Annotated in this window: 110 protein-coding genes, 2 tRNA genes and 1 pseudogene (2 of these 113 only partly in view); 51 read left to right on the forward strand and 62 right to left on the reverse strand. The window is 74.5% G+C overall.

What is annotated here, in order from left to right:
- From rfaE2 to ACWIYF_RS26495, 8 genes are all read right to left on the reverse strand, one after another.
- On the reverse strand, positions 1-1,114 hold the 5' portion of the coding sequence (gene rfaE2 / locus ACWIYF_RS26460; RefSeq protein WP_448625804.1) for a D-glycero-beta-D-manno-heptose 1-phosphate adenylyltransferase. It extends 257 nt beyond the left edge of the window; the window shows 1,114 of its 1,371 coding nt (coding positions 1-1,114); the start codon lies at positions 1,112-1,114; its stop codon lies beyond the left edge, outside the window.
- Positions 1,111-1,779 carry a D-sedoheptulose-7-phosphate isomerase gene (locus ACWIYF_RS26465; protein ID WP_448625805.1) on the reverse strand — a complete coding sequence of 223 codons (669 nt, stop codon included), beginning with the start codon at positions 1,777-1,779 and terminating at the stop codon, positions 1,111-1,113. Before ACWIYF_RS26465 ends, rfaE2 begins: the two co-directional genes overlap by 4 nt.
- Complete coding sequence (locus ACWIYF_RS26470) at positions 1,776-2,978, reverse strand: glycosyltransferase (RefSeq protein ID WP_448625806.1); 1,203 nt, start codon at positions 2,976-2,978, stop codon at positions 1,776-1,778. The genes ACWIYF_RS26465 and ACWIYF_RS26470 overlap by 4 nt, the downstream gene beginning before the upstream one ends.
- Positions 2,975-3,940, reverse strand: coding sequence for a glycosyltransferase (locus ACWIYF_RS26475; RefSeq protein WP_448625807.1), 966 nt, complete (start codon positions 3,938-3,940; stop codon positions 2,975-2,977). The genes ACWIYF_RS26470 and ACWIYF_RS26475 overlap by 4 nt, the downstream gene beginning before the upstream one ends.
- The gene (locus ACWIYF_RS26480; RefSeq protein ID WP_448625808.1) at positions 3,937-4,935 is read right to left on the reverse strand and encodes a glycosyltransferase family 9 protein; all 999 of its coding nucleotides are present in this window, start codon (positions 4,933-4,935) and stop codon (positions 3,937-3,939) included. Before ACWIYF_RS26480 ends, ACWIYF_RS26475 begins: the two co-directional genes overlap by 4 nt.
- On the reverse strand, positions 4,932-6,422 hold the full coding sequence (locus ACWIYF_RS26485) for an HAD-IIIA family hydrolase (protein ID WP_448625809.1): 1,491 nt from the start codon (positions 6,420-6,422) through the stop codon (positions 4,932-4,934). Before ACWIYF_RS26485 ends, ACWIYF_RS26480 begins: the two co-directional genes overlap by 4 nt.
- A gap of 124 nt (positions 6,423-6,546) precedes the next feature.
- Positions 6,547-7,047 (reverse strand): MarR family winged helix-turn-helix transcriptional regulator, encoded by a 501-nt coding sequence (locus tag ACWIYF_RS26490; RefSeq protein WP_448625810.1) that lies wholly within the window; start codon positions 7,045-7,047, stop codon positions 6,547-6,549.
- Between the two features lie 25 nt (positions 7,048-7,072).
- Positions 7,073-7,744, reverse strand: a complete 672-nt coding sequence (locus ACWIYF_RS26495) for a hypothetical protein (protein WP_448625811.1) — start codon at positions 7,742-7,744, stop codon at positions 7,073-7,075.
- A 203-nt stretch (positions 7,745-7,947) separates the two neighbouring features.
- Between ACWIYF_RS26495 and ACWIYF_RS26500 the strand changes: the two genes are divergently transcribed.
- The 4 genes from ACWIYF_RS26500 (at position 7,948) to ACWIYF_RS26515 (ending at position 12,030) form a co-directional block, all read left to right on the forward strand.
- The gene (locus ACWIYF_RS26500) at positions 7,948-9,258 is read left to right on the forward strand and encodes an alpha-hydroxy-acid oxidizing protein (RefSeq protein WP_448625812.1); all 1,311 of its coding nucleotides are present in this window, start codon (positions 7,948-7,950) and stop codon (positions 9,256-9,258) included.
- Positions 9,259-9,609: 351 nt separating this feature from the next.
- Positions 9,610-9,921 carry an alpha/beta fold hydrolase gene (locus ACWIYF_RS26505; protein ID WP_448625813.1) on the forward strand — a complete coding sequence of 104 codons (312 nt, stop codon included), beginning with the start codon at positions 9,610-9,612 and terminating at the stop codon, positions 9,919-9,921.
- Positions 9,922-9,983: 62 nt separating this feature from the next.
- The gene (locus tag ACWIYF_RS26510) at positions 9,984-11,453 is read left to right on the forward strand and encodes an NAD-dependent succinate-semialdehyde dehydrogenase (protein WP_448625814.1); all 1,470 of its coding nucleotides are present in this window, start codon (positions 9,984-9,986) and stop codon (positions 11,451-11,453) included.
- A 121-nt stretch (positions 11,454-11,574) separates the two neighbouring features.
- Positions 11,575-12,030: an Hsp20/alpha crystallin family protein gene (locus ACWIYF_RS26515; RefSeq protein WP_448625815.1), complete on the forward strand. Its 456-nt coding sequence runs from the start codon at positions 11,575-11,577 to the stop codon at positions 12,028-12,030.
- Between the two features lie 151 nt (positions 12,031-12,181).
- Here ACWIYF_RS26515 and ACWIYF_RS26520 read toward each other — a convergent pair whose 3' ends face one another.
- Positions 12,182-14,398 (reverse strand): MMPL family transporter, encoded by a 2,217-nt coding sequence (locus tag ACWIYF_RS26520; protein ID WP_448625816.1) that lies wholly within the window; start codon positions 14,396-14,398, stop codon positions 12,182-12,184.
- Between the two features lie 203 nt (positions 14,399-14,601).
- Positions 14,602-17,403: a helix-turn-helix transcriptional regulator gene (locus tag ACWIYF_RS26525; RefSeq protein ID WP_448625817.1), complete on the reverse strand. Its 2,802-nt coding sequence runs from the start codon at positions 17,401-17,403 to the stop codon at positions 14,602-14,604.
- Between the two features lie 64 nt (positions 17,404-17,467).
- On the opposite strand from ACWIYF_RS26525, the gene ACWIYF_RS26530 reads away from it, so the two are divergent.
- From ACWIYF_RS26530 to ACWIYF_RS26540, 3 genes are all read left to right on the forward strand, one after another.
- On the forward strand, positions 17,468-19,030 hold the full coding sequence (locus tag ACWIYF_RS26530; RefSeq protein WP_448625818.1) for an AMP-binding protein: 1,563 nt from the start codon (positions 17,468-17,470) through the stop codon (positions 19,028-19,030).
- Positions 19,031-19,332: 302 nt separating this feature from the next.
- A complete protein-coding gene (locus tag ACWIYF_RS26535) occupies positions 19,333-20,127 on the forward strand; it encodes an alpha/beta fold hydrolase (protein WP_448625819.1) in 795 nt (264 codons plus the stop codon).
- A gap of 71 nt (positions 20,128-20,198) precedes the next feature.
- Positions 20,199-20,969, forward strand: coding sequence for an alpha/beta fold hydrolase (locus ACWIYF_RS26540; RefSeq protein ID WP_448625820.1), 771 nt, complete (start codon positions 20,199-20,201; stop codon positions 20,967-20,969).
- Here the strand turns inward: ACWIYF_RS26540 and ACWIYF_RS26545 are convergent.
- From ACWIYF_RS26545 to ACWIYF_RS26570, 6 genes are all read right to left on the reverse strand, one after another.
- Positions 20,957-21,133 (reverse strand): hypothetical protein, encoded by a 177-nt coding sequence (locus ACWIYF_RS26545; RefSeq protein ID WP_448625821.1) that lies wholly within the window; start codon positions 21,131-21,133, stop codon positions 20,957-20,959. The genes ACWIYF_RS26540 and ACWIYF_RS26545 overlap by 13 nt on opposite strands.
- A gap of 135 nt (positions 21,134-21,268) precedes the next feature.
- A tRNA-Arg gene (locus tag ACWIYF_RS26550) sits at positions 21,269-21,341 on the reverse strand.
- 64 nt (positions 21,342-21,405) lie between these two features.
- A complete protein-coding gene (locus ACWIYF_RS26555) occupies positions 21,406-22,767 on the reverse strand; it encodes a hypothetical protein (protein ID WP_448625822.1) in 1,362 nt (453 codons plus the stop codon).
- Between the two features lie 17 nt (positions 22,768-22,784).
- The gene (locus ACWIYF_RS26560; protein ID WP_448625823.1) at positions 22,785-25,211 is read right to left on the reverse strand and encodes a CHAT domain-containing protein; all 2,427 of its coding nucleotides are present in this window, start codon (positions 25,209-25,211) and stop codon (positions 22,785-22,787) included.
- 168 nt (positions 25,212-25,379) lie between these two features.
- A tRNA-Ser gene (locus tag ACWIYF_RS26565) sits at positions 25,380-25,468 on the reverse strand.
- A 71-nt stretch (positions 25,469-25,539) separates the two neighbouring features.
- On the reverse strand, positions 25,540-26,742 hold the full coding sequence (locus ACWIYF_RS26570; RefSeq protein ID WP_448625824.1) for an MFS transporter: 1,203 nt from the start codon (positions 26,740-26,742) through the stop codon (positions 25,540-25,542).
- A 107-nt stretch (positions 26,743-26,849) separates the two neighbouring features.
- Between ACWIYF_RS26570 and ACWIYF_RS26575 the strand changes: the two genes are divergently transcribed.
- Positions 26,850-27,389, forward strand: coding sequence for a CGNR zinc finger domain-containing protein (locus tag ACWIYF_RS26575; protein ID WP_448625825.1), 540 nt, complete (start codon positions 26,850-26,852; stop codon positions 27,387-27,389).
- Positions 27,390-27,422: 33 nt separating this feature from the next.
- Positions 27,423-28,856, forward strand: coding sequence for a phosphatase PAP2 family protein (locus ACWIYF_RS26580; protein ID WP_448625826.1), 1,434 nt, complete (start codon positions 27,423-27,425; stop codon positions 28,854-28,856).
- A gap of 16 nt (positions 28,857-28,872) precedes the next feature.
- On the opposite strand, the gene ACWIYF_RS26585 is transcribed toward ACWIYF_RS26580, so the two are convergent.
- The 4 genes from ACWIYF_RS26585 to ACWIYF_RS26600 are packed head-to-tail and all read right to left on the reverse strand — an operon-like array spanning position 28,873 to position 32,927.
- The gene (locus ACWIYF_RS26585) at positions 28,873-30,078 is read right to left on the reverse strand and encodes a hypothetical protein (protein WP_448625827.1); all 1,206 of its coding nucleotides are present in this window, start codon (positions 30,076-30,078) and stop codon (positions 28,873-28,875) included.
- A gap of 7 nt (positions 30,079-30,085) precedes the next feature.
- Positions 30,086-30,505 (reverse strand): polysaccharide biosynthesis C-terminal domain-containing protein, encoded by a 420-nt coding sequence (locus ACWIYF_RS26590; RefSeq protein ID WP_448625828.1) that lies wholly within the window; start codon positions 30,503-30,505, stop codon positions 30,086-30,088.
- A 51-nt stretch (positions 30,506-30,556) separates the two neighbouring features.
- Positions 30,557-31,201, reverse strand: a complete 645-nt coding sequence (locus ACWIYF_RS26595) for a hypothetical protein (RefSeq protein WP_448625829.1) — start codon at positions 31,199-31,201, stop codon at positions 30,557-30,559.
- A 55-nt stretch (positions 31,202-31,256) separates the two neighbouring features.
- A complete protein-coding gene (locus ACWIYF_RS26600; RefSeq protein ID WP_448625830.1) occupies positions 31,257-32,927 on the reverse strand; it encodes an alpha/beta hydrolase in 1,671 nt (556 codons plus the stop codon).
- Positions 32,928-33,195: 268 nt separating this feature from the next.
- On the opposite strand from ACWIYF_RS26600, the gene ACWIYF_RS26605 reads away from it, so the two are divergent.
- The 3 genes from ACWIYF_RS26605 to ACWIYF_RS26615 all read left to right on the forward strand — a co-directional run bounded on the left by ACWIYF_RS26605 (position 33,196) and on the right by ACWIYF_RS26615 (position 36,009).
- On the forward strand, positions 33,196-34,269 hold the full coding sequence (locus tag ACWIYF_RS26605; protein WP_448625831.1) for a glycosyltransferase: 1,074 nt from the start codon (positions 33,196-33,198) through the stop codon (positions 34,267-34,269).
- 118 nt (positions 34,270-34,387) lie between these two features.
- The gene (locus ACWIYF_RS26610; RefSeq protein ID WP_448625832.1) at positions 34,388-34,966 is read left to right on the forward strand and encodes a DoxX family protein; all 579 of its coding nucleotides are present in this window, start codon (positions 34,388-34,390) and stop codon (positions 34,964-34,966) included.
- The gene (locus tag ACWIYF_RS26615; RefSeq protein ID WP_448628802.1) at positions 34,963-36,009 is read left to right on the forward strand and encodes a PHP domain-containing protein; all 1,047 of its coding nucleotides are present in this window, start codon (positions 34,963-34,965) and stop codon (positions 36,007-36,009) included. Before ACWIYF_RS26610 ends, ACWIYF_RS26615 begins: the two co-directional genes overlap by 4 nt.
- Here ACWIYF_RS26615 and ACWIYF_RS26620 read toward each other — a convergent pair.
- The 6 genes from ACWIYF_RS26620 to ACWIYF_RS26645 form a co-directional block, all read right to left on the reverse strand.
- A complete protein-coding gene (locus tag ACWIYF_RS26620; protein ID WP_448625833.1) occupies positions 35,990-36,901 on the reverse strand; it encodes a hypothetical protein in 912 nt (303 codons plus the stop codon). The genes ACWIYF_RS26615 and ACWIYF_RS26620 overlap by 20 nt on opposite strands.
- Positions 36,898-38,004, reverse strand: coding sequence for a GNAT family N-acetyltransferase (locus ACWIYF_RS26625; protein WP_448625834.1), 1,107 nt, complete (start codon positions 38,002-38,004; stop codon positions 36,898-36,900). Before ACWIYF_RS26625 ends, ACWIYF_RS26620 begins: the two co-directional genes overlap by 4 nt.
- On the reverse strand, positions 38,001-39,158 hold the full coding sequence (locus tag ACWIYF_RS26630) for a GNAT family N-acetyltransferase (RefSeq protein WP_448625835.1): 1,158 nt from the start codon (positions 39,156-39,158) through the stop codon (positions 38,001-38,003). Before ACWIYF_RS26630 ends, ACWIYF_RS26625 begins: the two co-directional genes overlap by 4 nt.
- A 148-nt stretch (positions 39,159-39,306) precedes the next feature.
- Entirely contained in the window at positions 39,307-40,461 is a 1,155-nt protein-coding gene (locus ACWIYF_RS26635) for a hypothetical protein (protein WP_448625836.1), read from the reverse strand.
- A gap of 161 nt (positions 40,462-40,622) precedes the next feature.
- Positions 40,623-41,237 (reverse strand): hypothetical protein, encoded by a 615-nt coding sequence (locus ACWIYF_RS26640; RefSeq protein ID WP_448625837.1) that lies wholly within the window; start codon positions 41,235-41,237, stop codon positions 40,623-40,625.
- A gap of 17 nt (positions 41,238-41,254) precedes the next feature.
- Complete coding sequence (locus tag ACWIYF_RS26645) at positions 41,255-41,947, reverse strand: hypothetical protein (protein ID WP_448625838.1); 693 nt, start codon at positions 41,945-41,947, stop codon at positions 41,255-41,257.
- A 224-nt stretch (positions 41,948-42,171) separates the two neighbouring features.
- On the opposite strand from ACWIYF_RS26645, the gene ACWIYF_RS26650 reads away from it, so the two are divergent.
- Genes ACWIYF_RS26650 through ACWIYF_RS26660 form a run of 3 tightly spaced genes read left to right on the forward strand, consistent with a single transcriptional unit; the run spans position 42,172 to position 45,703 of the window.
- Entirely contained in the window at positions 42,172-43,554 is a 1,383-nt protein-coding gene (locus ACWIYF_RS26650) for an O-antigen ligase family protein (RefSeq protein WP_448625839.1), read from the forward strand.
- On the forward strand, positions 43,551-44,456 hold the full coding sequence (locus ACWIYF_RS26655; RefSeq protein ID WP_448625840.1) for a hypothetical protein: 906 nt from the start codon (positions 43,551-43,553) through the stop codon (positions 44,454-44,456). The genes ACWIYF_RS26650 and ACWIYF_RS26655 overlap by 4 nt, the downstream gene beginning before the upstream one ends.
- Positions 44,453-45,703 carry a hypothetical protein gene (locus tag ACWIYF_RS26660; protein ID WP_448625841.1) on the forward strand — a complete coding sequence of 417 codons (1,251 nt, stop codon included), beginning with the start codon at positions 44,453-44,455 and terminating at the stop codon, positions 45,701-45,703. Before ACWIYF_RS26655 ends, ACWIYF_RS26660 begins: the two co-directional genes overlap by 4 nt.
- Positions 45,704-45,785: 82 nt before the next feature.
- Here ACWIYF_RS26660 and ACWIYF_RS26665 read toward each other — a convergent pair whose 3' ends face one another.
- From ACWIYF_RS26665 to ACWIYF_RS26675, 3 genes are all read right to left on the reverse strand, one after another.
- Positions 45,786-46,523 (reverse strand): polysaccharide deacetylase family protein, encoded by a 738-nt coding sequence (locus ACWIYF_RS26665; RefSeq protein WP_448625842.1) that lies wholly within the window; start codon positions 46,521-46,523, stop codon positions 45,786-45,788.
- Positions 46,524-46,537: 14 nt separating this feature from the next.
- Positions 46,538-47,767, reverse strand: a complete 1,230-nt coding sequence (locus tag ACWIYF_RS26670; protein WP_448625843.1) for a GNAT family N-acetyltransferase — start codon at positions 47,765-47,767, stop codon at positions 46,538-46,540.
- A gap of 74 nt (positions 47,768-47,841) precedes the next feature.
- Positions 47,842-49,053: a cytochrome P450 gene (locus ACWIYF_RS26675; protein ID WP_448625844.1), complete on the reverse strand. Its 1,212-nt coding sequence runs from the start codon at positions 49,051-49,053 to the stop codon at positions 47,842-47,844.
- 77 nt (positions 49,054-49,130) lie between these two features.
- On the opposite strand from ACWIYF_RS26675, the gene ACWIYF_RS26680 reads away from it, so the two are divergent.
- Positions 49,131-50,216, forward strand: a complete 1,086-nt coding sequence (locus ACWIYF_RS26680) for a glycosyltransferase family 4 protein (protein ID WP_448625845.1) — start codon at positions 49,131-49,133, stop codon at positions 50,214-50,216.
- Here ACWIYF_RS26680 and ACWIYF_RS26685 read toward each other — a convergent pair.
- Both ACWIYF_RS26685 and ACWIYF_RS26690 read right to left on the reverse strand, forming a co-directional pair.
- A complete protein-coding gene (locus ACWIYF_RS26685; RefSeq protein WP_448625846.1) occupies positions 50,210-51,886 on the reverse strand; it encodes a sugar transferase in 1,677 nt (558 codons plus the stop codon). The genes ACWIYF_RS26680 and ACWIYF_RS26685 overlap by 7 nt on opposite strands.
- A gap of 292 nt (positions 51,887-52,178) precedes the next feature.
- On the reverse strand, positions 52,179-53,426 hold the full coding sequence (locus tag ACWIYF_RS26690; protein WP_448625847.1) for a hypothetical protein: 1,248 nt from the start codon (positions 53,424-53,426) through the stop codon (positions 52,179-52,181).
- A gap of 727 nt (positions 53,427-54,153) precedes the next feature.
- Here ACWIYF_RS26690 and ACWIYF_RS26695 point away from each other — a divergent pair.
- Entirely contained in the window at positions 54,154-55,251 is a 1,098-nt protein-coding gene (locus ACWIYF_RS26695; RefSeq protein ID WP_448625848.1) for an LCP family protein, read from the forward strand.
- Positions 55,252-55,263: 12 nt separating this feature from the next.
- Here ACWIYF_RS26695 and ACWIYF_RS26700 read toward each other — a convergent pair whose 3' ends face one another.
- Together ACWIYF_RS26700 and ACWIYF_RS26705 are read right to left on the reverse strand one after the other, a co-directional pair.
- Complete coding sequence (locus ACWIYF_RS26700) at positions 55,264-56,583, reverse strand: UDP-glucose dehydrogenase family protein (protein ID WP_448625849.1); 1,320 nt, start codon at positions 56,581-56,583, stop codon at positions 55,264-55,266.
- 103 nt (positions 56,584-56,686) lie between these two features.
- Positions 56,687-57,376 (reverse strand): hypothetical protein, encoded by a 690-nt coding sequence (locus tag ACWIYF_RS26705; protein ID WP_448625850.1) that lies wholly within the window; start codon positions 57,374-57,376, stop codon positions 56,687-56,689.
- A gap of 199 nt (positions 57,377-57,575) precedes the next feature.
- Between ACWIYF_RS26705 and ACWIYF_RS26710 the strand changes: the two genes are divergently transcribed.
- Complete coding sequence (locus ACWIYF_RS26710) at positions 57,576-57,797, forward strand: hypothetical protein (protein ID WP_448625851.1); 222 nt, start codon at positions 57,576-57,578, stop codon at positions 57,795-57,797.
- A 681-nt stretch (positions 57,798-58,478) separates the two neighbouring features.
- Here the strand turns inward: ACWIYF_RS26710 and ACWIYF_RS26715 are convergent.
- From ACWIYF_RS26715 to ACWIYF_RS26725, 3 genes are all read right to left on the reverse strand, one after another.
- Positions 58,479-59,345: a hypothetical protein gene (locus tag ACWIYF_RS26715; RefSeq protein WP_448625852.1), complete on the reverse strand. Its 867-nt coding sequence runs from the start codon at positions 59,343-59,345 to the stop codon at positions 58,479-58,481.
- 157 nt (positions 59,346-59,502) lie between these two features.
- Positions 59,503-60,267 (reverse strand): arsenate reductase/protein-tyrosine-phosphatase family protein, encoded by a 765-nt coding sequence (locus ACWIYF_RS26720; RefSeq protein WP_448625853.1) that lies wholly within the window; start codon positions 60,265-60,267, stop codon positions 59,503-59,505.
- Positions 60,268-60,308: 41 nt separating this feature from the next.
- Positions 60,309-61,742, reverse strand: coding sequence for a polysaccharide biosynthesis tyrosine autokinase (locus ACWIYF_RS26725; RefSeq protein ID WP_448625854.1), 1,434 nt, complete (start codon positions 61,740-61,742; stop codon positions 60,309-60,311).
- A gap of 490 nt (positions 61,743-62,232) precedes the next feature.
- Here ACWIYF_RS26725 and ACWIYF_RS26730 point away from each other — a divergent pair, with 490 nt between their 5' ends.
- The 3 genes from ACWIYF_RS26730 to ACWIYF_RS26740 are packed head-to-tail and all read left to right on the forward strand — an operon-like array spanning position 62,233 to position 65,289.
- Positions 62,233-62,988 (forward strand): glycosyltransferase, encoded by a 756-nt coding sequence (locus tag ACWIYF_RS26730; protein WP_448625855.1) that lies wholly within the window; start codon positions 62,233-62,235, stop codon positions 62,986-62,988.
- Positions 62,985-64,070 (forward strand): glycosyltransferase, encoded by a 1,086-nt coding sequence (locus ACWIYF_RS26735; protein ID WP_448625856.1) that lies wholly within the window; start codon positions 62,985-62,987, stop codon positions 64,068-64,070. The genes ACWIYF_RS26730 and ACWIYF_RS26735 overlap by 4 nt, the downstream gene beginning before the upstream one ends.
- Entirely contained in the window at positions 64,054-65,289 is a 1,236-nt protein-coding gene (locus ACWIYF_RS26740; RefSeq protein WP_448625857.1) for a glycosyltransferase, read from the forward strand. The genes ACWIYF_RS26735 and ACWIYF_RS26740 overlap by 17 nt, the downstream gene beginning before the upstream one ends.
- 49 nt (positions 65,290-65,338) lie before the next feature.
- Here the strand turns inward: ACWIYF_RS26740 and ACWIYF_RS26745 are convergent, their stop codons facing one another.
- The 6 genes from ACWIYF_RS26745 to ACWIYF_RS26770 form a co-directional block, all read right to left on the reverse strand.
- The gene (locus ACWIYF_RS26745) at positions 65,339-66,604 is read right to left on the reverse strand and encodes an O-antigen ligase family protein (protein ID WP_448625858.1); all 1,266 of its coding nucleotides are present in this window, start codon (positions 66,602-66,604) and stop codon (positions 65,339-65,341) included.
- Positions 66,588-67,715: a hypothetical protein gene (locus ACWIYF_RS26750; protein WP_448625859.1), complete on the reverse strand. Its 1,128-nt coding sequence runs from the start codon at positions 67,713-67,715 to the stop codon at positions 66,588-66,590. Before ACWIYF_RS26750 ends, ACWIYF_RS26745 begins: the two co-directional genes overlap by 17 nt.
- Before the next feature lie 438 nt (positions 67,716-68,153).
- Complete coding sequence (locus tag ACWIYF_RS26755; RefSeq protein WP_448625860.1) at positions 68,154-68,888, reverse strand: PP2C family protein-serine/threonine phosphatase; 735 nt, start codon at positions 68,886-68,888, stop codon at positions 68,154-68,156.
- 119 nt (positions 68,889-69,007) lie between these two features.
- Positions 69,008-69,490: a DUF4190 domain-containing protein gene (locus ACWIYF_RS26760; protein WP_448625861.1), complete on the reverse strand. Its 483-nt coding sequence runs from the start codon at positions 69,488-69,490 to the stop codon at positions 69,008-69,010.
- A gap of 120 nt (positions 69,491-69,610) precedes the next feature.
- Positions 69,611-70,078, reverse strand: a complete 468-nt coding sequence (locus tag ACWIYF_RS26765) for a hypothetical protein (RefSeq protein ID WP_448625862.1) — start codon at positions 70,076-70,078, stop codon at positions 69,611-69,613.
- Positions 70,079-70,263: 185 nt separating this feature from the next.
- Positions 70,264-70,653: a hypothetical protein gene (locus tag ACWIYF_RS26770; protein WP_448625863.1), complete on the reverse strand. Its 390-nt coding sequence runs from the start codon at positions 70,651-70,653 to the stop codon at positions 70,264-70,266.
- 452 nt (positions 70,654-71,105) lie between these two features.
- Between ACWIYF_RS26770 and ACWIYF_RS26775 the strand changes: the two genes are divergently transcribed.
- The gene (locus ACWIYF_RS26775; protein ID WP_448625864.1) at positions 71,106-71,645 is read left to right on the forward strand and encodes a hypothetical protein; all 540 of its coding nucleotides are present in this window, start codon (positions 71,106-71,108) and stop codon (positions 71,643-71,645) included.
- Between the two features lie 94 nt (positions 71,646-71,739).
- Positions 71,740-72,534 (forward strand): hypothetical protein, encoded by a 795-nt coding sequence (locus ACWIYF_RS26780; RefSeq protein ID WP_448625865.1) that lies wholly within the window; start codon positions 71,740-71,742, stop codon positions 72,532-72,534.
- Positions 72,535-72,537: 3 nt separating this feature from the next.
- On the opposite strand, the gene nrfD is transcribed toward ACWIYF_RS26780, so the two are convergent.
- A complete protein-coding gene (gene nrfD / locus ACWIYF_RS26785) occupies positions 72,538-73,548 on the reverse strand; it encodes an NrfD/PsrC family molybdoenzyme membrane anchor subunit (RefSeq protein WP_448625866.1) in 1,011 nt (336 codons plus the stop codon).
- Positions 73,545-74,609 carry a 4Fe-4S dicluster domain-containing protein gene (locus ACWIYF_RS26790; protein ID WP_448625867.1) on the reverse strand — a complete coding sequence of 355 codons (1,065 nt, stop codon included), beginning with the start codon at positions 74,607-74,609 and terminating at the stop codon, positions 73,545-73,547. The genes nrfD and ACWIYF_RS26790 overlap by 4 nt, the downstream gene beginning before the upstream one ends.
- 57 nt (positions 74,610-74,666) lie before the next feature.
- On the opposite strand from ACWIYF_RS26790, the gene ACWIYF_RS26795 reads away from it, so the two are divergent.
- Both ACWIYF_RS26795 and ACWIYF_RS26800 read left to right on the forward strand, forming a co-directional pair.
- The gene (locus tag ACWIYF_RS26795; protein WP_448625868.1) at positions 74,667-74,897 is read left to right on the forward strand and encodes a CopG family ribbon-helix-helix protein; all 231 of its coding nucleotides are present in this window, start codon (positions 74,667-74,669) and stop codon (positions 74,895-74,897) included.
- Positions 74,894-75,316, forward strand: coding sequence for a type II toxin-antitoxin system VapC family toxin (locus ACWIYF_RS26800; RefSeq protein WP_448625869.1), 423 nt, complete (start codon positions 74,894-74,896; stop codon positions 75,314-75,316). Before ACWIYF_RS26795 ends, ACWIYF_RS26800 begins: the two co-directional genes overlap by 4 nt.
- Before the next feature lie 83 nt (positions 75,317-75,399).
- Here the strand turns inward: ACWIYF_RS26800 and fdh are convergent.
- The 4 genes and pseudogenes from fdh to ACWIYF_RS26820 form a co-directional block, all read right to left on the reverse strand.
- A pseudogene (gene fdh / locus ACWIYF_RS26805) lies at positions 75,400-78,618 on the reverse strand (formate dehydrogenase); the annotation flags it as partial.
- A 27-nt stretch (positions 78,619-78,645) separates the two neighbouring features.
- Positions 78,646-78,798 (reverse strand): hypothetical protein, encoded by a 153-nt coding sequence (locus ACWIYF_RS26810; protein WP_448625870.1) that lies wholly within the window; start codon positions 78,796-78,798, stop codon positions 78,646-78,648.
- Between the two features lie 75 nt (positions 78,799-78,873).
- Positions 78,874-79,032 (reverse strand): hypothetical protein, encoded by a 159-nt coding sequence (locus ACWIYF_RS26815; RefSeq protein ID WP_448625871.1) that lies wholly within the window; start codon positions 79,030-79,032, stop codon positions 78,874-78,876.
- A gap of 128 nt (positions 79,033-79,160) precedes the next feature.
- Entirely contained in the window at positions 79,161-79,427 is a 267-nt protein-coding gene (locus ACWIYF_RS26820; RefSeq protein ID WP_448625872.1) for a hypothetical protein, read from the reverse strand.
- A gap of 278 nt (positions 79,428-79,705) precedes the next feature.
- Here ACWIYF_RS26820 and ACWIYF_RS26825 point away from each other — a divergent pair, with 278 nt between their 5' ends.
- From ACWIYF_RS26825 to ACWIYF_RS26845, 5 genes are all read left to right on the forward strand, one after another.
- Complete coding sequence (locus ACWIYF_RS26825) at positions 79,706-82,288, forward strand: diguanylate cyclase domain-containing protein (RefSeq protein ID WP_448625873.1); 2,583 nt, start codon at positions 79,706-79,708, stop codon at positions 82,286-82,288.
- Between the two features lie 93 nt (positions 82,289-82,381).
- Positions 82,382-83,182: an MBL fold metallo-hydrolase gene (locus ACWIYF_RS26830; RefSeq protein ID WP_448625874.1), complete on the forward strand. Its 801-nt coding sequence runs from the start codon at positions 82,382-82,384 to the stop codon at positions 83,180-83,182.
- On the forward strand, positions 83,179-83,793 hold the full coding sequence (locus tag ACWIYF_RS26835; protein WP_448625875.1) for a DedA family protein: 615 nt from the start codon (positions 83,179-83,181) through the stop codon (positions 83,791-83,793). Before ACWIYF_RS26830 ends, ACWIYF_RS26835 begins: the two co-directional genes overlap by 4 nt.
- Positions 83,790-85,937 carry a phage holin family protein gene (locus ACWIYF_RS26840; RefSeq protein WP_448625876.1) on the forward strand — a complete coding sequence of 716 codons (2,148 nt, stop codon included), beginning with the start codon at positions 83,790-83,792 and terminating at the stop codon, positions 85,935-85,937. Before ACWIYF_RS26835 ends, ACWIYF_RS26840 begins: the two co-directional genes overlap by 4 nt.
- 106 nt (positions 85,938-86,043) lie before the next feature.
- Complete coding sequence (locus ACWIYF_RS26845) at positions 86,044-87,015, forward strand: glucosyl-3-phosphoglycerate synthase (protein ID WP_448625877.1); 972 nt, start codon at positions 86,044-86,046, stop codon at positions 87,013-87,015.
- A gap of 76 nt (positions 87,016-87,091) precedes the next feature.
- Here ACWIYF_RS26845 and ACWIYF_RS26850 read toward each other — a convergent pair whose 3' ends face one another.
- Together ACWIYF_RS26850 and ACWIYF_RS26855 are read right to left on the reverse strand one after the other, a co-directional pair.
- The gene (locus ACWIYF_RS26850) at positions 87,092-87,754 is read right to left on the reverse strand and encodes an HAD family hydrolase (RefSeq protein ID WP_448625878.1); all 663 of its coding nucleotides are present in this window, start codon (positions 87,752-87,754) and stop codon (positions 87,092-87,094) included.
- Positions 87,755-87,783: 29 nt separating this feature from the next.
- Positions 87,784-88,896, reverse strand: coding sequence for a Zn-dependent alcohol dehydrogenase (locus ACWIYF_RS26855; RefSeq protein WP_448625879.1), 1,113 nt, complete (start codon positions 88,894-88,896; stop codon positions 87,784-87,786).
- Between the two features lie 59 nt (positions 88,897-88,955).
- Between ACWIYF_RS26855 and ACWIYF_RS26860 the strand changes: the two genes are divergently transcribed.
- The gene (locus ACWIYF_RS26860; protein ID WP_448625880.1) at positions 88,956-89,366 is read left to right on the forward strand and encodes a DUF5946 family protein; all 411 of its coding nucleotides are present in this window, start codon (positions 88,956-88,958) and stop codon (positions 89,364-89,366) included.
- A gap of 60 nt (positions 89,367-89,426) precedes the next feature.
- Positions 89,427-90,134 (forward strand): TetR/AcrR family transcriptional regulator, encoded by a 708-nt coding sequence (locus tag ACWIYF_RS26865; protein ID WP_448625881.1) that lies wholly within the window; start codon positions 89,427-89,429, stop codon positions 90,132-90,134.
- 9 nt (positions 90,135-90,143) lie between these two features.
- Here ACWIYF_RS26865 and ACWIYF_RS26870 read toward each other — a convergent pair whose 3' ends face one another.
- The 5 genes from ACWIYF_RS26870 to ACWIYF_RS26890 all read right to left on the reverse strand — a co-directional run bounded on the left by ACWIYF_RS26870 (position 90,144) and on the right by ACWIYF_RS26890 (position 93,644).
- On the reverse strand, positions 90,144-90,740 hold the full coding sequence (locus ACWIYF_RS26870) for a TetR-like C-terminal domain-containing protein (RefSeq protein ID WP_448625882.1): 597 nt from the start codon (positions 90,738-90,740) through the stop codon (positions 90,144-90,146).
- Between the two features lie 127 nt (positions 90,741-90,867).
- The gene (locus tag ACWIYF_RS26875; protein ID WP_448625883.1) at positions 90,868-91,200 is read right to left on the reverse strand and encodes a hypothetical protein; all 333 of its coding nucleotides are present in this window, start codon (positions 91,198-91,200) and stop codon (positions 90,868-90,870) included.
- A 50-nt stretch (positions 91,201-91,250) separates the two neighbouring features.
- Complete coding sequence (locus ACWIYF_RS26880) at positions 91,251-92,141, reverse strand: 1,4-dihydroxy-2-naphthoyl-CoA synthase (protein ID WP_448625884.1); 891 nt, start codon at positions 92,139-92,141, stop codon at positions 91,251-91,253.
- A 36-nt stretch (positions 92,142-92,177) separates the two neighbouring features.
- Complete coding sequence (locus ACWIYF_RS26885) at positions 92,178-93,134, reverse strand: hypothetical protein (protein ID WP_448625885.1); 957 nt, start codon at positions 93,132-93,134, stop codon at positions 92,178-92,180.
- Between the two features lie 27 nt (positions 93,135-93,161).
- Positions 93,162-93,644: an NUDIX domain-containing protein gene (locus tag ACWIYF_RS26890; protein ID WP_448625886.1), complete on the reverse strand. Its 483-nt coding sequence runs from the start codon at positions 93,642-93,644 to the stop codon at positions 93,162-93,164.
- A gap of 69 nt (positions 93,645-93,713) precedes the next feature.
- Between ACWIYF_RS26890 and ACWIYF_RS26895 the strand changes: the two genes are divergently transcribed.
- The 8 genes from ACWIYF_RS26895 to ACWIYF_RS26930 all read left to right on the forward strand — a co-directional run bounded on the left by ACWIYF_RS26895 (position 93,714) and on the right by ACWIYF_RS26930 (position 98,147).
- Positions 93,714-94,016 carry a hypothetical protein gene (locus ACWIYF_RS26895; RefSeq protein WP_448625887.1) on the forward strand — a complete coding sequence of 101 codons (303 nt, stop codon included), beginning with the start codon at positions 93,714-93,716 and terminating at the stop codon, positions 94,014-94,016.
- Positions 94,017-94,049: 33 nt separating this feature from the next.
- Positions 94,050-94,508, forward strand: a complete 459-nt coding sequence (locus ACWIYF_RS26900) for a MaoC family dehydratase (protein ID WP_448625888.1) — start codon at positions 94,050-94,052, stop codon at positions 94,506-94,508.
- Between the two features lie 8 nt (positions 94,509-94,516).
- Positions 94,517-95,095, forward strand: coding sequence for an LOG family protein (locus tag ACWIYF_RS26905; protein WP_448625889.1), 579 nt, complete (start codon positions 94,517-94,519; stop codon positions 95,093-95,095).
- A gap of 80 nt (positions 95,096-95,175) precedes the next feature.
- Positions 95,176-96,279 carry an NAD(P)/FAD-dependent oxidoreductase gene (locus ACWIYF_RS26910; RefSeq protein ID WP_448625890.1) on the forward strand — a complete coding sequence of 368 codons (1,104 nt, stop codon included), beginning with the start codon at positions 95,176-95,178 and terminating at the stop codon, positions 96,277-96,279.
- A 74-nt stretch (positions 96,280-96,353) separates the two neighbouring features.
- The gene (locus ACWIYF_RS26915) at positions 96,354-96,695 is read left to right on the forward strand and encodes a hypothetical protein (RefSeq protein WP_448625891.1); all 342 of its coding nucleotides are present in this window, start codon (positions 96,354-96,356) and stop codon (positions 96,693-96,695) included.
- 9 nt (positions 96,696-96,704) lie between these two features.
- The gene (gene ppk2, locus ACWIYF_RS26920) at positions 96,705-97,664 is read left to right on the forward strand and encodes a polyphosphate kinase 2 (RefSeq protein WP_448625892.1); all 960 of its coding nucleotides are present in this window, start codon (positions 96,705-96,707) and stop codon (positions 97,662-97,664) included.
- A 39-nt stretch (positions 97,665-97,703) separates the two neighbouring features.
- Positions 97,704-97,853 (forward strand): hypothetical protein, encoded by a 150-nt coding sequence (locus tag ACWIYF_RS26925; protein WP_448625893.1) that lies wholly within the window; start codon positions 97,704-97,706, stop codon positions 97,851-97,853.
- Between the two features lie 120 nt (positions 97,854-97,973).
- Entirely contained in the window at positions 97,974-98,147 is a 174-nt protein-coding gene (locus tag ACWIYF_RS26930; RefSeq protein WP_448625894.1) for an SHOCT domain-containing protein, read from the forward strand.
- A gap of 41 nt (positions 98,148-98,188) precedes the next feature.
- Here the strand turns inward: ACWIYF_RS26930 and ACWIYF_RS26935 are convergent, their stop codons facing one another.
- Positions 98,189-99,055 (reverse strand): hypothetical protein, encoded by an 867-nt coding sequence (locus tag ACWIYF_RS26935; RefSeq protein ID WP_448625895.1) that lies wholly within the window; start codon positions 99,053-99,055, stop codon positions 98,189-98,191.
- A 281-nt stretch (positions 99,056-99,336) separates the two neighbouring features.
- On the opposite strand from ACWIYF_RS26935, the gene ACWIYF_RS26940 reads away from it, so the two are divergent.
- Positions 99,337-100,026 (forward strand): SDR family oxidoreductase, encoded by a 690-nt coding sequence (locus ACWIYF_RS26940; RefSeq protein ID WP_448625896.1) that lies wholly within the window; start codon positions 99,337-99,339, stop codon positions 100,024-100,026.
- A 21-nt stretch (positions 100,027-100,047) separates the two neighbouring features.
- Here the strand turns inward: ACWIYF_RS26940 and ACWIYF_RS26945 are convergent, their stop codons facing one another.
- The 4 genes from ACWIYF_RS26945 to ACWIYF_RS26960 form a co-directional block, all read right to left on the reverse strand.
- A complete protein-coding gene (locus ACWIYF_RS26945) occupies positions 100,048-101,328 on the reverse strand; it encodes a hypothetical protein (protein WP_448625897.1) in 1,281 nt (426 codons plus the stop codon).
- 115 nt (positions 101,329-101,443) lie between these two features.
- Positions 101,444-101,914: a GNAT family N-acetyltransferase gene (locus tag ACWIYF_RS26950; RefSeq protein ID WP_448625898.1), complete on the reverse strand. Its 471-nt coding sequence runs from the start codon at positions 101,912-101,914 to the stop codon at positions 101,444-101,446.
- The gene (locus ACWIYF_RS26955) at positions 101,911-102,114 is read right to left on the reverse strand and encodes a hypothetical protein (RefSeq protein WP_448625899.1); all 204 of its coding nucleotides are present in this window, start codon (positions 102,112-102,114) and stop codon (positions 101,911-101,913) included. The genes ACWIYF_RS26950 and ACWIYF_RS26955 overlap by 4 nt, the downstream gene beginning before the upstream one ends.
- A 19-nt stretch (positions 102,115-102,133) precedes the next feature.
- Positions 102,134-102,604 carry an ArsI/CadI family heavy metal resistance metalloenzyme gene (locus tag ACWIYF_RS26960; protein WP_448625900.1) on the reverse strand — a complete coding sequence of 157 codons (471 nt, stop codon included), beginning with the start codon at positions 102,602-102,604 and terminating at the stop codon, positions 102,134-102,136.
- 98 nt (positions 102,605-102,702) lie between these two features.
- On the opposite strand from ACWIYF_RS26960, the gene ACWIYF_RS26965 reads away from it, so the two are divergent.
- The 4 genes from ACWIYF_RS26965 to ACWIYF_RS26980 are packed head-to-tail and all read left to right on the forward strand — an operon-like array spanning position 102,703 to position 105,439.
- Positions 102,703-103,056, forward strand: a complete 354-nt coding sequence (locus ACWIYF_RS26965; RefSeq protein WP_448625901.1) for an Rv2640c family ArsR-like transcriptional regulator — start codon at positions 102,703-102,705, stop codon at positions 103,054-103,056.
- Positions 103,056-103,784, forward strand: coding sequence for an aquaporin (locus ACWIYF_RS26970; protein ID WP_448625902.1), 729 nt, complete (start codon positions 103,056-103,058; stop codon positions 103,782-103,784). Before ACWIYF_RS26965 ends, ACWIYF_RS26970 begins: the two co-directional genes overlap by 1 nt.
- Complete coding sequence (locus ACWIYF_RS26975; RefSeq protein ID WP_448625903.1) at positions 103,781-104,191, forward strand: arsenate-mycothiol transferase ArsC; 411 nt, start codon at positions 103,781-103,783, stop codon at positions 104,189-104,191. Before ACWIYF_RS26970 ends, ACWIYF_RS26975 begins: the two co-directional genes overlap by 4 nt.
- 42 nt (positions 104,192-104,233) lie before the next feature.
- Entirely contained in the window at positions 104,234-105,439 is a 1,206-nt protein-coding gene (locus ACWIYF_RS26980; RefSeq protein WP_448625904.1) for an MFS transporter, read from the forward strand.
- A 29-nt stretch (positions 105,440-105,468) separates the two neighbouring features.
- On the opposite strand, the gene ACWIYF_RS26985 is transcribed toward ACWIYF_RS26980, so the two are convergent.
- Positions 105,469-106,440: an FkbM family methyltransferase gene (locus tag ACWIYF_RS26985; RefSeq protein ID WP_448625905.1), complete on the reverse strand. Its 972-nt coding sequence runs from the start codon at positions 106,438-106,440 to the stop codon at positions 105,469-105,471.
- 597 nt (positions 106,441-107,037) lie between these two features.
- Between ACWIYF_RS26985 and ACWIYF_RS26990 the strand changes: the two genes are divergently transcribed.
- Genes ACWIYF_RS26990 through ACWIYF_RS27010 form a run of 5 tightly spaced genes read left to right on the forward strand, consistent with a single transcriptional unit; the run spans position 107,038 to position 110,156 of the window.
- Positions 107,038-107,268 (forward strand): type II toxin-antitoxin system Phd/YefM family antitoxin, encoded by a 231-nt coding sequence (locus ACWIYF_RS26990; protein WP_448625906.1) that lies wholly within the window; start codon positions 107,038-107,040, stop codon positions 107,266-107,268.
- Positions 107,269-107,271: 3 nt separating this feature from the next.
- Positions 107,272-107,514, forward strand: a complete 243-nt coding sequence (locus ACWIYF_RS26995) for a type II toxin-antitoxin system RelE family toxin (protein WP_448625907.1) — start codon at positions 107,272-107,274, stop codon at positions 107,512-107,514.
- Positions 107,511-109,007: a hypothetical protein gene (locus ACWIYF_RS27000; protein WP_448625908.1), complete on the forward strand. Its 1,497-nt coding sequence runs from the start codon at positions 107,511-107,513 to the stop codon at positions 109,005-109,007. Before ACWIYF_RS26995 ends, ACWIYF_RS27000 begins: the two co-directional genes overlap by 4 nt.
- Before the next feature lies 1 nt (position 109,008).
- Positions 109,009-109,833, forward strand: a complete 825-nt coding sequence (locus ACWIYF_RS27005) for a hypothetical protein (RefSeq protein ID WP_448625909.1) — start codon at positions 109,009-109,011, stop codon at positions 109,831-109,833.
- A 32-nt stretch (positions 109,834-109,865) separates the two neighbouring features.
- On the forward strand, positions 109,866-110,156 hold the full coding sequence (locus ACWIYF_RS27010) for a hypothetical protein (RefSeq protein WP_448625910.1): 291 nt from the start codon (positions 109,866-109,868) through the stop codon (positions 110,154-110,156).
- Positions 110,157-110,169: 13 nt separating this feature from the next.
- On the opposite strand, the gene ACWIYF_RS27015 is transcribed toward ACWIYF_RS27010, so the two are convergent.
- The gene (locus ACWIYF_RS27015) at positions 110,170-110,598 is read right to left on the reverse strand and encodes a hypothetical protein (RefSeq protein ID WP_448625911.1); all 429 of its coding nucleotides are present in this window, start codon (positions 110,596-110,598) and stop codon (positions 110,170-110,172) included.
- 332 nt (positions 110,599-110,930) lie between these two features.
- On the opposite strand from ACWIYF_RS27015, the gene ACWIYF_RS27020 reads away from it, so the two are divergent.
- Positions 110,931-111,250, forward strand: partial view of a hypothetical protein gene (locus ACWIYF_RS27020; RefSeq protein WP_448625912.1) — the 5' portion only. The gene runs 184 nt beyond the window's last position; 320 of the gene's 504 nt are visible here — the first part of the coding sequence; the start codon lies at positions 110,931-110,933; its stop codon lies beyond the right edge, outside the window.

Genomic DNA, 111,250 nt, shown 5'->3' on the forward strand with positions numbered 1-111,250 from the left:
GCCGCGACGGCCCCTTGAGCCGGCGCACCGAGTCGTCGGAGTTGATGCAGACGACCAGGCAGTCGCCGAGCCCGCGGGCGGCGCGCAGCGTCGCCACGTGGCCGGGGTGCAGCAGGTCGAAGCAGCCGCCGGTGGCGACGACGGTCCCCCCTCCGGCCCGCACCCGGGCGAGCAGCGCGTCGACCGACGAGTCCGCCACGGGGGCCGGCTCCTCGACCGCGGCGTCCCAGGCGGACGCCCCGCCGCGCGCGACGAACGCCGAGGCCGCGGCGACCGCGGCGGCCACCGCCTCGCCGGTCACCGCGCCGTCGGCCAGGGCCAGCGCTGCCGCGGCGGCGAAGGAGTCGCCGGCACCGCACGGGTCGCCGCCGGTCAAGGCCACCGCCGGCACGACCATCGGCGCGCCCTCGCCGTAGGAGAGCAGCGCGCCGCGGGAGCCGAGGGTCACCGCGACCGCGCCCACGCCCCAGTGCCGGATCAGCGCCTCGGCCCGGGCGCCGACCGCGGCCAGCCCGTCGCCGGTGGCTCCGCACCCGGCCTCGGCGGCCACCCGGGCGGCCTCCGAGCCGTTCGGCGTCACCAGCCGCGCGGTCGGCACCGGGTCGGCGCCGCGCGGGTGCGGGTCCCACACGACCGGCCCGCCGGCCTCGGCCAGCGCCGCGCGCACGTCCGCGGCCGCCGTCGTCCCCCGGCCGTAGTCGGCGACGAGCACCGCGGCGGCCGACCGGATCGCCTCGGCGGCCTCGGCCGGCAGCGGGCCCAGCGTGGCCACCGGGCTGCCGCTGTCGATCCGCACGACCGAGTGGTCGCCCACCCGCACCCGCTGCTTGACCGCGGTGCCGCCGGACGACGGGATCGCCACCAGCCGCACCCGCCCGGCCAGCAGCGCGCGCAGCCGGTCGGCGCCCTCGTCGGAGTCGACCGGCGCGACCAGCACGACCTCCCGCCGGGTGGCCGCCGCGGCGACGACCGCGGCCAGCGCCGCGCCGCCGGGGCGCTCGCGGCGCTCGACGTCCTCGACGACCGGCACCGGCGCGTCGGGGGTGAGCCGGGACGCCGTCCCGACCAGGTCGACGTCGAGCAGGGCGTCGCCGATGACGACCAGCGGCCTCATTCGACGACCTGCACGCGGTTGGCGGTCGACACCCGGGCCGGCTCGCTGAGCACCGCCGCGTCGAAGGCGGCGCAGATCAGGTGCAGGCCGACCAGGTGGCACTCCTGCACGGTCGCGGTCCAGGGCGAGTCGATGCAGACCGCCTCGTCCGCGGCCGCGGCCAGCGGGTTGGGCGCCGGGCCGGTCATGGCCAGCACGGTGATGCCGCACTCGCGCGCCCGCCGGGCGGCGGCCACCGCGTTGGGCGACCGGCCGGACGTCGACAGCAGCACGAGGACGTCGCCGGCCCGGCCGTGCGCCTCCACCTGGCGGGCGAACAGCTCGTCGGCCGGGTAGTCGTTGGCGATCGCGGTGAGGCTGGACGTCTCCGCGGTCAGGCAGATCGCCGAGAACGGCGGCCGGTCGGCGCGGTAGCGGCCGACCAGCTCGGCGGTCAGGTGCTGCGCCTGGGCGGCGCTGCCGCCGTTGCCGGCCGCGAGCAGCCGCCCGCGCCCGGCGCCGCAGAGCACGTCGGCGAGCAGCCGGCCCCAGCGGTCGAGGATGTCGAGCTGCCCGTTCAGCGAGCGCAGGGCGGCGGTCAGCGACGCGACGTGATCGGCGCCGGTCAGGTGGGTGCAGGAGTCCGGCGAGACGACCTCGCCGTACGAGTGCGGCGCCACGGTCATCGGGCGACCTCCACGAGTCGGGGGGCGGACAGGACCTGGCGGTACACGGCCTCCGTGTCGGCGACGACGCGGCTCCAGCGGTAGCGGGCCCGCGGGCGTTTCACGCCGGCGGCGCCGTAGGCGGCGCGGCGCTCGGCGTCGGCGAGCAGTGCGCCGGTCACCTCGGCCAGCCGCTCGGGGTCACGGGGGGGCACGAGATCGCCGGTGACGCCCTCGGCCACGCTGTCGACCAGCCCGCCGACGGCGGTGGCGACCACCGGCCGCCCGCAGGCCATGGCCTCCAGCGGGGTGATGCCGAACGGCTCGTACCAGGGGACGGCGAGCACCACGTCGGCCGACCGGATCCAGGCCGGCACCTCGGCGCGGGACACCGAGCCGGTGAAGCAGACGCGGTCGGCCACCCCCAGCTGCCCCGCCACCGACCGCAGGTGCGCCACGAACGGGTCGTCGTCCAGCCGGTCGGCCGGCGGCCCGCCGACGACGACCAGCTCGGCGTCCGGGATCCCGGCCAGCGCACGGACGGCGTCCTCCTGCCCCTTGCGTTCGACCAGCCGGCCGAGGACGAGCAGCCGGGGGCGAGCGGAGCGAGCCGCAACAGGCCCTCGGGGTGTGAAGACAGCGGTGTCGACGCCGCAGGGCACGATCGAGGCGCGGTCGGTGGGCAGGCCCAGGCGGCGCAGCTCGAACACCTCGTCGGAGCAGGTGGCCACGACGTGGCTGACGTTGCGGCACAGCGCCCGCTCCAGCTCGACCCGCTGCGGCGGCGAGGTGTCCGCGGCGCCCTGGTGCCGGCGCTTGACCGAGCCGAGCGCGTGGAAGGTCTGCACGACCGGCAGCGAGCCGCGCGCGGCCACCGAGGCCAGCCCGCTCATCCAGAAGTGCGCGTGCACGAGGTCCGGCGGCTGCTCGGCCCAGGTGCGGCGCAGGAACGAGGCGAACTCCGGCATGTGCCGCAGCAGGTCGTCCTTGGGCAGTACCGCCGCCGGGCCGGCCGGCACGTGCGCCACCTCGTACCCGTCGGCCGTGGCGACCCGGTCGGGCAGGTCCGGGTCGTCGCGCCGGGTGAACACGGTGACCTCGTGCCCGCGCCGGGCCAGGCCTGCCGCCAGCGCGGCGACGTGCACGTTCTGACCGCCGGCGTCCACGCCGCCGATGGCGGCGAGGGGACTGGCGTGCTCCGATACGAGATCGATCTTCACCGGGTCACCTCCTCGAGCAGCACATCCCAGTCACGGAGGAACCGGGGAAGCCCGTAGCGCTCCAGCGCGGCGGCGCGCGCCGCCTTGCCGGCCAGCCGGGCGGCGTCCTCGTCGTGCACGAACTCCCGGACGGCGCCCCACAGCCGCTCCGGGTCCGTCGAGAGCACGCCGGCCTCCGCCGGCACCGCCTCGACCGCTTCGGTGGTGGCCAGCCCGACGACCGGCATGCCCAGGTGCATCGCCTCGAGCAGCGAGAGCCCCAGCGAGGTCCAGCGGACCGGGTGCACGTACACCCGGCGGCGGGCCAGCTCGGCGTGCATCGCGGCCTGCGGCGGGTCGTCGTGCAGCGTGACCCGATCCGGGTCGAGGCCGTACTGCTCGTGCAGCCCGGCGAGCCCCATGCCGAACACGTCGACCGGCGCGGCCGCGGCCAGCCCGGGCAGCAGGTCGGCGCCGACGTAGCGGCCGCGGCGGACCGGCTCGTTGGTGACCACGGCGGCCCGCGCCAGCTCGCCGGTGTACCGCTCGCCCGGGTCCGGGATGCCGTGCTCGATGACCGTCGTCGGCGCCCGGCCGTTGTCGTAGAACAGCCGGTTGAAGTGCGTGACGTGGGCGATCGGGATGTCGCCGCGGTCGGCCAGCGGGTGCCGGGTGTTCGGCACGCCGCCGTCGGGGGCGTTGTGCTCGAGGAAGACGGCGGGCAGGTCGCGGCCGGGCTCGCGGCCGAGCCACTCGCGGACCAGCTCGAGGTCGCGCATCCGCTGCAGGACGACGACGTCGGCGTCCTCCGCGCGCAGCTGCGCAGGCGTCACCTCACGGGCCGACGCCGGCCAGTCCCAGGTGCGGGCGCGGCCGAGACCGTCGGGCCCGCGGTCCGGCGTCACCGGGATGAGGTACTCGTGGTCCCCCTCCACGAACGCCGTCGTCCACGAACCGTGCACGTGCCAGAGCAGGACCTTCACGCACTCACCAGCTTCCCGACCGCGGCGACGACGTCGGCGGGGCTGACCGACGACAGGCAGGGGTGGCCGGGCACGGGGCACTCGCGGGCCCGGGTGCCGGCGCAGGCCGCGCTCTGGTCGCCGAGCAGCACGGTGGGGACGCCGTAGGGCGCCCACCGCTCCGCCGGGACGACCGGGGAGAAGAGCGAGACGACGGGGGTGCCGACCGCGGCGGCCAGGTGCGCCGGGCCGGTGTTGCCTACTACGACGGCGGCCGCGCCGTCGAGCAGCGCGGCCATCTCGGCCAGCGAGGTGTCTCCACCGAGGTCGACGCCGCGGCGACCGGCGACGAACGCGGTGAGCTCCCGCTCGCCCGGCCCTCCGGTGACCAGCACGCGGTGGCCGGCGCCGGCGAGGGCCTCGACCGCCTCCGCGCAGTGCGCGGCCGGCCAGGCGCGGGCGGGCACCGAGGCGCCGGGGTGCAGCACCACGTAGCCCGGCTCGTGGGCGATCGGCGGCAGCGGGCGGCGCACGGCCAGCCGGCCGTCGTCGCCGTCCGGGAGCTCGAAGCCGGCCGCGCGGGCGAGGGAGAGCGCCCGCTCGGGCTCGGGCAGATCGTCGTCGACCCGGTGCCGGACGTCGAGCAGCGCGCCCGGGTAGTCGACGCTGATCGCGGAGAGGTGCGGCACGCCGGCGGCGCGCAGCAGCAGCGCCAGCGGCAGCGGCGACTGGTGGAACGACGTGGAGATCACCGCGGCGTCCGGACCCAGGACGCGGACCCGCTCGGTCAGGGCGGCGAGGTCGGCCGGGTCGACCGCCGGCGGCTCGCCGAGGATCCACGGGCACGCCCAGGTCCAGACCTCGTCGACGCCGGGCAGCAGCCGGGCCGCCTCCGCCCCGTCCGGCCCGGCGAGGAACACGACCCGGTCGGCGCCGGCCGCGACCGCGCGGACCAGGGGGCCCTGCAGCAGCACGTCGCCGGCGTTGTCGAGCCGGGCGACCAGCACGGTGCTCACCAGGCACCGGCCAGGACGTCGTCCACCGCGGCGGTCAGGGTCGCGGCGGTGCGCGCGGCGGCGGCTACCTCGGCTCGCCGGGTGACCGGGGTGGGCACCATGATCCCGGTCGCGCCGGCGGCGGCCGCGGCGTCGACGTCGGCGCCGATGTCACCGATGACGATGGTGCGGGCCGGGTCGACGTCGAGCGCGGCGCAGGCGTCCTTGACCATGCCCGGCGCCGGCTTGCGGCAGGCGCACCCGTCGTCCGGGCCGTGCGGGCAGTACCGGATCACGTCGAACGGCCCGAGCAGCTCCTCGAGCCGGGCGTTGCACGCCGCCACCTGCTCCTCGGTGATGATCCCGCGCGCGACGCCGGACTGGTTGCTGACCACGCCCACCCGCACGCCGCGGGCGCGCAGCCGGTCCAGCGCCTCCTTCGCGCCGTCGACCGGCCGCACCCAGTCCGGATCGCCGTTGTACGGGAAGTCGTGCACGAGCGTGCCGTCGCGGTCGAACAGCACCAGGTCGGGCAGCCCGCGCCACGGCCGGACCGCGCGGTGCCGCACGACGCCCCTCAGCCAGTGCCAGGTGGCCAGCGCCGGGATGGCGGCCGACGTCACGGCCATGGTGGCCACTTCGGCCCTCGTGCGCGGGCCGGGCTCGATCCGGCGCCAGGCGAACTCGGCGGTGCCGGCCAGCCAGGCGCCGACCGCCAGTGCGGCGGCGCGCGGCCGGCGGGCCGCGGCGAGGACGAGGGCCGCGACGCCGGCGGCGGTCACCGCCAGGTGCTGGGGACGGCGGCCCAGCGGTGCGTCCGCCCGCTGCCGCCAGTCCGGCCCGTGCAGCCGGCGCATGAGGACGTCGTCGGCGTTGCCGGCCTGCACGCGCAGGCTGACCCAGCGGTCGACCGGCCGGACGGGGTGGGTGATCCGGCGTTGGCCGCGGACCAGCCGGGCGCCGGTGTCCATGACCCGCAGCGCGAGGTCGGAGTCCTCGCGGAAGGCGCGCGGGAATCGCTCGTCGAAGCCGCCGACGCGGGCCAGCGCGGCGCGGCGGTAGGCGAGGTCGGCGGTGATCCAGCTGCTGGTGGCCAGGCCGGCGGTGCCGCGCTCCCAGTCGGTGGGCCTGCGGTCCTCGGGCAGCGGCACCCGCACGCGGCCCTGGCTGCCGGCGACGTCGGCCGGCAGCTGCGCGAGGTCCCGGTCCAGCCGCTCGTACCAGTCGGCGTCGGGGACGACGTCGTCGTCGAGGAAGGCGATCCACTCGGTGCGGGCGGTGCGCCAGCCGAGGTTGCGGGCGCGGGCCGGGCCGCCGCCGCCGGTGCGGACCACCCGCGTCGGCGGCAGCCCGGGACGGTCGACGGTCAGCGGCTCCCCGGCGGGCCGGTCGTCGACGACGAGCAGCTCGGCCGGGCGCGGGCCCCGCGCGGTGGCCAGGGCGTCGAGCAGCACGTCCAGCGAGGGCCGGCCGATGGTCGGCACCACGACGGTGCACTGCCCGAGCATGATCGTCCGGTATCCGGCCCGGAGCGGCCGAAACACTACGGGCTTGAAGTTTTTCGGCGTCGTTTCGCTGGCTACCCGGGAGAGTGAGTCCCAACCGCCGTCGCGGCGTGTCCGTGACGGTCGGTCAGCGGCGGGAGCGCGCGGCCGCCGACACCCGGGCCAGCGCGTTGGTGACGACGGCGGCGTCGTCCCCGAGCAGGGTCAGCAGGTGGGCGACGAGGTCGTCGTGCGTGCGGACGGCGGCGTCGACGCGCTGCCGTCCCGACGGCGTGAGCCGGGCGTGCAGCAGCCGCTTGTCCTCCTCGGCCCGCTCGCGGACGACGAGCCCCTCCTCGACCAGGCGGGTGATCGTGCTGGTGACGCCGGGGCGGGACAGGCCCAGCGCCTCGGCGACCTCACCCATGCTGGCCCGCTCACCCGGCGACTCGGCGAGCAGCCGCAGCGCCTCGAAGCCGGTCAGCGACAGGCCGTGCTGGCGGTGCAGCGCGGAGTCCACGCGGTGGGTGATGCGGTCGTGCACCTGGACGATGCGCAGCCACGTCTCCGCCGGCAGCGGGTCCGCGCCGGGAAGGCTGGAGGTGTCGCGGGGAACTCCGCGCGCCAGCGCGTCCTCGGCCGAGTGCACGATCCCATCGTCCCCTGGAGTGGCGTCAGGCGCCTGCCGTCGGCGTGCCCCGACGGTGCCGGCGGGCGCCTTCGAGCACCAGCCCGCCCGCGGCGCCGACCAGCGAGATCCCGGCGAGGGCCGGTGCCCAGGGCGACCCATGCCGGGTCACCCGCACACCCGGGACGTCGGCGACGGCGACGTCGGCCTGCAGGTCCAGTCCCCCGGCCGGCGCCTCCGCCGCGACGCCGCCGTCCGTGGTCGCGGGCACCGTCGCCGGACCGGAGGCCCCGGGCGGGGCGATCGCGGCGCAGTCCTCCTGGGCCGGCCGGGTGAAGCTGTACGGCACGAGGTCGTCGGCGAAGGTCTCCCCCGAGCCGTCGAGCGCGGTGAACTCGAGCCGGCTGTCGATGGTCTCGCCCCAGTCGACGTCGCCGGTCTGCAGGAGGACGGTCTCGCCCGGCGCGAGCTCGGCGGAGTCCTCGCCGTCCGGCTGCCGGGTGGTCGCGAGCACCACCGCGTAGGGCCCGGTGCCGGCGACGACCTCGATCTGCACGCCGCCGGGGTGGCAGTTCGGGCCGGAGGTGAGCCGGTAGTCCGGCTTCGTGAGGTCGTCGACCGCCGCGGCGGCGGGGGCCAGCGCGACGCCGGCGCCGAGGAGCAGTCCCAGCAGTGCCGCCGTCCTGCGCGCACTGCTCGGCGTCGGCCTGGCCGGCACGGCGTCCCCCTCGAACTGCTGCCGCGCCCTGTTCCCTGCCGCGGGATCCCCCTGAGCTGCCGGCCCGCCCATTGTGCACGGCTGTGACGGAAAGTTGTCCGGCCGTTACGGCCTCTCCGGGCGTGTCGTGCGGCGTGTCGGCAGAAACCGGGACGGGCCGGGTCCGGAAGCCCGCCGGGCCGGCGCTCACTACGGTGCGGTGCGTGGACTCGGCAGCGGGCATGGGACGTCGGCGGCAGGACGCGGTCTACCGCGCGGGCGTGTACGGACGGCGGCCGCGGGTGCCGACGACGGCGCGCGGCCTGCAGCGGCTGGCGAAGCGGAAGCTGAACCCGCGCGCCTACTCCTACGTCGCGGGCGGCGCCGGCGACGAGGCGACCCAGCGGGCCAACCGGGCGGCGTTCGACCGCTGGGCGATCGTGCCGCGGGTGCTGCGCGACTGCAGCGCCCGGGACACCTCGGTCGAGCTGTTCGGACGGCGGCTGCCCGCGCCGCTGCTGCTGGGGCCGGTGGGCGCGCTCGAGCTGGTCGACGCCGAGGCGGACCTCGCCGTGGCCCGGGCGGCGGCCGCGACCGGCGTGCCGATGGTCTTCTCCAACCAGGCGTCGGTGCCGATGGAGAGCTGCGCCGCGGCCATGGGCGACGCACCGCGCTGGTTCCAGCTCTACTGGTCGACCTCCGACGAGCTGGTGGAGAGCCTGCTGGCCCGCGCCGAGGCGGCCGGCTGCGACGCCGTCGCGGTCACCCTCGACACCACGATGCTCGGCTGGCGGCCGCGCGACCTGGATCTCGGCCACCTGCCGTTCGCCCTCGGCAAGGGCATCGCGCAGTACACCTCCGACCCGGTGTTCCGCCGGCTGGTCGAGCAGCGGGTCGCCGGCACGCCCGCGCCGGCGCAGCCCGGGGCGTCGGCGGCGCGGGACCGCCAGCCGTTCCCGACGCCGTCCGCCGTCCGGGCGCTGGTGGGGATGGCGCGGTCCTGGCCGGGGCCGCTGCTGGAGAACCTCCGCTCGCCCCTGCCGCGGGCCGCGGTCGAGACCTTCCTCGGCATCTACTCCCGGCCGTCGATCTCGTGGGCCGACCTCGCGTGGCTGCGCGCGCGGACGCGGCTGCCGATCGTGCTCAAGGGGATCCTGCACCCCGACGACGCCCGGCGGGCCGTGGACGAGGGTGTCGACGGCGTCGTGGTGAGCACGCACGGCGGCCGGCAGGTGGACCGCTCGATCGCCGCCCTGGACGCGCTGCCCGACGTCGTGGCCGCGGTCGACCACCGGGTGCCGGTGCTCATCGACAGCGGGATCCGCAGCGGGGCCGACGTCTTCACCGCCGTGGCGCTGGGCGCCCGCGCCGCGCTGCTCGGCCGGCCGTTCGCCTGGGGGCTGGCGCTCGCGGGCGAGGCCGGGGTGCGGCAGGTGATCGAGGACGTGCTGGGCGAGTTCGACCTGACCCTCGGCCTGACCGGCCACACGCGGGTCGACCAGCTCTCCCCCGCCGTCCTCCGGCGCATCGCCTGACCTGCGCTTCATCGGGATAAAGCGCAGGTGCTTTGTCCCGATAAAGCGGGAGACACGCCCGGGGCGCACGGACACGCCGACGGGGGTTGACCCGGGCGAGTGACGGCGCTCACAGTGTGTGTGGGCGGGGGCAGCCGGCAATGAGTGGCCACCGATTGCTCGGTGGACCGACCAACGCGGCCAGACCGTCAGGACCGGCCCCCCGCCCCTCATCCCGGGACCGACGAAGCCGTGTGACGTCCGCCCGGTCGCGCGTCTTCCTGGCACCACCGCACAGGGAGGACCCGCGCCGTCGAGACCCGGGCGGCCCGCATCGCCGTCCTCGGGCAGACCCACGGCCGGCCGGCCCGCGTGAGCACGGCGCAGGCGAAGGCCGCACTGCGGGCCCTGGCGACGGCGCCCGGGTTCGACGGGGCCTTCGCGGCGACCCTGCACCGGCACTACGCGGCGGGGGCGCCGTTCAGCGCGCCGGTGACCGTCGCCTTCGGCTCGCGGGACCGCCTGCTGATCCGCCGGGATTACCACCGGATCGACCAGCTGCCGCCGGGCACGCGGGTGGCGAGCCTGCCGGGGTGCGGGCACGTGCCCATGGCCGACGACCCCGCGGCGGTGGCCGCGCTCGTCCGCGTCTCCGCGACCCGGGACGTCGCCCGCGCCGGCTGACCGACCTGCACCCGCACGTGGGACAGGCGCAGGATGGGGGCACCCCAGCCGAGGAGGTCGTCATGGCCGATCTGTACGCCGACGTCCCGGGCCTGAGCCGCCCCGTCCCGACCGGCCTCTACATCGGGGGCGAGTGGCGCCCGGCCGGAGGCGGCGCGACGTTCGAGGTGCACGACCCCGCCGACGCCTCACTCCTGGCGCGCGTCGCCGATGCCACGCCCGACGACACCACCGCCGCGGTGGACGCCGCCTCCGCCGCGCTGCCCGGGTGGGCCGCGACCCCGCCGCGGAAGCGGTCGGAGATCCTGCGCCGCGCGTTCGAGGCGATGCTCGACCGCGCCGACGACATCGCGCTGCTCATGGTCCGCGAGAACGGCAAGACCATGACCGACGCCCGCGGCGAGCTCACCTACGCCGCCGAGTTCTTCCGGTGGTTCTCCGAGGAGGCGGTGCGCATCGACGGCGACTACCGCATCGCGCCGGCCGGGGGCACCCGCACCGTCGTCGTCCGCCAGCCGGTCGGCGTCTGCCTGCTGATCACGCCGTGGAACTTCCCGGCGGCGATGCTGACCCGCAAGCTCGGCCCGGCGCTGGCCGCGGGCTGCACCAGCGTGGTCAAGCCCGCCGAGGAGACCCCGCTGACCGCGCTGCTGCTCACCGAGTTGCTCGCCGAGGCCGGCGTCCCGGACGGCGTGGTGAACCTGCTGCCCACGACGAGCGCCAAGGACGTCGGTGCCACCGCGATGGCCGACCCGCGGCTGCGCAAGGTCAGCTTCACCGGCTCCACCGAGGTCGGCCGCATCCTGCTCAAGCAGGCCGCCGACCAGGTGCTGGTCAGCTCGATGGAGCTGGGCGGGAACGCGCCGTTCATCGTCTGCGCCGACGCCGACCTCGACGCCGCGGTCGAGGGCGCGATGGTGGCCAAGCTGCGCAACGGCGGCGAGGCGTGCACCGCGGCCAACCGCTTCTACGTGGAGTCGCCGGTCGCCGAGGAGTTCGGCCGCCGGCTGGCCGAGCGGATGGGCGCGGTCAAGGTCGGCCGCGGGGACGACGACGGCGTCGGGCTCGGCCCCCTGGTCAACCAGGAGACCGTGGAGAAGGTGGAGCGCATCGTGCGCGAGACCGTCTCCGCCGGCGCCCGGCCGGTGCTCGGCGGCGAGCGCCCCGAGGGTCCCGGCTGGTTCTACCCGCCGACCGTGCTGCTCGACGTCCCCGCCGGCTCGCCGGCCACGGTGGAGGAGATCTTCGGCCCGGTCGCCCCGATCGTGCCGTTCGCCTCCGACGACGAGGTCCTGCGGATCGCCAACGGCACCGAGTACGGCCTGGTCGCCTACGTCTACACCGGCGACCTCGCCCGCGGTTTGCGGCTGTCCGAGGCGCTCGAGTTCGGCATGGTCGGGATCAACCGCGGGGTGGTCAGCGACCCGGCGGCGCCGTTCGGCGGCGTGAAGCAGAGCGGCATCGGCCGCGAGGGCGGGCACGAGGGCCTGGCCGAGTACCTGCAGACGAAGTACGTCTCCTTCCCGCTCTGAACCGTTCCCGCGCTGAACCGTTCCCGCGCTGAACCGTTGCCGCGCTGGCTCCCGCGCGCTCGCGGCACCGGCACCGGTGGCCGCTCGTTCCCGGGAGGGACGTCGCGAGAGGAGCGATCGCATGAGCGAGCAACGCCGCAGGAGCGAGTGGCCGCCGCCGTTCGGCCGGCTCGACCGCATGTTCGAGGAGTGGTTCCGGACCCTGCCGATGCGGCGCCCGGAGTGGCCCGGGCAGGAGGAGGACCTGATCCGGGTGGACGAGTACCGCGACGACGACACCCTCGTCGTCCGGGCGGAGCTGCCCGGCATCGATCCCGACCGGGACGTCGAGATCACCGCCGGCGACGGGATGCTGCGGATCAGCGCGGAGCGGCGGGCCGAGGAGCGCAGCGCCGACCGGCAGTACTCCCGCCGCGAGCTGCGCTACGGCACGCTGACCCGATCCCTGCCCATCCCCGACGGGGCGCGGGAGTCCGACATCGAGGCGTCGTACAAGGACGGGATCCTCGAGGTCCGGATCCCGGTGGCCGAGCCGCCGCCGTCCGAGCCGACCCGGATCAACGTCAGCCGGGGCTGACCCCGGCCGTCACCGCAGGGCCAGCACCAGGCACACGACGGCCAGGACCACGCGTGCACGGTAGTGGGCCGGAGGCGTCCCGGTCCGCAGGCGCTCGTGCCCTGCTCACTCCTGTGGGCAGGGCACGAGCGTCCGCAGCCGATCGTGGTGGTCAGTCGCGGGTGAGGACCAGCGGCTCGTCGATCACCGGCCGCGGCCGCTCCACGGACGGCGCCGGCACCGGCTCGTGCCGCTGCGCGGGCAGCCACCCGAGCCAGCGCGGCAGGTACCGGTTGCGGTCGCCGAGCAGCTGCATGACCGCCGGCAGCAGCAGCGCCCGGACGACGGTGGCGTCGAGCAGCACCGCGACCGCCAGTCCCAGCCCGATCTGCTTCATGTTCGTCGTGGACAGCGTCACGAAGGTCGCGAAGACGAACACCATGATGACCGCAGCGCTGGTCACGACCCCCGCCGAGGACGTGATGCCGTTGGCGATCGCGGCGCGGGTGGACAGACCCCGGTCGTAGCCCTCGCGGATCCGGCTGAGGATGAACACGTGGTAGTCCATCGACAGGCCGAAGAGGATCACGAACAGGAACAGCGGCACCCAGGTCACGATCGCGCCGGTGGAGTCCAGCCCGATCAGTGAGCCGCCCCAGCCGTGCTGGAACACCAGCACCAGCGTGCCGTAGGCGGCCGCGACGGACAGCAGGTTGAGCACGATCGCGGTCACCGCGACCACGACGGAGCGGAACGAGACAAGCAGCAGCCCGAACGCCAGCACCAGCACGAAGGCGAACACCCACGGCGTGCGCTCGGCGATCAGGTCGCGGAAGGCCACCGACCCGGCGGTGTCGCCCGTGACGACGGCGGTGGCGCCGTCCACGCGGCCGACCGTGTCGTCGACGATGGCCTCCAGCTCGTGCAGCGCGTCCACCGACGCCCGCTCCTCGCCGTCCCCGACCAGGGGCACCGACACGACCGCGACCTCGCCGTCCGTGCTGGTCTCCATGCCGATCGGCTCGTTCATCCGGCCGCTGTCCAGCGCCCGGGTGCGCAGCTCGCCGATCGCGGCCTGCACCTCGGGCGCGGCGACGTCCGGCGCCTCGACGACCACCTCGGCCGGCGACGAGCCGCCCGGGAAGGCCTCGCCGATGCGGTGGTAGGTCTGGATCACCGGCAGGTCCTGCGGCAGGTCGCGGATGCCCTCGTTGCGCAGCTGCAGGCCCACGGTGGGGACGGCGAGGCCGACCAGCGCACCGCCGGCGACCACGGCCGCGACCACCGGCCGGCGCAGCACCGCGCCGAGGACGACCGTCCAGAACCGCGACGGCCCGGCGGTGCGGCGGTGCAGCAGCGGGATGCGGCCCTTCTCGATCCGGTCGCCCAGCCAGCTCATCAGCGCCGGCAGCACGGTCAGCGAGCCGAGCACCGAGGTGGCGACGACGAGGATCGTGGCGACGCCGATGCCGGTGAAGATCGCCGAGCCGGTGAGGAAGACCCCGGCCATCGCCACCATCACGGTCAGCCCGGAGACCAGCACCGACCGGCCGGAGGTCGCCGCGGCGATGTCGAGTGCGTCGACCGGACCGGCGCCGCGGGCCCGCTCCTCGCGCTCGCGCTTGAGGTAGAAGAGCGAGTAGTCGACGCCGACGGCGAGCCCGATCAGCAGCATGACCGTCTGCGCGGTGGCGTTGACGTGCCAGAGCTGGCTGGCGAAGGTCAGCAGGCCCAGCGCCCCGACGAACGCGGTCAGCGCGAACACCAGCGGCAGCAGGGCGGCGACGATCGCGCCGAAGGTCAGCAGGAGGACGGCGAGGGTGATCGGGATCGCCAGGTACTCGGCGCGCTGGAAGTCCGCGTCGAGCGCCTCGTTCAGCGCCGCGTCCGCGCTGGTGCCGCCGAACTCCTCCACCCGGACGTCGGGGTGCCGGTCGGCCACCGCGCTGACCGCGTCCTGGATGGGGCCGATCCGGGTGTCGGCGTCCTCGGGGTCGCCGGCGATGTCGAAGGTGACCAGCGCCGACCGGCCGTCCTCCGACACCAGCGGTGCGCCGGAGAGCGGGCTGGCCACGTTCGTGACGTCGGCGGTCCGGCCGAGGGTGTCGACGACGTCGGTGAGCGCCGCGGTCGCCGCCGACTCGGGGACGCCGTCCGCCCGCTGGACCAGGACCATCTCCGACGCCGGCTCCTCCCAGCCGTGCGCGTCGAGGATCCGCTGCGCCTGCGCGGTAGGGCCGATCTCGGACTCCGCCCGGGTCAGCTCGGCCCGCGGGATCAGACTGCCGAGCGTGATGGCCAGGGCGACGAACGCCAGCCAGCCGAGCACCGCCGTCCGCCGGTGCCGCGCGCTCCACCGCCCCATGCGCGCTGCGAGATTGCGTTGCACGTGCTCGCCTCCCCTGTCGTCTGCGGTTTCAGCCGCGTCGAATCTGCCGTCGGGCGGGGCGCGCGCCCATCCCGCCACCTGGCCGGTCGGCGGTCGGGCCAGCCCGAACACCGCCCGGGGCCAGTGCGGGCCAGATCGGCGATCTCGCCCGCATCACGGGGCTGATGGCGGCGAGATCGCCGATGTCGCCAGGTGGCGGCGGCTCAGGTGAGGACGGCGGGGAGCTCGGTGCGCGAGGTGATGCCGAGCTTGCGGTAGGCGCCGGAGAGGTGGACCTCGACGGTCTTCGTCGTGACGAACAGCGCCTGGGCGATGTCGCGGTTGCTCATCCCCTCGGCCGCGAGCCGGGCCACCCGACGCTCGCTGGGCGAGAGCGCCTCCAGCCCGGTGCGCCGGGGCGTGCGCGGCCGGGCGCCGGCGGCGGCGAGCTCCTCCACCGCCTGCCGCACCAGCGCGGTCGCGCCGCACCGCGAGGCGAAGTCGAGCCCCTCACGCAGCGGCTCGCGGGCGTCGGTCCGCCGGTTGGCCCGGCGCAGCGCCGCGCCCAGCTCGACCAGCGCCCGGGCGTGCTCGAGCCGCGCCGCGGTGGGCGCGAGCAGATCGGCCGCCTCGGCGAGTGCGTCCCGGTCGTCGGTCACCTGGCCGAGCGCACGCAGCGCGACGCCGGTGGCAACCGGGGCTGCGTAGCGGCGCGCCCCGGCCACCGCCGCGGCGGCCTCCGCCCGCGCCTGCGCCGTCCGGCCGAGCCGGTGCAGGGCGAGGGCGGCGTCCGCGCGCCACGGCAGCAGCCCCGGGTGCCGCCAGCCGCGCAGCTCCAGCCGCTTCCCGCAGGCGACGAACGCGTCGAGGGCCTCGGCGTGCCGCCCCTGGGCCGAGCGCAGCCGGCCCAGCCCGCCGAGCAGCTGCGCGTGGTCGAGCGGAAGCGTGAGGGCGTCCAGCTCGGCCTGCGCCGCGGCGAGGTCGTCGCGGTCCACCAGCAGCGGCAGCAGGATGCCGAGCTGCAGGCGGCGGGGGTAGGGCGCCCCGGCCTCGGCGGCGAGGTCCAGGGAGAGCCGGAGATCGGCCTCGGCGTCGAGCAGCGCGCCCGTGCGCCGCGCCATCTCCGCGCGCGAGCCCAGCGCCGCCCCGAGCTCCACCGGCGCACCGCGGGCGCGGGCGTCGGTGACCGCCGCGTCGGCGGCCGCCTGGGCGGCGGACAGCTCCCCCGCCGCGGCCAGCACGGGTCCGGCCAGGTAGAGGACGCCGGTGACGAACGAGGCGCTGTCCGGCCGGATGATGCCGGCGAGCGCCGCCCGGGCCTGCGCCACCGCTTCCTGCGCCCTGCCCGGCACCTGCAGCAGCTCCACGGACGACGTCGCGAGCAGCACGCAGCCGGCGACGGTGTCCGGGCGGGCGGTGGGCAGCAACCGGGCGAGCCGCGCCAGGGCGTCGGCCCGGACGGGCGGCCGCGACCGGGCCAGCCCGATGTACTCCGCCTCGAGCAGCCGGCGCAGCTCCGGCTCGACATCCGCGGCGGCGTCGGCTTCCCGCACGGCGTCCCGGAGCACCGCCAGCGCCCGCGGCAGCTCCCACGCCGTCTCCAGGCCGCGGGCCAGGCGCAGCGCGACGCGGGCGCGCTGGGAAGCCCCCTCGGTGACCGCCAGGGCCTCGGCCAGCCGGTCGAAGCCCGCCGTCGGCCCGAGGTGGGTCTCGGCGTCGCCGAGCTCGAAGAGCACCGCGGCCCGCAGCTCCGGCGACGGGGGCTCGGCGAGGGCCCGGCGCAGGTAGCCGACGGCCGGGCCCGGCGCACCCTTCGCCAGCGCCTCGCGGGCCGCCGCCCGCAGCCGGTCGACCACCCAGCCGTCGCGCAGCGGCTCCACCTCCAGCAGGTGCGCCGCGACGGCCTCGGCGGGCGCGCCGTCGGCGGCGAGCTCGCGGGCCGCCGCGCGGTGGGCGAGGTGCCGCTCCCCCGCCGGCATGTGCTCGGCGACCGCCTGCGCGATCAGCGGGTGCACGAACGCCGGCCCCGGCTCGACGAGCTCCGCCGCGACCAGCCGGTCGAGGGCGCGCGCCGCCTCCTCAGGCTCCAGCGCGGCGACCGCGGCCAGGTGCCGCAGCCGCGCGCCCGGGCCCAGGACGGCGAGGGCGCGGGCGAGCGCGGGCGCCTCGCGCGGCAGCTGCCGCAGCCGCGGCAGGACGAAGGCGGCGACGATCCCCGGCGCCCGGTCGTGCACCGCGGCGACCGTCGACGCCACCGGCGGCAGCCCCGCCTCGGCCAGCGAGCGGGCCAGCGCACCGAGCAGCAGCGGGTTCCCGCCGCTCACCGCGGCGCAGGCCGTGACGAACTCGTCCGCGACGTCGGTGCCGAACACCCGCCGGAGGACGACGGCGGTCGCCCGCACCGACAGCGGGCCGGGGCGCACGACGCGGGTGGCGGGCTCGGCCAGCAGCGCGTCGAGCAGCTCGGCGGCCTCGCTGCCGGGCTCGGCCGGCCGGGCGGTGACGACAACGAGCACCGGCAGGTCCTCGATCCGGTGCGCGAGGTGGCGCAGCGCGCGCAGCGACGGCCCGTCGGCCTCGTGCGCGTCGTCGACGGCGAGCAGCAGCGGCGTCCGCTCCGCCAGCCCGGCGAGCAGCCAGTAGACGCCGTGCAGGGTGGCGAAGCCGGGCGCCGGGCTCGCGCCCGGGTCCAGCACCGGCGCGGCCAGCCGCGCGGCGCCGTCCAGCAGCGCCGCCCGCTCCTCCGGGGAGGCCGCGCGGACCACCGGCTCGAGCAGCCCCCGCACCACACCGAAGCCGAACTCCCGCTCCAGCGGGCTGGCCCGGGCCAGGAGCACCCGGAAACCGCGCTCGCCGGCGGCCGCGCGGGCGGCGTCGAGCAGACGGGTCTTGCCGATGCCGGCCGGGCCCTCCACGACGAGCACACCGCCGCGGCCGGTCGCGGCGCCGTCGAGGGCGGCCACGATCGCCTCGACCTCCGCCTCCCGCTCCAGCAGCGGGTCGGCACGCGGAACCGTGCGGGTCATGGGCCGCAAACGTTAGGGACGTCCCCCGAGGCGCGACAGGCCCTCCGGCGCGTGGGATCGGCGCATGACTTCCAGCATCCCCAGCCCCGTCCCGCCGGTCGCCGTCCCGGACGTCGACCTGCCTGCGTTCCTGCTCGGCGGCGCCGCCGCGCGGGGTGAGCGCCCCGCCTACGTCGACGGGCCCACCGGGCGCACCGTCTCCTTCGCCGCGCTGGAGAGCACGGCCTGCCGCTTCGCCGGGGCGCTGGCCGCCCGGGGCTTCCGCCGCGGCGACGTGCTGGCGATCCTGGCGCCCAACCTGCCGGAGTGGCCGGTGGCCATGCTCGGCGCCCAGCTGGCCGGCGGCGCGGTCACGCCGATCAACCCGCTCTGGACGGCGGAGGAGATCGCCTACCAGCTGCGCGACTCGGGGGCGCGCACGGTGCTCACCGTCGGGCCGTTCGTGGACAGGGCGCGGGCGGCCGGCGCGACCGACGTCGTCGTCCTCGGGGACGCCCCGGAGGGGGCGACGTCCTTCGGCGAGCTGCTCGCGGCCGGGCACCCGTGCCCCGACGTGCGGATCGACCCGGCCCGCGACGTGGCGCTGCTGCCCTACTCCTCCGGGACGACGGGCCTGCCGAAGGGGGTGCAGCTCACCCACCGCAACGTCGTGGCGAACGTCGTCCAGACCGAGGCCGTGGTCGAGCTGCGCCGGGACGACGTGCTGATCGGGCTGCTGCCCTTCTTCCACGCCGCCGGCTGCTTCGCCGCGATCTGCCTGACCGTGCACGCCGGCGCCACCGTGGTGACCCTCCCGCGGTTCGACCTCGACGCCTGCCTGCGGCTGATCGAGCAGCACCGCGCCACGGTCCTCCCGGCCGCGCCGCCGGTCGTGCTCGCGCTGGCCCGCGCCCCCGCGGTCGACCGCTACGACCTCTCCTCGCTGGAGCTGGTCATCTGCGGGTCGGCGCCGCTGTCGGCCGAGCTCGAGCAGGAGGCCGCGCGGCGGCTGGGCCGGCCGGTGGTGCAGGTGTACGGCCTGACCGAGACCAGCCCGGTGCTCTCCATCAGCCGGCGCGACGGCCGCGGCCACACGCCCGGCGCGGTGGGCACGCTGGTGCCGGCCACCGAAGCGCGCGTCATCGACCCGGCCACCGGCGGCGACCTCCGACCTGGCGACACCGGGGAGCTGTGGTTCCGCGGGCCGCAGGTGATGGCCGGCTACCTGGGCAACCCGGCCGCGACGGCGGCGGCGATCGACGCCGGCGGCTGGTTCCACTCCGGCGACCTGGGCACGGTCACCGAGGACGGCGAGGTGGTGGTCGTCGACCGGGTCAAGGAGCTGATCAAGGTCAGCGGCTTCCAGGTGGCGCCGGCCGAGCTCGAGGCGCTGCTGGTCACCCACCCCGCCGTCCTGGACGCGGCGGTCATCGGCCGGCCGGACGCGCGGACCGGCGAGCGGCCGATGGCGTTCGTCGTCCCGCGCGGCGCCCTGGACCCGGCCGAACTGATCGAGTGGGCCGCCGTCCGCACCGCGAGCTACAAGCGGCTGGCCGACGTGGAGATCGTCGACGCGGTGCCGCGGTCACCGGCGGGGAAGATCCTGCGCCGGGTCCTGCGCGACGGCGCCGCCGCGGTCCCCGCCTGACAGCGTGCTTTGTCGCGATCAAGTACGCGGCCGCGGCCCTGGCCGAGCTGGACGCGACCGCTCCGCACGCCGCGGCGAAGCTGCGCGGCTACGCCGACCTCTACCTCGACGTGCTGAGCCGGGACCGCATGTGCCTGTGCGGCATGCTCGCCACCGAGTACCGCACGCTGCCCGAGCCGCTGCAGGCGTCGGTGTCGGCCTTCTTCACGCACACTGGACAGTCACCTCCCCGGCCTGAGCCACTCTCAGGCATAGGTACCCATACGTGCGTCCTCGGCGCCGATCCGCAGGTATAGGTACCTATGCCTGAGACGCGGACGTTCGACGCCGGCGGGGTGACCGTCACCGAGCGCGGCGCCGGCCCGGCGATCCTGCTCGTGCACGCCGGCTCCTCCACCGGCGCGATCTGGGACGCCGTCGCCCGGCCGCTGGCCGAGCGGTTCCGGGTGCTGACCTACGACCGGCCCACCTACCGCACCCCGCCGCCCCCGCGCGGCGCCGCGGCCATGGCCGCCGAGGTCGCCGACCTGCTGGCCGTCGCCGCGGCCGAGAAGGCCCCGCTCCTCGTGGTCGGCCACTCGTCGGGCGGGGTGGTCGCGCTCGAGGCGGCGCTGCGGCACCGGTTCGCCGCGCTGCTGCTCTACGAGCCGCCCGTCGCCGTCGACCGGCCGATCGGCGGCGACGCGCTGGTCCGCGCCCGCGCGGCGCTGGACCGCGGCGACCCGCACGCGGCGATGGTGATCCATGCGCGGGACATCGTCCGCGCCGGCCGGCTCGGCGCCCTCGTCTTCCGCCTGTTCCCCGCGGTCGGGCGGCAGCTCATCGAACACGCGGAAGGCCAGGTCGCCGACGACGAGGCGATGGAGTCGCTCGGCGTGGGCGTCGGCCGGTACGCGGCGGTCGACGTCCCGGTGCTGCTCCTCGGCGGCGGGCGCAGCCCGGCCCACCTGCGCGCGGGGCTCGACGCGCTGGCCGCCGTCCTGCCCCGGCTGGACTCGGTCGTCGTCCTGCCGAGGCAGGGCCACGTCGCGACCGTGCGGGCGCCGGAGCAGGTCGCCGCGGTGATCGGCGACTTCGCCGGGCGGATCCTGCGCTGACGGGTTCCGCGCTGCGCTCCCGCGCGGGAGGCTCGGGCCCGCCATGCAGTCGGCCGACCGAGGGAGCGGACATGGCTTCGTACGCGCAGACGGGTCCGGTCACCACCTGGTACGAGGAGCACGGCGACGGCCCACCGCTGGTGCTGCTGCACGGCGGCCTGGTGGACGCCCGGTTCTTCGAGCCGAACCTGAAGCCGCTGGCCGAGCGGTTCCACGTGTACACGCCCGAGCGGCGGGGGCACGGGCACACGGCCGACGTCGAGGGGCCGATCACCTACCAGCTGATGACCGACGACACGATCGCCTTCCTCGACCAGGTGCTCGGCGGGCCGGCGGACCTGGTCGGGCACAGCGACGGCGCCGTCGTCGCCATGCTCGTGGCCATCCAGCGCCCGGACCTGGTGAACCGGCTGGTCATGATCAGCGGCGGGTTCGACAAGTCGGGCGAGGCCGCGCCGGACATGGAGTTCGACGTCGACCAGGTGGTGCAGTTCCTCGGCACCTCCTACGGCGAGGTCTCACCGGACGGCGAGGCGCACTTCCCGACCGTCGTCGCGAAGATCGGCGAGCTGATGAAGACCGAGCCGCACGTGGACATCGCCGAGCTGGGGAAGATCCGCGCCCGGTCGCTGGTCATGTTCTCCGACGACGACCTGGTGACGCTCCAGCACGCGGTGGCCATGTTCGAGGCCATCCCGGGTGCGGAGTTCGCCGTCGTCCCCGGGACGTCGCACTTCCTCACCCAGGAGAAGCCGCACCTGGTGAACGCGATCGTGCTCGACTTCCTCACCAACGAGCCGGTGCCGACCGTGGCGCCGATCCGGCGGGCTCAGAAGGAGTGAGCCTCGTCGTAGCCGTAGTCCTGGTCGAGCTCGGGACTGCGATGCGCCGGGGCGCGGCGGTGCTCGGGCTGCGGTGACGGCTCGGTGCGCTGCGGCCGGCGGACGTCGGCGTGCACCTCGTCGTAGCCGTAGTCGCCTTCGGGCTCCTGGTTCTGCGGCTCCATGAGCACTCCTCGCAGACGGCGTGGGTCCCGGCCATGGTTCTCCGGACGGCGCCCGCCCACAACCTGCGGCGGAGAACGCGCGGCCCCGTTCTCGTCGTCACGAGAGCGGGGCCGCGGCGCTGTCTCAACCAGACGCGCGCCCGAAGGGACTCGAACCCCTAACCTTCTGATCCGTAGTCAGATGCTCTATCCGTTGAGCTACGGGCGCAGCACCGCGCGAGCGGCGCAGCATCAGTGTAGCGGGCGGTCGCCGTGAGCCTCGGGGCGGTCCGTCAGCCGCCGACGAGGACGGCCTGCCAGAAGGCGTGCGCGACCGCGGGGTGCCTGATGTCGCTGTGCGCGCCGGACGGTCCACCGCCGTTGCGGATGACGTCGCTGGCCTCGATGTTGAGCACCCTCCCGGCGGCCATGTCGTAGCGCTGGCGGTCGTCGGTCATCGTCGCGTCGCCGGCGTCCTTGACGCCCTGCGCGCCGAACGACCCCACCCCGCCGAACTCGGGGAAGTCATCTCCCCCGAGGACGCGCTGCCGGGCGACGCCCGCGCCGAGGGGGTAGAGCTTGCCGACGGCGGTGTCGAACCGCGAGCGGGTGGTGACCAGCGGGCCGCTCACGAGCTGCTGGTCGACCAGGGGGCGGAAGTACCCGGCGGTGCCGCGCTGGTACGGGATGTCGTCGGTGAACGCCCAGAGCGACAGCGCGCCCTGGACCAGGAACAGGGTGGCGACCGGGCGGCGGACCGACCGGTCGGCGGGAGCCCCGGCGACGGCGGCCGAGACGACGATGCACCCGAAGCTGTGCCCCATCAGGTGGATCCGGGCCTCCGGCGCGGCCTCCTGCAGCTGCCGCACGAGGTCGTGAGCGCCCCGCTCGCCGAACTGCCGTGCCCGGTCCTTCATCCTCCAGAACGACAGCTGGCGCAGCGGCATGCGAACCAGGTCCAGCAGCTGGTCGCCGGACCCGCCGAGCACCGCAGGGCCCGACTCGGCCGCCTCCGCCCGGGCGTCCGCGACGATCCGCTCGGGGGCGAACTCCGGCTGGTCGGCCCCCGGCGGAGCGCCGGCGCCCTCGGTCGTGAGCCCGGACTCGGCGAAGAGGACGCCGTAGGCGGCCTCGACCTCGGGCGGCAGGACCTGCGCCTCGGTGGCCGGCCGCGCCGAGACGATCGTCCGCAGCGCGTCGCGGGCCGCGGGCGTGTCCGCGATGCGCCGCGCGTAGGCGTCGACCAGCGCCGCGTCGTCCATGGCGTCCTCGGCCGCGAACTCGTCGACCTCCTCGTCCGCCTCGGACAGCAGCCGCGCCCCGTCCGGGATGCGCTCGTCGCCCCACGGCTTGCTCGGCCAGTGCAGCCCGACGACCAGCGACCGCCACTCCGGGCGGCGGGCGTGCGCCGCCTCGCGGTCGGCCCGCTGGTCGTACATGACCCGGAGCCAGCGGTCGTACTGGCGGATCGCCCCCGGGACGTCGCCCATCCAGCCGTGGCTGACCAGGAAGATGTCGGACGGCGGCTCGTCCCGGGCCGCGTCGAGCACCCGCTCGCTGTATCGGCCGTCGTCCTCCCGGCGCTCGCGGCCGTCGTCGTCGAACGCCAGCAGGTGATAGGTGAGATCCCGGTCGGGGACCCGGCGCAGCGGCATGGCTCTCCTCCTCGCGGTCAGCCCGCGCGGCGCACCAGGGCCGGAGAGACGGCGGTGTCCCCGTCGCAGTGCACGGCGTAGATGAGCCCGAGCGGGTTGCGGTGCTGGGTGACGAATTCCTGGCAGAGCGCGCGCACGATCTCGCCGAGCGGCTCAGCGTCGAGGAAGCGGTCGAAGAACCGCCCCGCCCACTCCTCGGCGAACAGGGCGGGGATCTTGCACTCGGTGCCGATGACGCCGCGCGCGCCCTTGGCCATGAAGTAGGGCACGAAGCCGTCGTAGAACAGCGGGCTGAGCTCGGAGGACTCGCAGGCGTTGACGAACACCAGCGGGTTGCCGGCGAGCGCCGTCTCCGTCGGCGCCTCGCGGTAGAGGTCGGCGAGGGTCAGGGCGCCGTCGCCGAACTCGACGGAGGAGGCGCGGATCCCGCCGGCGTCCCGGGGCCCTTTCGCCGTGGCGTGGCAGTACAGGTAGAAGACCTGGTCGGCGCAGTCCTGCGCGGCCAGGGCGGCGAGCACCTCGGCCTTCCGGCTGCGGCCGATGACCCGGAGGTTCGACCGGCTGGTCGACGTGGCCTGCCACCAGTCCTGCTGGTCGGCGACGAACCGAGCCTGCATCTGCTGGTCGATCGCGGTGTTGAGGTTGAGGCTGACCGACAGCTCCGGGCTGTCGCTGGCGATCGAGGTGACCACCTCGGGGAAGCCGTTGCCGAACGGGATGCGCTCCATGACGCAGCGCATGCCGAGGAAGTTCTCCCAGCGCAGCTCCGCCCCGGCCTTCACCTCGCCGAGGTAGATCAGCGGCCACGGCACGGGGACGTCGCGCGAGACGATCTGCAGCTTCAGCGGCGCGCCGTCCTGCAGGGCGACCTCTCGCAGGCCCCGGCCGATGTTCTTCGCGTCCTCGCCGGCCGCCGGGTGCCAGAAGAGCCGCTGGAACAGGTCGGCTCCGGCGAAGGCGAGGGTCTGCAGGGCGAACTGCTCGGCGGCCTCGGGGACGTCGAGGCCGTCGCTGAACGGGTAGCCGGTGCCCTCGCGGTGGTTCACGACCTGCATGAGGGCCGCCCGGACCTGCTCGGCGGCGTCGGCGAGCTCCTCGTCCTTGATCGGCAGCTCGGCGTAGCGCGCCGTCCGGCCCGTGACGACGCAGGTGTAGCCACCGTTGCGTCCCGGGCTCAGCTGGAGCGACAGCTCCCGGGGCCCGCGCAGCTCCCCCGCGACCACCTGCCGGCCCACAGAGGTGAACTCGACCGGCTGCGTCGTCTGCTGCCCGACCGGGAGGGTGATCGTCAGCCGGTGGATGAAGTTCCCCTCCCGGTGCAGGGTCGCGATGATCGTCCCCGGCCCCTCGTGCAGCGGGACGATGTCGAACCTCGCCTTGTTCAGCGAGCGCCCGGTCCGCGGCACCCGCAGCGGCCGGCTCTGCTCGGAGACCTCGAAGTCCTTGGTGTCGAGCTGGACGGTGAGCTCGACGACGGCCTGGTCGCTGTCGGGGGCGAACAGCTGCGCATCCGCGACCGAGGCGCCGGCTATGGCGTCCGGGGGCGGCTCCGGGGCGATGGCCAGGGCCACGGTGTAGCCCTGGCCGACCTCGAGGGGCTGGTCGCGGTCGTGGTCCTCCAGCTCGCCGTAGAACACCCGCCCGTCCTGGCGCGCCACCGGCTCGGGCGTGGCCTCGTCGGCCGGCGTCCTCGGGGCCGGAACCGGCGACGCCGCGGGGGTTGACGGCGGCAGGACGACGGGGGCCGGCGGGGTGCCCGTCTCCGCGGGCGAGAGCGTTCGGGGCCCCTCCTCGACGGACTCCTCCGCGGACGCCGGCCAGTCCGGTGCCGCCTCCGGGGCGACCTCCACCATGGCCTCGGAGAAGCCCAGGTCCCCGCTCTCGGCGGGTCCCTGCTCCGCGAACGACGGCGGCGACGCGTGCAGCACCACCGCGCGCGGGCCCTCGGAGGCCACGACCGCGAAGTCGCGGACGTCGGTCGCGGTGGTCTCGAGCGCGGCGACCAGCGGAGCCGCCGTGGCGTCGGCGGCGAACCACGCGGTGAGCGAGACGTCGCCGGAGCGCCCGAGCATCCAGCCGAGCGCCCGGGCCCCGGCCGGCGCGAGCGCCGCGGCGGGCCCGTCCGGACCGAACGCGCGCCAGGCCTCCGCCACCGCGGTCGGGTCGGGATGCGCGCCGGGGACCAGGTGCTCGATCAGCGCGACGCACTCGTCGAGCAGCTCACCGGGATCACGGACGCCCTCGGCCAGCGCCGTGGCCAGCCGGCGGACCAGGTCGGTGGCGAACGCGGACCCCTCGCCGCCGCTGAGCGCGCCGAGGTCGCCGACGTCGATCGTCGGGACCGGCGAGCCCGGCCACTCCTCCAGGACCCGTCTCGCCGAGGCCAGCGCCGAGGAGTCCTCGGACGCCTCCCTCGGTCGTGGTCCGCTGTCCGGCGTCGTCATGTCCGCCCCCACTCGGCCGAGTGGGGCGACGATCCGGAGCGGCCGGCGCGGGCGGCAAGGGGCGCGTGAGCGACGCGGACCGGGCAGTGCCGTTCGGTCGGCGCGTCAGCCCCGTCCGTGACCGGACGATGGCGCGCCGAGCAGCGTGACGGCGCTGCCCGGCAGGGGCGGAGGCTCCGGGATTTGAACCCGGGATGGGGGTTAACCCAAACCGCATTAGCAGTGCGGCGCCATAGACCGGACTAGGCGAAGCCTCCTGGAAGCCCGAGCGGGCCACCGCGACGCAGGTTACCAGCGAGCCGCCGCCGTCCCCCAGCCGCCTCGGCGGTCAGGCGGCCACCGGCTGACGGTCCACCGCCACCGACGGACGGCGACCCGGCACCAGCGTCACCGCCACGGCCAGCGCCGCGCCGACGGCGGCCAGCACCAGCGAGGCGGACACCCCCAGCGACGTCTCGATCAGCGCCCCGCCGACGGCGGCCCCGATCGCCGAGGCGCCGAACGCGATCGTCGACAGCCAGGTGAACGCCTCGGTGGTGGCGTGCGCCGGCGCGATGGAGCCGACCAGCGAGCTCTGCACGGTCAGCGTCGGGGCGATCGCCGTCCCCCCGAGGAACAGCAGGGCGCCGAGCACCAGCGGGCTGGACACCGTGGCCAGCGGGGCGAGGCCGATGGTCACGCCGAGCAGCCCCCAGCGGTACTGCCGGGGCAGCGAGACGCTGACCACGCGGGCGCCGAACCACAGGCCGCCGGCGACCGAGCCCAGCGACCACACGGCCAGGAGGACGCCGGACATGCCGGGCGCGCCGGCCGCGTCGGCGAACGCCGGGACGGCGACCTCGAGCGCGCCGAAGCCGAGCATCAGCGCCGAGCCGCTGACCAGGACCCGCGGCATCCCCGGGGCGAGCACCGTCGAGAGCATGCCCCCGGACCGCTCGGCCGGGGGCGCCCAGCCGCGCATCGCGCCGCAGGTCGCGATCGCCACGGCGCCGGAAACGGCCAGCGCGCCGGCGACGCCGACCGCGATCGCCGGGGTGGCGAGCACGGTGAGCGCGGCGACCGTCGTCGGGCCGGCGACGAAGACGAGCTCGGTGAAGGTCGCGTCGAGCGCGTACGCGGTGCCCCGCACGGTGGGGTCGACCCGTGACCACAGCGCCCGGACGGTGCCGGACACCAGCGGCGTCGACGTCCCGGCCGCGAACGACGCGGCGACGATCGCCTGCACCGGTGCCCCGCCGAGGACGACGGCGACGAGCAGGCCGAGCAGCACCGGGTAGGCCACCGACTGCGCGAGCAGGACCCGCCGCGGGCCGCGCTGGTCGGCCAGCCGCCCGAGGATCGGCGCCATGAGCGCCATGGCGATGCCGTGGGTGGCCGACGCCAGGCCGGCGATCGCGTAGGAACCGGTCTGCTGCTGCACCATGAGCAGCAGCGCCAGCGGCACCATCGCGGACGGCAACCGGCCGGCGAAGCCGGCCACCAGGAGCACCGGGGCGGAGGGCAGCCGCCAGACGGTCAGGTACGCACGCACGGTAGAGCTCGTTTCGCAGAACTTGCCGGGAAGGAATTCGTAGGGGCCAACTCGATGTTCACCACCTACGCAGGCTCGACGGTATCCAGCAGCGGGTAGGGAGTCAAATGGACTACGACACCTACGGGTCAAGTGCCGTCGAGTTGGCCATCGATCTGGCGAACGCCGAGCTCGGGACCCCGGAGACCTTTCTCACATCCCACGCCGAGTGGTTCTCGCCCGGCATCACCCTGGAACTGACCGGCCGGGACGCGGCGAAGGTGCGCGAGACGGCGCAGCTGATCCGCGCGGTCGCCGTCGCGGAGTCGCAGCCCGAGGTGATCGACCGGCTCAACGAGCTGCTCGCGCTGGCCCGGCCGCGGCCCTACGCCACCGACCACGACGGCGAGCTGCACCTGCACTACGCCAGCGCCGACGCCCCGGTGCTCGAGCAGCTGACGACGACGGTGGCGATGGGCCTGTCCCAGGTGGTGGTCCAGCACGGGTGGCAGCGGCTGGGCGTCTGCTCGGCCGAGGGCTGCGACAACGTGTACGTCGACACCTCGCGCAACGCCAGCCGCCGGTACTGCTCCAACACCTGCGCCAGCCGCTCGACGGTGGCCGCCTACCGCGCCCGCAGCCGGAGCGGAGGAGATTCGCCGCGGTAACGCGCACGGATCTCCTCCGCTAGCGTCCCGCGCATGCCTCACCCGCGGACGTGGGACGCGCGCCTGCACGCGCTCGTCGGCGCGCTGCCCGCCTCGCCGGCCGACCGCTGGCTGCGCCGGCTTTCGATCGCGGCCAACCACGGCCGCCTCTGGCTGGTGCTCGCCGTCCTGCTGGGGCTGAAGAAGGGGTCGCTCCGGCGCGGTGCCCTCCGCGGGGTCGGCTCCCTGAGCGTGTCGAGCCTGCTCGTCAACCTCGTCCTCAAGCGGCTGTTCGGGCGGGTGCGGCCGGACATCGCCAACCTGCGCGCCGACCGGAAGCTCCCCCGCTCACCGGTCACCGAGTCCTTCCCCAGCGGGCACTCGGCGTCGGCGGCGGCGTTCGTCACCGGCGTCGCGATGGAGAACACCCTGGCCGGGGCGGCCCTCGCACCGGTCGCCGCCGCGGTCGGCTACTCCCGCGTGCACGTCGGCGTCCACTACCCGGGGGACGTCGTCGCGGGCTTCCTCGTCGGGGGCGCAGTGGCCACGGCCAGCGAGCGATGGTGGCGGGTCCGGCCGAAGACGCCGGCGCGGGTCCGTCCCGCACACGAGGCCCCGGCGCTGCGCGAGGGCGAGGGCCTGGTCGTCGCGGTCAACCCGCGGTCGGGCACCGACGAGTACGACCCGGCCAAGGACGTCCTGCGGCTGCTCCCCCGCGCGCAGGTCCACGAGATCACCGAGCAGCACGGCGTGACCGAGCTGCTGCAGGACGCCACCCGCGACGGCGCCCGGGCCCTCGGCGTCGCCGGCGGCGACGGCAGCGTCGCGGCCGCCGCGGCTGTGGCGCTCGAGCACGGGCTGCCGCTGGCCGTCGTCCCCGCCGGCACGCTCAACCACTTCGCGCGGGACGTCGGCGTCGACACCCCCGAGGACGCCGCCGAGGCGGTGACCTCCGGCCGGGGCGTGCAGGTCGACGTCGCCGAGGTCAACGGCACGCCGTTCCTCAACACCGCGAGCATCGGCGCCTATCCGGAGATGGTCGCCCGCCGCGACCGCTTGGCCCGGCGCATGGGCAAGTGGACGGCGATGACGGTCGCGGTGGCGCAGGTGCTGCGCCGCGGGACGCCGGTGTCGATCGTGCTGAACGGCCGCCCGCTCAAGGTCTGGATCCTGTTCGTCGGCAACTGCTGCTACACCCCGCGCGGGCTCTCCCCGGCCTGGCGTCCGCGGCTGGAGGACGGCCTGCTCGACGTCCAGTACCTGCGCGCCGACGTGCGGTTCAGCCGCACACGGGCGGTGCTGGGCAGCCTGTTCGGCATCAGCGACCGCAGCTCCGGCTACGAGCAGCTGCAGGTGGAGTCGCTCGACGTCGTCTCCCGCTCGGGCCCGCAGCAGGTGGCCTTCGACGGCGAGACCGGCGAGACGACGACCGAGTTCCGCTTCCGCAAGGGCGCGCACCTCACCGTCTACTGCTGCCGCACCGACTGACCCCGCCCCCGCACGGTCAGTCGGGAACCAGTGAATCCAGCACGGACCGCATCTCCGCGTGCCCGCGACCGGACGCAGGCTTCCCGAACGTGTACAGGAACGGCCACTGCTCGCCGGTGTACGAGGCCGGCACGAAGCCGAGTCGCTCTGCGATGGGGGCACCGACTTCCTGGAAGAGCCCCACGAGGAGGCCCAGCGCCCCCAGAGCACTGAGTTGGCCAGTGGCCAGAACCTCGCCGACGCCGCCCACGAACGAGGCGCGGCCGGCAACCTCCAGGGCCCGACGCAAGGCACCCGGCGGGCCGTCCTGCAGTTCGCCCTTGTCGAAGTCGTGCTGGACACGTCGAAGGACAGCACCCCTCACGTCCGTCGCCCCGACCGCGACCAGTTCCGCAAAGATCTCGCCGACCCACCCTGCGAGCTGCCGATGGCCCTCACCGTCCATGAAGTCACGCAGCGAAGTCCGCCGGGCGGCATCCAGGTGCTCCAGCAGGCGCAGGATCTCGCGGGTGAACTCCGCCAGCTCCGCATCGGACAGCGTCCGGCCGATAGAAGGCGTGCGTGGAATGGCGCTCCCGAGCCGATCCTGGGTCAACTCCGCCATGAGCGTGACGAAGCGGCTCTCCCGCGGCTGCAAGAGGAACGGCGCCTGCGACTGCGCCTCGGCGACCGCATTGACGTGGTTGTACGCATCGCGCAGCACTTGAAATGCGAGCGTGTCAGGCCTGCCTGTGAGCTTGTCGGCTGCCTCCAGCACGCCCACGGGGATCTCGGCGCGCCGCTCGGCGTCAGTGACCATGGCCGTGATCAGCTCGACCAGCCTGCCGTTTTCCTCGAGTTCCCTCTCAGCGAACTCCTTCCCTCCCTCGGGCTCCGCGATGATGACCCGACGCTCGGAAACGGGACAGAACTGGTCGCCGACCGCCATCGTCCGCAGCGCCTTGTCGAGGTAGTCGTCCCAGCTCGCCCCAACCCAGGACGCGTCTCTCCGCTGCTCGCGCCCGAGCAGCCAGTGCTCGCGGCCGATGACCTTGATCAGGCCCCGGTCGACGTAATCGAGGAAGTCGTGAGGGGGCACTCGGCAGGAGGGCTGCGCTAGAAATGCGCTCGACGGGGCCCACAGTACGAGCGGCGAGCTGACCGCGATCATCCGGTGCAGGTTTGCGTATCCCTCCACCCCGTACTCGCTGACGTGGCAGAAAGTGCGGAAGGACGCCACCACGTAGCCCTCACCGCGCCACGAGGCGCGGAATCGCGTCCCGCGATTCGGGATCCGAATCGTGGCGGTCGTAGGGCGCGTCGCTTGCGGACACGATCCAGAGATCTTCTCGGCCGTCGTTCCGCACGGCGTGCGACCAGTTCAGTGGGGGGATGACAGCGACCGCCCCGGTCCCCGTGTAGCGGTTCTCGCGGCGATCCGTCCCGGGGCCGGTATCCCAGTGCAACGACCAGGCGTCCCGGTAGATGACGGCGATGAGCTCGCCTCGTCGCGAGTGGTAGTGGTTACCCCGGACGTGCCCTGGCTTGATCGCTGCGATGTGCAGGTCCTGGACCGGTCCGATCGCAGACAACTGCTCCTGGACGACCGAGAAGCTGATCCCACGGTCGTCGCTCGAGTCGGCCAGCGGCTCGACCCTGATGTCCTCCACGCTGCCGCCCTTCCCGCGATCAGTCGCTGCCCAAGGCGACGGTCTCACGGCCTACTGCTGCCGCACCGACTGACCCCGCCGGCGCACGGTCACGACCAGCACCAACGCCGACAGCGCCTCACCCAGCTCCTCGACGAACGTGCTCGCGGCATGGGTCAACGCACCGGCGGAGGTCTGGACGGCGGCGGCGAGAAAGGTGACCGCGTCCAGCCCGATCGCCGCCCCGGCGTAGAGCGCCAGCGCGCCGACCACCGGCCCGGTGGCCGCCACGCCCCAGCGCCGCCCGAGCACCCACAGCAGCACCAGCGCGGCGACGGCGAGCCCGACGCTGCCCACCAGCGTGAGCACGGCGGAGTCGGCCTTGGCCACCGAGTGGGCGCTGACCAACTTCAGCAGCGCGAGGACGGCCCCGGCCGCGGCGATCGCCGTCCACCAGAGCCGGTGGCGGCCGGCGGCCCGGCGCGCCGTCCCCCAGGCGAGGACGGCGGTGGCGACGAACATCGCCGTCGTCACCAGCCGCGGCAGGCCGCCCAGGGCCTCGAGGTCGAGCAGCCGCGCCGCCGGCCCGCCGCACCGGCCGAAGGCGGCACAGCGGATCCGCACGAGGAAGCCGGCACCGAACAGACCGACGAGCGCCAGCGCCGAGCCGTGGACCCACCAGCCCCGGCGCCGTCCCGGCGGCGCGTCGGTCTGCATCGCTCGATCATCCGGGGCGCAGCCCGCTACCGGGACGTGGGCTGCGCCACTACCGCTAGTTCCGGCTGGCGAGGGGGAGGGTGAACCGCCCCTGGACCCCGAGGACGGAGGTGGAGGCAGAGGTGGCGGTCGCCCCCGCCGCCGGCACCGGGGTCGGCGCCGCGAAGGGCACGTCCTGGCTGCACACGGTGCCGGGCGCCGGCAGCGTGAGGTCGACCAGGTAGGCCTCCGTGGCGGTGTCGATGCAGGCCGAGTTGCCGCCGTAGGCGGTGTGCCCGTCGCCGTCCATCGTCAGCAGCCGGGCGTTGCCGAGCTGGGCGGTCAGCTGCTGGGCCCACTGGTACGGCGTCGCCGGGTCGTAGGTGTTGCCGATGACCAGCGGCGTCGGCGAGCCGCCCGGCACGGTCCACGGGCCGCCGAAGGCGTCCCCGTCGTGCACCGGCCACAGGGAGAAGCTCACGTCCGGGTAGCCGGTGTTCCACCAGAAGTGCTGGAACGTCGCCCAGGAGTCGGCTCCCTGGTCGAGGTAGAAGTCGACGTCCCCGAGGAACTCCTGCTCGGAGCCGGCGATCGTGAAGAAGCGGTCGGAGCCGGGGTCGAAGGTGCCGTCCGGCAGGCGCCCGTAGAACGCCTCGTCGACGGCCGCGCGCATCGCCGAGCCGTCGCCGGCCGCGGTCTGCGCCAGGATCGCGGCGAGGTCGCCCCAGAACTGCTTGGCGTACATCGCGATCACCGTGACGGCGCGGATGTCGTCGCCGTCGACCGGCCGCGGGTCGGGTGCGTAGTTGGGCGCCGGGATCGGGTTGGCCTCCGCCGCCTCGACCAGGTTGTCGTACGCCAGCCGCGGGTCGGCCCCGCCGAAGCCGGAGCACGCGACCTGGTCGGCTGCGCACGCCTCGAGGAAGTGGGAGAACGCCCGCTCGAACCCTTCGGTCTGCTCGAAGCCCAGCGCCGACGTGTCGTGGATCCACTCCTGCGGGTCGACGGCGCCGTCGAGGACCAGCGCGCGGTAGCGGTCGGGGAAGAGCGTGGCGTAGGTGCTGCCCAGGAACGTGCCGTAGGAGAACCCGAGGTAGGTCAGCTGCGGGTCACCCACGGCCGCGCGCAGCGCGTCGAGGTCGCGGGCCACGTTCGCCGTCGAGACGTGCGCGAGGATCTCGCCGTTCGTGGCCAGGCAGGCGTCGACGTAGGCCTGCGACTTCGCCACGAAGGCCGGGACGTCGATGTCCAGCGGGGTCGGGAACGGCTGCGAGGCCAGGCCGATCGCCTCCTGGTCGACGCGGCAGTCGATGGACGGCGTGCTCTGCCCGACACCGCGCGGGTCGAAGGCGACGAGGTCGAAGCGCTGGTTGAGCGTGGCCAGGAAGCCCGCGCCCGCTGCCTGCAGGAAGTCCACGGACGACGCGCCGGGCCCGCCGAAGTTGAAGAACAGCGAGCCGATCCGGTTGGCCTGGTCGACGGCCGGCACCCGGGCGACGGCGATCTGCACCTGCGCGCCGCCGGGATCGTCGTAGTCGAGCGGCAGGCCGGCCGTGGCGCACTCCACGCCCGCCGCCGTCCCCTCCGCGGTGGTGCCGCACGGCGCGAAGGTCAGTGTCGGGACGACGGTCGAGGGATCGACCACCGCCCGCGCCGCGGTCGTGCTCAGCACGACGAGCAACAGCGCCAGCACGGGGACGACGACACCGCGGCGAAGAGGGGTGGGGATCGGCCTGCTGTCGGACATGGGCGGGGTCCCTTGTCTCAGGCGCTGTCTGTGCGCGTGCTGTCAGCCTGCGGTGGGCAGCCAACCTCCGCTCGGTGAACGAGGCAACATTTCGTGACGGAGCGGTCCGGCTCTGCCCCCACCCGACGGCCGGTCGATCCGGATGCGTGACCGCGCCATCCCGGATCCGTGAGCACGCCGGGTACGGGCGGACGCCCGTGTCCCCCGTTCGGAGGCCCCGCCCCCGTGACCCGGCCGGGACGGCGGGGCCGGCTGGGAGGATGCCGGCGTGAAGGTGCTGCACGTGATCACCGGCCTGGCCGCGGGCGGCGCGGAGACGCAGCTGCGGCTGCTGATCGCGCACAGCCGGCACGACGCCGAGGTGGTCGCGCTGTACAACGCCGGGTCGGTCGCGGCGCAGCTGCGCGCGGACGGCGTTCGGGTCACCGACCTGGGCATGCGCAGCAACAAGGAGCTCGGCGCGGTCCTGCGGCTCGCCGCGCTCATGCGCCGCGGGAACTACGACGTCGTCCACACCCACCTCTACCGGGCGTGCCTCTACGGCCGGCTCGCCGCCCGGCTGGCCGGCATCCGCAACGTCGTCGCCACCGAGCACTCGCTGCTCGACGACCAGCTGGAGGGCCGGCCGGCCACCCGCGGCGTGCGGCTGCTCTACCGCGCCGGCGAGCGGCTGGGCCGGGTGACGATCGCCGTCTCCGACGCCGTCCGGGCCAACCTGCTGCGCTGGGGCATCGCGCCCGAGCGCGTGGTCACGGTCCCGAACGGGCTGGACCTCGCCGCGCTGGCCTTCGACGCCGACGCGCGGGCGGCGGTGCGCGCCGGCCTCGGCATCCCCGCGGACGCCGCGGTCATCGGCGCGGTCGGCCGGCTGCACCCCGGCAAGCGGTTCGACGTCCTGCTGCGGGCCCTGGCCGAGCAGCTGCGCGGCGGCCGGCACCTGCTGGTGGTCGGCGAGGGCGCCGAGCGGGAGACGCTCGAGCGGCTGGCCGCCGACCTCGGCGTCACGGAGAACGTGCACCTCGTCGGCGAGCAGCCGATCGCGCCGCATCTCTCCGCGATGGACCTGCTGGTCTCGCCGTCCCGCTACGAGACGTTCGGCCTCGCCGTCCTGGAGGGCCTCGCCGCCGGGCTGCCCGTCCTGTACCGGCGCTGCCCCGGCCTCGACGAGCTGGCCGCGCCGCCGCCGGCCGCCGTCCCCCTGCCCGACGACGACGCGGAGCTCCCCCGCCTCGTCGACAAGGCCCTCGCGGCGCCGCCCGCGACCCGTGCGTGCCCCGACGAGCTGCGCCCCCTCGGCATGACCGCCGTCGCCGCGCGGGTGGACGCGGTCTACGGATCCTGAGGCGACAGCAGGGGGTAGCCCCCGCCGCTACGGTCGCCACCAGGGGATTGTCGCGGGCGGGTGCTGGGAAGCAGGGTCGGCGACGATCATGAGCTCCACCGAGGGAAGAAGGTCCACCATGTTGGTCCGCCGGATCGCCCGGCCGCTGCTCGCCGCCTCGTTCGTCTACGGCGGCATCGAGACCCTGCGCAATCCGCAGAGCCGGGTGGCCGGCGCGCGACCGGTCGTCGAGAAGGTGACCGAGACGGCGGACAAGCAACTGCCCGTGCAGGTCCCCCGGGACGTCGAGCAGTGGGTCAAGGCCAACGCCGGCGTGCACGTCGCCGCCGGCTCGCTGCTCGCGCTGGGCCGGCTCCCCCGGCTCTCGGCTACGGCCCTGGCGGTGAGCGTCGTCCCGACCACCCTCGCCGGGCACCGGTTCTGGGAGAAGGACGGCGCCGAGCGGACCGGCCAGCTCATCCACTTCCTGAAGAACCTCGGCCTGCTCGGCGGGCTGCTGATCGCCGCCGTCGACACCGAGGGCAAGCCGTCGGTCGGCTGGCGGGCCCGGCGCGCCGCCCGCAGGACCGCCGACGTCACCGAGAAGCAGCTGACCAAGGCCCAGAAGAAGGCCGCGAAGGTGCAGAAGAAGGCCGCCAAGCAGGCCAAGGCCGCCCGCAAGGAGGCCAAGAAGCAGGCGAAGAAGGTCACCTCCTGACCGCTCCCGACCCCGCGGGCGCGCTCCGGAGGATCGCCTTCCTCCTGGAGCGCGCCCGCGAGCCCAGCTACCGGGTGCAGGCGTTCCGGTCCGCGGCCGCCGTCGTCGACGCGATGGACGACGCCGAACTGGAACGGCGGATCCGCACGAACACCCTCAAGGACCTCAAGGGCATCGGCCCGAAGACGGCGGCGGTCATCGTCCAGGCCGCCAAGGGCCAGGTGCCGGACTACCTCACCGGGCTCGAGGAGAAGTTCGCCGACCTCGTCCCGCTCGCCGACGACGTCGCCGAGTTCCGGGCGATGCTGCGCGGTGATCTGCACACGCACTCGGACTGGTCCGACGGCGGCAGCCCGATCCGCGAGATGGCGGAGGCGGCGATCGCTCTCGGCCACGAGTACCTGGCGCTGACCGACCACTCCCCCCGGCTGACCGTCGCCAACGGGCTGACGCCGGAGCGGCTGGAGCGGCAGCTGGACGTCGTCGCCGCGCTGAACGAGGAGCTGGCGCCGTTCCGGATCCTCACCGGCATCGAGGTGGACATCAACGTCGACGGCTCGCTGGACCAGACCGACGAGCTGCTCGGCCGGCTCGACGTCGTCGTGGCCAGCGTGCACTCCGACCTGCGCGCCGACGCCGCGAGCATGACCGAACGCATGATCCGGGCCATCGCCGACCCGCACACCGACGTCCTCGGGCACTGCACCGGCCGGCTGGTGATCGGACGCCGGCAGCGCAACGGCACCCAGCGGCCGCGGCCGGAGTCGCAGTTCGACGCCGAGGCCGTGTTCGCCGCCTGCGTCGAGTTCGGCACCGCGGTCGAGATCAACTCCCGCCCGGAGCGGCTGGACCCGCCGCGCCGGCTGCTGCGCCTGGCCGTCGAGACCGGCTGCGAGTTCGCGATCGACACCGACGCGCACGCGCCCGGTCAGCTGGACTGGCAGGGCAACGGCTGCGAGCGCGCCGTCGAGTGCGGCGTCGACCCCGAGAAGGTGGTCAACACCTGGACGGCCGACGAGCTGCTCAGCTGGACGGCGAGCTGACCGCCGGGGCGGCCGACAGCGCCTCGCGGAGCCGCCGCCGGCGGTTGTGCGCACCCAGCAGCACCCCGCGGGCCAGGGTCACCGCCAGGCGGGGCCGGCGCAGCGCGGACGACAGCTTGAAGGCCAGGCCCGGCGTCCCGTACGCGACGTAGAAGCGCACCGGGGCGCGGCGCTGCGCGGCCAGCCGCAGCAGCGCCGCGGCCGGCAGCCCGAGGAGCAGCTCGACCTCGGCCGAGGACGGACCCCCGTCCAGCACCCGGCCGAGCAGGACCGCGTCGTGCCCGGCGAGACCCACGGGCGTGCCGCCGGCGGTCAGCCGCGCCACCAGGTCCGCGTAGGCCGCGCGCATCGACTCCTCCCCCTGCGCGCCCCCGCCGGGCGTGCTGTCGGCCCACTGGCCCTTGACCACGCGCGCCGACAGGCCGTCGAGGGCCGCGGCGTCCGCCGCGCTCCGGGCCCAGCGCGCGGGCAGGGCGACCCCGGCGTCCGCGCCCAGGTCGCGGGCCGCCCGCGCCAGCTGCAGCGTCCGGTCGGCGTCCTCCGGCGCGTGCGAGTCGAACACCAGGCCCACGCCGGCGGCACGGGCGGCCTCGGCGAGGCGGGCGACCGCGTCCGGATCGAAGCCCAGCACCGGCGCCTTGACCGCCACCTGCGGCCGCCCCGGCCAGCCGGCCAGCTCGGCGATGCAGGCGCGCAGCTCGGCCTCGACCGTCGCGCGCGCCTCCTCGGGGGCGTTCCAGAAGGCGACGGTGACCGCGAACCCGCAGGCCACCAGGCGGCCGGCCACGTCGAGCGCGTGCCTGCGGGTGGGCCCGGCCATGAAGGCCCGCCCGGCCCGCCGGATCACCGGCGACAGGAGCGCGAGCAGCACCCGGCGGACGACGGCGGTCACGCCTCCTCCGGGCGACCGCGCAGGCGGCGCAGGCGGGCGGCCACGGCGCGGGCGACCCGGGGCGACAGCTCGGCAGCCACGGCCGCGGCCGCCGGCAGGCTCCAGAGCGAGAGCGGGTAGGCGTGCACCTCGACACACGGGCGCACCGACGTCGACCACATCGCCGTCCACGGCTCCTCGACGCCCAGCAGCTCGAACGACTCGAGGCCGCGCCCGGCGGCCCAGGCGACGGTGTGCAGCATGAGCAGCGTGCCCGGGGAGCAGCGGGCGAACTCCTCGACGTAGCCGATCTTGAAGACGCTGTACCGGCCGCCGTACTCGGCACCCAGCTGCATGGCCACCGGCCGGCCGTCGATGCGCAGGACGGCGAAGCGGATCGCCTTCTCCTCGGCCGCCAGCCGGCTGTAGCGCCGGTAGTACTCCCGCAGCCGGGGCTGCGCGGCCAGCGAGGTGCCGGCGCGGGTCTTCCAGCCGGCCGCCTCGACCGTCACGAACTCCTCGAACAGCCGCTCGGCACCCTCCGGTGTCGCGGGTTCCTCGACGCTGAGCTCCACCTCGCCGAACGTCGAAGCGCGCCGCCGGGCCGCCCGGAAGTCCTGCCGGCGCTTGGCGCTGAAGTGCGACTCCGGGGCCTGCCAGCTCTCCTCGAGCGCGATCGTCGGGGTGCCCTTGGTCGGGCGGGCCAGCACGAGCGCCCGGCCGCGGCAACTGCGGCGCAGGGCGGGCAGCAGCGGCGAGTCGGCGGGCAGCCGCTTCAGGCGCAGCGGCAGCCGGCGACGGGCGAGGACGTCGGCCACCGGCGCCAGCGCCGCCTCGTCGGCGAACCGGGCATCGGTCGGCTCCAGCATCTCGCGCACGCCGAGCGTCTCCAGGAACCACGGCCGGCGTCGGGACCGCACCAGGGGGACGACGGCGTCGGGCGCTGCGGCGTCCCCGCTCACGGCGACCGCCAGGCGGTGGTCGCCGCCGTACACGGCCAGCCACGCCCGCACCCAGGCGCTGCTGCCGACCGGGCCGGTCGGGGCGGGCAGCCGGTCCCAGCCGGGTGCCGAGGCGAGCACCTCCTCGGCGCCGGTGAGCAGGCGCGCCTCCCGGCCGGTCACGCCGGACGCCCGGGTGACAGCCGGTCGCGGACCTGGCGCAGCCAGGGCGCCCGCTGCCGGGCGATCCGCAGCGCGGCCGCCCGCCCGTCGACCGCATGCAGGTAAGGCCACGCACCGGGGGAACCAGGCCGGCTGAGCAGCAGCCGCTCGTTGGGAACCGTCTCGGGACGCCAGCGCAGCTTGTAGTCCTCGGTGCCGCGAAGCATCGAATACCGCGGCAGACCGGCGGCCCGCGCGAGCTCCAGGTCGTGGCTCACCTGCAACGACGCGACGTCGATCAGCCCCTTCAGCCGCGGCGAGATCCCGGCGAGGTAGTAGCCGAGGAGATCGTGGGACAGGACGTCGAGCTGGCAGCCGAGGACCTCGCCGCCGAGGCTGTAGACCACCACGACAGCCGAGCCGTCGGCGACCATCCGCGGAACCGCCTCGGTGAGGTGCGCGGCGAACCGGTCACTCAGGTGCTCGGGGTCGATCCCCCGCCCGGTCCACTGCTCCGCGTGCAGGCGAAGCAGCGTGGCGACGGCGTCAGCGACCTCCTCCACCGGCAGCGTCGTCGCCTCCACGCCGCTGGCGTCGAGTTTGCGCAGCTTGCGGCGGAGCACGTTGGCGGTCTTGCTGGGCACGCGGGCGAGCAGCTCCGGCAGCGGGAGGGCGGGCAGCTCCAGCACCGTGTCGGACCGGCGGCGGGTGACCCGGCCCGGCCAGTCGGCGGCCCAGCGCAGCGCAGCGCCGCGCGGCTGCACCTGCGGCAGGTCGACCAGGCACCACCCCGGCTCGTCGAGCAGCGCGCCGGTCAGCGTCCGGATCGCCGACTCGGCGCCACCGGCGACGAGCACGTCTGTGAAGTCGCTCAACCGCCCGCCCAGCGGCGCGAGGATCGGCCACGGCCCGCGGCGGACCAGGTGCAGCGGCGCCGCCGCCACGAGCCGGCCGCCGTCGCGCACCAGGGCCACGCGCAGCCGGCCGGGCCGGCAGTAGACGCGGGCCCACGCCGCGAGCCACGCGTGGGACTGGAACGGCGTCGCCGTCGGGGACGCGGCGTGCAGTGCCGCCCAGTCCGCCGCCAGGGCGTCGAATGCGGCCTGGTCCCGGACGATCTCGGTGCTCAGCCTCGCCCCCGCCACCGGCCGCTCGGCCGAGGCTGTGTCGGTCAACGAACCCTCCTCCACGCAAGCCGTCGCCGCAGCGAACGGACGTCTCTGTCACCCTGCCCCGGAGTGGCGGGGATCGACGGCGCCCGGCAGGACGGATCACCCGTTCGGGCGCCCGGTGCAGACGGCGTCGCGTCCGCCGTCCGTGTGATCAGTTCCGGAGCGTCGCCGTCGTCCGGCGGAGCGCGTCCTCGCTGGGCGTGCCCTCGACGGCGAAGCCCTCACCGGAGTAGACGGTGAAGGCGCGGACCCAGCTCCAGGAGGCGGCCTGCCGGAGCGCCTCCGACAGGTACTCCGAGCGCTCCGGCTCGGCCACGTAGTACCAGTTGCCCGGCGTGGTGTCGTAGCCGAACTCGCCGATCACCACGTCGCGCCAGATGCCCTCGTCGGCGTGGACCTGCTCGCGCAGGCGGTCCAGGCCGAGGAAGGTCATGTCCTTGACGCCGAACTGCGTGGTCACGTCGTGCTGGCCCGAGACGACCCGCGGGTCATAGCCCGCGCCCTGCTCACCCGCGTAGGGGTGGACGCCGAGCTGGTCGTAGAAGAACCCGTTCTCGGCGTTGCCGCCGCGCTCGGCCAGGGCCTGGCTGAGCGCGTGCATGTAGCCGAGGTCGTTGTTGCTGAGGACGCCGCCGATGAGGGTCACGTCGGGGTCGACGTCCTGGACGGCCGTCCACACGGCCTTGAGCAGGTCGGCGTACTGGCCGGGGTCCGGCCCCTGCTCCCACGCGTCGACGAGGTTCGGCTCGTTCCAGACCTCGTAGCCCTCGATCTCGGTGCCGAACCGCGCCACCATCTGGGCGAACAGCCCGGCCCACTCCTCGGCGCCCTCGCCGGTCGGGCCGTACCAGGTGCCGCGGTCGTCGATCCAGGACGGCGTGCTGTTGACGTGCAGGTACACCCGCAGCCCCCGCTCCCGGGCCCGCTCGACCAGCGGCTCGAGGGGCGCGGTGGTGCACTGCCGGGTCGGGCACAGCCAGCTCATGTCGGCGGTCACCCGGATGCCGGTGGCCCCGAAGTCGACGGCGGCGTCCACCTCGGCGACCGCGCTCTCGGGGGTCTGCAGCCCGGAGGCGACCTGCCCGCCGACCGGGCTGACCGGCAGCACCATGACGTTCGCGCCGTCCTGGGGCGGCGTGGGAGCGAGCTCGTCGTCGCCGCTGCCCGCGGTGGCCACCACGGCGGCGGCCCCGCCGGCCACCGCGACGGCGAGGGCGGCGGCCACCCACCGGCCGCGACGGCGGCGGGGCGCTGCTGTGTGGGCGCCCATCAGCCCGGGGTCCGCTGCCGCGTCGGGTCGGCGCACGCGCGGTCGGGCTCCCCGCTCGCCCGCATGCGCACCTCCAGCTCCGCGGCCGGTCGCCGGTTCCAGGGGATCCGCCCAGGTGGCGGGCCTCTCGACGGCCGCGACCCTACCCGCGGATCGGCCCGGGCCGGTCGGCCGGGCGCGCGGACCCCGTGGAGCACTCACGCGTCCCGGCGCCCGCGCGCCCGTGCGGGCACCGTCGCGGCCAGGACGACGGCCAGGACGACGCCCACGCCGGCTCCGCCCGCGGGCACCGCCCACGCCGGGGTGGTCGCGGTGCCGGGCACCGTCGGCTCGGCCACCACGGTGGCGTCGAACGGCGGGAACGGCCCCACGTCGGTCAGCGCGTCGGCCACCGCGGCGGCGATCCGCTGCGCCGTCTCACCGTCGGTCGCGCTGCCCGTCACGCTGATGATGGGGGCGTCGGGCGCGGCGATGACCCGCACGAACTGCTGCGGGTCGGCCGCCGCGTCGTCCAGCCCGGCGTCGCGCAGCGGCTCGCCCACCACGCCCGGCTCGGTCGCCAGGCGGGCCAGCGCCTGTGCCGCGCGCGACACGTTGACCGGGTCGGTGGCGGTCGAGGAGGAGACGGTGAGGATGGCCGTCGACCGGTACACCGGCTCCACCACCCGGCCGGCGCCGAACCCGGCGACCAGGCCGAGGACGATCCCGACGGCGACCCACCAGCTGCGCCGGAGCAGCAGCCGGACGCCGGGCAGGCCGCCGCGGAGCGGCGGCGCGTCGACCGGATCGGCGGCAGCCGTCTCCCGGTCCACCGTCGCCGTGCCCGTGCTCAGCGCCCGGCCGATCGCGAGCGCCGGCGCCGGACGATGCCCTGCGCGACGACCAGGCCGACGACGGCGCCGACCGCCGCGGCCGCGGCCACGATGAGCGGGGTCACCAGGGCGGCCCCCTCGGCCGGGGCGACCGCGTCGGCGACCTGCCGGAGCCCGTAGCCGGGCACCGGGCTGCGGTCGTCCTCGGCGAGCAGCTGCGCGGCGACCGCGTTCGCCCAGTCCGCGGACCGGTCGGGGTCCTCCGTGACCGCGGTGACCGTGATCACCGGGGCGTTGGGGGCCTGCGTCAGGGTGACGGCGGAGGCCAGCGTCTCGCCGCTGACGCCCAGGTCGCCGGCCGCCTGCAGGAGGACGGCGTCGGAGCTGCCGACCTCGGTCCAGATGCCGGCCACCGGGATCGACACCTCGTCCGCCGGGTCGTCCGGCAGCACCGCGACCAGCGCGTCGGCGGTGTAGGTGGGCGGCGTGGTGGCGCCGACCGCGAACGCCGCCCCGCCGAACAGGGCCGCGCCGAGCAGCGGCAGCACGATCAGCCACACCCATGCCCGGCTGCGCCGGCGGGGGACCACGGCGGGGCTGCGTGCCGGGGGCTCCGCGTCAGGGGCCGGGGCAGGGCGCGCGGCAGCCGTCGCCGTGCCCCCCGCGGTCGGGGCCGTCGGCGCGATGTCGGTGTTCGCCTTGCTCGCCACGCCGCGATGGTAGGTAGCCGACCTGGGAGTTGTCGGCCCACCACACCAACGAGTGACCGAGGTCGCCCCGGAGTGCTCCGCACGGGACAGGTCGCCGACCGGCTGGCAGACTGCCTGCGACAGCACCGCATCGAGGCGGCGAAACGGCTCCTCGGCGAGTCGACGCGCGCACCTGACCCGAGGGCGCCTCCCGCGACGACGCCGACTTCTTGGCCAGGTGGGTGATGGTTGTTCTGCAGACGGCGGCGCCCCGCCGGTCCTTCCGCCTGTCCGACGTCCCCGCCGTCCTGGCCCGGCCGGGCACGTGGGTGGCGGCCGCGGTGCTGCTCCTGGCGCTCGCCCCGGCCGAGGACGCCTCCGCCACCGCGGCGGTCAGCCCCAGCGACCTGGCGATCGTCGTCGCCGCGCTGTGCGCCGTCCGCCAGATCCTGCGGTCCGAGCGGCTGCGCATGGTCCGCAGCGTCCCGGCGCTCGGGTTCTTCGCCATCGCGCTGATGAGCCTGGTCGCGGCGGCACTCGCCACGAACTTCCCGCAGAACCTCGTCGGCGGCATCCGCTTCGTCGAGCTGTTCCTGTTCGCCCCGGTCGCGGTGATGGTGGCGCTGCGCACCCGCGCGGACGCCGTCGTCGTGGTCGGGTCGCTGCTGGGGCTGGGGCTGGTCGAGGGGCTGCTCGGGCTGTTCCAGTACGCGACGGGCACCGGCGCCGGGATCGGTGAGGAGAGCATCCGCGCCGTGGGCACGTTCGGGGCCTACAACATCGGCACGCTGTCGCACCTCACGGCGATGAGCTACGTCATCTGCCTGGCGGTGGCCGTCGTCCGGCGGGGTGCCGGGCGCTGGTGGGGCGCGGCCGGCGCGGTGTTCTTCGTCGTGGCCAACGCGGCGACCCTGAGCCGCGGGGCGTGGGTGGCGATGGCGCTGGCCACCGTCGTGGTGGTCAGCCGGGGCCGGCCGGTCCGGCTGCTGGCGACCGTCGGTGCCGCGGCGCTGGCCGCGGCCCTGATCGTTCCGCCGCTGGTCTCGAGCGGATCGGCGATCGGCACCCGGCTGGAGAGCCTGCTGTCCGCGGACTCCGCACCCGACCAGTCGCTGCTCGACCGCGAGGCGCTGTGGCGGGGCGCGCTGCAGATGGCGCTGGACCACCCGTTCACCGGCGTCGGGCCGCGGGCGTTCCCCGACTTCCGCGACGCCTACGCCGACTTCAGCCTGCTCGGCTCCAGCGACATCTCGTTCGGCTCGACCTTCGAGCGGGTGGAGCTCAAGTCGCCGCACAGCCTCTACCTGCTGATCGCCGGCGAGCAGGGCCTGCTCGCGCTGCTCGTGTTCGTCACCGTGCTCGCCGTCCTGCTGGCCCGCGGGCTGGCCCGCGCGGCACGGCCGCGGTCGGACCTGTCGACGACGGTCACGCTCATGGGCGTCGGCGTGCTCGCCTACGAGCTCGTCGCGATGGTGACCGGCGACCTGGGCGGGCCCGGATCGATCCTCACCGGCGTCGCGCTCGGCCTGTCCGGCTGGGCAGCGGCCGACCTCGACCTGCTCCGGCCGGCACGGGCGGTCCCGGACGCCGCCCCCGCCGTCCGCACCTCTGCCGGGAGTCCTTCGTGATCAACGTCCTCGTCGTCTGCCCCAGCGTCACGGAGGCCCACGCCGCGCGCTTCTGCGCCGCCGTGTCCGCGGCGATGGCGAAGGGCGCCGACCTGCGCGCGGTCCTCGTCGCCAACCACGCCTCGGTGCAGGCGCTGGCCGCCGAGTGGCCCGACGTCGTGGTCCCCGGGACGAACGCCGGCTTCGCGGTGAGCATCAACCAGGGCGCCGCGGCCGGCGGGGAGTTCCGCTGGCTGGTCGTCGCCAACGACGACATGGACTACGAGGCCGACACCTTCGTGCGGATGGCGGAGTTCCTGGCCGGCGAGACCGCCGAGGAGCACCGGCTGATCCGCCTCGCCCGGGAGCTGCCCTGGCGGCGGATTCCGGGTCCGGCCGGGGTCTTCGCGAACCTCTCGATGATCGAGCAGATCGCGTTCGGCCTCGGCGGCCTCCCGGACACCGCGACGCAGTCCCCCGACGACCCGCGCCTGTACGCGCCGCTGAGCCTCGTGGCGATCAGCGCCCCTCTGTGGGAGGCCGTCGCCGGCCTGGAGGAGTCGCTGCCGTTCTGCTACGAGGACGCGTGGTTCGGCCGGGTGGCCCAGGCCTCCGGAGTCCGGCTCGACAGCCACGACCTCGACGTGCACCACCTGATCGCGGCGAGCACCCGCTCGCGCGTCGACGTCGTGCTGCCGGTGATCACCTGGTCCGCGTTCGTCTACCTCGAACTGCTCGGGGTGCGGCCGTTCCTGGCCCGCGCGCTGTGCCTCGCCGCGCTGCTGGTGCGCACCCCGCTGTCCCTGATCGGCAGCGCGCACCGCGGCAAGCACCTGCGCGGGATCCGCGACTCGGCCCGGGCGCTGCTGACCGGCCGCAAGCCCAGCCTGCCCGCGCCCGGCTCGCCGGCCCTGACCGGATGACCACCGGCGTGCAGGGCGAGGCCGACGCACCGGTCACCCGGCTCGACCGGTTCCGCGCGATCCCGGTCCGGCGACTGGCCGGCTTCCTGGGGCTGCCACTGATCTCGGCGATCGCGCCGTTCCTCGTGCTGCCGGTCCTGCTCGGCTACGTCGGCACCGAGGCGTGGGCGGGGATCGCCATCGGGCAGTCGATCGGTACCGGGGCGTCCACGCTGGTGCTGCTGGGCTGGACGGTCGTGGGCCCGTCCCTCGTGGCCGAGGCCCCCGGCCGGCAGCGGGAGCTGTACACCGAGAGCCTGATCTCCCGGCTCACCGTCTTCACCGTGGCGGCGCCCGCCGCGACGGCGCTGGCCGCGGTCCTGGCGCCGTCCTCCGCCCGGCTGGAGGCGGGGCTGATGGCGCTCGCCTCGGCGATGCTGGGGCTGTCCGCGGCCTGGTTCTTCGTGGGCACCGGGCGGCCCGGCGCCATCGCCCGGTACGACACCGTGCCCCGCGTCGTGGCCACCGCCGCGGCCGCGCTGCTCGTGGCCTGGCGCCCGGAGGCCTGGCTCTACCCCGCTGCGCTGATCGTCGCGTACACCGTCATGGCGGTCGCGGTCACGGCCCGATACGGGCAGCGGACCGAGCTGGCCCCGCTGCGGACGACGGCGCGCGTGGTCCGCCAGCAGTGGGCGGCCGTGGGGGTGTCGGTGCAGGCCGCGCTCAACACCATCCTGCCGATGGCGCTGCTGGCCGCGGTGGCCCCGGGCGTGGTCGCCGCCTACGCCGCCCTCGACCGGGTCACCAAGTTCGTGGTCTTCGCGCTCAACCCGGTCGGGCTGGCGTTCCAGGGATGGGTCTCCGAGCCCACCGATCACCCGGCCCAGCGGCGGCGGACGGCGTTCGCGATCACCACCGGCGTCGGGGTGCTGCTGGCCGCCGGATTCCTCGTGACCGCGCACCTGCTGCTGCGGGTGCTCTTCGCCGCGAAGATCGAGGTCCCCGACGTCGCGGTGGTCTTCGCCGCGGTCTCCATCGTGTGCGTGGCACTGGGCACGACGCTGGGGTTCCACCACCTCGTGCCGCTGAAGATGAGCGGCTGGATGGCCCTCTCGACGACGATCAGCATCGTCGTGGCCTCCGCCGGGATGGCGCTGCTGGCTCCCCGCTACGCGGTGCCCGGCGCCGCGCTCGCCGTGATGCTGGCGGAGATCGCCGTCGTCACCACCCAGTCGCTGGCCCTGGTGACCCGCCGCCGCAAGGGGTGAGCCCGCGCAACAGTGAGCGCCCGCGGCGCATTCTCAGCGCAGGACTGCGCCATTCCCGTACATCGTCGAGGCGCCGGAAGTCTCAGGACGCCGCGGCGCGGGCCCGGGCGCGGACGACGTGCCGCACGAACTTGGCCTCCAGCCGCAGGCCGGTGTCCTGCTGCCCGACGTAGAACCGCGGGATGGCGTGCCGGCGCGGGCGGGTGTGGTCGTCGGTGACGCAGGCGTAGTCGTAGCCGGCGTCCACGACCGCCTGGACCGCCGCGTCGTCGAAGGACCCGTAGGGGAAGCAGAAGCCCGGCACGTCGGCGCCGAGGACGTCGGCCAGGACGGCGCGGCTGTGCGCGATCTCCCGCGCCAGGACCTCGGGCCCCACCGCGGCCAGCCGCACGTGGGTGCTGCTGTGGCTGCCGACCTCGTGCCCGGCCGCGGCCGCGGCGCGGACGTCGTCGGCGGTCATGAGCGGCTGGCTCGGCGGCTGGTCCCAGTCGCTGGCGCCGCCCAGCTTGTCCGCGACGATGTAGACGCTGGCGGTCATGCCGTGGCGGGCGAGCAGCGGCATCGCGTGCTCGACGAAGTCCCGGTAGCCGTCGTCGAAGGTGAGCGCGACCAGCCGCGCGGCGTCCCCGCGGTCCACCGCGGCCAGCCATTCCGCGACCGAGACACCGCGCAGCCGGCGCCGCCGCAGCCAGGTCAGCTGCTGGTCCAGCCGGTCGGGGTGCACCCGCAGGGCGTGCGGGTCGGGGCCGGTCGCCGGGCTGATCGAGTGGTACATCAGCACCCGGGGGGCGCGCGGGAGCGGCGTGCCGGCGGGATCCATGGCCGGGTCCTTTCTCAGCCGGCGCGCCGGGCGGCCGCTGCGCGGTCCTCCGGGCTCGCCTGGTCAGCCGAACGGGGGCCGCCGGCCACGGTCGCGCGGACGGCGGCGATCCGCTGCGGCAGCGAGCGCACCCACGGGGCGCGCCGCTTGGCGACGCCCACCGCCCGCGCGCGCAGCAGGACGGCGGCGGCGTACGGGTACGCGGCCGCCGTCCGGCCGAGCACGAGGCGCCGGCTGACCCGCGGCACGGGCTTCCAGCGGTCCTTGTGCTCCTCCCGGCCGCGCAGCATGGAGAGGACCGAGAGCCCCGCCCGCGCCGTGATCCGCAGATCGTCGCGCAGCAGGAACGGGAAGAAGTCCATCTTCTTGTAGACCGCCGGCCGCACGCCCACCAGGTAGCCGCCGGTCATGTCGTGGCCCACCAGGGCGAGCTTGACCCCGACCACCTCACCGTCGAGCCGGAAGCGGCTCAGCACCGCCTGCCCGTCCCGGATCATGCGCCCGAGGGCCTCGGTGAGGTGCTGGGCGAACCGGGGCCGCAGGTGCTCGGGGTTGACGCCCCGCCCCTCCCACTGCTCCGCGTGCAGCCGGATCATCTCCGCGACGCCCTCGGCGACCTCCTCAGGCGGCACGTCGACCATCTCGATCCCGAGCGCATCGGCGCGGCGCAGCCGCCGGCGCACCTCGCTCGCGCGCTTCGACGGGAACTGCGCCAGCAGCTCCTCGAAGCTGCCGGCGTGCACCTCCATGCAGGTCGACGCCGGCAGCGACCAGCGCGGCCCGTGCCAGCCGTCGAGCAGCAGCTCCGCGGCCGCGCCGGGTCGTGCCTCGGGCAGGTCGACGACGTCCCAGCCGCCGGCGGCCTCCAGCGCCGTGCGCAAGGCCGCCACCACGCCCGGCACCTGCTCGGGCGTCAGCAGGTCCTCGGCGACGAGGACGTCGGTGAAGTCGGAGATCGCGCCGCCCAGCGGGGCGAGCACGCGCACCGGCCCGCGCCGGCGCAGGTGCAGGGGTGCCGCGGCGACCAGCCTGCCCTCGCCGTCCCGGACGACGGCCACCCGCAGCGGACGCCGGCCGCCGTAGGCGCGCCACCACGCGTCCAGCCACGCATGGGCCTGGAAGGGGGTGGCGCGGGGCGCGGCCCGGTAGAGGGCGTCCCACTCCGCGGCCAGGGCGGTGAAACCGTCGCCGTCCCGGATCACCTCCGCGCGGACATGCCCGTCCAGCGGCGCCGCCTGTTCCACCCCGTGCTCCGATCCCTGTCTGCCGACCCGGCGGGGCGCCGCTGCGCTCGACGGGGTTCCGTTCCGGTCCAGTCTCACAGGCTTCCCACGTCGAAGGACAGTCGCCTGATCCGGTTGTCGAAGTTCGACGGTACGAGCTCCGGCTCCCCCACCGGCCGGATGCCGGGCGCGCGGGTGAGCAGCTCGCGGAACAGGAGGCGCAGCTCGGTGCGCGCGAGGGAGGCGCCGAGGCAGTAGTGCGGGCCGGTGCCGCCGAACGCGAGGTGCGGGTTGGGCCGCCGGGTGATGTCGAAGGACTGGGGGTCGGTGAAGACCGCCTCGTCGCGGTTCGCCGAGGCGTAGAGCAGCAGCACGGTGTCGCCGCGGCGGAGGCGGGCGCCGCGCCACTCGCAGTCGCGGGTGACGTTCCGGCGGAACTGCACGATCGGCGTGGCGCACCGCAGCATCTCCTCCACCGCGCCCGGCAGGTGCGCGTCGAGGTCGGAGAGCAACAGGGCGCGCTGGTCGGGGTGCTCGCCGAGCAGCCGCAGCCCGTGGGCGACCGCGTTGCGGGTGGTCTCGATGCCGGCGATGAGCAGCAGGGAGAAGAAGGAGCCGAGCTGCCGGCCGCCGAGGTCGGCGGCGACCAGGCTGGAGACGAGGTCCCCGGTCGGACGGCGGCGCCGCTGGGCGCCGATGCGGCGCACGAGCAGGTGCATCCGGGCCAGCGCGGCGAGGTTGCGGCCGGGCATCCGCAGCCGCGGTCGGGCGTCGCCCTCGACCCCGATCAGCTCGGTGGACCCGGTGACCTGGTCGAGCACCATCCGCCGGCGCTGCGGGGGGATGCCCATCATCTCGCAGATGACGTGGGTGGGCAGGGGTGCGGCGGCGACCGAGACGAAGTCCCCGGTCCCCCGCCGGAGGACGTCGTCCACGATCTCCGTGGCGATCCGCTGGACGGACTCCTCGATCAGCGCCACCCGCCGCGCGGTGAACGCCTGCTGCACGACCCGGCGCAGCTCGGCGTGCCGGCGGCCGTCCATGTTCACCATCGAGTCCCCGAACACCGCGCGCACCCAGCGCTCCGGCGGCGGCGTGGTCACGCTCGGCTCGCTGCTGAACAGGTCCGGGGTCGTGCTGGCGGCGACGACATCGGCGTGCCGGACGAGGGCGTGGAAGCCGCCGTCCGGGCCGGGGAAGAACTGCGGCCGGTCCAGCCGGCGCAGCTCGGCGAAGGCGGCGTGCTGCTCCTCGGCCGGGCGCGCCCAGAAGGCCGGGTCGGCGAGGTCGACGGACACCGTGGTCACCGTCGCACACCCCCGGACGGGGGACGGAGCCACCCCGCCGGCACCGGATACGGGCAGGTCGGGAGAGGATCGGCGTCGTGCGCCCGACGACGTCCACCCCCGGCGCGCCGGACGCCCCGCCGCTGCGGGTCCTGCACGTGGTGCAGAAGTACGCCAGCGGAGTGGGCTCGGCGATCGCCCAGTACACGCGGTCCCTGCCCGAGGCCGAGCACCACCTGCTCTCCGGGACGGCGGTCCACGCCGAGGGCGATCTGGCCGAGCAGGGCGACTTCGCCTCCACGCACCGCATGCTCGGCAGCCATCTCGCGCGGATCCGCCGGGTCCGGGAGGTGGTCGCCGAGCTGCGGCCCGACGTGGTCCACGCGCACTCCAGCCACGGCGGCGGCTACGCCCGGCTCGCCGTCCGCCGGGGCTCGCCGTACCTGGTCTACACACCGCACTGCTACTCCTTCGAGCGCCGCGACGTGTCCGCGGCGGTCCGGGCCGGCTTCTGGCTGGCCGAGGCCCTGCTGGCGCTCAACACGTCGGCGTTCGCCGGCTGCTCGGCCCGGGAGGTGCAGCTGTCGGCCTGGCCGCTGCGCCGGGCCCCGCGCGTCCTCGTCCCGAACATCGCGCCGCCGACCCGGCCGCGGGCCCGCACCCGCCCGGCCGGGCCGCCGCTGGTCGTCGGCGGCGGCCGGCTCTGGCCGCAGAAGGACCCCGAGTTCTTCCTGCGGCTCGTCGAGCGGCTGCGCGGCAAGCTCCCCGACCTGCGGGCGCGCTGGCTGGGGGACGGCGACACGGGCCGGGCGGCGCTCGAAGCGGGCGGCGTCGAGGTCTCCGGCTGGCTGCCCCGCGCCGCCGTCCTCGAGGCCCTGGGCGAGGCCGACCTGTACCTGCACTCGGCCCGGTGGGAGGGCTTCCCGCTGATGGTGGCCGAGGCAGCGGCGCTCGGGGTGCCCACCCTCGTGCGCCGGCTGCCCAGCTTCACCGACGTCCCGGCGGGGCTGACCCTGGCCGGGGACGACCCGGCGCCCGCGCTGGACTGCCTCCTCGACGCCGACGCCGCCAGCGCCAACGTGCGGGGCTGGGCGGACGTGCTCGCGCACAACACCGTGCCCGCCCAGCACGCCGCCCTCCTCGAGGTGTACGCGCCTGCCCGCCGCGACGCCCACCGTCAGTAGGCGCCCGAGCTGCGCAGCACGGCCCGGACGGTGCGCCACATGATGACCAGGTCCAGGCCGAGCGACCAGTTCTCCACGTAGCGGACGTCGAGCTCCACCGACTCGTCCCAGCCGAGGTCGGACCGGCCGCTGACCTGCCACAGCCCGGTGAGCCCCGGCTTCACCAGCAGCCGCCGGTGGACGTCCGGCCCGTACATCTCGACCTCGCGGGTGACGTGCGGCCGGGGGCCGACCAGCGACATCTCGCCCTTGAGCACGTTGAGCAGCTGGGGCAGCTCGTCGAGGGAGTACCGCCGCAGGAAGCGGCCGACGGCGGTGACCCGCGGGTCGTGGCGCAGTTTGAACTGCACCTCGTTGCCCTCGTTGAGGCCCATCAGCGCGATGTCCGGCGGCGCGTCGGCGACCATGCTGCGGAACTTGTAGAGCGTGAACTCCTGCCCCTGCTTGCCGATCCGCCGGTGCCGGAACAGCGCCGGGCCCGGGCTGGTCAGCCGGATGGCGGCCACGATGGCCAGCGATCCCGGCAGGGTGAGCAGCAGCAGGAAGCCGGCCACCAGCCGGTCCAGCGCCGTCTTGAGGAACCGCCGGTAGCCGCGGAACTCCGGCTCCTGGATCTGGATCAGCGGCATGCTGGCCGTGGGACGGACCTGCAGCCGCCGCGGCGCCACCTCGATCACGCCCGGACCGACCAGCACGTCGATCCGGGTGCCCTCGAGCCGCCACGCCAGCTCCCGCAGGTAGCTGCCCGAGGACTCGCTCGCCGAGGCCACGAGGACGGCGTCGGAGCGGACCTCGTCGAGGACCCGCACCACGTCGTCCAGGCCGCCGAGCACGCGGACCCCCTCGGCGACGAGCAGGCTGGACTCCCGCGGCCGCGGCACGCAGGCACCGACGACCCGCAGGCCGGCGGTGGGGTCGCGGCGGATCCGCTTGACCAGGTCCAGGACGGCGCCGTCGCGGCCGACGACGACCACGGCCTTGGTCATCAGCCCCTGCGCGCGGGCGCGGTGCAGGCGCCAGCGGTTCGCCACGTGGGCGACCAGCGAGAGCACCGTGGCCAGCGGCGCGGCGACGAGCACGATCCCGTCGAGGGCGCCGTCGACGAGCGAGCCGGCGATCCCCGCGCCGGCGACCGCGACCAGGCCCGCGAGCGCGACCCGCCGGAACTCGTCGCCACCGGTGCCCTGGCGGCGTTCGGCGTAGGCGCCGGCACCGGCCACCAGGAGCGGCCACAGGACGGCGGCAGCCGCTACGGCCGGCCAGCCGAGGGGAGCGCCGACGAGCCGGGCCAGCAGCACCGACACGACGGCGGCCAGCGCGTCGACGGCGACGACCGTGGCGGTGTGCCGGACCAGCCACTCGGGCGTCGGGCGGCGGCGGGCGGCGAACGGGTCGTAGACCGGCCAGGCGGTGACCGGGGCGCGCTGCGACCGCGCGGCGCGGGGGCGCGGCGGCGCGGGCGGCAGCGGCGGCACCGGGCGCAGCGTCTCCAGCCGGTGGACGATGTCGTCCTCCTGCAGCACGTAGGGCTCGTCCTCGGCGTCGGCGGACGGCGCCGCGGTCAGGGCCGACAGGCGGTCCTTGCCGACGCCCCGGCTGCGTCGCCGGGGCGTGGGGACGTGCGTGTCGCGCTCGTCCGGCGACGACATGTCGGATCGTGCGAGCGACATGACTAGACCCCCTTCTGCTGGTCGAGCGGGGCAGGGACGTGCGCGCTCATCGCGGGGCGCGGCATCTCGGCGGCCTCGGCGGGCGGGCTCGATGCGTTCGGTGTCATCGAAAAACGAAGTCCTCGAAGCTGAGCACACGGGCGGTGCGCTGATCGGGTGCGGAGCACGACGGGCGTGCGACGGTCGGGACGGCGGCCGGGTCACTGCCGCTCGGGGGTCGGCGATGTGACCACGGGCCCGACGGCGGGAGGGCGAGCGGGCGCCCTCGGCGCGGAGCGGTCGAGGCGCCCGCTCAGTCCGGTCGGACGGCGGGGTCCTCCGTCCCGCGGAGGACACAGCCGGCGGTGTCCGTGGCCGTGCCGAGGAGCGCGCCGCCCACGGAGTGCAGCGCGGACCCGACGGGCAGGACGGCGAGCGGTCCGTGGTGGGAACCGTGGCCCTGGTTGCCGCCGGAGCCGCAACCGCCCCCGCCGGCGCTGGTGGTCGGCGCGACGGGTGCCGGGGGCACCGGTGGGATCGGCGGCAGCGGGCTGGGCGCCGGTGGTGGCGTGTCGGAGGTGCCGAGGGCCGCGGGGGCGCCGACGGGCGGCACCGGGGCGTCGGACGACGCGGAGCCCGTGCTCGCGGCCCGCTCATGGGGACCGGCCGGCACGGCCAGGACGCCCAGCAGCGGCACGTCGACGGGGGCGGGCGGCGCGACGGCCTCCGTCGGTGGCGGCGGGGTCTCGACGACGGGCTGCTCGACCGGCACGGGCACGGGCACGGGCACCGGCACGACGACCGGCTTGGCCGGTGGGGCGCACGGGTCGGGGGCCGGCGTCGTCGTGGTGGTCGTCGTCGTCGTCGTCGTGCTCGTCGTGGTCGTCGTCGTGCCGGTGGCGGTCGTGGTCGATGCGGTGGTGGCCGCGGGCGCGGTCGTCCCGGAGGTCGCGGCCACCGTCGTGGCCGTGGTGGTCGGGCACGAGGTGGGCGTCGTGGGGGTCGTGGCCGCGGCCGGCTTGGGCGTGGTCGCGGTCGCGGCGGGCTTCGCGGGGGCGGGCGCCGCCGGGGCCACGACCGGGCAGCCGTCGGCCGCTGTGGAAACCGTGCCGGCGGCGGCCGAGGTGACGGCGGCGCATGCCGGGCCGTCGTCCGCGGGCGCCTCGTCGGGAACCTCGGTGTCGGGGGCGTCGTCCTCGACCGGGACGTCGCCGTCCGACGACGCCTCGTCCGGCGGCGGCGGATCGGCCGGGGGTGGGGGGTCGGCCGGCGGCGGGGACGCCGGGGCCGGGCTGCCGACGGGGAGCTCGGTCGTGGCGCCGACCAGCAGCGGCGTCCCCTGGGCCTGGTGCTCGTAGCGCCAGTCGGCCCAGAGCTGCTGGCCGGCCGGACGCGGGGCGAGCCCCTCGTCGGCGCGCGCCCCGTCGGCGAAGAGGGCCAGCAGCACCGAGCAGCCGAGGAGCAGGAGCGCGGCGAGCAGGCCGCGGCCGAGCCAGCGCGAGGCGCGACGGGCGGGGACGACGTAGGCGGGGACGGCGCAGGAGCGGCCGGGGCCGCTCATCACCGTGTGCACCGTCGCGCCTCCACCTTCCCGGTCCAACAGTCGTCCGTGCCGGCTGCACGCTTTCGGTCAGCCGTCGCCCGGGCGAGACTTTGCGAGCGCTCACGCCGGGTCAAGTGATCGCGACTCCCCGGATCGGGTGAGCGGCGTGTACGTAACCCAGAGTGATGACTCCGGGGCGTTCTGGACCGGTTGCGCTTGGTCCTTGGCCCTCTCGTGCAGCCACTCTGCCTCATGCACGCTCGAACGGCACATCGGTATCGCCCAAGTAGCTGGCCCGCCAGATGACGTTCCGTAATGGGCGGTTCGTTGAACACGGAAACACTCCGGCCGAAATCCGGTTCGGACCTTCGTCACGTGGCCAAAGACACAGCCGAACGGCAGCATGAACCCCGGCGTGGCGTCCGCCACCTGCGGATTCTTCAACGGGGCCCCGATGACATGGGTGTTGGTGGTCGGAGCGTGGCTCGCGCTCGGCCTGCTCGCGGCGGTGCTGATCGGGCGCACGATCGCGCGGGCCGACGCCGAGGAGGCCCGGTCCGCTGACTGCTGGCCGACCTGGGCCGGCGTCCCCTCCCCCACACTGTCGTCGTCCGCCGTGCCGACCCCTCGCCCGCCGTCGGACCGGCCGGTCGCCAGGCCTCACCCCTCCGAGTAAGAGGCAGGTCACAGGCCGGATTTCCCTCCATAGCCTCGATGCGACAGCACGGGGACGACGGGGGACCGCTTGAACGCCGACGAGTCGCACGCGCACGGCCGCCATGCCGCGCCGACTGCCGACGAGCCGCACACGTCCGCCGAGGACGTCGAGCCCCATCGCCGGAAGCTGCTCCGCCGCACGCTGATCGGCGCCGGCGTCCTGGCGCTCATCCTGGCCGTGCTCGTCGGCGGCGGGCTGTGGTTCGTCACCGCCCGGTACGCGGGCAACGTCGACCGGATCGACGACGTGTTCGCCGGTCTCGACGAGAGCGACCGGCCGGCCCCGGCCACCTCGGCCGACGACCCGGGCGGTGACCCGGTCACCTTCCTGCTGGTCGGCTCCGACACCCGCGGGCACCCCGCCTCGGGCGAGGACCCGGACGGTCGCTCCGACGCGATCATGATCGCCCGGCTGTCCGCGGACCGGCAGCACGCCCAGCTGATCTCCATCCCCCGCGACTCGTGGGTCGACATCCCCGGCCACGGGATGAACAAGATCAACGCCAGCTACGCGTTCGGCGGGCCGGGCCTGCTCATCCAGACCGTCGAGCAGCTGACCCAGGTGCGCATCGACCACTACGTCGCGGTCGACTTCGACGGCATCGCCGAGGTCACCGACGCGCTCGGCGGGGTCGACGTCGAGGTCGCCGAGACCACCACCAACGGCGACTACACGTTCACCGCCGGCGTCAACCACATCACCGGCGAGCAGGCCCGCTGGTACCTCGGCCAGCGCTACGGGCTCGACGGCGGCGACTTCGACCGCGTGAAGCGCCAGCAGCAGTACCTGCAGGCCGTGTTCGACAAGCTGTTCAGCTCGGACACGTTCAAGGACGTCGGCAAGCTCGACGGGTCGCTGCGGGCGCTCACCGACGCGGTCAGCATCGACGACACCCTCGGCAGCACCGATCTGTTCCAGCTCGCCTACTCGATGCGCGACCTGACGCCGGAGAACGTCGACTTCTTCACGGCGCCGGTGCTCGGCACCGGCCGGGAGGGCGCGGCGAGCGTCGTCTACCTGGACGGCGTGACCTGCGAGCGCATGTGGGCCTACCTGCAGAGCGACTCGCTGGCGCAGAACGCGGCGGAGTTCGACAAGCAGGCGCTGCCCGACGTCCCCCGCTGACACCAGGCGCCGTCAGCCGGCGCGGCGGCCCAGGGCGCGGTAGCTCCAGCCGGCGGCTTCCCAGGCGTCCCGGTCGAGGGCGTTGCGCCCGTCGAGCACCCGCTTCTGCCTGACGACCTTGCCGAACTCGACGGGGTCGAGCTCGCGGTATTGCCGCCACTCGGTGAGCACGAGGACGGCGTCGGCGCGCTCGGCGGCCTCCTCGGCGGTGTCTGCGTAGTCCAGCTGCGGCCACAGCCGTTGGCTGTTCTCGATGGCAGCCGGGTCGGTCACGCGGACGACGGCGCCCTGCAGCTGCAGCTGCGCGGCCACGTTGAGCGCGGGCGAGTCGCGGATGTCGTCGGAGTCGGGCTTGAAGGCTGCGCCGAGCACCGCCACCCGCTTACCGAGCAGCGAGCCGTCGCACACCTCGCGGGCCAGTTCGACCATGCGGATCCGCCGGCGCATGTTGATGTTGTCGACCTCGCGCAGGAAGGTCAGCGCCTGGTCGGCGCCCAGCTCGCCGGCACGGGCCATGAACGCGCGGATGTCCTTGGGCAGGCAGCCGCCGCCGAAGCCGAGGCCGGCGTTGAGGAACTTGCGGCCGATCCGGTCGTCGTAACCGATGGCGTCGGCCAGCAGCTTCACGTCCGCCCCGGTCGCCTCGCACAGCTCGGCCATCGCGTTGATGAAGGAGATCTTGGTGGCCAGGAACGAGTTCGCCGCGGTCTTGACCATCTCCGCGGTCGCGTAGTCGGTGACGACCTGGGGCGTCTGCCGCGCCACGATGGGCGCGTACACCTCGTCCAGCAGCGCGCGGGCGGTCTCGCCGTCCTGGCCGGGCGGGAGGCCGTAGACGAGGCGGTCGGGGTGCAAGGTGTCCTCCACGGCGAAGCCCTCGCGAAGGAACTCGGGGTTCCAGGCCAGCAGTGCGCCGGGCACCTTGCCGGCGACGAGCTCGCTCAGCCGCGCCGCCGTGCCTACCGGGACGGTCGACTTGCCGGCCACGAGCTCGCCGGGCGCCAGGACGTCGAGCAGGGACTCGGTGGCCGCCTCGACGTAGTGCAGATCGGCCGCGTACTCGCCCCGCTTCTGCGGCGTGCCGACGCAGAGGAAGTGGACCTGCGCGCCGGCGGCATCGGCGAAGTCGGAGCTGAAGCTCAGCCGCCCCGAGGCCAGGGTGCGGCCGAGCAACTCCTCGAAGCCGGGCTCGTAGAACGGCGCCTTCGCGTGGCAGAGAGCCTGGACCTTCTGCTGGTCGACGTCGATGCCGACGACCTCGTGGCCCAGTTCCGCCATCGACGCAGCATGGACCGCGCCGAGGTAGCCGCATCCGATGACCGAGATCCGCATGACAACGGACGGTAAGTGCTGCTTGCTGCCCTAGCCAGCCCCGCAGACGGGGGGCCAGCCGGCAGCAGGCGCGGCTCCTCCTGTCGAGGGAACCGCCTGGTGGCTAGGCCGCAAGGCGGGCCCGGAGCTCAGCGGGCGGCTCGTCGCGCCACCGGCGCGGTGGCGCGCCGGTCGACGACACGAGACGCGGCAGCACGCCGACGAGGAGGACCACCAGCAGTCCGACGGCGGTCAGCGCCTCGGCGCTCTCCTCGACGAAGGTGGCGAAGGCGGCGGACACGGGCCCTCCGGTGATGCGGGCGTAGGTGGACGCGGCCGAGAGCCCGACCGCAGCGACCACGTGCGCGGCCAGGACGGTGACGATCCGCCGGCCGTCGCCGCTGAGCCGCCAGAGGAGGACCAGTCCCGCAGCCGCTGCGACGCCGAGGACGGCGGCGCCGCGCCATCCCTGCGCGCCGGAGCCGAATACCGGGACCAGATCGACCCGCAGGCCCCCCGCGAGCTTGGCCACGCCGAGCGCGCCGGCGATCGCCGCCACCGCCGACCACGACAGCCGTCTGCCGGGCCGCTGATGGGCGCCCAGCACGGCCACCAGAGTCGCGGCGAGCAGGACGCATGCGACGAACAGCCGGGCGAGCGAGCCGGGCAGGTCCATGGAGAGCAGCCGGCCCAGGGCGCCGCGGACGTCGAAGAGCCGGACGCCGAGGCCGACGGTCTCGAGCACGGCCGCGGCGGCGGCGAGGAGCGCGGCGACCGGCGGCACGACGGGATGCACTGGGACGGACCGGTTCACACCTGCTGTGTATCGCCGGCCCGAGCAGGGCCGGCCGTGGCACGCCGCATCCCGGCTCGGCACCCGTTGCACCGATCCCACCGTTCACACGGCACCCAGCTGCCACGGTTGACGGCCGCGCCCGGGGGCACACCACGGTCGCAGGAACACCGTCCGCGTCGGACGACCCGAACGCCGCCCGCCTCACTCGAGGACGCTCATGACCTGGGTGCTGGTCATCGGGATGGCCTGGCTGGCCATCTCCGCGATCGTGGCTCTGGCGATCGTGCACGGGATCCGGGTGGCCGACGAGAAGGAGGGGCACTGCCCCGAGGATGGCCGCACACGAGCCGGCGACTCCGCCCCCGTCGAAGGCCGGGTCGGATGGCGCGACGACGGGAGGAAGGCACGGCCGCTGATCGCCGTCCGCCACCGCTCGTGAGGCGGGATCCGCGGATCAGTCGAGGGAGCTGGTGCCGTGGCTGCGAACCCTCGCCCTCGTGCGGCAGATCAGTCCCGCTGCTGTCGCGGTTCTCGGCAGGCGAGCGATGTGCGGACACGGCGCCTTCCGGCAACGAGAAGGCGCCGGAACCGCGCACTGCTACCGGTCACCGAGCCGGCGTGGACGGAGTGCCGCTGCTTCGGATGTGCCGCGACGTCGGCTCGCCGTCGCTCCCGTAGGCGGAGTGGATCGGATACCCACCAAGAGGCGCATCGTGGTGGTTCACCGAACTCGGGATCCCGCCGTCAGGCGACATTCGGCGGTATCGCGGCCGGCCCGTCCCCCCGCCAGGGCAGAGGTTGCCTGACGCGGCACTAGCTGTGGGCAGGGGTGGGCCCGGACGTGAGGAGACGGACGGGCCTCCAATAGCGGCCGTCACGGACTTGCAACACGTACTGGTCGGACTGCCGCGCCCCGGTCCGAGTGGCGGCGAGTCGATGCCGGATGGCCCGCATGGTTCCTTCGATGGCCGCGCCTTCAGTGCCCGCTCCCTCGAACTCCTGGTCGGGCAGCACCGAGCCTGCGGTCGTGACGAGCCGGTACCTGGCCATGCTCGCCCCATACCCAACAGATGTGGGGTCAATGAATCCGTTGCGGACCGCTCGGCCCGGTCCGGGAAGTTCAGCCGCGTGCGTCCCGAACGGCCCGTTGACCGGACACCCGTTCGGGGAGGTCCAGCGTCTGCGCATCCACCTCGCGGCGTAGCGGCCAGCCGGCAGGCAGAACCAGACGCGGCGCGACACCAGCGAGAACCGCGATGAAGACGGCGACGCCGGCGAGTGCCTCGCCCGACTCCTCGACGTACGTCGCCGCGGCGCTCCACGCGGGGCCCGCGATGCCCGAGAGAGCGGACAGGCCGACCGAGGCCACGGCGTAACCGGCCAAGGAGCCCAGGACCCGAGCGCGGTCACGCCGCTCGGTGCGGCTGAGGAACCACAGTGCACCGACGACCGTCGCGGCCGCGACGACGCTGAGCGCCGTGGCCGCGGTCGCGCCGACAGCGGCGCCGAGTGCGTGCAAGCCGTCCGCGTGCACGGTGCTGCCGGCCTTCACCGCGGCGATGACACCGGCGACCAGACCGACGGCAGTCCACCACGTCCGGCGGCCCGGCATCGCGCCGGCCCCGGCCAGCGCGACGAGCGCGGCGCCGGCGAAGAGCAGGGCGACGAACAGGCGCGGTGCGGAGTAGGGCGCGTCCATGGAGAGCGCACGCGTCGTCGAACCGTTCAGCCTGAGGACGAACCCGATGGTCTCCAGCGCGACGGCGAGCGCCGCCAGCGCGATGCCGATCGGCGGGAGAGGGACACGTCGGCGCGGCTCACGGGCGAGGACAGGTGCAGAGGCCGGGCCAGGGAGCCCCGCCGTCGTCAGGACGCCGTCCGCCTCGTGACGATCGGCCAGCCGGATGCCCCGGCCGATGACGACACCGACGAGCAGACCGACGGCGAGCCATGCACCGAGGCCGCCCAGGACCCACCAGACCCACACGCTGGACTCATCGGCAGACCAGGCGCCGAACCTGAGTGGTACACCCGAAAGAAGTCAACCGCCGGCGGCGAACTCCGGCAGCTGCTCCGTGCTGAGGTGTGCAGCACCATGCGATGCGAGCGCCGGCCGGCCGGTGAGTCATCCGGTCACCCACGCATCACGTCAGGGAGGCTGACGGATCCGCGCGGGGGTCGCGGTCGTCGTCCACGAGCCTGCCGCTCGGGGCGCCGTCTGCGCCGGCCATCCCGAGCCCGGCGAATCGCTGCAGGAGCGGCAACAGTGCTGCGGCGATGAGCTCCCCGGCCTCCTGATGCGCCTCCACCGCCAGGTTGATCGGATCGAGGATGTCGTCGTCCTGGCTGCTCACGTGGCGCGCGCGAGCAGTGGCCATCTCTCTCACGAGATCGCGCGCCAGGGACGGGACGTCGGAGCCCCGAGGCGCGACATCCCCCAGCATCCGGAGGAGGCTCGCGGCCTCCCTGAGCGTGAAGGTCCGGGCCAGCGCGCGCGGCGAGGTCTGGAGGACGTCGCCCCTGTGGCGGCGGGTCATGGTCAGGATCAGGTCGGCTCCGTCGGCGTGCACCCGCTGCAGCTGGCGCGCGACGAAGTGCCCCGGCTCGCCACCGAAGTTGCGCAGGACGAGAGCACTGTCCGGATGCATCCCCGCGCCGACGACGGCCCCGGTGCCGGCGCTGCGGAGCTGGATCAGTCCGGCGCGCTCCCCGAGCACGTCGTGCAGGTAGGCCCGCCCGAGCCGCTCCGCCAGGGCCGAGCGGCAGATGTTCCCCGTGCAGACGAGGAGGACGGTGAAGACGTCGCTCGTCCGGCTGCGGGGCACCGGAACAGTGTGCAGCGCTCGCGAAGGCGGGGTGAGAGGTGTCATGGCGTGACGCACTGGCAAGGCCTGAGGCGGCGCGGGCACGACCGCGCCACCGTTGTCCGAGCGTCCGGGGAGGTGAGGACTCAGGTCGTGGCGGCGTAGCCGTATCGAGTGGCGAGGCCCCGGGCATTCGCGAGGTCCGCACCACGGGGCACCATCGTGATCACCAAGCCGAGCGGAGCACCGCCGACCTGCTCGAGCGCCCCTACCGCCTGCTCGAGGTGATCCGTCCGGGTACTGCCGTAGCGGACCACGACGAGCGAACCGTCGACCACTGTCGCGATCTGCGCCGCGTCCGCCACGGGGAGCACGGGTGGCGCGTCGACCAGGACCACGTCGAACTCGGCCCGCAGCTTCTCGATGAGGGCGCGCATGTTCTCCGAGACGAGCAGCCGGCCGGGATTCGGGGGCGTCGGACCGGCCCCGAGGACGGCGACGCTGCTGGTCGGTGACGCTTGGATCACGTCCTCGAGGTCCGCGCCACCGGCCAACACGTTCGTCAGGCCGACGTCCTCGACCAATCCGAGGATCTGCGCCACACGGGGGCGTCGCAGGTCCGCGTCCACGATCACGACCCGGTTGCCGACCTCCGCGAGGGCCATGGCCAGCCCCACGGTCAGCGTCGACTTGCCCTCGCTGGCCTGCGCGCTGGACACCATGACCACTCGCGGCGGACTGTCCACGTCCAAGAACTGGAAGTTCACCCGCAGCCGCCGGTAGTCCTCGGTGACGACAGCATCGCCGGCGCGGAGATCCTTCGTGGCGCCGGGGTCGCGCAGCGTCACGCCCACCACGGGCACGTCTGTCACGGCCGTGGTGTCATTCTCGTTCTTCACCGTCCGGTCCAGCCGCGCACGCAGCACCGCGATGCCGGCACCCAGCACCAGGCCACCGAGCAGGCCGATGCCCACGTTCTCGAGAGGATCGGGGGAGCTCGGCTCGATCGCCAGCTCGGGCGGATCCGCGACCGTGACGCGGACGGCGGTGCCGCCGGCAACATCGGAGCTCTCGAGGCCGGCCACCATGTCGGTGAACTCGGTACCGAAGGCGTCGGCGATGGCCAGGGCGCGAGCGGCCGACGGATCTGCCACGGCCACGTCGAGCAGCACGGTCTCGGGCACGGCCTCGACCGTCACGTGCGCGGTCAGTTCCTCGGAAGTCATGTCGAGGTCAGCACGGTCGATGACCCGCTGCGCCAACTGATCGCCCTGGAGGAGCTCGGCGTACGACGCGATCCGCGCCTGCGAGAACTGGCCACCCTGGAGCACCTCGGACGTCGAGGTCGACCCCGTGGTGGAGACGAAGAACTGGATCGTGGACGTGTACTGCGGGGTCATCGCACTCGTGGCGCCCAGCCCCGATGCACCGCCCAGCACGAGGCCCGCCACGAGCATCCACCACCGTGCCCGGAGGGCGTTCACGATGTCCCTCGTCTCCATGCGACCTGTTCCCCCAGAAACTCGGAAATGGACTCCCCCATGTGGGCCCGCGAAAATGTAGCTCCCGGGGAGCACCATTCATCGCTTGAAATAGCGGGCAGCCCCCCGAAGGAGCGACGCGATCCCTGAACACCTTTCCACACTTGGTGAGGTGCATCACACGGTTCTCGCTCATGCGGGCGAGAGCGCTCGCACGAGGAGGCCGGTCGGCTTGCATTTCGTGGACCATTCGAGCGACCGAAGACGAGTGCCCGCCGGGGTCACGGGGGCATCGCCATGAGAGGAAGAGGTGCACGTGGTGTCGGTGGGGACGCACGACGACGATCGCCCGCACCCCACGACCGATGTCGTGGTTGCACCGGGCGCCCCGCTGGCCTTTGCCGGGAAGCGTGTGCTGTTCGTCGCCTCGACCGGCGGCCACCTGACCGAACTCCATCGCCTGGCCGACGCGATGGGAGCCGCCGCAGACTCCCCCTGGGTCACGTTCGACTCGGCACAGTCCCGTTCTCTCCTCACGGATCGCCCGGCCCACTTCCTGCCCTACATCAGGCCCCGGGATCACCGCGCCGTGCTCCGCGCGATCGCGCCCTTCCGCCGCATCCTCGAGGAGGCACGGCCCGCCGCCGTCGTCAGCACGGGCGCCGGGGTGGCGCTCAGCGCCTTCCTCGCCGCGCGCTCGCTGCGCATACCCGCCCACTACGTCGAGAGCATCGCCCGTTTCGACGGACCGTCGATGACCGGCCGCATCGTCGCCGGCCTGCGCCTGGCCCGCCTCTACACCCCGCACGTGGAATGGGCGACCGATCGATGGCTGCCCTACCCGAGCCTGCTGTCCGGATGGGAGGTGTTGCCCTCGAGGGCGCCGGCATCACCCGACGCTCGCCCCCGGCTGTTCGTCAGCCTGGGGACGATCCATCCCTACCGCTTCGATTCCCTCGTGGATGCCGTGCTGGCCACCGGGCTGGCCGACGAGCGGACGGTGTGGCAGTTGGGTGCCACGACGCGCGACGACCTGCCCGGACAGGTGATGAGCACGATGACGAGCGACGAGTTCGAGGCTCGCTGCCGGGCGGCCGACGTCGTCATCACCCATGCCGGCGTGGGGACCGCGATCACCCTGTTCGAGGCCGGCCACTTCCCGGTCGTCGTCCCCCGGCGGGCGGGACGCCGGGAGCACGTGGACGACCACCAGCAGCAGATCGCCCGACTGCTGGCCCGCCAAGGGATGGCCGCCGTCGCGGAGGTCGAGGACGTCACGGCATCCGTGGTCCTCGGGGCGGCCGCCAAGCAGGTCCGCCGCCGCACCGCAGTCCCGTCGGCATGACGACGGCACCGCACCCACCGCGGGTGCTCATGCTCACCGACGCTCTGGAACGCGGCGGACTCGAGCGGGTCGTCGTCGACCTCAGCCGAGGGCTCGCCGAGCGAGGGCACGCGGTCACCGTGGCCGCCGAAGCGGGCGGCCCCCTCTGGGACGATCTGCCCGATGGCGTGGAGCGGTTGCACGCACCCCCGCGGACGACCGCCGTGGAGAAGCTGCGCTACGCCACCTGGCTGACGGCACACATCCGCAGCGGTGCCTTCGACATCGTCCACGCGCACCAGCGCGGTGTCGCCCTGCAGGCTCGTGCAGCGCGTTCGGGCACGCGGGCTCGTGTCGTCGAACACGTGCACAACATCTTCCGCCCGGGTCCCGACCGCTGGCTCTCGTTCCGTGGCGACCACCTCATCGCCTGCGGCCGCACTGTGGCCGACATGCTCGTCCACGACTTCGGCCGCGACCCTCGACGTATCGCCACGGTGGCCAACTCCGTCCCCGACCTCGGCGTCGGACGCAGCCTCGCCCTGCCGGCCACGACCGGAGCGCCCCTGCCGACCCTCGTCGCGGTGGGCCGCCTGAGCCCGCAGAAGGACCCGCACCGGTTCCTGGACGTCGTCGCCGCGCTGAACACCGGCATGCAGCGGGTTCGCGCCTTCTGGGTCGGCGGTGGCGAGTTGCTCGCCGAGTGCCGCGACGAGGTCGTACGTCGCGGCATCCCGGGGCTGGAGTTCGTCGGCGACCAGGACGACGTCGCGTCGTTCCTGGCGCTGGCCGACCTCTTCGTATCGACCTCGCGGTGGGAAGGCCTGCCGCTCGTGCTGCTCGAGGCCGCGTCCATGGGACGAGGGATGATCGCGCCACGGATCGGTGGGTGCCCCGAGGTGATCGAGGACGGCGTCAACGGGCTCCTGTTCGACGTCGATGCCGACGCTGCCGAGATCGCCCGACTGGTGGGGAAGGTGCTCGACCCGACCGGCCTCGCAGCCCTGGGCGCCGCCGCCCGCCGCACGTACCTCGCGCGCCCCGGCGCCGCCGAACAGCTGACCCTCGTGCAGGAGGTCTACCGCCGTGCACTCGCCGCATGACCTGACCGCGGCTCCCTCGTCGGGTGCCACCCGCCCCCGCGTGCTGGCCGTCGTCACCTTCTTCCCCTGGCCGCAGGACCACGGCGACGCATTGCGCCGATTCATGCTGCTCGAGGCGCTGGCCGCGTCGTCGGAGCTGACGGCCGTCTGCATCCGGCGCCCGGAGACCACTGACGACGACGTCCGCGCGCTCAGGCAGCAGCTGGGGACAGCGCACGTCGTGGTGAGGGACCCGTGGCAGAGCGACCTGCGGGCGACCGGCGCCCGCGTCGCGCGCGTGACGCGCGGACTCGCCACGAGGACCCCGCCATGGGTCTACCGCCAGTGGGGCCCGGACGTGGCACGAACCGTGCGGGAGCTGTGCCGGGAACCCTTCGACCTGGCCGTTCTGGTCGGCGAGCCTGCCGGTGTCTTCGCCGACGCGGTCCGCGCCTCCCGCGTGCTCTGGGACAAGTCGAACGTCCTCACCGCCTCCGATCTCGATGCCCTGCGGACGGTCAGCTCCGTGACGGGCAAGGCCCGGGCACTCACCGCCCTGCCGTTCCACTGGGCCTTCGAAAGGCGCGCGCTGCGCGGCGTCGACGAGGTCGTCGTGACCTCCGACGAGGAGGGCGGGCGGCTGCGCCGGCACTTCGGGTCCGTCCCGGCAACGACGATCCCCTCGGCTCTCCGAACCGGCACCCCGGCTCCTGGCCTGGATCCCCACAGCCGGACCTTGCTGTGGCTCAGCACGCTGAGCTACACACCCAACTGGGACGGACTCCTCCGCTTCCTCGACGCCTCCGGCGCCCACCTTCGCGACGGCGGCTGGACGCTCCGGGTGGTCGGCGCCGGTGCGAGCGACCGGCAGGTCGCCGCGCTGGAATCCCTCCCCTACGTCGACTACCGCGGCTACGTGCCGGAGCTCGCCGACGCCTGCGCCGGCGTCGCCGCAGGCGTGGTGCCGGTGTGGGCCGGCGCGGGCGTGAAGCTGAAGACGCTCACCCTCATGTCCCTCGGGGTGCCGCTCCTCGCCACGCCCGTAGCCCTGGAGGGCATCCCGCACGAGGCGGCGCTGCGGGTCGTCCACACCCCCGCCGACTTCCCGGCGGCGCTGCAGGACCTGGATCCGGCATCGCTCCGAGCGGCGTCCCTCCGCGGGCGGGAGATCCTGGAGCGCGACTTCTCCCGCGAGGCTTTCATCCAGTCCGTCGTCCGGCTCGTTCCGCCCTCCGCCTGAGCACGCTCGGGGCGCGACGCACTGCCGGCGGTGGGATGCCGGCACCCGCTCAGGCCGGAACAGTGCGGCGCGCGGAACGCCGGGACCCGCCCACGACCGCGGGGCCGGGAGCGCTCGCGCGTGTCCGCGTCAGCGTGGCCGCCAGGACGAGGACCAGCCAGCCGAAGTAGCCCATGAAGGACTGCTCAGAGATCCCGTAGAGCAGCAGGAGCACGGTGACGACCATCGGCCACGCGCCGGCGGCCGAGCCCCCGAGCACCGCCCGCCCGGACGCAGCGAGGACGCGCAGGAAGGCCAGCGCGAGCAGCGCGAGACCGACGATGCCGCACTGCATCAGGACGTCGAGATAGGCGTCGTGCGCATGCGGGAATCGGAACCCCGCGACGGCCCACATCGCCCGGGTGATCAGCGAGTCCGCGGTCCACAGGGCATCCCAGCCATAGCCGTGCCACGGCCGGGCCGCGATGTACGGCTCGATCGCGGCCCAGATGACGGTGCGACCGGTCAGTGTGTCGTCGCGCCCCAGGAGTTCGCTCACGAGGCCGATCACGGCCTGCGCTCGCAGAGCCAGGAAGGCGGCCACGACGAGGACGACCGCGAGCACGCAGCGTTTGGTCACCCGCGACCAGCGCCGCGCGGTGACCGTCACCAGCATGCCCAGGGCGCACACCGTGGTCACCGCGAGCCCGGTGCCGCTCTGCGTCGCCACGAGCGTCGCCGCCGCGACGATCGTCCACAGCACGGCGGAGCGCCGGCGCGAGGCGTCGCTCAGGGCGCGGAACAAGAAGGTCAGCACCGCCACTGCCATGACGAAGGCGGCCGAGTTGCGCTGGACGAAGACCCCGGTCAGCGCACCGTGGTGGTAGAGCTCCTGCTCGGTTCCCATCGACGGGACCGCCAGGTACAGCGCCCAGCTGAGCAGGATCAGCGCCTTCAGGGCCGTGCCGAGCGCCTCCAGCGAGCGAGCTTGGCCGAGCCGGGCGGCCAGCGTCGCGACCCCGAGCGAGAGGGCGACCGACACGAGGACGCCGCGGATCGTCTGGCCGGGGGTCACCGACCAGGCGAGCGAGGCGGTGCACCAGACGAGAAAGGCGACCAGCACGCGGCCGGGGGACACGAGTCTGCCGCCGGAAAGCGCGTACGCGAGGCAGAGCAACCCGAGTCCGAACACCACGGGCCCGCTGCCGGCGAACGGAGCCGAGGCGGTGACGGCGAGCAGGAGGGCGAGGACGCGGGCGGCCAGCGGCGTCCCTGCCGCCCGCGCTCGTCCGTCCAGACGGTCTGCGGGGACGTCGTGCTCATGCGACGAGGACACGGGCGTCGTCCCTCCTGTCGGACGTGGCCAGGAGGAACCACCAGGCCCCGGCCGTGATCAGCGCGGTGAGGGCGAGTGCCCAGGTGCCGGCCTCCGGACCGCCCGCCAGGGTGACCACGGCGATCGAGGCCACGGACGCCGGACCGAGGACCCACCGCCAGCGCACCTGTCGCTGCAAGAGCCCCGTCGTACGCAGGGCCAGGCCGAGGCAACCGCCCAGCATTCCGGCTGCCGCCTGCAGCGTCAGCGGCACGACGAACGGCCGCACCTGCGGCCATCCCGAGCCGGTGACGACGGTGGCGACGTCCACGGGCAGGGCCAGGACAACGAGTCCGTAGGCGAGGAAGAAGCCGCCACCCACCAGCCCGGCGATCGTGGCGAGCCGGACCGCGGCGGCGTGCCCGCGAGCCGCCTGCTGCACCAGGATCGGCTGCAGCGCGGAGAGCAGCCCCATGGTGGCAACCGCGGTCGGCCCCATCCACACCTGCCCCTTGCGGATGAACGCCATGGCGAGGGGGCCGCTGAGGGCCGCGATCACCAGCGTGGCGCCCTGGGCGGTGGCCTGCGTCAGACCGAAGTCGCTGACCAGAGACGTGATGAGCGTCCGGTTGGGGCGCAGCCAGCCCGGTCCACCGCGCAGCGTCAGGGGGACGCGGCCGAGCACGACCGCGACCACGACGGCGGGCAAGACGCTCCAGCTCCAGAGCAGCAGGCAGAGCCAGCCGGGCACGTCGTGCGGTGTGACGAGCGCTGCGAAGAGAAGCGCCGCGATCGAGCAGACCGTCCAGAGCGAGTCGTTCAGCAGCGCCCGACCGGCGGTCCCACGGGCGAACTCGACCCAGCGCAGGTGGTCCTGGAGGCACAGCAGGGGCAGCGCCGTGCCGCTGACCAGCACGACGAGGACGGCGTCGTCGAACCCGGACGGCCCGAGGAGCCCGAGGGCGACGCCGGAGATGACGACGACGAGCCCGAGGGCGACACCGAGCCGAAGAACGGAGGTCGTGGATCGACGGCGGTCTTCGTCCGCGTCCTGTCGCGACCGGGAACGCAGGACCAGCGGATCACCGTGCGAGCTCCGGCAGGCCATCGTGACCAGGATCAGCACGAGCATCGCCGTCGAGAACGCACCGAAACCCGCCAGCGAAGCACTGTGTGCAGCAATGATGCTGCATCCCAGATTGCCGATGCTCGCCACCGCGGAATCGGCCAGGCCCACCGCCAGGCCACCAGCATTCCGCCGCCGGAGCGAGGCGAGCAATGACCCTCCACTGTTCGAGCCATCGATCATTTCTGGCCGGACGGCAGTCAAGCTTCCGCAGCGAGTATCGACCATTTCTGCGGGCGGGACATCGTCGTCTCACTACATTGAAGGAGGTCGCCTGCGCGAGCGCGAAGAATCCCCCAAGTCTTCCGCATGCAATGTGTTGACGTTGCCCGCCATCGGATTCTCGGGGGCTCCGTCGGGTGCTGCAGCGATCAGCTGCCAAGGGGGACGACCGTGGCGGCCCCGTGGCCGGATCCGGTGCGGGAGGGTGCCCTTTTCGATGACCTAGGAGGCCGCGCCGTCGCCGCGCACGCGGACGACGACGACGCTGACGTTGTCCTGGGCACCGCCGTGCGTCGCTTCGGCGACGAGGTGGTCGGCGAGGACCTGGTCGTCGGTGTCGATCGCCATCAGCTGGGCGATCCGCTCGTCGGTCAGCTCTCCGGTGAGGCCGTCGGAGCAGACGAGGAAGCGCTGGCCGGCCTGCACGGGCAGCAGCGTGATGTCGGGCTCGCCGCGGTCCCCGAACCCCAGAGCCTTGGTGATCATGTGCCGCTGCGGATGGGTGAGCGCCCGCTCCTCGGTGATCGCGCCGGCGTCGACCAGCGCCTGGACGACGGAGTGGTCGGTGCTGACCCGCTCCAGCCCCTCCCCCGTCCACCGGTAGATGCGCGAGTCCCCGATGTGGAACACCGCCCAGCACAGGGTGCCCTCGTGCTCGGTGAGCGCCAGCCCGGCGACCGTCGTCCCCGGCTTGCTGCTGGCGTCGACGGACTCCCCGAACGCCATGATGTCCTTGTCGGCCTGCTCGAGGGCCGTCCGGATCGCCTCGACGGCGACCGTGGGGCCACCGGCGATCTCGGCGAGGCGGGTGACGGCGTGCTCGCTCGCCTGCGCTCCCCCGACGTGGCCGCCCATGCCGTCGGCCACCGCGAACACCGGGGGCGCGACCACGAACCGGTCCTGGTTCTCCGGCCGCAGCCCGGGATCGGTCGCGGCTCCCCAGCTCAGCTCAGGCATCGGCGCTCCTGTTTCGTCGTCCTCCCCGTGACCGCTGGTCCCCCCGAGGGCAGGCGGGCAGAGCCTAAGCGCTGACCAGGCGCTCCGGCGCGTCAGGGCCGCACGTCGGCCCCGCGCCGTCAGACCGACGAGGCCGAGAGGAACGCGACGAGGACGATCAGCCCCGGTATGACCCCGATGATCCCGCAGACCAGGCCGGCGATCGCGAGGCCGCTGCTCGCCCCGGTCTTCTTCGCCTGCGACATGCCCGCCCCGCTCAGGACGACGCCGGTGGCGGCGAGCAGGAAGCCGAGGATCGGGATCCAGGAGAGGATCAGCCCCACCAGCCCGGTGACGAAACCGGCCACCCCGAGCCCGCTGGTCGGCGCCTGGGTCGCGTAGTACGGCGCGGGCGCGTATCCCGGCGGCGGCCCGTAGGGCATCGGCTGCTGCGGCATCGCCTGCTGGTACGCAGGCTGCTGGTAGGGCTGGTACTGCCCGGGCGTCGGCTGCTGGGACCAGGGCTCCTGCGGTGCGCCCCAGCCCTGCTGCGCCCCGTACGGCGGCACGCCGTCCTCGGGCCGCTTCGGTTCCTCCGGGTTGGTCCCGTACTGGTCGCTCACGTCAGCTCCTCACCCCGTCGGATCCGGCGCCGGCGACGCCTGGTCCACAGTGCTGACCTGTGCGCCGCCTGGCAAGCGACTGCCGCCGGTCGCACCCCCTCCGGGGCAGCGGGGGCGGTCCTACGAGAAGGACGACGTCACCGCGACCACCACGACCAGCCACGCGATCACCGCGATGAGGCCGCAGACCAGGCCGGCGATGGCCAGGCCCGTGCTCATCCCCTTCTTCCTGCCCTGCGCGATGCCCACCCCGCCGAGCACGACCCCGAGCAGGCCCAGCACGAAGCCGACCCAGGGCAGCCAGAAGAGGACCAGCCCGACGAGGCCGGTGACGAAACCGGCCACGCCCAGGCCGTTGGTGCCCGCCTGAGGCGCGTAGTAGCCCGCGGGCGCGTAGCCCGGCGGCTGCCCGTACGGCGTCGTCTGCGGCCCGGCCTGGTACTGCGGCTGCTGCGGTGCCTGGTACTGCGGTCCGCCACCGGGCTGCCCGGCGCCGTACGACGGCTGGCCGGGCCCGTAGGGCGGCGGCCCGCCGGGTTCCCGGGAGGGCGGCTGGTCCGGGTTGAAGCCGTGCTGGTCGCTGCTCATGACAGCTCCTCGTGCCGAGGGGTACCGGCGCCGGCGACGCCATGGTCCACAGTGGGGACCCGGCTCCCGGCTGACAAGCGGCCCGTGCGTCCCACGCGACCGCACCGGCCGGGAACGACGACGGGCCGGCGTCCCGGTCGTCGAGCGACCAGGGCGCCGGCCCGTGCCTGCGGCCGGAGCGAGCCTCAGAAGGTCGAGACCGACGAGGCGATCGAGAAGACGAAGGCCAGCAGGAGGAGCCACACGAGCACGGCGAGGATGCCGCAGACGAGGCCGGCGATCGCCAGGCCGGTCGGGGCGCCCTTCTTCTTGCCCTGGGAGATGCCGATGCCGCCGAGCACGACACCGACGAGGCCGAGGACCATGCCGAACCACGGCACCCAGCACAGGACCAGGCCGACCAGGCCGGTCACGAAGCCGGCGACGCCGAGACCGTTGCCGGGCGCCTGCGGCGCCGGGGCGTAGCCGTAGGGCTGCGGCGCCGGGGCCGCGTAACCCTGCGTGGGCTGCGGGGCGTAGCCCTGCGGCGGCGGCGGGGTCTGCGGGGTGGTCGGGTCGTACGGAGGCGTGGACATGGGTCCCCGTTTCGGTTCTGTCGTCGGCTCGTCCGACGTTCCGGGGCAGATTCGTGACGGACGTCGCCGTCCGCAAGGGGGCGCACCGCGCCACGTCCGCTCAGCAGCCGCGTCCGGGCACTCCTGCCCCAGCCGTCGGGGCTTGTCCCCTCGGCGGGGTACGCCCCCGCGGTTGCCGCGGTCACGGTCCTGGGTGAACCTGCTTCCGACGAGCCGGGGTGCAGCAACCGCCCCGGCATTTCGCACGCCCCCCGACTTGCCCCCTCGTTCCCCGGCGTCGACGCGCAGCCGACCACGGGGCAGCTCCCGCGCGCCGGAACGACCGTGACCCCGTCGTCCAAAGGACGGCGGGGTCACGGCCCGGTGCGCCGCGTCCTCCCCCGCGGTCCCAGCCGTCGCAAGCGCCCCGCGGCCTGCCCGCTCGCGGCCGCCGTCCTGCCTAGCTTGGGAACGTGGCGAGCACCCGGACGGACGGCGGATCGCGCCGCGCCTGGCTCGCCCCGCTGCTGGCGCTGGTGGCCATCGGCCTGCTGCCCGTGCTGGGCCGCTCGCTCGTCTGGCTCGGCACCGCGGCAGCCGGCACACCCGTCGCCGCGTCTGCCCCCTCGGCGGCCCCGTCCACCGGCCGTCCTACGGCGGCGCCCGCCACCCGCAGCCCGGACACCGCGACCGCCGCCACCGTGCCCGCCCCGCCCGCGACCTCGGCCCCGGTCGTCCGCGCCGCCCGCCCGGCCGCCGAGCTCGGCGCCGCCGCCGAGGAGGCGCCCGCCGTCCCGGTCCCGAGCGCGCCCGAGGTCGTCGTCCCCGCGCCGGAGGTCGTCGTCCCGTCGGGCGAGGACACCGACGCCGTGGCCGGCCCCGAGGACCAGCCGCCGACGTCCTCCCAGCCGGACGCCGACGTGCGCACGGCCGACCAGCCGGTGGTGGCCGACCCCGTCCCCGAGGACCCGGCCCCCGAGCCGGAGACCCCGCTCGAGCCGGGCGGCAACTGACGCCGTCGTGGCGCCTGTGACGGACGTGCCCGACGGGTTGCGACACGCTCTCGTTCCGGGCTCGCCGGCCCGGCCCGCCCCTAGCCTCTCCGGCATGCCCTGTCCCACCTGTGGGGCGACGGATGCGCGCACCCAGCTCCTGCCCGGTTACTGGCGCTGCGACGCCGTCGCCGCGGTCGACCAGCTGGTCGGCGTCGGCGGCGCCCAACCGGCCGCCGGCGCACGCTGCGGCACGATCTACCTGCAGGCGCGGGCCGACGACTCCGGCCCGGCGCTGTGCCGCTGCGGAGAGCCCGCGCTCGGCGAGTGCTCGGAGTGCACCCGCCTGGTGTGCGGCGACCACTCCGACCTGTGGCGCGGCTGGCGGGTGTGCGACCGGGACCTCGCCCGGGCGCGGATGCAGGAGCGGGCGGCCGCCGCGGCGGAGGAACACCGCATCCGAGAGGCCGTGGCCGCCGCCGAGGCCGAGCGCCACCGGCAGCGCAACACCCGGCTCGAGCTCTCCGCCGAGGACGCCCTCTGGCTGCTCTACGTCGACGAGCCGCGGACCGAGCAGGAGATCCGGTCGGCGGCCGACGTCCTCCGGCGCCTGCCGGCCGCGGAGTTCACCGCGCTGTGCCTCGCCGTGCTGCCGCAGATCTGCGACAAGGTGAAGACGCGGCGCAGCGGCCTGCACCGGCTGTCGGGCTGGCCGTTCGCCGGCCCCGACTACCACGACCGGTCGTGGTTCCTCACCGCCAAGGGCGACTGGTACCGCAGCGGCTCCTACGGGGAGTCCGGCGCGGAGCAGGGCCACCGCGGGCGGAAGGTGCGCTTCGACGACACCGAGAAGCGGGCGATCGTCTACGAGATGGCCTGGCAGCAGTCGGTCGACAGCGGCGTCGCCTGACCGTCACCGGCTGATCGTCGGTGCGTGCCCGTTCTCCCGGGCGGCGAGCCGCTCGCGCTGCGGGACGACGGTGTACTTCGGGTCCTTGCTGCTGGCCACGCCGGCATCGAACACGCCGAAGCGGGTCAGCAGCGAGCCCGCCGCCAGGAGCACGCCCGAGGCGACCGCGCCCAGCCGGGACCGGCCGGCCAGCAGGGCGAGCCCGGCGCCGGCCGCCGTGCACGCCTTGGCCACGCGCAGGAACGTCCCGGCCCGGCCCTCGTGGTACGGCTCGCTGACGATCCCGTGCCCGTTCTCCACCCGGTGCATCGCGGCCAGTTCGATCGCGGCCCCGGCGACGGCCATCTTCCGCGCCGGCCCGGCCTCGGCCACCGGCGAGAACGCCATCGTGATGCCCCCGCCGGCCGCCATCGCGGAACCGGAGAAGACGAACGGCAGCTCCTCCCCCGCCGCGTGCCACGACGGGACGGCGGTGTTGGCCAGCAGCACCGCGGTGTAGGTCGTCATCGGCCCGCCGAACACCCCGGCGCCGACCGCGGCGATCTTGCGCAATGCCGGGAACCGGCCGAGCACGTGCAGCCCCGCCGTCCCCACGGTGAGCGCGCTGAACGGCGAGAGGATGTACGTCCCGACCGACAGCGGCGACGTCGGCTTGAACACCCGCAGCATGTGCAGGAAGCGCTCCGGCCGGCCGAGGTCGACGACGAGCAGCCCCACCGAGGCCAGCGCGCCCCCGCCGGCCAGCAGGTGCGCCGCCTTGGTCAGGGTCGGGCGCCTGGTGAACTCCCCGAGCGCGCCGAGGACCGACGACGACCCGGCCGCGCCGCCCAGGAACAGGTAGAGCGGCACCTCCGGGCTCTTCCACACCGGCGGCTTGAGGATCGGGCGCCCGTAGTAGGAGGTGAACTCGACGTCGTCGACCATCGAGATCTCGCCGCGGGCCCCTCGCCCGCGGCCGCCCTTGCGCCGGCGCGCCGGCCCGCGGTCCGCCTGCTGCCCGCCCCCCGCGGTCACTTGCGCCGCCAGGACGCCAGGACGGCGGACACCGCCACGCCGACCACCATCGCCGCACCCTTCGCCGCCGCCCGCCACATCGCCGGCAGGTCGCGGGTGGTGACCACCGGGTCCGGCGGCAGGCCGTAGACCTCCGGCTCGTCGAGCAGCAGGAAGAACGCCGCGTTGCCGCCGACGCCGTCGTTCTCGTCGCGCCCGTACAGCCGCGCCGTCTCCACGCCCTGGCGCTTGAGCGTCTCGAGCCGCGCGTCGGCCCGTGCCTGCAGCTCGTCGAGGTTGCCGAACTGGATCGACTGGGTGGGGCAGGCGGTCGCGCAGGCCGGCATCAGCCCGTCGGTCAGCCGGTCGTAGCACATCGTGCACTTGAAGGCCCGGCCGTCGTCCTTGCGCCGCTCGATGACGCCGTAGGGGCAGGCCGACACGCAGTAGCCGCAGCCGTTGCAGATGTCGCCCTGGACGACGACGGTGCCGAACTCGGTGCGGAACAGCGCGCCGGTCGGGCAGACGTCCAGGCAGCCGGCGTGCGTGCAGTGCTTGCAGACGTCGGAGCTCATCAGCCAGCGGACCTGCGTGTCGGTGCCGCTCTGCGCCGTCTGCGGGTCGTACTCCGACAGCGCCTCGGCGTTGAGCACCGACTGCTGCGCGTCCGCCAGGCTGTCCTCGTGCGCGTTCGCCGGGGACGGGCCGGCGTCCCGCCGGGTGTCGCCGGGCCGGCGATGAGTGGGCATCGGCAGGTCGACCGTGCGGCTCTGCTCGATGAACGCCACGTGCCGCCAGGTGTTCGCGCCCAGCTGGCCGGTGTTGTCGTAGGACATGCCCGACAGTCCGATCACGTTCTGCCGGCCGTGCGAGTCGTCCATCGGCAGCGTGTTCCACTCCTTGCACGCCACCTCGCAGGCCTTGCAGCCGATGCAGACGGAGGTGTCCGTGAAGAAGCCGACCCGCGCCGGGTGGTCGCCGTCGTAGCCCGCCTCGCCCTGCACGTCGGGCAGCGGCCCGAACAGCCGGTTCTGCGGGTCGCGGCCGGTGAAGGCCGGGCTGGCCGAGCTGATCGGGCTCATGCGCCCACCGTCCACAGATCGGATCTGCTGGGCAATACCGGCGGATATCCTTGCGGCATGCCCAAGGTCATGGTCTCCCTGCCCGCGGAGCTGCTCGCCGACCTCGACCGGGAAGCCGCGCGACGAGGGAGTACCCGGAGCGCCCTGCTGGCCACCGCGGCACGGCGTGAGCTGGAGCAGCAGGGCCCCGAGGAGCTGGACGCCGCCCTGCAGCGGGCACGCGCCGCGCTGCGCGGCGCCGGGGCGTTCGAGGCGGCTGACGTCGTCCGCGCCGAGCGGAACCGGTGATCTTCCTCGCCGACACCTCGGTCGTCCTGAAGTGGGTGCACGAGGACGGCGAATCCGATGTCGAGGCTGCGCGCCGTCTCCTGGACGCGCACCGCGGGGGCACTGCCCTCGTCCTGCTGCTCGACCTGGCGGTCTACGAGTTCGGCAACGTGCTGCTGCGGGCGCTGCGGCAGCCCGCGCGCGAGGTCGTCGACCAGGTGGAGCTGCTGCGGCGGCTCTGCGGACCGTTCGTCCACCCGGCCCCCTCCTGGCTGGCCGAGGCGGCCCGCCTGGGTGAGCAGCACCGGTTGACGTACTACGACGCGGCGTGGGCCGCGGCGGCGCGAGCCCTCGACTGTCCTCTGGTCAGCGCCGATCGGGGCCTGCTCGCCGCCGGTCTCGCCATCCCGCTGCCCGAGGCGGTCGCCGTCCTCCCGTAACGCACTCCCCGCCGTCACGTCGTCTCCTCGCCGGTCGAGGCCTCCACCGGGGCGCGACCGTTGAGGCCCACCCGGCCGGACTGCACGCCGGCCCGCCGCCGGTAGGACTCCACCAGCTCGAGCAGCTCCCTCCCGCGCGGACGCCGACCCGGCCGGATGTCGCAGGTCGACACCTTCGACTCCTGGATGTGGGTGTTGGCGTCGAGCACGATGCCCAGCAGGTCGTTGGCCGAGTCGCCGGTCGAGATGCCGCTGTAGGCCCAGTGGTAGGGCATGCCGATCTGGTGCACCACCGTGCCGTCGCGCAGCCGGATCGGCCGCACCCGCTCGGTGACCAGCACCTTGGCCTCCACCGCCGTCCGTGCGCTGATCAGCGTGGCGTACTCGCCGTTGGTGAGCCCGCGCAGCTCCGCCAGCTCGGGGCTGACCTCGACGAAGAACTCCGGCTGCAGCTCGGCCAGGTAGGGCAGGGTGCGGCTCATCCCGCCGGCCGTGTGGTGCTCGGTCAGCCGGTAGGTGGTGACGCCGAACGGGAAGACGTCGCTGCGGGTCGGGTTCGCGCGGTTCCACGGCCCTTCGATCTGCTCCAGGGTGGGGTTGGTCTGCTGCTTGTAGAACGCGTTCTCGACCACCGACTCGGCCGGCTCGTAGTGCGTCGGCATCGGGCCGTCGACCAGGCCGGACGGCGCGAACAGCCACGCCTTGCCGTCGCCCTGCATCACGAACGGGTCGTTGCCGGCCAGCGCGGCCTGCGCCTGCGCACCCTCCGGCGGCACGTAGTCCGGCCGCTTGTCGGGCTCGAAGTCGGGGACGTCGGCGCCGGTCCACTTCCCGGCGTCCTCGTCCCAGTAGACGTACTTCTTCCGCTCGCTCCACGGCTTGCCGTCGGGGTCGGCCGAGGCGCGGTTGTAGAGCATCCGGCGGTTGAGCGGCCAGGCCCAGCCCCACTCCAGCGCCACCGGCCCCTGCTCGCGGCCGGGCTTGCGCCGGGCGGACTGGTTGGCCTCGTCGGCGTAGACGCCGCAGTAGATCCAGCAGCCGGAGGACGTCGACCCGTCGTCCTTGAGCTGCATGTACGAGTTCAGCGCCTTGCCGTCGGGCCCGACGCCGTTGATCTCGCGCAGCACGGCCTCGGCGTCCGGGTCGGCGGTCTCGCCGATCGTCGGGTAGTCCCAGGTCAGCTCCAGCAGCGCGCGGTCGCGCGGATCGGTGGAGTCCTTCAGCCGCTCGCGCAGGATCCGGCCCAGGTGGAAGTAGAACCACAGGTCGCTGCGGGCGTCGCCCGGCGGCTCGACCGCCTTGTGCCGCCACTGCAGCAGCCGCTGCGTCTGGGTGAAGGTGCCCTCCTTCTCCACGTGCGTGGCGGCGGGCATGAAGAAGACCTCGGTGCCGATCGTCTCGGGCGCCAGCTCGCCCGTCTCGATCTCCGGGGCCTCCTTCCAGAAGGTCGCCGACTCGATCATCTGCAGGTCGCGGACGACGAGCCAGTCGAGGTTGGCCAGGCCGAACCGGTTCATCCGGCTGTTCGGATGGCCGACCGAGGGGTTCTCCCCCACCAGGAAGTAGCCGCGGACCTTGCCCGCGATCATGTCGGCGACGGTGCGGTAGGAGCTGTGGTCGCCGTCGATCTTCGGGATGTGGTCGAAGCAGTAGTCGTTCTCCGCGGTCGCGTGCTCGCCGAACCACGCCTTGAGCAGGCTGACCGTGTACGCCCGCTTGTTGCCCCAGAACCCGGCCTTGCCGGCCGCGTCGGCGACGTAGTCGTCGAGCGTCTGGTGCTGCAGCGCGTGCGGCTGCGGCAGGTAGCCCGGCAGCAGGTTGAACAGGGTCGGGATGTCGGTGGAGCCCTGGATGCTCGCGTGCCCGCGCAGGGCCATGATCCCGCCGCCGGGCCGGCCGATGTTGCCCAGCAGCGCCTGCAGGATCGAGCAGGTGCGGATGTACTGCGCGCCGACGCTGTGCTGCGTCCAGCCCACCGAGTAGACCCACGCCGTCGTCCGGTCGCGGCCGCTGTTCTCCGTCACCCACCGGGCGACCTGCTCGAAGACCGCGGGCTCGATGCCGCAGACCTCGCTGACCATCTCCGGCGTGTAGCGGTCGAAGTGCCGCTTGAGGACCTGGAAGACCGTCCGCGGGTGCTGCAGCGTCTCGTCGCGCTTGGGCTTGGCCGGGATCGGCGGCCCGCCGCTGCCGGCGGCCTGGGCACGGTCGGACGCCTTGACGTCGGGGTGCTGCTCGACGGCCTTCTGCTCGTCGGCCCTCTGCGGGTGGTCCGAGCCCGAGTGCGGCGGCTCCTCCGGCTCGTACTGCCAGCTGCCCTCGTCGTAGTGCCGGCTGTCCGGGTCGAAGCCGGAGTAGAGGCCGTCGAGGTCCTCGGTGTCGACGAAGTCCTCGCTCACCAGCGCCGCGGCGTTGGTGTAGGCGACCACGTACTCCTTGAAGTACAGCTCGTGGTCGAGCACGTACTTGATCAGCCCGCCGAGGAAGGCGATGTCGCTGCCGATCCGCAGCGGCACGTGCAGGTCGGCGATCGCGCTGGTGCGGGTGAACCGCGGGTCGATGTGCACGACCTTGGCGCCGCGCGCCTTGGCCTCACCGACCCACTGGAAGCCCACCGGGTGGCACTCGGCCATGTTCGAACCCTCGATGACGATGCAGTCGGAGTTCTCCAGGTCTTCCAGGAAGTTGGTTGCGCCACCACGGCCGAACGAGGCACCCAGACCGGGCACCGTGGAGGAGTGCTATATGCGCGCCTGGTTCTCGATCTGGATCGCGCCCAGGGCGCTGTAGAGCTTCTTCATGAGGTAGTTCTCCTCGTTGTCGAGGGTCGCCCCTCCGAGGCTCGCTATCCCCATGGTCCGGTTGACGCGCTTGCCGTTGTCGGTGTCCTGCCAGCCCTTGCGGCGCGCGTCGAGGACGCGGTCGGCGATCATCTCCATCGCCGTGTCGAGGTCGAGGTCCTCCCACTCCGTCCCGTACGGACGGCGGTACTTCACCGTCGTCACGCGGGTCGGGCTGGTCACCAGCTGCTTGCTCGCGCTGCCCTTCGGGCACAGCCGGCCGCGGCTGATCGGCGAGTCCGGGTCGCCCTCGATCTGCACGACCTGCTCGTCCTTGACGAAGACCCGCTGCCCGCAGCCGACGGCGCAGTAGGGGCAGACGCTCTGCACGACGCGGTCGGCCGTGGCGGTGCGCGAGACGACCTGCTCGGTCGCCTTGCTGCGGGCCGCCTTGCCGCGGCCGAGGGGGTCGTTGCCGGTCAGCTGGCGGTACACCGGCCACGCGTCGAGCCAGGTCTTCACGTCCGCGAGCCTGCCACTGCTGCGGGATTACGGCACGCCGACGACCGCGCCCGATTCGCCGCCGGGCTGCGCGTATCCCCTGGCGCGGTCCTCGAGGGCGCCGCCGCGGATGATGAGGGAGAAGACCGCGGTGGTGAGCACCGCGGCGGCGAGCCACGCCCCGAGAAGTACGAGGATCACGCCGGCACCGTCCGGGTCGCGGGTGACGGGCGGGGGACAGCGGGCCGAACGCCGGCCGTCGCGTGCGGGTACACCTCAGGCCACATCGTGGAAGGTTCCCTCCCTGCCGTCGTCCCGGGGCAGCCGGCCGGCCTGCTCGCACTCCTTGACCGTGTTGGCCATGGCGCCGAAGAAGAGGGCAGCGGCGATCGCGACGACGAACCACGCGATCAGCACCCAGACCCACCACGGCATGGCTCGCTCCTCCTCGCGCCTACGAGGAACACGCTGCGCCGATACCGGACGGTTCACTACCCCCAAAGCTGGCTGAAGCGTCAAGGACTTTGGTCGTACGACCCCGGGCCGACCTGCACGGGCGGGGGTTACGGGACGGCGGCACCCTCCGGGACGGCGGCGCCCTCGGCGGCGAGCCGGGCGCGGATGCGGGCGGCCTGCCGCCGGCGCTGCTCCGCGCGGCGGCGCAGGGTCGCGACCTGTTCGGGATCGGTGGTCCGGTGGGCCTTGAGGTCCAGGGCGGCGGCGGTCTCCAGGTGCAGCGCCATCGCGCGCAGATCGGCGGCCGGCGCGGGCCGGCCCTCGGTCCGCTGCGGCCGAGGTGTCGCCTCCCGCAGCTCGTCCCCCAGGATCATGCGCCGATCGTGGCCGTGCGGTCCCGGTCGCGCGAATCGGATCTTCGCGGACACGACCGTCGCCGTGCGGCTTCGGTCCATACCTGACCGCCTGACGCCGGACGGTGTGCGGAAGCGGCGCATCTCCGGCGCGGAAGTGCGCCGAACACGCACATCGTCACGGGTCCTGCCCCGCCCAAGCCCCGCCGTCCCCGCAACGACCCGAAGCCGCTCCTCTTTCGGGTGAACGGCCCGCAACCACTCTCCAGCCGGCACCGTCGGGTTCCGACTCCCGTTGGGTGAGCACTGCGCCCCGTCCGGGGCAGTCCGGCGACGACGCGCGCGGCGGCACCCGCCTCCCGCGCGGCGTCCGCTGGACCCTGCTCGTGGGCCTGCTGGGCCTGGCCGCCGCCGTGCCCTTCAGCGCGCCCGACGGCACCGGGATGCAGTGGGACGAACTCGTCCTCACCGGCGTCGCCGCGAGCTCGGCGTGGGCGCTGTTCCGGCGCACCCGCACCATGTCCGGCGCCGCCGCCCGCCCGTGGCGGGTGATGGGTGCCGCCGCATCCCTGTTCGCCGTCGCCCAGCTGCTGGCCGGCGCCTTCCCGGGCCCGGAGTTCGACGGGTTCGGCGTCGACGACGTCCTGCTCTTCCTCGGCGCCACCGCACCGCTGGTCACCTGCGCGATGCTGGTCCGGCGGGTCCGCCGCACCCGCTGGGGCGCGCTGGCCGTCGACGGCGCGATGGTCACGACCGCCCTGCTCGTCGTCACCGAGGTGCTGCGCACCCCGCTGGTCAACCCGGTCGGCGCGCCGGAGGACCTGCGCTCCCTGGTCCTCACCTACGGCGGCTACGCGGCGGCGGCGCTCGGCGTCGGCACCGCCCTGTGCACCGTCTCCACCGCGGCCCTGCGCCGCTCGGTCACCACGATGGTCCTCGCCGTGGCGCTGCAGGCGGCGGCCGCCTTCTGCGAGGCGATGGCCATCGTCGCGCCGTCCCCGCTGTGGACCGCGGGCTCGGATCTCACCGTCGCCCTCGCGCTGCAGGCCACCGTGCTCGCCGCCCTGTGCGCGCCCGACACCTACGACGACCGCAGCGCCCGTGCCTCCGCGGCCCGCGTCAGCCCGGTCGGGCTGGTGCTGCTCGTCGTCGCCGTCCTCACCCTGCCGGCGGCCTTCGCGCTGAGCGTGCTGCAGCACGAGCCGCTCAGCCGCGGCGCGGAACTGGGCGTCGCGGGCGTGTTCTCCCTGCTCGCCGTCCGGCTGGTCCTGCGCATCCGCGAGGACGGCGAGGTCACCGAGCACCTCGTCCGCAGCGAGGAGGAGTTCCGCGAGCTGGTCGAGTCCAGCTCCGACGGCGTCGCGATCGTGGACGACGAGCTGCGCCTGCTGTTCGTCTCCCCCGCCGCCCGGGCGATGCTGGGCCTGGCCGGCGAGGCCGAGGACGTCCCGCTCGCCGAGCTGGTCCACGCCGAGGACCGGGAGCTCGTGCGCACCGCCCTGCTGCGCCCGGACGGCCCGGAGCTGCACGTCCGCGTCGGCGACCGCGAGCTCGAGGCGACGTCGTCCGAGCGGCCCGGCAGCCGGCGGGTGCTGCACCTGCGCGACGTGACCACCCGGCGCCGCCGCGAGCGCGAGCTCGAGCGCATGGCCTACACCGACCACCTCACCGCGCTGCCCAACCGGGCGCACCTGTTCGAGGAGCTCGCCGACGACAGCACCGCCGAGCGCTGCCTGCTGGTACTGGACCTCGACGGGTTCAAGGCGGTCAACGACGTCGCCGGGCACGAGGCCGGGGACCAGCTGCTGGTCGAGATGGCCCGCCGGCTGTCCACCGTCATCCGGGAGGACGACCTGGTCGCCCGCCTCGGCGGTGACGAGTTCGCCGTCCTCGTGAGCGGCACCCTCGACGAGTCGGTCGAGGTCGCCCAGCGCGTGGTCGACGCGCTCGCCCTGCCGCACCGCACCGGCGAGCGGTCGTTCGCGGTGGGCGCGTCGGTCGGCGTGGCCCGGATCGGCGTCGCCGGCGGGCAGGTCGCCTTCCGCGAGGCCGACACCGCCCTGCGCGCGGCGAAGCGGGCCGGCAAGGGGTGCGTGCGGGTGGCCGGCGAGTCCGCGGTCGCCCTCGACGAGCGCCTCGACCTCGCCGCCGCCCTCGCGGCCGGCGAGCTCGAGCTGCGCTACGACGCCGTGACCGCCCTCGACGGCCGGGTCGCCCAGGTGCAGGCGCGGGCGGTCTGGCTGCACCCGGAGCTGGGCCGGATCGACGGGCAGGACCTGTGGGCGCTGGCCGAGCGGCAGGGCCTGCTGCTCGAGGTGCAGCGCTGGGGCATCCGCCGCGCCTCCCGCGAGATCGCCGCCATGGACGGCGACGTCGGGCTGGTCCTGCGCCTGCCGGCCAGCCAGCTGCCGGGCGAGGTCGTGATCACCGAGATCGCCGCCGCGCTGGACGCCGCCGGCCTGGCACCGTCCCGGCTGACCCTCACGCTCACCGAGGAGACGCTGCTGACCTCGCCGGCCGGGCTGGTGCCCGCGCTGGAGACCGTCCGCCGCAGCGGGGTGCGACTCTGCCTCACCGGCTACGGCATGGGGCACAGCCTGTTCGCGCTGCTCGCCCGCGTCCCGCTCGACGCCGTCCGCGTGGACGTCGCCACCCTCGCCGTCCGCGACGACCTGCCGCGCGCCCTGCGCGTGCTCGCCGCGATCGTGCGGACGACGGACGCGTTCGGGCTCACCGCCGTCGCCGACGGGGTCGACACGGTCGACGCGCGGGACGGCGCCCTGGCCGCCGGCGCGCAGTTCGTCGCGGGCCGGGTCGCGCCGAGCGACCTGACCTCGGCCGAGGTCGCCGCCCTCCTCGCCACCCCCGCCCTGCTCCCCTGACGGGCTTTCGGTACGGAAAGCCCCGGCAAGTCAGGGGGAAATGGGGTGATCACCGGATCCGGAGCGTCGGTGGGCCGCTGGATACTGGCGGGCGTGAGCGACCCGGACCTGCACTTCCTCGGCCACTCGACGGTGCGCGTCGAGCTGGCCGGCCGCACGGTGCTCACCGATCCGGTCCTCACCCCGAGCATCGGCCCGCTGCGCCGCGTCGTCCCGCCGCCGGACGCCGCGTCCTGGGCCGGCGTCGACCTGGTGCTGCTCTCCCACCTGCACGGCGACCACCTGCACCTGCCCTCGCTGCGCCTGCTCGGCGACACCCGCATGGTCGTCCCCCGCGGCGCGGGCGCGTGGCTGCGCGGCAAGGGCTTCGCGCACGTCGAGGAGCTCGCGCCCGGCGAGACCCTCCGGGACGGCGACCTGACGATCACCGGCGTGCACGCCCGGCACAGCGGCCACCGCTGGGGGCCGCGGCTCGAGCACGGGCCGCAGACCCGCGCGATGGGCCACCTGATCCGCGCCGACGGGTGCACCGTCTACGCGAGCGGCGACACCGACCTGTTCGACTCGATGAGCTTCCTCGGCGGCCTCGGCATCGACGTCGCGCTGCTGCCGGTCTGGGGCTGGGGTCCGAACCTCGGCCACGGCCACCTCGACCCGGTGCGCGCGGCGGAGGCGGTCGCCCGGCTGCGGCCGCGGATCGCCGTCCCGGTGCACTGGGGCACGTTCGCCTTCGGCGGCAGCCACCTGCTGCCCCGGCTGCGGCGGCGGATGCGCCGGGTCCTGGTCGAGCCGCCGCGCACCTTCGCCGCCGCGGTGGCGCGGCGCGGGCTGCCGACGAGGGTCGTGCACGTCGAGCCGGGCGGGCGCGTGCCGCGGCCGGTGACCGCGACATGAGCGCGCTCGCCGTGAGCTGGACCGACGCGTCGTCCCTCGGCTACCCGGTCCTGTTCGGGGGCGTGCTCCTCGGCTCGATCGTGCCCGTCGTCCCGACCGGCGCGGTGGTCGGCGCGGCCGCGGCGGTGGCGGTGAGCGCCGGCTCCCTCTCGCTGCCGCTGGTGCTGCTCGTCTCCACCGTGGCCGCGCTCTCCGGCGACCTGGTCACCTTCGGCATCTGCCGCTTCGGCGGGCCGTCGGCGGTGCGCTGGGTGTCGCGGGGGCAGCACGCCGACCGGATCGAGGAGGTCCGCGAGCAGTTCCGCACGCACGGCTGGCAGATCGTCGTCGTCGGCCGGCTGCTGCCCGCGGGGCGGATCCCGGTGCTCCTGGCCGCCGGCGCGCTGGCCTACCCCTGGCGGCGGCTGGTCCCGGCCGCGCTGCTGGCCTCGTTCCTGTGGGCGGTGGCCTACGCCCTGCTCGGCGTGCTCTCCGGCGGCCTGTTCGACAACCCGCTGATCGCGACGCTGATCGCCGCGGTCCTGATCCTCCTGGTGAGCGGCCTGGTGAACCTGGTCTCCACCCGCCGGCGCAGGCGCCGGGCGGAACGGGAGAAGGAGCCGACCCGGTGAGCACCCCGGCGCCCGCCGGCCGGCTGCTGCAGACCGGCCGCACGCTCGCCCGCGTGCTGCTGACCTGGGCGGCCGCCACCGGCGCGCTGCTCGCCCTCGACGCGGGGATGCGCAAGTTCTCCCTCGGCTCGTGGTGGCAGCCGCCGGTGCTCGCGCTCATCCTCGGCGTGCTCGCCGCCGTCGTCTGGCCGCTGGTCATGCGGGTGGCGCTGCCGCTGGCGTTCTTCACGCTCGGCCTGGGCGGGTTCGCGCTCATGGGTGCCGGCGTGCTCGCGATCTCCTTCGCCATCCCCGGCGTCGTCGTCGCCACCCTGGGGACGGCGGTGGTCGTCGCGCTGGCGATGGCCGGGGTCGCCGGCGTCATCAGCAGCGTGCTGGCCGTCGACGAGGACGAGGTGTTCTTCCGGCGCGCCCGCCGCCGGGCCGCCCGCGGGGCGGGCCGGGAACCCGCGCCGCCCGGCGTGCTCTTCCTGCAGATCGACGGGCTCGGCTACGACACCGTGCGCCGCGCCGTCCGGGACGGGCTGATGCCCACGCTCGCCGGCTGGCTGCGCTCGGGCAGCCACGTGCTGACCTGCTGGCACACCGACTGGAGCTCGCAGACCGCGGCCAGCGTCTGCGGCATCCTGCACGGCTCCAACCACGACATCCTCGGGTTCCGCTGGTACGAGAAGGAGACCGACCACGTGCTGGCCGCGGCCCGCCCGATGGACGCCGCCGAGATCGAGCGCCGGCACTCCGACGGGCGCGGCCTGCTGGCCGGCGACGGCGCCGCGCACGGCAGCCTGTTCACCGGCGACGCGGCGCACGTCACCCTGACCATGAGCTCGCTGGCGCACGTGGTGCCGCGGTCCTCCCGGCGGGCGCGGCGGGCCCGCGACCGGGTCGGCACGGGCTACTACGCCTACTTCGCCAACCCGGTGAACGCGCTGCGCACGCTGGGCGTCTCGGTGCTCGAGGTGGTGCGCGAGCTGCGCGCCGCGGCGCGGGAGCGGCGGGCCGACGTGCGGCCGCGGGTCTCCCGCGGCGGCATCTACCCGCTGGCCCGGCCGGCGACCACGGTCATCACCCGCGACGTCGTCGTCTCGGCGCTGATCGAGGACATGCTCGCCGGGCGGGCCGTCGTGTTCGCGGACTTCCTCGGCTACGACGAGGTCGGCCACCACTCGGGGGTGGAGCGCTTCGACTCCCTCGAGGTGCTGCGCAGCATCGACCAGCAGATCGGCCGGCTGCACCGGGCGACGTCGCTGGCGCCGCGGGAGTACCACCTGGTCTGCCTCTCCGACCACGGCCTGACCCAGGGCTGGGCGTTCGCCGACCGGTTCGGCGAGTCGATCGAGCAGCTGGTCGGGCGGCTGTGCGGCGGGGTGCCGCCGGCGGAGGAGGCGCTGCCCCGCCCGGCCAGCAGCCGCCGTCCCGTCGAGGGGTGGCAGGTGACCTCCGCGCTGGCCGAGTCGGGGGGACCGATCGCCCGGCGGCTGCGCGAGCGGGTGGAGCGCGGGGAGTCCGCCGAGCACGCGGCGCACCCCGCCGCCGGGCCGGAGAAGGTCACCCGCGTGGCCCCCGGCGTGGTGTGCACCGTCTCCGGCCACACGGCGATGGTGTCATTCCCTGACATCCCCGGCCGGGTGCCGCTGGAGGAGATCGAGCGGCACTGGCCCGACCTGCTGCCCGGCCTGGTCGACCACGACGGCGTCGGGTTCCTGCTCGTGCAGACGCTCGAGCACGGCCCCGTCGTCCTCGGCCGCGAGGGCCTCCACCGGATCGCCACCGGCGAGGTGCTCGGCGCCGACCCGCTGGCGCCCTACGGCCCGCACGCGGCGGCGCTGGTCGCGCGGACGTCGTCCTTCCCGCACTGCCCGGACGTGGTGATCAACAGCCGGTACGACCCGGAGACCGACGAGGCCTCCCCGTTCGAGCCGCACGTCGGCTCGCACGGCGGCCTGGGCGGCCCGCAGCAGCGCGGGTTCGTCGTGCACCCGCGGTCGTTCGCCGCGCCGGGCGACGTGGTCGGCGCCGAGCGGCTGCACCGGGTGTTCCGCGGCTGGCTGACCGACCTCGGCCACCCGGAGCCGACCGGCGAGGGGGCGACGGTGGGCCCGGACAGCCCCACCGCGCTGCGCGAGGCGACCGCCCCGGTGTGAGCGCAGGTCACGGCTCGGGCACGAAACGTGCTGGGTCCGTGACGAACAGGTGAACAGCGTCGCGCCCCCGTGGCGGCGAGACCGGATCGTCCCCGAGAGTGGGCCGATGCGACCCGATGCCCGCGCCTGGTTCGAGCACCGCACGTCGTCCGCCACCTCCCTCGACGACCTCGATCCCGCCGCCCTGCTGCGGGCCAAGCGACGCGGCGGCCATCGCGTCAGCGTCGTCCTGCCCGCCCGCAACGAGGCCGCGACCGTCGGCGGGCTCGTCGCCGACCTGCACGAGCACTGGGTGCGCCGCGTCCCGCTGGTCGACGAGCTGCTCGTCGTCGACTCCGACTCCACCGACGAGACCGCCGCCGTGGCCCGCGCTGCCGGCGCCGACGTCGTCGCCACCACCGACGTGCTGCCCGGCCACGGCACCCGGCCCGGGAAGGGCGAGGCGCTGTGGAAGGCGCTCGCCGCGACCGGCGGCGACCTCGTCGTCTTCCTCGACGCGGACCTGCTCGGCGACGTCCGCCACTACGTCCCCGGCCTGCTCGCCCCGCTGCTGAGCGACCCGTCGGTCGTCTACGTCAAGGGCTGCTACACCCGGCCGCTGGCGGTCGGCGGCGTCGAGCAGCCGGCCGGCGGCGGGCGGGTGACCGAGCTGACCGCGCGGCCGCTGCTCAACGCGCTGTGGCCGGAGCTGGCCGGTTTCGTCCAGCCGCTCGGCGGCGAGTACGCCGGCCGGCGCTCGGCCCTCGAGCAGGTGCCGTTCGTGTCCGGCTACGGCGTCGAGGTGGGCCTGCTGGTCGACCTGCTGGAGCGGCACGGGCTCGGCGCCCTGGCCCAGGTCGACCTCGGCGTGCGCCGGCACACCTCGCAGAGCCAGGAGGCCCTCGGCGCCATGGCGGGGCAGGTGGTCTCGACCGTGCTCGCCCGCACGCCGATCCGGGGAGCGCACGGACTGCTCACCCAGTTCCGGCACGACGGGGAGGGTTTCGTGCCGCGCAGCACCGCCGTCGCCGTCGACGAGCGCCCGCCCCTCGCGTCGGTCCCGGAGTACGCCGCGCTGTGGGCAGAGATCATCGGGTGAAGCACCCTCTGCCCCCGGCCCTCCTGCAGGGGCCCGCCGCGAGCCTGCGAGCGGTGGGGGGCAGGAGGGTCCTCTTTCAGGCCAAGGGCGTGTGGTCGAGGGCGGCGGTGAGGTCGGCGGGGGTGTCGAAGATGTCGACGGCGCCAGCGTCGCGCAGCTCGTCGTCCCCGAAGCCCCCGGAGCGCACGACGAGTGCCGGCATCCCGGCGTTCTTGGCCGCCTCGACGTCCCACACCGAGTCGCCGACCATGACGCTGTCGGCGTCCTCCGGGGCGCCGATCTTCTTCAGCGCGACCTGCAGCAGGTCCGGCGCAGGCTTGGACTCCTCGACGTCGTTGCTGGAGGTCCAGGCGTCGGCGATGCCGCGGGCGTCGAGCAGGTCGAGGAACGCGTCGACGTGGTGCTCCTTGCCCGAGCTGGCCAGCACCAGCGGGTGGCCGCGGTCCTTGATCGCGAGCAGCAGCTCCCGGGCGCCGGGCAGCACGGACATCTCGCCGATGAGCTTGTCGGCCTCCTCGACCTGCCGCTTGCGGGCCTCGTCGCCGATCCGCCGGTCGAGCTCCTCGCCGCCGATCGCGGCCACGAGCTGGTCGCCGCCCATCCCGATCAGCCGGTGCAGCCGCCAGATCGGGAACGTCTCGCCGAGCGAGCGGAACGCCCGGTACCAGGCCAGCGCGTGGTGGTAGTTCGAGTCGACGAGGGTGCCGTCGACGTCCAGGACGGCGATGGTTGAGCTCACGACGGGCCTTTAGCCCGATAAAGCACCGGTCACGCGTGCACGAGCAGGCCGCGGATGGTCTCGCCGGCGGCCTGGGCGCGGTAGCCCTCGGTGATCTCCTCGATTGTGTACCGCTTCGAGATCAGCCGGTCGAGCTCGAGCCCGCCCTCCTCGTGCAGGCGCTGCAGCATCGGGATGTCGCGGAACGGGTTGCACGAGCCGAAGAGCGCGCCCTGGATGCGGTGCTCGAACACCGTCGTCACCTGGCCGCGCAGCAGCACGTCGGCGTCGTGCGGCCGGTCGCCCAGCGCGGTCAGCACCAGCGTGCCGCCCTTGCCCAGGCAGGCGACGGCGCCGGCCATGACGTCGGGGCCCATCTTCCCGACGGTCACGACGACGACGTCGGCGCCGGTGCCGCGGGAGAGCTCGCGGGCGAGCGGCGCCGCCTCCGCCGCGTCGGCGACGACGTGCGTGGCCCCGAGCGACGCGGCGAACTCCCGCTTCATGGCCACCGGGTCGACGCCGATCACGCGCTGCGCCCCGGCGTGCCGTGCCCCCTGGACGGCGTTGACCCCCACGCCGCCGAGGCCGACGACGACCACCGTGTCACCCGGCCGCACCCCGCCGGAGTAGACCGCCGAGCCCCAGCCGGTCGGCACGCTGCAGGCCAGCAGCGCCGCGGTGTCCAGCGGCACGTGCGGATCGATCCGGACGCAGGAGAACTCCGACAGCAGCGCGTGCCGGGCGAAGGCGCCGACCATGCAGAACCCGCCGAGCGGCTCGCCGTCGAGCAGGTACGGCCAGCGCCCGCTCGGCAGCTGCCCGGTGGCGATCGTCGCGCCCTTGTCGCAGAGGTTCGACCGGCCGGCCGCGCAGAAGCGGCAGTGCCCGCAGGCGGGCAGGAAGCTGGTGACGACGCGGTCGCCCGGCGCGACGGCCGTCACCCCGTCGCCGACCGCGAGGACGACGCCGGAGCCCTCGTGCCCGCCGACGATCGGGTACCGGCCGCCCGGGTTGGCGTGCCGCAGGTGCTCGTCGGAGTGGCAGAGACCGGCGTAGGCCATCTCGACCAGCACCTCGCCGGGGCCCGGGTCGGCCACCTCCAGCTCCACGACCTCGTACTCGGTCTCCGGCGCCCGCAGCACCGCGGCAGTCGTCCGCACCTGGCCATCCTGACCGGCCCCGTCCCGCGACGGTCGCCGGGGTGCGGCAGGATCGGCGGGTGCCTGCTCCGTCCTCGACCGCCGTCGCCTGCCCCGGCTGCGGCGCCGTGCTCGCCGCCGTCCCCGAGGACGGCCGCGCGCACCCCGGCGCCTCGGCCTCCTGCACCCGGCTGTTCGAGGTGACCCTGCGCGGTCTGCGTGAGGACGCTGCCGCGGACCCACGGGCCGGGGCGGCCGTGCAGCTGGCCGACGACGCCTACGCCGTGCAGCACGCCGACGGCGGGGCCGGCGACGCGCTCGAGCGGCTGGGCGCCCGCTTCGGCCTCGACCTGTCCACCGGGCGCCGTCCCGCGGCGTGGCAGTCGACGATCGCCGACGTCGCCGCCGATCTCGACGTGATCGACCTGCCGGTGCTCGTCGGCACCTGGGCGCGCACGGTCGTGGAGGACTGGTCCACATCACACCGGTGATCACGGATCAGACGCGTTTTGCTCAGTCCTTCAATACTTTGCGTCGATACACTTAGCACCGTGAGTGAGCTCCAGGACCGTCGTGCCCGCAAGAAGGCGCGGACCCGCGCCGAGATCCGCACCGTCGCCCAGCGGCTGTTCGCCGAGCGCGGCTTCGACGCGGTCACCATCGCCGACATCGCCGGCGAGGCGGACGTCGCCGTCCAGACGGTCTTCAACCACTTCCCGACCAAGGAGGAGCTCTTCTTCGACGGCCGCACGCCGTGGGTGGAAGGTCCCGCCGCGGCGGTGCGCAACCGCCCGGCCGCCGTGTCACCGCTGCGGGCGCTGCGCGAGTACCTGGTCGAGGTGGTGTCCGGGCTCGCCGGCGCGCACGCGAGCGGCGAGCGGCGCAGCTTCGTCGCCACGATCGAGGGCTCCCCTGCGCTGAAGACGCGGGAGCTGCAACTGGTGAACGAGTCCGAGACCCGGCTCGCCGAGGCCCTGGCCGAGGCCTGGAACGGGGACGACGCTCCCGGCGGGCCGGTGCCGGGTGACCCGGCGACCGCGGCGGCGCTGACCGCGGCGACCTGGCTGTCGGTCGCGCGCGTGCTGCTGGTGAGCCAGCGGTCCGTGCTGCTGGAGCGCGGGGACGCCGCGCACTCGGCAGCCCTCATCGGGTCGCTGATCGACGGGCTGCTGGTCCAGCTGGAGCAGGGGCTCGGCCCGCTGCAGGGGCGCCCGGCCGCGGTCACGGGCTGGCCGGGCGACGTCCGCCGCGCCGGCTGACCCCGCCGGTCAGACCCGGGCGGCCTCGGAGGTCGGCTCCACGACCGGCATGAGGACGTCGTCGACGACCCGCTGCACCTGCTCCGGGGTCATCGCGCCGTCCCCCGCCGCCGTGTAGCGCTGCCACCAGAACGCCTCGAGCACCGAGCCCAGCAGCGCGAGCCGCCGGTTGTCGATCGGTTCGCCGCGCGCGGCCGATCGCGCGCCGAGCTCCTGCACGGCGGCGGCCAGCGGCTGCACCAGCGCCGAGTCGAGGCCGGCGCGCAGGTCCTCGTCGTGCCGCGCGGCGCCGACCAGGCTGGCCGCGGCGCGCTCCTCGCGCGTCAACGGCGAACCCCAGGGGGCGACCAGCGCGGCCAGGTCACCGCGCAGCGAGCCGGCGTCCTCCGGCAGGTCCACCAGGGTGAACCGGCCGACCGCGTGGCGGGCCAGCGCGGCCATGGTGGACCACCGGCGGTAGATGCCGGCCTTTCCCGCGCGGGCGCGGGCGGCGATCCGGTCGCTGTTGAGCCGGCCCCAGCCCTCCTCGGCGAGGATGTCGACAGCGACGGCGACCAGCTGCTCGGAGAGCTCCGCGCTGAGCGGGCGCCCCGGCGTGCCGCTCACGCCCGGTTCCCGAGACGTTCGGTCGTGCTCACCCGGTCATCCTGGCCCCAATGGTGTAGTGACCACAATGACCGCACGCAACAGGCCTCCGGTCGGGGCGGAACCGGAACCGATACGTCCTCGTCGCTCAGGCGCCGGCGGCGCTCTCCACGTGCACCTGCAGGCTGCCGCCGTCCTCGCTGAGCCACCCCTTGTCCCGGGCGACGGCGACCATCCCCTCCCAGCGCTCGAGCCAGTCCGGCGCGCTGCTCTGCGGCTGCGCGGCCTTCCGCAACGCCTCGATGTCCAGGACTCCGGTGTCCGAGTCGGGCAGCCGCCCGAGCCCGGCGTCCCGCAGGGACTGGTCGGCCTCCTCGTCGGTGACCGCGCCCAGGGCCAGGTGCAGCCGCGTCAGGTCGTCGACGTCGACCACCTTCACCTGCGGCCGCTCATCGGTTCCGCCCACCACTTCGACGATCACGTGCTGACCTCCTCGTCATCCCGTGGTGCTTTAGCCCGAAAAAGCGCGGTTCAGACGTGCCAGGGGAAGCGGCTGAAGTCGGGGTCGCGCTTCTCGAGGAAGGCGTCGCGGCCCTCGACGGCCTCCTCGGCCATGTACGCCAGCCGGGTGGTCTCGCCGGCGAACAGCTGCTGGCCGACCAGGCCGTCGTCGATGAGGTTGAACGAGTACTTGAGCATCCGCTGCGCGGTGGGGCTCTTGGCGACGATCCGGCGGCCCCAGTCCAGCGCGGTGCGCTCGAGCTCGGCGTGCGCGACGACCTTGTTGACCATGCCCATGCGGTGCGCGTCGTCGGCGGTGTACTCGTCGCCGAGGAAGAAGATCTCGCGGGCGAACTTCTGGCCGACCTGGCGGGCGAGGTAGGCCGAGCCGAACCCGCCGTCGAAGCTGCCGACGTCGGCGTCGGTCTGCTTGAACCGGGCGTGCTCGGCGCTGGCCAGGGTCAGGTCGGAGACGACGTGCAGGCTGTGCCCGCCGCCGGCGGCCCACCCGGGGACGACGCAGATCACGACCTTCGGCATGAACCGGATGAGCCGCTGCGCCTCCAGCACGTGCAGCCGGCCCGCGCTGCGCCCCTTGTCGTGCTCGTAGCCGTACCGGCCGCGCACCCGCTGGTCGCCGCCGGAGCAGAAGGCCCAGCCGCCGTCCTTCGTGCTCGGGCCGTTGCCGGTGAGGATCACGCAGCCGACGTCGGTGGACAGCCGCGCGTGGTCCAGCGCGGTGATCAGCTCGTCGACGGTCTGCGGGCGGAAGGCGTTGCGGACGTCGGGACGGTCGAACGCGATCCGGACGACGCCGGCGTCGACCGCGCGGTGGTAGGTCAGGTCGGCGAAGTCGCAGCCCTCCACCGGGCGCCACGCCGCGCTGTCGAAGATCTCGGAGACGTCGTCGCGGGCGCTCATGCCTTGCGAACCTAGTGCGGCAGTCCTCACGCCCGGTCAGGGGACGAGGCCGCCGACGACGCCGCCGACCCCGTCGGTCACGCCGTCCACCGCGCCGGTCGCGCCGCCGACCACGTCGCCCGCGGTGTCCCCGACGTCGTCCAGCACGTCGCCGACGGTGCCGCAGAGGCAGTCGTCGTCCCCGCCGTCGGAGCCGCCGCCGCCGGCCGACCCGCCGCCTCCGGTCGAGCCGCCGCCCCCGGTGGTGCCGCCTCCCCCGGTCGACCCGCCGCCGCCGGTCGACCCGCCGCCTCCGGCCCACCCGCCGCCGCCGGTCGACCCGCCGCCGGTCGACCCGCCGCCGGTGGACCCGTCTGTCGGACCGCCGCCCGTCGAGCCGCCGACGGAACCGCCGGCCGTCGAGCCGCCGGCCGACCCGCGCCCGGACCCGGCGGGCTGCCCGGCCGACACCGCGCCGCCGGCCGAACCACCCGAGCCGCCGGCGCCGGTCGCCGAGCCACCGGGGCCGGTGGCCGAGCCTCCCCCTCCACCGGTGGCCCCGCCGACCGCGAGCTCGCCCGCAGGGGCGCCGCCGGCCGCGGGGCCGCCGTCGGCGGGGGCCGGCCCACCGCCGGCGGCCGGGCGCGAGGCGGACTCGGTCGCGATGCCCGGCCGGCCCGGAGCCGAGGTGCTGCTGGCACCGCCGCGGGAGTCGGCGCCGTCGTCCCCACCCGAACCGCCGCTGAACACGCCGGAGTTCCCGGCGTCCGAGCCGGGCGGGCCGGAGAGGAGCAGTGCGATCGGCGCGGCGACGAGCAGGAAACCGCAGGCGAAGGAGACCAGCAGGAAGGCGCGGGCCCGGCCGCGACCGCGCAGGGCGTGCCGCGCGTGACCGAGACCGAAGCGGCCGGAGGATGCGGTGCCCGCAGCGCGGTGGCGTGGGCTGGACAGGACCGGCTCCTTCGGTCGTGCACGTGCTGGGCCGACGGCTCTTCCCCCGTTGCAGGCGGTCACAAACCGGGGGCTCGGCGTGTCGAAAAGTCAGAAGACGGCGCCGGCGTCGCGCAGCAGGTCCTGCAGCCGGCTCAGGGACGCGGCCAGACCGGGGTGCAGCGGCACCTCGTCGAGCCGGCGCAGCGCGATCCAGGCCACCCCGTTGCTCTCGCCGTCCAGCCGCAGGTCGCCCGGCTCGATGGAGCGGGCCGGCTGGGCGAGCACCGTCGTGTAGGACCAGCCCCCGTGGTCGTCGACCGACGACGGCCCGAGGACGACGTCGTGCGGCAGCAGCCCGAGCTCCTCCCGGGCCTCGCGCAGCGCGCCGCCCTCGGCCGACTCGTTCACGTGCAGCGCCCCGCCGGGTGTGCCCCAGGTGTCGCCGTGGTGCGACCAGGAGGCGCGGTGCTGCAGCAGCACCTCGGTGCCCTCCGCGCCCGCGCGGTGCAGGAACAGCCCAGCGGCGCCGGCCCGGCCCCAGTGCCGGTGTCCCAGCGCGCACGTCGTCCAGCCGTCGGTGGAGGTGAACACGCAGCCAGTGAACCCGCCCGGTGCAACCGGCGGCGTCCGAGCCGCCGGGCCGGTTGCGAGGATCCCGGCATGAGCACCGTCCAACTGCGCCGCTACCGGATGGAGCCCGGGCGGTTGCCCGCGTTCCTCGACTGGTTCCCCGCCCTGATCCCCACCCGCGAGCAGTTCGGCTTCCGCCTGCTGTTCGCCTACGCCGACCACGAGAACGAGACGTTCACCTGGGCGGTCGAGCACGACGGCGACGCGGCGGCGTTCGCCGCGGCCGAGGAGAGCTACCACGGGTCGGCTGAGCGCGCGCGGGTCTTCGAGTCGTTCCCCGCCGGAATCGCGGCCATGGAGATCGGCCTCGTCGAAGACGTCCTGCGCCGCTGAGAGGGTTCGGCGGCGGGCTGGCAGGATCGCGGCATGACCACGACGACGACGTTGGCGGAGCTGCCCGGCCTGGTCGGCCAGGAGCTGGGGACGAGTGACTGGTACGAGATCTCCCAGGATGCGGTCAACAAGTTCGCCGACGCGACCGGTGACCACCAGTGGATCCACGTCGACGTCGAGCGGGCCAAGGCGGAGAGCCCGTTCGGCGGCCCGATCGCGCACGGGTTCATGACCCTCTCGCTCCTTGTGCCACTGGCGTCGGGGACCTACCAGATCTCCGACGCGGTGATGGGCGTGAACTACGGGCTGAACAAGGTGCGCTTCCCGGCACCGGTGCCGGTCGGCTCGAAGGTCCGCGCGCGGGTCGTGCTGCAGGACTCGCAGCAGATCCAGGGCGGCCTGCAGAACACGTTCGCCATCACCGTCGAGCGTGAGGGCGGCGACAAGCCGGTCTGCATCGCCGAGTGGGTCACCCGGGCCTACGGGGGTTGAGCAGGATCGTGCGTGTCGCCGTCTTCACCGGGTCCCAGGCCGGCCCGCCCGCGCACCGGGATGCCGCGGCCGCCTTCGCCGCCGGTCTGGCCCGCGCGGGCGTGGGCGTCGTCTACGGCGGCGGGCACGTCGGCCTGATGGGCGTGGTCGCCGACGCCGCGCTCGCGGCCGGCGGCGAGGTCGTCGGCGTCATCCCGCAGCACCTGGTGGACGACGAGCTGGCCCATCCCGGCCTGCCGCGGCTCGAGGTCGTGACCTCGATGCATGAGCGCAAGGCCCGGATGGCCGAGCTCGCCGACGCCTTCGTCGCGCTCCCCGGCGCCGCCGGCACCCTCGAGGAGCTGTTCGAGGCCTGGACCTGGGGCATGCTCGGGCTGCACGAGAAGCCGACGGCGCTGCTCGACGTCGACGGGTTCTGGCAGCCGCTGCTCGCCCAGCTGCGGCGCATGGTCGACGACGGCTACCTCGACGCCCGGCGGCTGGACGCGCTGGGCGTGGTGACCGACGCCGACGGGCTGCTGGCGTTCATCGACGGCTACGAGCACCCCGCCCGCAAGTGGACCGCCAACCGTCCACCCGCGGCCTGAGCATGCTTTATCGGGATAAAGCACCCGGGGGCGGACGGCGCCCCGGGTGGACGGCGACCTGACCGCCTAGCGTTCGCGCCGTGGAGCGCTGGGACGTCGTCGTGGTGGGCGGCGGCCCGGCCGGGTCGGCGGCCGCGCTGGCCGCCGTCCGCACCGGCGCGCGGGTGCTCGTGCTCGACCGCGCCGACTTCCCGCGCGACAAGGTCTGCGGCGACGCCGTGGCGGCCGAGGCGTTCGACGTCCTGGCCGGGCTGGGCGTCGCGACGGCACCGCTCACCGCCGGTTTCCCCCCCGTGCCACGGCTGTCGCTGCGCTCGCCCGGCGGCGCCACCGTCGCCCGCGCGACGGCCCGCCCCTCCTTCGTCATCCCCCGCGAGGTGCTCGACGCCCGGCTGCTCGCGGCGGCGCGGGCGGCCGGCGCCGCGTTCCGACGGCGCACCGTCCGCCGGATCGAGCCGGGAGCGGACGGCGTCGTCGTGGACGGCGACCTCCGGGCCGGCGTCGTCGTCGGGGCCGACGGGGCCGAGTCCGCCGTCCGCCGGGCGCTCGGCGTCCCGACCAACGCGCCGGCCCGGCTGGCCGTGGCGATCCGCGGCTACGCACCCACCCGGGACGGCGGCGCCCTGACCCTGGTCACCACCGCGCAGCGCTGGCCGGCCTACGCGTGGTCGTTCCCGATCGGCGACGGGCGGGCCAACGTCGGCTACGGCGAGCTGGTGTCGGGCGGGGCGACGCGGCAGGGGTTGCTCGACGGCCTGCACCGGCTGCTCCCGGACGCCGAACCGGTGCAGCTGCGCGCCCACCGGCTGCCGCTGTCCACCGGCCGGCCCCGGCAGCCCGACGGGCGGGTGCTCCTCGCCGGCGACGCGGCGAGCCTGATCAACCCGCTGACCGGCGAGGGGATCTTCTACGCGGTCCTGTCCGGTGCCCTCGCAGGGGAGGCCGCGGCGCACGGTGCCGATGCCGGCCGGGTCCTGCGCACCGCGCTGCGACGGCGGCTGGGCGCGCACCTGCGCTCGTCGGCCGCCGCCTCCCGGCTCTCGGCGTGGCCGCGGCTGATGGACGCCGCGTTCCGCGCCGCCACAGCGGACCAGGCGGTTTTCGACGACGTCGTCGCCCTCGGCCTGGCCGACGGCCGGCTCACCGCGCGCACCCTCGCGGCCGCGGCGCGGAACCTGCGGTAGCCACTCTTCGGCAACCGGACGCGGCGCCTCCGGGCGGTGGTCACGGTCCGGACACCTCGCGGCGGCGGCGGATCGTGTGCGGCGCGGCGGGGGTGCTCACCGCGCTGGGCGTCCGCGTCGTGGTGGTCCCGCCGTCGGTGGCCTGGCCGCGGTCCGGGCGGCTGGTGGTCGACAACCGGGCCGGCTGGCTCGGTGAGCTGGCCCTGCGCACGGTCGTCCCCGACGAGCCGGGCGGGGACGTCGGGCCCGCGCGGCCGGTGGCAATCCACTGCCGCACCGCGTGCGGCGAGAAGGTCGCCGTCGGCGACCGGCCGTGGGACGACCTGCAGCGGGTCGTCGCGGCCCGCGACCTCGTGTTCGAGGTCCGCCTGCTGCCGCCCTCCGGCTGCGGTGAGACGGCCGCACGCCCCGGGTAGGGAGTCGCCGTGACCTCCTTCCCGCGGTTCTCCCCCGTCGACGGCCGGCCCGGCGAGCTGATCGACCTGAAGCAGTGGCGGCTCAACGCGCTGCCCGACGAGGACTCCGACGAGGACTGGGACGACGACCGGGAGCTCTACGGCCCCGACGGCGAGCGGGTGGAGACGTGGCGCGAGCACTATCCCTACGACGAGCGGATGGAGCGCCGCGAGTACGAGGTCGAGAAGCGGAAGCTGCAGATCCAGCTGCTCCGGCTGCAGGGCTGGGTGAAGGACACCGGCCAGAAGCTCGTGATCGTCTTCGAGGGCCGCGACGCCGCCGGCAAGGGCGGCACCATCAAGCGGTTCACCGAGCACCTCAACCCGCGCGGTGCCCACGTGGTGGCGCTGGACAAGCCCTCGGAGCGCGAGCAGACCCAGTGGTACTTCCAGCGCTACGTGCAGCACCTGCCGGCGGCCGGCGAGATCGTGCTGTTCGACCGCTCCTGGTACAACCGCGCCGGCGTGGAGCGGGTGATGGGCTACGCGACCGACGAGGAGTACCAGCTGTTCATGCGCCAGGCGCCGGAGTTCGAGCGGATGCTCGTCGAGAGCGGCATCGCCCTGGTCAAGTTCTGGTTCTCCGTCACCCGCGGCGAGCAGCGCAGCCGCTTCATCGTGCGGCAGATCGACCCGGTGCGGCAGTGGAAGCTCTCACCCACCGACCTGGCCTCGCTGGACAAGTGGGACGAGTACACCGAGGCCAAGGAGGTGATGTTCCTGCACACCGACACCGCCGACGCACCGTGGACGGTGATCAAGAGCAACGACAAGAAGCGGGCCCGTCTGGAGGCCATGCGGCACGTGCTCTCCCTCTTCGACTACGAGGGCAAGGACCCGGACGTCGTCGGCACGCCCGATCCGCAGCTCGTCGGCTCGGCCGCCGACGTCCTGGACGACGACGCCGTCGTCACCCTCCCCTCCTCCTGACCGCGCTACCGTCGGCAGCGCCTACCCCGGGAGGACCCCGTGCTCGGATTCCTGGTACTGCTGCTGATCGTCTGGCTCGCCCTGATCGTCATCGGGGCGGTGGTCAAGGGACTGTTCTGGCTCGCCGTCGTGGGGTTGCTGCTCTTCCTGGCCACCTCAGCCCTGGGCTGGACGCGCCGGCGCACCTGAGGCGGCCGAACCCCTGGCGGGCCGGGGCCGCCTTGGCCATCCTGTGCCGTCGGCGCGCGAGGGCCGCCGCTGATCAGCGAGGCGCGGCACGAGAAGACGATCGAACGGCAGTCGCAGTACGTGCACGTGCAGACCCCCGGCGTCCCCTACGGGATGCCCGCGGCGCCGCCCGCTCCCGCCGCGCCGCAGGTGGACCTGGTCGAGCAGCTGCGCAAGCTCGGCGAGCTGCGCGACGCCGGCATCCTCACCGAGGAGGAGTTCGCCGCCCAGAAGGCGAAGCTCCTCGGCTCCTGATGGCGGCCTCGGTGGGCTTCGGTACAGAAAGCCCACCGGGGTCAGCGCCGGAGCGCGGTCACCAGGCAGCCCCCCGCCGACTCGGACGCCTCGACGGCGAAGCCGAGCTGCAGCAGGACCTCGGTGACGGCGGCGTTCATCGCCAGCGCGACCGCGGCGTCGGCGTACGCCCCGCGCGAGTGCTCGACGCTCATGCGGTCGTGCGCGTGCCAGCCGACCAGGACGCCGCCGCGCGCGAGCTCGGGGGTGAGGCACACCCCGCCGGCCGTGCCGCCGGGAGCCGGGGTGCGCTGCGCGCAGTCGTGCAGCGGCAGTCCGGCCTCGACCAGCGCCGCGGCCACCTCCACGACGAGGGTGGTCAGCGGATCGGTGTCGGTCAGCAGGTCGTCCCAGTCGTCGTCCAGCCGGTCCAGCTGCTCGCCGAGGACGCCGAGCCACGCCAGCTCCTCGGGCGTGGGCCGCAGGGTCAGGCCGCCGTCGGCACGCAGCACACCGTGCGCCGCAACGGCCGGGAGGTTGCCCGCCAGGGCGGCCCAATCGGCGTCCAGCCGGTCGGGAAAGGGGCCGGCCACGACGTGATGGCCCGCGCCGTCCTCGGCGTCCTGGACCAGCCACCACCCGGTGCCGGACGGGACGCCGGCCGGGGGCGCGACCGGCCGGACCGCCACGCCGACGGCCTCGCGCCGGGTCTCCCCGCCGGGGGCGTCGGCGGGCCCGGTCGCGGCCCGGCTGCCCGCCGGGTGCGCACTCGCCCCGCGTGCGGCGGACCGCTGCTGCTGCGGCACCCGGTTGCGCTCGAACTCGTAGCGGGCGGTCGAGCTGGCGCCCAGGGCGACGACGAGGCATATCAGTGCGAGAAAACCGAGCGCGGCCACCGCAGGCCACATCAGCGCCACACCAACGCTCACGCGGGGTCTCCTCACACACGTCCTGGCCGCGACCGGGGAAGGTGTCGCGGTAGCCGGGAAAGTTACGGACCTCCCTCCCGCGACACGCCCGTTCGCGCAGGCCGGAGTCGCCCCCGTCACCGATTCGTTGCGGCGGGCCCGCCGGACGGCGGATGACCCGCCGCACAGGGCGCCGCCTTGTCGACAAGCTGCGGTTTTCCCCGCGTGCGGGGCCGGGAACGCCGGTCGGTCATCCCGATCGGGGACGTCGGCGACGGCGTGTCGGCTGCCATGCTGGCCGCATGGAGCGGTGCGTGGTGGTCACCGGCGCGACGGGCGGGATCGGCGCCGCGCTGGTCCGATGCTTCGTCGAGCGCGGGGACGCCGTGGTCGCGGTCGCCCGGCCGACGTCCGCGCTCGACGCACTGTGCGAGCGGACGTCGGCCACGCCCGCCCCGCTCGACCTGCGCGCGCCCACCGACCTGCCACCCGCGCTGCGCGCCCTCGACCGGGTCGACGCGCTGGTGCACGCGGCCGGCATCGCGGACGTCGCCGCCGTCGAGGAGACCCCGCACGAGCTCTGGCAGGACATGTTCGCCATCAACGTGACCGGTCCGGCGGAGCTCACCCGGGCGCTCCTCCCGGCGCTGCGCGCGGCGCGCGGGCGGGTGGTGTTCGTCAACGCCGTCGCCGGGCTGCACGCCGTCCCCCGGTGGTCGGCCTACGCGGCGAGCAAGGCGGCGCTGACCGAACTGGCCGACGCGCTGCGCCTCGAGGAGGCGCCGCACGGCGTGCGGGTGACCAGCATCTTCCCCGGCGGCGTCGCGACCGAGCTGCTGCGCACCGTGCGCGGCCGGTTCGGGCACGAGTTCGACCCGGCCCGGTGCGTCTCCCCGGAGAGCTTCGCGCAGGTCGTCGCCTGGACGCTGGACGCGCCCGCCGACGTCGACCTGCACGAGATCGCGCTCGAGCCGCCTCCCGTGGTGGCCTGATAACGGGTCCGCGGCCCGCGCTCATGATCGTTGTGGGGTGGTTCGGCTGCGGCGGAGTGCCCGGCGCCACCGTTTTGCCTGCTCCGGCTGACCTGCTGTCGTGTCCCCGCCGTCGGGAGCCGGGTGCCGGGCTGCAGCCTCGGTGGCCGCAGCGGGGATCTCCACCGACGGCTGGCTCTTCACCCTGTCGAGGACCGCGCCGGCCTGCTGGTCGACGAACCGGGTGAACGTCTGCTGGGCGTAGCCGAAGACCACGGCCCAGGCGAGGATCTGCGCGGAGGAGTCCAGAGCGCTCAGGCCGGGCACGAACCCGCCGCGCATGAGCAGGATCCCGAGGACGGCGGTGAGTGCGCCGAGCGGGAGTTTGAGGACCGCCAGCGCGACGGGGATGGCCAGCGGTGTGCTGCTACCGCGGACCTTGCGCAGGGCCACGGTGGCGGAGATGGCGGCCGCGGCCAGGCCGAGCGCCTCGACGGTGAGCAGGTCCCACCGGCCGGCCGCGTCCCGGATGGTCTCGTCGACCGCCTCGGACGGCGTGGTCCCTGCGTCCGCGCCGTCCTCTCGGACCGCCCGCTGCGACGTGGGACAGACGACCGTCACGCGGTCGTCGCTCTGGGGGGCGAAGCACAGCGGGACCGTGGCCGGGCTGCTGATGCTCAGGACGGCGGCCATGGCGGCCAGCAGGATCAGGATGGTCGAGGTGACGACCAGGGTGTTGCGGAAGCTCTGCGCCTGCATGAGCGCACGGACCTCTTCGGAACTCGCCGCCCGCACCGCCGCGACGATGACACCGCGCTCCTCCTCGGTGAAAGCCTCCACGCGGGCCGACGACGCCCGGGTCCGGCCCCCGTTCTGGCTCCGCTTCGTGGCCTGTCGCTGCGCGACCAGTGCCTCCAGCTCCACCCTGCGCGCATCGGTCACGGCGAGGTACCGGCGGACATGGGTCAGCAGTCCTGGCAGCTGGCCCTCCAGGTAGGCCGCCGGCGCCAGGCGCAGCAGCGTCGCCTCGGCTGCGTCCAGGTTGCTTGCGGTGCGTTGCAGGCTGGCGCCGGTCATCCCCCGCCACACGCTTCGATCCCCGGCGGCGGTCCGGCGGGCGATCTCGAGGTGCCGGTGGATGGCGGTGGACAGCTCGCGGCGTGCCGTGCGGCCCGGCTCGCTCGCCTCCGCGTGCAAGGAGTCCAGCCACCGCCGCAACGTCTCGAGCTCGTTGGCCCGGGTGACCGCACCCTCGCGCCAGGGCCGGCTGGCCGGCCGCTCGACCGGGAACGGTGGAGCCACCTCGTCGTCCACGTCCGCCATCGCCGCACCCTCCCGGACACTGCTGCCCGCACAGCGTGACCGCGCAGCATCACGGCGGCGTCACTCCGGCGACAGCCCACGCCCTGCACATGGGCGCGCCGTCCCGACCGGTCTGTCAGCCGCGGCCGGAACGGAGCAGGGCGTGGGTCGTGTCCGGGCAGGCGCCCTGCAGCTCGGCCGAGCCCGTGAGCTCGGCCGGCAGGTCCTCGCGCGGAACCGGCGCGAAGCCGAAGCGCGGGAAGTAGCCGGCGGCGGTCTCCGTGAGCAGGGCGACCGGTGCGCCGAGGGCGTCGGCCCGCTCGAGCGCGGCGGCGGTGAGCGCTGCGCCGACGCCGCGGCCGCGCCGGTCCGGCTCGACCGCGGCGGAGCGGAGCAGGAACGCGGTCCGCGGGCCGCCGCCGTGCCGCTCCAGCGCCACCGTCCCGGCGAGCCGGCCGTCGACCTCGGCCACCAGGACGGCGGCGTCGTCGAGCCCGTCCAGGGGCAGGCCGGCCCGGGCGACGAGCTCCCGGACGGCGGGCAGGTCCGCCGGTGTCGCCTCGCGGACGAGCACCGGCGGGACCTCCACTCCGGGCGGCGTGGTCATGCCCGGGCGCAGCACGCCGCGTCGCGCGACGTCCTGGTGGCCAGGCGCTCGGCCCAGCGCTGCACGCGGTGGCCGGTCCGCGCCCAGGCGCCCGGCCGGCAGCACCGGGCGAGGGCGGCGAGCCGCGCGCCGGCGGCCCGCCGGCGCAGGTCGGCCGCGTGGCCGGTGACCAGGAGCTGATCGAGGTCTGTCGTCGTCATCGTGAACCTCCTCGACCGGTCAGCAGCAGGCGGCGGATGCGGCCGGCTCGGCGCCACCGGCCGCCTGGCTCGCGTCGCTACCGCAGCACCGGGGACCGTCGCAGGTCTCGCTGAAGAAGGTCTCGCTGTCCGCCAGGACGGTGTAGACCTCCCACCGCTCGCCGCCGGGACTTCCCTCGACCCAGAACTTGTCCTGCTTCGCGTAGCAGCAGGTGGTGCCGCGCTCGTCGACCGAGGCCAGGCCGTGCGCGGCCAGGCGCGTCTGCTCGGCGTCGACCTCGTCGACCGAGGCGACCTCCACACCGAGGTGGTTGAGGGTGCCTCCCTGGCCGGGGTTCTCGAGCAGCACCAGTTTCAGCGGCGGGTTCGCGATGGCGAAGTTGGCGTAGCCGGGACGGCGCTTGGCCGGCTCGGTGCCGAACAGCGTGGCGTAGAACGCGGTGGCCGCCTCGACGTCGTCGACGTTGAGGGCGAGCTGGATGCGGGACATGCGGCACCTCGCAAGGATTAGACGTTCATCTAACTCGGACGCTGGAGAGGTTGCCAACGTCTTTGACGTATGTCAACAGGGTTGGCACGATGGGGGCCATGCCGAAGGCCCTGCCCGTCATCGACACGACCGCCCCGATCTGCTGCGCCCCGGTCGCGGCCGCGCCGATGGACGCCGACGCGGCGCTCGAGGTGGCGGTCCGGCTCAAGGCGCTCGCGGACCCGGTGCGGGTGCGGCTGATGTCGATGCTGCTCGCCGCCGACGAGGTGTGCACCTGCGACCTCGCGCCGGCCGTCGGGCTGACCGAGGCCACGGTGAGCCACCACCTGGCGGTGCTGCGCAAGGCCGGGATGATCAGCGACGGTGAGCGCCGCGGGATGAACGTCTACTACCGGGCCCGCCGCGACTCCCTCGGCGCGCTGTGCCGGGTGATCGACCCCGACTGCTGCTGATGCCGCTGCCTGTGCTGGCCCGTCAGGCAGCCGCCGAGTTCCTCGGGTCCGCCGGACTGGTCACCGTCGTCATCGGTTCCGGCATCGCCGCCCAGCGGCTCTCCCCCGGCGACACCGGCCTGCAGCTGCTGGAGAACGCCCTGGTCACCGGCGCCGGGCTGGTCGCGCTGATCCTCGCCTTCGGCCCCGTCTCCGGCGGGCACTTCAACCCGGTCGTCACCCTGGCCGATCGGATCTTCGACGGGGTGAGCGGTCGCCAGGTCGCGGCCTACCTGCCGGCGCAGCTGGCCGGCGGCGTGGCCGGCGCGGTCGCGGCCAACCTGATGTTCGACCTGCCGGCGGTGCACCTGTCCACCCACGACCGCTCCGGCGGCGGGCTGTGGTTTTCCGAGGCACTGGCCACCTTCGGGCTGGTGGTGCTGATCTTCGGGCTCGTCCGCGCCGGTCGCGGTGGGCTGGCCCCGTTCGCGGTCGGCGCCTACATCACCGCCGCCTACTTCTGGTCGTCGTCCACCAGCTTCGCCAACCCGATGATCGACGTCGCCCGGATGCTGTCGGACACCTTCGCCGGCATCGCTCCGGCCTCGGTTCCGATGTTCGTGCTCATGCAGCTGCTCGGCGGCGCGGCCGGGGTCGCCGCCGTGGCGCTGCTCCACCCGCACATCGCCGCACGCGCCGACGCCGCCGTCGTCCCGCACGAGAACCCCACGACAGGAGAGGCCCGATGAGCCGAACGCCCAGCGTCCTCTTCGCCTGCATCCACAACTCCGGCCGCTCCGTCGCCGCCCAGGTGCTCACCCGCCACCACGCCGGGAACGCCGTCGAGGTCCGCTCCGCCGGGTCGGAGCCCGGCGCCGGGGTCAACCCGGTCGTCGCCCAGGTGCTCGCCGAACGCGGCCTGCCGGTCACCGACCACACCCCGACCAGGCTCGACGCCGACCTCGTTCGGGCCGCCGACGTCGTGATCACGATGGGCTGCGGGGAGACCTGCCCGGTCTTCCCCGGCAAGCGCTACGAGGACTGGGCCGTCGACGATCCGGCGGGCCGGGACGCCGACACGGTGCGGCGCATCGTGGACGACATCGATGCCCGCGTCCGCACGCTGCTCGCCGAGCTGGCCCCGACCCGACCCTAGGGGGGACCACACTCGACGACACCGACGCGCAGGAGCAGGGTCATGTCCCCATCCGCCCGGGACGGTGGCGAGACGCCGTCCGGCACGGCCGGGACGACGGCCGCCTCGGCGCGCCCCCTCCTGGCCGGGATCGCCGCGAACCTGGCGGCAGGAACCCTGTTCGGCTGGAGCCTGGTGGCGCAGGACGCCGCGGCCGGCGTGGGCATGTCACCGGGGGCCTCCGCCGCCGTCTTCGCGACGGCGATCGTCGTCTTCAGCGCGGTGCTGCTGTGCGTGGGACCCGCCCAGCGGCGGTACGGCCCCCGCCGGGTGCTCTCCGCGGCGGCCGCCACCGGCGGGGCCGGACTGCTCCTCGCAGCGGCCGCGGGCGGACCGCTCGCGCTGTGGTCCGGGGTCGCCCTGCTCTTCGGCATCGCCAACGGGCTGGGCTACGGGGTCGCGGTCGGGCTCGCGGCACGGACGCCGGAGGGACGGCGCGGCACCGCCACCGGTCTCGTCGTCGCCGCCTACGCCGCCGGCCCAGTACTGCTCGGGTTGGTCGCGCCCTCCGCCCTGCAGGGCGTGGGCTGGCGGTCCTACCTCGTCGGCCTCGCGGTCGTCGTGACCGTGCTGCTCGCCGTCGCCGCGCACTACGCCCCCACGGATCGGATCGGACCCGCCGGGCCGGGCGCCCGGGCAGCTCGTCCCCCGCGCGGGCCGGTGATCCTGCTGTGGCTGGTCTTCGCCGGCGGGACCGCCCCCGGCCTGGCGCTCTTCGCGCTCGCCGTCCCGCTGGCCGGCGAGCGGCACCTGGGTCCCCAGACGGCGGCGCTCGCCGTGTCGGCACTCGCGGCCGGCAACCTGCTCGGGCGGCTGGCGGCCGGCTGGGCCTCCGACCGGATCGGGCGGCTGCCGGCCCTCACCGTCGCGCTGGCGACCGCCGCCGTGGGCCTGGGCGGCCTCACCGGGCCCACGTCTCCCCCGGTCGTGCTGGCCGGGTTTCTCGGTACGGGACTGGCGTACGGCGCCGTGTCCTCGCTGGTCCCGGCGGCCACCGCGGACCGGGTCGGTCCGGACGCCTTCTCGGCCGCCTACGGCCGGGTCTTCACCGGGTGGGGCTGCGCGGGCCTGCTCGCTCCCCTGGCCGGCGCGACCGTCCTCCGACTCGCCGGCCAGCACCCGTGGCTGCTGTGGCTGATCGCGGCGCCCCTGATCCCCGCGGCCCTGGCCGTGCTGGTGCTCGCCAGGCCGGGGCCACCGGCGCGATAGCCCGCTCCCGAGTCCTCGCGCATCCGGCGTCAGGCGGCCGCAGCCAGGACGGCGGGCCCGATCGTGCTGCGGGGATGGAAGGCGAGGAAGTTGAACCCGTGGACGGTGTCGGTCTTGATCCGGCCCACGTCGTCCAGCTCGCCGATCTCGACCGGCCCGTTCCTGGTGCAGGCGTAGACCCGGAAGCCGAGGCCCTCGAGCACCGCCCGGGTCGCGGTGTGCTCGGGGTCGCTGCCGTGGTCCTCGAAGATCAGGACCACGTCGCGGTTGGCCAGGGTGTCCTCGCCGCCGGCGAGCGCCGCGGATTCGGCGCCCTCGACGTCCAGCTTGATCAGCAGCGGCCGCTCGTCCGGCCAGTAGCGGCGCACCACGCGGTCGATCGTCGTGGTGGGGACGCAGGTCGTGTACTGCCCCGCTGCCGCGGCCCGTGGGCCGTGCAGCACGCGCGAGCCGGCGTGCCACTGCGGGTGGCTGACCATGGTGAGGTCCACGTCGGGCTCCGACCACAAAGCGGCCTGCTGGCACACGAAGCGGTCGGCGTTGAGCCGGGCGTTCTCCCGCAGCCGCTCGAAGACGGCCGGCACGGGCTCGACGGCGACCACGCGCCCGGGCTCGTCGCACTCGTCGCTGGTGACGACGCTCCAGTAGCCGAGGTTCGCGCCGCCGTCGAGGAACGCGCAGCCGGCTCGCATGGCCGCGGCGAAGTACGGCTCGAGCTCGGGTTCGTAGTGGTACGTCGGGTCGAGCAGCTTGACCGCGTACCCGTCGCCCAGCGGCACGAGGAAACGGCCGTGGCCGGTGTCGACCACAGCGTCGTTGTGCGGCTCGAACAGGTGGGCCAGCAGCCAGGTCACCCGGTGCGCGCCGCGTTGGCCGAGTGGGCGCGCGAGCAGGACCACCGCCCGGAGGATCCCGAGCTGCACCTGCGCCTGCAGGCCGCCACGGACGTCGTGCACGCGCCGCCACGGGCGGGGGACGCGCCGGATGCGGTTCAGCAGCATCCCGAGGAGCTCACGAAAGGATCGAGGCACGGTGCTGGGCCTCCAGCATCGACGTTCGAGCGACAGCGGATGCGGGCACCCTAGGGGCGATCCGTAGCGTCCTGGCCCAGATCCGCACCCGCCCGGCGGCCCACGCCGCCTGCCTCGTCGCCGAGCGGAGGGCGTGGGATTCGAACCCACGATGGGTGTAACCCCATAGCGGTTTTCAAGTCTGATCTTTGAGGTCAGCTGGAGATGCCGATATCGGTATAGCCCCAGGCTGAGAGCCGTTTGACAGTGACCGCTGCTCGCTCTTGTTGGCCCTCGCGTGCCCGCTGTACGGGCACGCAGCGGCCACGAGCGTGCGCGATGGCGACCTCGGAGAAGGCTCCGCGCCATCGCCCTCAGGCATCCGCACGTCACCCCCCCGGCGCCGCCGAGCCACCAAGCGCTAGGCACGCGCGAGCCAGGCCCGCTGCCAGCAGCGTTATGGCACTGATCACTGGTCCGGGTAGGGCGTAGTCATCCAACCCTCAAGAGCGACATGCACGAGAGGCGGTTGCAGTTCTGTACGGAAGTATGTACGTTTTCACCGTAGAGCCCCTGGAGGAGCCACCCATGAACAACACCGCACCCCTGACCGAGGTCCGCGACAACCTCCGCGAGATCGTCGACGACGTTGTCGACACCGGCAACGTCTACACCATCACCCGCCACGGGCGAGCCGTCGCCGTGGTCCTCAGCTACGACGAATACGAGTCCCTGGTGGAGACCATGAACATCCTCGCCGACAGCCACGCCATGGAGGCCATCGCCGAGGGTGAGAGCGAGATCGGCGGCGAAGTCTGAACAATGGCCGTAGCACTGACAAAGCGGGCCAAAAAGGATCTCGACCAGCTCCCTGAGGCCCTGCGTGACAAGGCCCGCGTGTTGATCGAGCGGCTGGAGAGCGAGCCAGCGCTGGGTAAGAAGCTCCTGGGTCCACTCGCCGGCAAGCGCTCAATCTGGCTCGGCCGAACCCACCGGATCATCTACACCGAGGCGCCACAAATGACCGTCCTTGCGGTCCCCATGCGTCGGGACGCATACCGGTGAGCGCCCGCCCCCTGCCCCAGGGCGGACCCGAGCGCAACATTTTCCTGGTCGGACTCCGGCGCCTCAGCGACCAATGCGAGGCGCCGGAGCTGACCCCCGAATGCCCCTTCTACGAGCCCACCGCGCAGGGACCCGGATGCGGCGAGCAGTGCAAGGACCTCCTCGCCGAGCACGTCGGCGGTCACCAGCCGGAAGTCTGGCAGGACCTCGGCGGAGGTCTGGCCGCGATCCGGCGACCCGCCCCGCGACCCCGCCGCAGCCCCGCCCCCGATCTGCGGCCGTTCGACGCCGCGGGCATCGGGATCCGGGACCGCGATCGCCCGGTGGAACAGCGTCGAACCATCACGCTGATCCGCGACATCCGCGACCATCTGGCGACTCCGCCTGCATTTTTTGCCGACCTGCACGAGCGGGCCTACGTGGTCGCCACCTCCTACGAAGAGCTGACCAAGCGCAACGTGGACGCAGACCTGATGGTCCGATGCGGGGCTGCCACCCGGGTCGAGGCCGGAGTGTTGTTCTCGGTACTGGCCAAGGAGATTCTCGGGAACGCCGGCGTTCCAATCGACGATGAACTGCAGCAGATGCCCGAACCTGATCCGGCCTGGCGCAACCTGCTGGTACAGGCGCGGGCCGCCGACAAGGCGGAAGATCAGGATCTTCTGGCCTATGCAGCGACTGGCGCCTTCGGCCGACGCGTTGGGCACTGGCTCGCGACGGCGACCATCAACGAGGTCTTCGACTGGACCGCTCCGCCGGTTGCGGACTTCTTGGCCCTGACCCGCCCCGCGTGGACGGCGGACCAGGTGGCACGCGCCACCTGGCTCGTCGAGCGGTTCACCGAGACATACCTCGAGGACTGGACCACCGACTCGCTCGAGATGGAGTGGGGCTACCTGCACAGCGAGCACCCGGGATGCTGTCCGCCCGAGGCCATGCGAGAACGGCCCACCGACGTCACCGACGTTGCCCGACTGCTCGCTGACCGACACCACCAGGAATGGAAGCAACGACCGACTTCCATCGTGGACCGGCAGTTCTCGGCCACCGACTTCACCCGCGCCGCCGCGGAAAACCTCGCTGCGGGCCGACAAGACGCAGCGGCCGCGATCCTGGCCGCCGTGCTTCGGCTGTCGCCGGACAGCCCCGAGGCCAACAACAACTACGGCTTCTGCATCCTCCCCACCGACGTCGCGCGGAGCTTGGGACATCTGGAGAAGGCGGCCACCAACATCTCCGAGGCAGTCGAACTCACGAACGCAGCGAACCGTGTGCTGGCCCTGCACCTACTCGGCCGTGATGACGAGGCGCGAGCGTTAGCAGAACATGCCCTGGCGCTGCCCACGAAGGCAACGCCGTCGTACCTCTGGACCCATGGCTCAGGCCCACTAAGGCTCACCGAGCCGATCAGCCCGAGAGACCACCTGGAGCAGCTCTACGAACACCTGCTGAGCGAAACCCGCTGGGACAGCTGCCGCGCGACGGCGGAGTGACATGAACATCGTGGCCAAGGGACGTGGTCTGCTGACCGCGTCTGACTTGCGCCATCATCTGGTGAAGCCGCCGTCGTCGGGTCCACGGCGACGGCGGATTGACCTAGCGCGTGCGACCTTCGCCGATCCGGCCGGCCTGGTCGCGCTCGCGGCAATCGCCGAGCGGGCACACATCGATCGCGTCATGATCGAGTTCACGCCGCCGTCGGACCAGGACTGCGCGGTGTATCTGTCCCGGATGCGCTTAGGGCAGCACCTGCGTGACCTAGGCGTCGATCATGGCCTTCCCACCGTCCATGAGAACCCGCTTGGCGACCGCCTCCACGAGCTCACCCGGTTCAGCAGCGAGGAGGAGTTCGACCAGCTCGCCGCCACGGTCGAGCGCACCTTCGAGAAGGAGCACCCGGGCACCGCCCGCGACCTCTATCGCGCCCTCCATGAGGTCGCCAGCAACGTGCTCGAGCACAGCGGGCGCTCCGGCGGATACCTGGCGCTCCAGCGCTTCCCGCAGCGCAACGACGTCGCCTTCGCCGTCGCCGACAGTGGCATCGGGCTGCGAGGCAGCCTCTCGAAGCGCATGACCGTCGACGACGACCGGACGGCGCTCGTCCGCGCCGTTCAGGTGCACGTCACCTCTCTCGACGCACCCGGCCGCGGTCGAGGACTGGGACGCGTGATCGCCACCACCGGGCATCACCACGGCGCCGTCCTGCTCCTGAGCGGGTCCAGTCAAGGCGTCTTCACCGGCGGTCACTTCGACCCGTGGGTCGCGGATCTCGCCGCGCCGTTTCCCGGGACGCTTGCGCAGGCGAGGCTCCATCTGTAAAGACTGTCAGTCATGACATGGAGACTGCTGGCATGACAGTAGCCGTGGTCCCAGTCGAGATGCCACAGCTCAGCGGCGGCCGGAAGCGCGCACAGGCGCTCGTCCGACCGATCAGCCAGCAGTTGCGCGGTGGCACCGTCATCCTCGACTGCCGTCAACTCATCGCGGGGACCGCCTCCTTCGCGGACGAGATTGTCAGACTGGTTCTCGTCGACGGCGGAGCCAACCTGCTGGAAGTCCGCAACGTCGACCGGGACTTCGGCCAGGACCTTCTGACAGCCGCGAAGGACCACGGCGTCTCCAGTCAACTCCGCATCGTCTAGCCACCCACGTTCGCTAGAGGTTCTCCCCAATAGCCGTCCCGCTGGCCTTCATCGCCTCCAGCCACGTCGTGTTCTCGTTGGCGGCAGGGCCCTCGCCTTGGGACCAGTTCAACGCAGCGTCGGCCCAGACGATGAACCGCTGCCGGCAGGTGTCCGAGGACACGCGATACAGGGCCGTCTGGAAGGAGCCGCGCGTCGTCCGCAGGCGGTCCTCGGTCTCTGAGGAGGGCACCTCCTCTCGCTCGTTGTCGATCAGCGCGCGGCGGTAGGCAGTGGCGGCGTCCTGGAGACTGGTGAGGGCTTGTCGCTGGAACTCACGGGCGGCCGCGGCCCGCCGCTCCATCCGCTCGAACTTGGCGACGTGTGCCTTCCATGCCTCGGCCGCCAGCTGGCCCCCGATCGTCAGCAAGCCGCCGATGATCACACCCCACAGCGCACTCATCGGTCACCCATCCGCGTGGCGTCCGCTACTGACTTCGGCCATGCAGTCCAGGGTGGGCGCCTTAGTAAACGAGGCCGCGCTTCTCGGGCCGGGACACGCCGCACCTTCCGTCACGAATCTCCCGGACCGCCTCGGCCGTCCCCGGTGGCCAGACACAAATCCTCGGCCGTAAGAGCCATGGCAATGGTCAAAAAGACGCATAGATCACCAACTGCAGACTGACAAGATCAAGAGGGACACACGTCTTGCATTTCGGGTTCGCCTTCTCGTGGTGACGAGTACGCAGGCGCCGAAGGCGGGTGCTGCACAGCATGGCGCGCGAGGATCAGGCCATGGCCAAGCAACGAGGTGAGGATCCGGACGTGCTGCACCGCAGGGCACAGGCCGCAATCCTGTCCGGCCTCGCCGGCGGGAACGACGACGTTTTCGAGCTCATGGTGTCGGTCCGGCCGAACGACGTCCGCGGGCACTTCACGCCCGACGTCGCGCTGCTCGAGGTCGCGGCGGCGGCGCTCAGGCTCGCGTGCCCGCCCGGTACTGAACGGCTGGAGTACGAAGGCCTCACGGACCGCTACCTGGCGGACCTCGCGATGGACGGCCGCACCGTGCGCCGCCGGACGCAGTACGCCAGCTACGCCGCCGCCTGCATGCG

Source organism: Geodermatophilus sp. URMC 64 (assembly GCF_053502555.1).

What these genes read in the sequence shown, in the direction of transcription:
- ACWIYF_RS26985 (WP_448625905.1), bottom strand. Translation starts at nt 106,440, where the DNA reads ATGCTGCTGAACCGCATCCGGCGCGTCCCCCGCCCGTGGCGGCGCGTG.
- ACWIYF_RS26750 (WP_448625859.1), bottom strand. Translation starts at nt 67,715, where the DNA reads ATGCTCGTGCTGATCCTGGTCACGATGGCCTGCCGGAGCTCGCACGGT.
- ACWIYF_RS26895 (WP_448625887.1), top strand. Translation starts at nt 93,714, where the DNA reads ATGAGCACCGTCCAACTGCGCCGCTACCGGATGGAGCCCGGGCGGTTG.
- ACWIYF_RS26795 (WP_448625868.1), top strand. Translation starts at nt 74,667, where the DNA reads ATGCCCAAGGTCATGGTCTCCCTGCCCGCGGAGCTGCTCGCCGACCTC.
- ACWIYF_RS26950 (WP_448625898.1), bottom strand. Translation starts at nt 101,914, where the DNA reads ATGACCACGCCGCCCGGAGTGGAGGTCCCGCCGGTGCTCGTCCGCGAG.
- ACWIYF_RS26710 (WP_448625851.1), top strand. Translation starts at nt 57,576, where the DNA reads ATGACCTGGGTGCTGGTCATCGGGATGGCCTGGCTGGCCATCTCCGCG.
- ACWIYF_RS26555 (WP_448625822.1), bottom strand. Translation starts at nt 22,767, where the DNA reads ATGCCGCTGCGCCGGGTCCCCGACCGGGATCTCACCTATCACCTGCTG.
- ACWIYF_RS26700 (WP_448625849.1), bottom strand. Translation starts at nt 56,583, where the DNA reads ATGCGGATCTCGGTCATCGGATGCGGCTACCTCGGCGCGGTCCATGCT.
- ACWIYF_RS26665 (WP_448625842.1), bottom strand. Translation starts at nt 46,523, where the DNA reads ATGGATCCCGCCGGCACGCCGCTCCCGCGCGCCCCCCGGGTGCTGATG.
- ACWIYF_RS26940 (WP_448625896.1), top strand. Translation starts at nt 99,337, where the DNA reads ATGGAGCGGTGCGTGGTGGTCACCGGCGCGACGGGCGGGATCGGCGCC.
- ACWIYF_RS26845 (WP_448625877.1), top strand. Translation starts at nt 86,044, where the DNA reads ATGCGACCCGATGCCCGCGCCTGGTTCGAGCACCGCACGTCGTCCGCC.
- ACWIYF_RS26835 (WP_448625875.1), top strand. Translation starts at nt 83,179, where the DNA reads ATGAGCGCGCTCGCCGTGAGCTGGACCGACGCGTCGTCCCTCGGCTAC.
- ACWIYF_RS26735 (WP_448625856.1), top strand. Translation starts at nt 62,985, where the DNA reads ATGACGACGGCACCGCACCCACCGCGGGTGCTCATGCTCACCGACGCT.
- ACWIYF_RS26610 (WP_448625832.1), top strand. Translation starts at nt 34,388, where the DNA reads ATGTTGGTCCGCCGGATCGCCCGGCCGCTGCTCGCCGCCTCGTTCGTC.
- ACWIYF_RS26815 (WP_448625871.1), bottom strand. Translation starts at nt 79,032, where the DNA reads ATGCCGTGGTGGGTCTGGGTGCTGATCGCGTGGTTCGTCGTCGCGATC.
- ACWIYF_RS26560 (WP_448625823.1), bottom strand. Translation starts at nt 25,211, where the DNA reads ATGACGACGCCGGACAGCGGACCACGACCGAGGGAGGCGTCCGAGGAC.
- ACWIYF_RS27015 (WP_448625911.1), bottom strand. Translation starts at nt 110,598, where the DNA reads ATGAGTGCGCTGTGGGGTGTGATCATCGGCGGCTTGCTGACGATCGGG.
- ACWIYF_RS26790 (WP_448625867.1), bottom strand. Translation starts at nt 74,609, where the DNA reads ATGAGCCCGATCAGCTCGGCCAGCCCGGCCTTCACCGGCCGCGACCCG.
- ACWIYF_RS26535 (WP_448625819.1), top strand. Translation starts at nt 19,333, where the DNA reads ATGCCTGAGACGCGGACGTTCGACGCCGGCGGGGTGACCGTCACCGAG.
- ACWIYF_RS26485 (WP_448625809.1), bottom strand. Translation starts at nt 6,422, where the DNA reads ATGCTCGGGCAGTGCACCGTCGTGGTGCCGACCATCGGCCGGCCCTCG.
- ACWIYF_RS26600 (WP_448625830.1), bottom strand. Translation starts at nt 32,927, where the DNA reads ATGTCCGACAGCAGGCCGATCCCCACCCCTCTTCGCCGCGGTGTCGTC.
- ACWIYF_RS26725 (WP_448625854.1), bottom strand. Translation starts at nt 61,742, where the DNA reads ATGGTGCTCCCCGGGAGCTACATTTTCGCGGGCCCACATGGGGGAGTC.
- ACWIYF_RS26995 (WP_448625907.1), top strand. Translation starts at nt 107,272, where the DNA reads ATGGCCGTAGCACTGACAAAGCGGGCCAAAAAGGATCTCGACCAGCTC.
- ACWIYF_RS26965 (WP_448625901.1), top strand. Translation starts at nt 102,703, where the DNA reads ATGCCGAAGGCCCTGCCCGTCATCGACACGACCGCCCCGATCTGCTGC.
- ACWIYF_RS26770 (WP_448625863.1), bottom strand. Translation starts at nt 70,653, where the DNA reads ATGTCCACGCCTCCGTACGACCCGACCACCCCGCAGACCCCGCCGCCG.
- ACWIYF_RS26765 (WP_448625862.1), bottom strand. Translation starts at nt 70,078, where the DNA reads ATGAGCAGCGACCAGCACGGCTTCAACCCGGACCAGCCGCCCTCCCGG.
- ACWIYF_RS26690 (WP_448625847.1), bottom strand. Translation starts at nt 53,426, where the DNA reads ATGAGCGGCCCCGGCCGCTCCTGCGCCGTCCCCGCCTACGTCGTCCCC.
- ACWIYF_RS26980 (WP_448625904.1), top strand. Translation starts at nt 104,234, where the DNA reads ATGTCCCCATCCGCCCGGGACGGTGGCGAGACGCCGTCCGGCACGGCC.
- ACWIYF_RS27010 (WP_448625910.1), top strand. Translation starts at nt 109,866, where the DNA reads ATGACAGTAGCCGTGGTCCCAGTCGAGATGCCACAGCTCAGCGGCGGC.
- ACWIYF_RS26900 (WP_448625888.1), top strand. Translation starts at nt 94,050, where the DNA reads ATGACCACGACGACGACGTTGGCGGAGCTGCCCGGCCTGGTCGGCCAG.
- ACWIYF_RS26970 (WP_448625902.1), top strand. Translation starts at nt 103,056, where the DNA reads ATGCCGCTGCCTGTGCTGGCCCGTCAGGCAGCCGCCGAGTTCCTCGGG.
- ACWIYF_RS26515 (WP_448625815.1), top strand. Translation starts at nt 11,575, where the DNA reads ATGAGCGAGCAACGCCGCAGGAGCGAGTGGCCGCCGCCGTTCGGCCGG.
- ACWIYF_RS26880 (WP_448625884.1), bottom strand. Translation starts at nt 92,141, where the DNA reads ATGAGCGCCCGCGACGACGTCTCCGAGATCTTCGACAGCGCGGCGTGG.
- ACWIYF_RS26990 (WP_448625906.1), top strand. Translation starts at nt 107,038, where the DNA reads ATGAACAACACCGCACCCCTGACCGAGGTCCGCGACAACCTCCGCGAG.
- ACWIYF_RS26685 (WP_448625846.1), bottom strand. Translation starts at nt 51,886, where the DNA reads ATGTCGCTCGCACGATCCGACATGTCGTCGCCGGACGAGCGCGACACG.
- ACWIYF_RS26755 (WP_448625860.1), bottom strand. Translation starts at nt 68,888, where the DNA reads ATGCCTGAGCTGAGCTGGGGAGCCGCGACCGATCCCGGGCTGCGGCCG.
- ACWIYF_RS26820 (WP_448625872.1), bottom strand. Translation starts at nt 79,427, where the DNA reads ATGATCCTGGGGGACGAGCTGCGGGAGGCGACACCTCGGCCGCAGCGG.
- ACWIYF_RS26975 (WP_448625903.1), top strand. Translation starts at nt 103,781, where the DNA reads ATGAGCCGAACGCCCAGCGTCCTCTTCGCCTGCATCCACAACTCCGGC.
- ACWIYF_RS26595 (WP_448625829.1), bottom strand. Translation starts at nt 31,201, where the DNA reads ATGCAGACCGACGCGCCGCCGGGACGGCGCCGGGGCTGGTGGGTCCAC.
- ACWIYF_RS26530 (WP_448625818.1), top strand. Translation starts at nt 17,468, where the DNA reads ATGACTTCCAGCATCCCCAGCCCCGTCCCGCCGGTCGCCGTCCCGGAC.
- ACWIYF_RS26660 (WP_448625841.1), top strand. Translation starts at nt 44,453, where the DNA reads ATGACCACCGGCGTGCAGGGCGAGGCCGACGCACCGGTCACCCGGCTC.
- ACWIYF_RS26650 (WP_448625839.1), top strand. Translation starts at nt 42,172, where the DNA reads ATGGTTGTTCTGCAGACGGCGGCGCCCCGCCGGTCCTTCCGCCTGTCC.
- ACWIYF_RS26780 (WP_448625865.1), top strand. Translation starts at nt 71,740, where the DNA reads ATGCCCTGTCCCACCTGTGGGGCGACGGATGCGCGCACCCAGCTCCTG.
- ACWIYF_RS26945 (WP_448625897.1), bottom strand. Translation starts at nt 101,328, where the DNA reads ATGGCGGACGTGGACGACGAGGTGGCTCCACCGTTCCCGGTCGAGCGG.
- ACWIYF_RS26525 (WP_448625817.1), bottom strand. Translation starts at nt 17,403, where the DNA reads ATGACCCGCACGGTTCCGCGTGCCGACCCGCTGCTGGAGCGGGAGGCG.
- ACWIYF_RS26960 (WP_448625900.1), bottom strand. Translation starts at nt 102,604, where the DNA reads ATGTCCCGCATCCAGCTCGCCCTCAACGTCGACGACGTCGAGGCGGCC.
- ACWIYF_RS26580 (WP_448625826.1), top strand. Translation starts at nt 27,423, where the DNA reads ATGCCTCACCCGCGGACGTGGGACGCGCGCCTGCACGCGCTCGTCGGC.
- ACWIYF_RS26540 (WP_448625820.1), top strand. Translation starts at nt 20,199, where the DNA reads ATGGCTTCGTACGCGCAGACGGGTCCGGTCACCACCTGGTACGAGGAG.
- ACWIYF_RS26510 (WP_448625814.1), top strand. Translation starts at nt 9,984, where the DNA reads ATGGCCGATCTGTACGCCGACGTCCCGGGCCTGAGCCGCCCCGTCCCG.
- ACWIYF_RS26955 (WP_448625899.1), bottom strand. Translation starts at nt 102,114, where the DNA reads ATGACGACGACAGACCTCGATCAGCTCCTGGTCACCGGCCACGCGGCC.
- ACWIYF_RS27005 (WP_448625909.1), top strand. Translation starts at nt 109,009, where the DNA reads ATGAACATCGTGGCCAAGGGACGTGGTCTGCTGACCGCGTCTGACTTG.
- ACWIYF_RS26465 (WP_448625805.1), bottom strand. Translation starts at nt 1,779, where the DNA reads ATGACCGTGGCGCCGCACTCGTACGGCGAGGTCGTCTCGCCGGACTCC.
- ACWIYF_RS26545 (WP_448625821.1), bottom strand. Translation starts at nt 21,133, where the DNA reads ATGGAGCCGCAGAACCAGGAGCCCGAAGGCGACTACGGCTACGACGAG.
- ACWIYF_RS26575 (WP_448625825.1), top strand. Translation starts at nt 26,850, where the DNA reads ATGGACTACGACACCTACGGGTCAAGTGCCGTCGAGTTGGCCATCGAT.